Raw genomic sequence first — 87244 nt, 5'->3', positions numbered from 1 at the left:
ATTGGTAAATCCATGTTTTTAATAAACTTGTATTAACATTATACTTTTTGCATATTAATTTATACCCGAGTTTTTCTTCCCTGTATTCATTGATAAGTTTTAATTTAAAGGCTAATTCATGTTTTTTATTCAAAATAAACACCCCTAAAGTTGAATTTTAAGGTTCAACTTTAGGGGTGCACTACACTTAATGGTCTATTTACACGGTTCCTTCGAAACTATCATGTATCGCATAGGGTTACGTGGGCGTGACTTTGAACAAGATCAGTCACTCATGGATTATTATCGTGCCCTCTGGGAAGGCTATGATAATTGGGTGGATCAGCACTATCATGCATCACAAGTTTTAAAAATTAATATCGATCACTTTGATATTGTTAATAACGCTGAAGATGCTCAGGCCGTTGTTGATTTAGTTCGCCAGGCTTTAGCTAAACTTCATTAACTGCAAAAAATACAATTTATTTAGCTAGGACTTAGTGGCACCACTGTTAAGCATGCAACATCGCTAATGATATATTCCAAAAAAGATTCTCCTTGACTCGTCAAGGAGAATCTTTTTTATCTAGCTCACTCGATCAAATGGCATCGAGTCTAATCTAATTGTTTATCTAAAATGGCACGAAGGACTTTTTCCCTTATCTCAACTGTTTTAATATTATTTAATTTTTCGTAGCTTTGAACGATTAAATCACAAACATACAACTGGGACAATTTACCAGCAACCGATCCTCCGTCGATAAATTCTTCAACTGCTGTCCTTAAGGTTAAATCGGCCAACTGGCCAATGGGCGTAAAATCATAAGTAGTAATAGCAATAACTTTAGCTCCTGATTGTTTGGCAACCGTTAAACTATCATAAACGTCCTTAGTTTTACCCGATAAACTGAAAGCAATGACAATATCCTTTGGACCAATAATAGAAGCAATATGTGCTTGAAAATGCGGGTCAGTGACCGCATTAGCCTTAACCCCTACCCGCAAAAGTAAACTTTCAAAATCTTCAGCTGTCGTTCCACTCGACCCCACACCAAACAAATAAATGTGGTCTGCTTCTTCAATTGCCTTGACCGCTAATTCAACGCTTTCCTCACTTATCCGTGCACGAGTATCTTCCATGCATCTAATTAAGCGTTGTAAATGTCGACTATAAAAGTCGGAAGCCTCTACTTCTCGATATTCTTGCGAGAATCCTTGCTTTGCAATTTCAATCTTTAAATCGGTAAAGCCGGTAAAACCCAGTTTTTGACAGAAGCGAATGATCGTTGCATCTCCCACTTTAGTGGTAGCTTTAATTTCATGCATAGTTGCATGAACCACTTGCTTTCCTTTACTTAAACAATAATCGGCAATCTTTTTTTCCGAACGAGTTAAACTTGCATACTTTGATTGTATTAAATCTTGATATTCCATCCACGGCACTCCTTATCCTCAGTCAACTCATTATATCACTCTTGTTTGAAATTTATATCTAGAATGCGTTTACAATTTCAAATGCCTATGTTATATTTGTTCCGGATAAATTATCCAAAATAAATATTAGTTTGGAGTGTTTTGGAGTTTGAAAAAAGAAGAATTCATCCAACAAGTTCGAGGAGGCCTGATTGTTTCCTGCCAAGCCTTGCCCGATGAACCCTTGTATAGTCCGGAAGGAGGGGTAATGCCCTTAATGGCTAAAGCTGCCATGCAAGCGGGTGCTGTAGGAATTCGTGCGAACTCGGTCAGGGATATTTTAGAAATTAAAGAAGTCTGTCCTTTACCGATTATTGGTATTATTAAGCAAGATTACCCCCCACAAGAACCTTTCATTACCGCAACAATGAAAGAAGTGGATGCCTTAGTTGCTACTGGGGTTGATGTTATCGCCCTTGATTGCACTCAACGTCCTCGTCATGATGGACTAACAATCAATGAGTTCATCCAACAAATCAAAGCAAAATATCCTGATCAACTTTGGATGGCGGATATCAGTAACTTTGAAGAAGGTCTTAATGCTTATAAAGCCGGCATTGACTTTATCGGTACAACTTTATCTGGTTATACTTCATACACACAAAAGCTAGATGGTCCTAACCTAGACTTAATTAAACAATTAGTCGAACATAACATCCCTGTCATTGCTGAAGGATGTATTCATACACCTGAGCAAGCCGCCCAAGTCAATAAATTAGGGGTTATATCGATTGTTGTTGGTAGCGCCATTACCCGTCCCTTAGAAATTACCAAACGCTTTATCAAAGCGATAAACTAACCCATTATTAAGGAGGAAATATCATGTTCAAGAAGTTTTCACAACTTGGTCGAGCTTTCATGCTCCCAATTGCTATTTTACCTGTCGCTGGTCTCTTATTAGGTCTTGGTGGCGCCTTATCTAATCCAAGCGCTGTCGCTACTTATCCTGTTTTGAACCAACCTTGGTTACAAACTATCTTTATGGTTATGTCTTCAGCTGGTGGAGCCGTTTTTGCAAACTTAGCTTTAATCTTTGCCATCGGTGTGGCTGTCGGTTTAGCTAAAGGTGATAAAGGAACAGCTGGTTTAGCTGCTGGTGTTGCTTATGTCGTATATACTGCTACCATTGCTGGCTTACTCGCTAAATTTGCTGGTCCAGATGCCAAAATTGATACCGGTGTCATTGGTTCAATCGTCATTGGTGGAACAGTAGCTCATTTGCATAATAAGTACCGTAAAATTGCCTTACCTCCATTCTTAGGCTTCTTCGGTGGATCTCGCTTTATTCCTATCGTATCGTCAATTTGTGCTATCTTTATTGGTTTAATCTTTTACTTCATCTGGCCACCAATGCAAGCTGGTTTGAACTTCGCTGGTGAAAACATTGCTAAAATGGGTAGCTTTGGTACTTTCCTTTATGGTTTCTTATTACGTTTAACTGGGGCTGTCGGCTTGCACCACACCATCTATCCTCTATTCTGGTATACCTCATTAGGTGGAACTGAAGAAGTTGCTGGTAAAATGGTTGAAGGGGCTCAAAACATTTTCTTTGCTCAATTAGCTGATACTCATCATACTGGTTTATTTACCTATGGAACTCGTTTCTTTGCTGGTCGTTTTGCAACCATGATGTTCGGTTTACCTGCTGCCTGCTTAGCTATGTACCATTCAATTCCAGCCATCAATCGCAAAAAGAATGGTGGTTTATACTTCTCAAGTGCTTTAACTTCATTCTTAACCGGGATTACTGAACCGATCGAATTTTCATTCCTTTTTGTTGCTCCATGGTTATATGTTATCCACGCTTTCTTAGACGGATTATCATTCTACTTTGCTGATATTTTCAATATCCGAATTGGGAACTCTTTCTCAGGTGGTTTAATCGACTTCCTTCTCTTCGGTGTTTTCCAAGGCAATGCTAAAACTAACTGGATGATTGTCATTCCATTTGGCTTACTTTGGGCTGTCATCTACTACGTTGTCTTCAGATTCTGTATTAAGAAATTCAATGTTGCTATCCCTGGTATGGAAAGCCAAGATGATGTAACGACAGCATCCGAAAATCGCGAAAATGACAGCTTATATATCGAAGCACAACAAATTCTTGAAGCCTTAGGAACGCAAACAAATATCGAATCAGTCACTGCTTGTGCTACTCGACTTCGTGTCTCAGTAAAAGATAAAAACCAAGTTGATAAAAATAGAATCAAAGGTCTAGGTGCTACAGCTGTATTTGACGTAGATGGCGGTGTTCAAGCTGTTTTCGGTGCAAAAGCAGATTTACTTAGTCAAGAAATTAATCAGCTTATTGGCAACGACGACTAATTAGATTATAATGAGCGCAAAGAAATTATTTGTGGCTAAATAAAAATACCTTTAGAGTAGTTTCTATATAGAAACTACTCTTTTTTTATCATAGCTATGGGAGGAAATTAGTTGAACGATCAACATTCATTAAGAAACAAATTAAGTTTTGGTGGCTTTCTCGTTGCTATGGGGGTTGTATACGGTGATATTGGTACCAGTCCCTTATATGTTATGAAAGCTATTATTGCTGGTAACGGTGGATTAAGTCGTATCTCAGAGGACTTTGTCATTGGCTCAGTTTCCTTAATATTTTGGACCTTGACCCTTTTAACCTCGGTAAAATACGTGATGATTGCATTAAATGCAGACAACCACGGTGAGGGGGGGATTTTCTCTTTATATAGCCTAGTTCGCCACAATCACAAGTGGTTAATCATTCCGGCCATTATTGGCGGCGGCGCCCTCTTAGCTGACGGCGTCTTGACTCCCGCTGTTACTGTCACTACTGCTATCGAAGGACTTCGTGATATTCCGATCTTCACTCATTATTTTGGTCACAGTCAAGAAGTGATTATCATTATTACGTTGTCCATCTTACTGTTTCTATTTGCTTTACAACAATTTGGTACAGATATCGTTGGTCGCGTCTTTGGTCCTGCCATGCTACTCTGGTTCACTTTTTTGGGCTTAACTGGCTTGATCAACCTGGTCACCGACTGGTCAGTCTTACGGGCTTTAAATCCCTACTATGCCATTAAAGTCCTTTTCATGTCGGAAAATAAATTAGGCCTCTTTATTCTAGGTAACGTCTTTTTAGCTACTACTGGAGCAGAAGCCCTCTATTCGGATCTTGGTCATGTTGGCAAAAAAAATATTCATTTTTCTTGGCCTTATGTAAAACTATGTTTAGTGCTTAATTACCTAGGTCAAACAGCTTGGATAATTCAGCATAAATCGCAAGCAAGCTTTAATCAAATGGATGAAATCAATCCGTTCTTCATGCAATTACCACCAAGTTGGATTTTGATGGGGGTTATTTTCGCAACCATGGCCGCTATCATTGCCTCACAGGCTTTAATCTCAGGTTCATTCACTTTGGTATCTGAAGCCATTAAATTAAAACTACTACCTCGCTTACAAATTCTGTACCCTGGTTCTTCCATCGGTCAGATGTATATTCCAACCATCAACATCCTTTTGTGGATGGCTTGTTCCTTTATCGTTCTTACTTTTAAGACCTCGTCTCATATGGAAGCCGCCTATGGACTTTCCATTACCATCACTATGTTAATGACCACCCTATTGCTATCGAGCTATATTCGCATCAATCTTAAAAAACATCTATTGGGAATCATTATCACAGGCTTCTTTGCTACTTTAGAATTAATGTTCTTCTTATCAAGTGCAGCTAAGTTCTTCAAAGGTGGCTACGTTGCCATTGCTATCGCCTTAGTAATAATTTCCATCATGTTAATCTGGCTCTTTGCCAATAAAATTAAACAAGAGATGCTTAAGCAAGTACATTTAAAAGCCTATTTACCCAAATTGCTTGCCTTACAAGCGGATGACTCTATTCCTTATACCCAAACCAATTTAGTCTATCTCGTTTCTTCAATGAAAGATGACTGGATTGAGGAACATTATATCTATTCTATTTTGGATAAAAAACCTAAACGAGCTCAGGTATATTGGTTCATCAATGTCGAAGTAACAGATGAACCTTATACACAGACCTACACCGTTGATACTATGGGAACTGACTCCGTTGTTTTAGTAAAACTATTTCTCGGTTTTAGAATGCCACAAACGGTCAATCTTTACTTGCGTCAGATTATTCACGAATTAATTGATAGTGGGCGCATCAAAGCTCAACCGCAAAAATATTCTATTACTAATGATCGTCAAGTTGGCGATTTTCAATTTGTCTTCGTGGACGAAAAATTATCAAACATTTCAAAAATCTCACGTGTTAAACGATTCATCATGGACAGTAAAATCTTTATCAAACATCTGGCTACTTCAGTAGAGTCCTGGTTTGGTCTAGAATACTCCGAAGTCCTCCACGAAATGGTTCCCCTTCAATACGGTGAAATTTTAGAATCTAAGTTAGTTGAAAAGAAAAAGTAATTAACTGCTAATCGGTTCCTTCATGTCCCAACAGAAATCTCTTTTTATGCAAAAAAAGCTCCCTTCTTGACATAATATCAAAAAGGGAGCTTTTCTTAATTATCCATTTGGTTTAGCTATTATTAACGTTTTTTGTTAGTCCATGCTAAGATACCCACGCCCATACTTGCTAATAATCCTGCAAAGGCAGCTGTCATATCACTAAATTCACCAGTTGATGGTAAAGTCGCTTGCTTCTTAGATGGTTTGGATGCTTTAGGTTCAGCAGCATACACTTTGTCAATACCTTTGATTACTAATTCACCTTTATTATTCTTAGTAGCTTCTTCAGCCGCTTTCTTGGCTGCGTCTTCTGCATCTTTAGCTAATAAAGCTTTATTTGTTGCTTCTAAATCAAAATTATGGTTAACCAAAGTGAAAGTATCGATTAAGCGAGCTTTTCTAAGTGGATTTTCACCTTTTGCTAATTCGCCCGCTACTTCGTACATTTCTACTTTTAGTTGATCTTTAGTTACACTGTAGACAGCAAAATGTTGGATATTTCCTTCACGGTAGTTAGAAATACCTTCTTTAAAGCCATCAGAATGACCAGGTTGAGCATTATATTCAAATAATGAATTATAGTAAGCTAATTGGTCAGCGGTTAAAGTGTCGAAATCTGAATCAATTTTTTTCAATTCGTCAATATTATGTTTGTAAATATTGTCGTAGTTCTTAGTACCTGCAGTGTTTGGAATTAAGAAAATTGATCCCTTAGTATCAATATATTTGTTACCTTTCACATCAGTTAATACTTTTGCATCTTTATCAACAACACCATTTGCAAAGGCATCTTTGCTGTATTCTAAAGGTAGAGTACGAGTTAAGACGTGATCGTGACCATTTAAAACTAAATCAACATCGTATTTATCAATAATTTGCATTAAACGTTCTCTAACACGATTCATGTCACCGTCTAATAATGAGTGGTATGAACCTGAGAATAAAGTCTTGTGATAAGCTAACACTAACCAGTCAACGTTACGCGCACGAGCATCAGCTAAGTCTTTTTCTAACCAATCTAATTGCATATTACCTAGTGCCCATGCTTCAGGATTATCATCATTTTTCTTGTTATCATTAGTATTTAAAACAACGAAGTGAGAATTGTTATAATCATATGAATAATATGCTCCACGTGATTTATTATCGTTGGTAATTGGGACATTCAAGTGTTCAGTGAATTCGCCTTTTTGGCTGTCATGGTTACCCGCTACTGAGACTTGAGGTGTAGTTAGCATAGAATCTTTAATTTTTTCAAGAATATCCATCCATTCGTCTTCCAAAGCTGAATACTCAACAAAGTCACCAGTGTGAAGAGCGAAAGCTGCATCGCCAGCAGTTGCTAAAGCTTCTTTAAGTGTTTGAGCACCATATTGAGCTTCATTGCGGACATTTTCATTGTGGTCAGCATTTTGAGTATCTGTGTATTGGATGAAGCGGAAAGGTTGTGATTCATTCGCTGCAGTCTTGAATAAACCTACTGGGCTAAATCCTTTAGACTCACTACCTACTTTATAGTAATAAACTGTATTTGGAGTTAAGCCGTTGGCTACTACACGGTGAATATATTCGTTTACAGTACGAGTATCAGGATAGCCTGCAGTATCACCATCAGTAAATCCAAAGTTCTTTGGATCGATTACTGCATCAGTATAATAGCCGATAACTTGTTCATTATTATCGCGAACAGTGAAAATTAAATGACCATCAGCTGTACGATCATCGTAGTTTGACTCAACTTGGATATTTTGAACAGCGTATGTGATTGGATTAGTAAAGTTTTTATCAGTAGAAATTAAGACTTTTGAGTCTCTCACTTCATTTGTGGTGTACCAGTTGAACGCCATTTCTGATTCAGGATGTGTTGTTACGTTTACAGCCAAACGGTTAGGCTTATCATTCACTTTAACTGGGGCAACTGCTGGCTTTTCAGTAGCTAAAGTAATTGTTTGGTTACCCACTTGAACAGTAGGAGCTGCTTGAGTTGTCGCAGCTTCAGTTGTTGTCTCGCTAACTGGAGCGGCTGCTAAACTAGTAGGATTTGCAACTTGAGTTGAACTTGTTTCAGTCACAGGTGTATTGACTGGACTTGCAGTATTTACTACTTCAGCAGGAGCCGCTGCTTGAGTAGTTACAGCTTCGGTACTTGCTGGTGCTACATCTTGAGCATGGGTTTGCGCTGCATAAAGATTTAAGAAAGAAACAGATAATAAACCAGATAAAACTAATTGCTTATATGAAACAGATGATTTCATCGTTTAATACGCTCCTCTAATAGTTTTTGGGATAAAATGAATCCTCAATTAGTATACGAAGAAAATATTAATTTAATGTAAATTTTAAGTTTTCTTTATGTAAACCCTATCACTTATAAGTTTACTTACACTAAAATTTGGATGATTGAATAGGTTTGATAGCAATAATGCGGTATGATAATTACTAGATAATTTGATGGAATGAGTGAATATTAACAATGAAACAACGAAATTGGGGAATTGATTTATTACGTATTGTCGCCATGATGATGATTGTCACCTTACATACCCTTAGCCATGGTGGCCTCTTAGACAAAGGACCTATTCTTGGTCTCCGCTATCAAAGCATTTGGATACTTGAGATTTTAGCCTATTGTTCGGTCAATGTGTTTGCTTTGATATCTGGTTATGTCGGGGTCAACAAACGCTTTAACTACCACAATATCAGTGCTTTATGGTTGCTAGCCTGTTTCTATACAGTAGTCAATACTGCCATTGGTTGCTTTATTTTCCCTAAGGATTATGGTTTGACCGATTTAGGACTTTCATTTTTCCCGTTGTTAACCCAGCGCTATTGGTATTTTACGGCCTATTTTTGTATATCTTTCTTTGTCCCGGCTTTCAATTATATATTAAATAATCTTAATAAAACCGATTTAACCGCCATGATGATCAGTTTATTTGGCCTCTTCTCAGTCATGACAACCTTAATCAGCGATGATTTATTCACTGTAGGCTATGGTTACAGCCCCTTATGGTTAGCTATTCTCTATTTATTCGGTGGATATCTTAAACGCTTCGACAGTTTTTCATCATGGTCTAAAACCAAACTTCTGCTCACTTATCTTTCTGCGTCAGCCATTACTTACTTGACTAAATTGGGAATTCAATGGTGGGACCTTCATTCTGAAACGAAAATCGGTAACTCTTGGTATCTTGTTCGTTATACTTCACCTACTATGGTCCTGGATGCCGTCGCTCTGTTAATCTTATTTGCTAAACTCGACTTAAGCGCTTGGCAAAAGCCGATTAAAATCCTAACGCCGATGACCTTTAGTGTGTATTTAATCCATGTCCATCCAGTCTGGTTCCAAGCGATTGATCAACAATTGGCCTTTCTACTCAAAAAACCCCTTGTCACCATGTATTTGGGCATAGTTTTATCCGTCTTAGCCATTTATTTCACCTGTAGTTTAGTCGATTGGTTACGAATTAAACTATTTAATCGATTAAATGTTCAAAAATTAGCCGTTTGGATGACCCAAAGCGTCCAAAAACTATTCAAATCTTCTTTTCCATCCCTACCTAATAACGGATGACTTTCTGGCATGAATAATTGAAAATCAAATAACCCCCTACTTACCATGATGATCAATGTAATCATGGTAAGTAGAGGGTTATTATTAGTTTGAATGTTTATAGTCGCTTATTCAACAGTCACTGACTTAGCTAAATTACGCGGTTTATCAACATCGTAACCTTTACCTAAAGTAGTAAAGTAAGCAATCAATTGAGTCACGATAACGGTTGCTAAAGGCGTTAGGTTAGCATGAACACTTGGTAATACAAAATCATCTTCTGCCTTAGCAGTCACTTTTGTGGAGATAACCATCGTTTGAGCACCACGAGCTCTCACTTCTTCAATATTTCCACGGGTATGAGCCGCCACACTAGGGTCAGTGATTAAACCAATAACAGGTGTGCCTTCTTCGACTAAAGCAATCGTTCCATGCTTCAATTCGCCAGCAGCAAAGGCTTCAGTTTGAATATAAGAAATCTCTTTCAATTTTAAAGCTGATTCCATCGCTACATAGTAGTCTAACAAACGACCGATGTAGAACGCATTTCGGGTAGCCAATAAATTCTGACTTGCCCACTCATTAATCTTATCTTTATCAGCTAGGATGGTCTCCATCGCCGAAGCCACAATACTCAATTCTCGAACCATATCCATTGAACTTTGACCATATTTTTCATGAGCTAAGGCATCCGCTAAAACAGCCATAACAGCAATTTGGGCGGTGTAAGCTTTAGTAGAAGCAACGGCAATTTCAGGACCGGCATGAAGCAAGAGTGTATGGCTTGCTTCACGAGATAAGGTTGAGCCTTTCACATTTGTAATGGTTAATGATGGGTAACCTAATTCATTCACTTTAACCAAGGCTTGACGACTATCTGCTGTTTCACCAGATTGCGTAAGAAAAATAAAGAATGGATGCTCACTTAACAATGGCAATTGATAAGCAAATTCACTAGACAAATGTACTTCAGTAGGTAACTTCACTAATTTTTCTAATAAAGATTTACCCACCCAGCCTGCATGATTACTCGTACCACAAGCCACGATATAGACCCGATCAGCCGCTAATAAATCTTTAGTTAAGCTAGCTTCGACTTCAAAATGTCCATTCGGACCTTGATATTCTTGGATAAGACGACGCATCACCGCTGGTTGTTCATCGATTTCCTTAATCATATAGTAAGGATAGGTCCCTTTTTCCAAATCACTGGCATCTAGTTCAGCCACATAAGCCGGGCGATCGATAACTTGACCTTGGAAATCCTCAATCGTAACTTGATCAGCCGTCAAGGTGATCAATTCTTTGTCTTTAATTTCAATATACTGATTGGTATAAGCAATGCCAGCCATGGCATCTGAACAAATCATATTGAAGCCTTGACCCTTTCCGATTAATAAAGGGCTCTTATTTTTAGCTGCATACATGACATCAGGATTTTCTACATCAATTAGGCCAAAAGCATAGGACCCTTCAATAACTGATAAAGCTTTCTTGAAAGCTTCTTTACCCGATAAGTCTTCATTAACAGCAAAATGTTCAATAATCGCTACAGCAATCTCAGTATCCGTTTGAGACTGTAATGTTACCCCATTCAAATACTCTTCACGTAATTGGTTAAAGTTTTCAATAACTCCATTGTGAACCAAAACAAACCGCCCACTTGGTGATTGATGTGGATGGGCATTATGCTTAGCTGCTGGACCATGGGTAGCCCAACGGGTATGACCAATCCCAACTTTAGTGGCTAATTCAAAATCAACGACGGTTTTTAATTTGGCAATTCGCCCTTCTTCTTTGAACAAATGAGCTTGATTAGCTTGGTCGATAACAAAAATACCCGCCGAATCATAACCACGATATTCCAGCTTTTCTAAACCACTAATTAAAACTTCTTGAACATTACCTTGACCAATAAAACCTACAATACCACACATACATCTAGTCCTCATTTCACGATAAATTTTATTATCGCTTTTAGATGCGTGAAATAGCCTTTGTTTCTCCCTCACGGTTAGAAGTTTTCCTATTTCTGTAGACTGCATAAGCCTTGAGCCACCCGCCGAATCCTTCGATAAGCTCAATCCTCGTCACCTTATTTAATAAGGCCTGGCGCTATCCATTAATTAAACCTCGATCCTCCCCAATGAAAAAATTTTCTAAAAGCAAAGATAAATGTACACTATCTCACAAAAAAAGTCAAAGAACAAGGTGAGATGAGGTTCGATTAGCTTTGAATCATTGAGCTTATGAACGACGATTTGCACTAAGCAAAGCTAGATCATAACGAAATGGACGTCAAAGCTGAACCGAAGAGCCAAATTAACAAGGTGAGATAAAAGGCGCCATGAAATGGAGCACTTCCCATACCAAACGCAATGCTTGATCACAAGCGGCGGATTGGTAAGGAAGTGGAGGCCATTTCAGCCTTTTAGAACCCAATTATTTAAGGTGTGATGAGGTTCGGTGAACCTTAAGAAGTAAACAAAAAATTGGGCCACTAAACAAAAAAGCTTGGAACAGAAGTTCCAAGCTTTTAATCTTTGCCAAAAAGTAAATTCTGACCACTATTTAGTTATCTTTGGTGGTTTTCCGATGCGTCAGTTGACAATAACGCTCATACCAAATATCAATGAATTCCGGTGAGAATGGACCTTTCTCCTCTTCAATCCATCTGACTAATTCTTGAATGTTATATTTAAGAATCCGATCAATTTCAGGAGGATACTGATAACGGCGACTATGCACTTCATATTCATCAACATCTAGCAAGCGCTTCTCTCCATCAGGAAACACCTTAATATCTAAATCATAGTCGATATATTTTAAAGCTTCATTATCAATGAGATAAGGTGAAGCTAAATTACAATAATAAGTAACCCCACGTTTGCGAATCATGGCTACAATATTAAACCAATAATGTTTATGGTAATACAGTAGGGCTGCTTCACGGGTTACCCATCGCCGACCATCAGATTCAGTTACTAAAGTATGATCATTACAGCCGATAATGGACTGATCACTGGTCTTGAGTACCATCGTATCACGCCAAGTTCGGTGTAATGAGCCATCATGTTTATAACTTTTAATAGTGATGAATTCACCCTCTTTTGGTTGCTTCATCACCAAACCTACTTTCTGTGTGTTTTGGTTGTGACCCTTAGAGTCATAAACTATACTCTTGCATTATAGCACAAAAATATTTTTTTGTGTTTAAAGGCTTGTGATTTAGCTAAAAAAACTTCTTATTCCATACTGTCACTTTGGACTGCCTGATAAAGTTTAGCTTGTAAGCTAGAGTAAGGATATAGGTTTATATCTTGCGGGTGAACCCAGACAAAGTTTTCTGGATTAAATTCAACCAGTCGTTGAGCAAGTTCGTCTTCCATATAAATAGGTATGATTTGTAAATGCCATACGCGATGACTAAAGACATGTTTGATAGGTGAAAAGTTCTGGTCAAACGGCATGTAAGGAGATTCTGCATTTGCCATAGAAAGATGTACCTGTTGGTGAAGAGCAACTTCTTTCAAATTGATATCTTGTTGACCTAACCATTCAAAAAAAGGCTCAATGAATTCTGAAGGGGTAGCGGATTCAAAGATCAAGTCTTGTTCATAAATAGGAAAATGCCACAAGCCCGTTAGTAGTTGCTGGTCTTGATGTCGATTAAGTAACCATTGTCCCTTTTGATTACGCACAAAATACACTAATTGATGGTGATGACTTGCTTTAGCCTTTTTCTTTTTAACGGGATATAGGTGAGCCGTGCCATGCTGATAAGAGCCATCAAATTCCTTAAGAGGACTCGCTTCTGGATTCAGATTAGCTGGAGTCATAACGGTAGCCCCAAGATCCATTAATGCTTGATTAAAATCACCAGGACGATCAGGATCAATTAATTGACGTAGAATTTGGGTAAACAATTTACGTGTTTTGACTTGGCTGATGTCATGATCCAGTTCAAACAGTCGCGCTACAATGCGCATCAGGTTCCCATCCACTGCTGGTTCTACTAAACCAAAAGCAATCGATCCAATCGCGGCGGCTGTATAGGGACCAACTCCTTTTAGACTTAATAAGTCAGGCATTGTATCAGGCATGCGACCCTGATAATCCGACATTATTTGTTGGGCCGCTTCTTGCATATTTCGAACGCGTGAATAATAACCTAAACCTTGCCACAGGCTCATCAGTGTCGCTTGATCAGCTTGAGCTAAGGCCTCAATATTAGGTAAAGTAGCGATAAAACGTTCAAAATAAGGAATGACCGTCGCGACTTGAGTCTGTTGTAACATAATTTCGCTAACCCAAATTTGATAGGGATCACAACTACGACGCCAGGGTAGATCTCGTCCATTTTGATCATACCAATTGAGTAAGCAACGACGAAAATCTTGGATTTTAGTCGAAGACCAGCCGATATCAACCGACTGGTCTTCATAAATAGTCATTGTCATAGTGTTATTCTCCATCCTCTTGTTCGTTCAGCCAAGTTTGAATGGCTTCGTAGCTAAACCCTTTTCTCATCAAACTAGCGGTCACTTTTTGCCGTAAAAGCCCGCCTTGTTGCCGCCTCGATAAGCGTTGCCATTGCTTAGCGGCTTCTTTAGCTAATAAGTCATCTTCCTGAGCTTCAATTATGGTAAAATCAGCCAAATCCATGCCTTCTTTAATTTGATCTTTATCATATCCCTTTTGAAGTAAATGTTGATAAAGCTTATTCTTCAACAATCTTGTCGCTTGTTTTCCTTTAGTTTGACAATACTTGTCAATGAGATAGGTCACATTAGCCATTTGATCAACTTGAGAATATTCATCTAAAGCTAGAGAAATGGTCTGCTGATCTAATCCCTTCTGCTTCAATTCATGAGCAATTAATTTTGGACCCTTACGATTGATTAGGGCCATGGTTCGCGTATAGCTTTGAGCATAAATCAAATCATTAAGATAGTTCTGCTGACACAAGCGTTGTAACGTTGATTCAATTAATTCTTGACTGACGACCATTTGTTGCGTTTCAAGTATTGCTTCATCGGTATCTGTCGCCCATTCTTGACTCGCTAAATAGTCCCTCATCTCTTTAATGGATCTTAAGCCAAAAGAAAGATAGTGAAGCGCTCGCGAGTATACTTTCTCGCGGTACTCCACTTCTTTAATGTGATTGAGTTGATCTTGGCTAAGAATTTGATCTTTATGCAAGGCAAAATGAATCAGAACAGCTTCATGGACGCCAAATGCAAATTCACCATCAAGATAAATAGAATAACGATCGCTCTGTTTTTTCTGCCTTTCAATCTTGGTAATTTTCATTAGCCAACCTCCTACATCTGTATTAGGCTAGTTTGCTTAATTGATAAGATAATTGAAAAGGATTGCTTTCAACAAATTCACAGACTAACTTAGTTTGATCAGCGAGTGATTGATCTTTAATTTCACGCGCAAAATTAGTCAACATCAAACAGTACCGTTCAAGTTGACTGACTTGTTGAAAGCGCAAAAGGTACGCGAGAGCCTCATCTTCAGCCATCACAATCCGTAAAGTCGTGGCTGATTCTTGTGTAAACATAAACGCGTCGAAATAGTTGAGCATTTGCATTACAAACTCCAACTTTCTATAATAGTATTTTAATCTATTATACCTCTTTACCAAAAATTCTCAATTTAATTTGATTCCCCGTTGGAGTTCCGGCTAAGCCACCTAAACCCGTTTCACGAAGTTCACGTGGCATATTTTTCCCAATTCGTCGCATCGCATCAATGACTTCATCAGCTGGAATAACATTTTCAATTCCTGCCAAAGCCATATCCGCACAGATTAAAGCATTAGTCGCTCCAATAGTATTCCGTTTGACGCAAGGAATTTCAACTAAACCTGCTACTGGATCACAAACGAGACCAAGTAGATTACCTAACGCCATAGCAAATGCATGACTAGAAGCTTGAGGACTTCCGCCCATAATCGCGACAGCGGCAGCCGCTGACATGGCTGAAGCTGATCCTACTTCTGCTTGACAGCCCCCTGCTGCCCCAGCAATCATCGCATTATTGGCTGTAACCATACCAAAAAGAGAAGCAACGAACAATAAGTTCAATTTCTGTTCATGTGAGAGATGAAATTGTTCATCTAATGCGACTAAGACACCTGGTAAAGTCCCGCTTGCCCCCGCTGTTGGTGTAGCACAAATCACACCCATAGCTGCATTTACTTCATTGGTCGCTAGAGCCGCTTCTACGCCAGCCAAAGTTAGGTTACCTGATAAGGTCCGTCCTGCCTGCCGGTATTGACGCATTTTAACGGCGTCGCCCCCAGTTAAGCCTGTTGGTGAAAAGACACCTTGGCCAGTTGTTCCCCGTTTATAGGCATTTTCCATAGCCAACAAACTAGCGGACATTTTATCTAAAATTAATTCTCGACTGGTGTGATTGACTTTCATTTCTTGCTCAATCATGACCTCCCAAAGAGGCATTTGATGTTGAGTTGCATAATCTACAATTTCTTTAATCGATTCGAAAATTGCCATTATTGACCTACTTTCTATAGAAGGATTAATTTTTCTACGCCCGGCATTTCAGCAAGTTGCTGTAACAAGGCAGCAGGAAAATGGTGTTGAATTTCAAAAAATGTTAAGAATTTATCTGCTTGAAATTGTTGGATTTTATCAACAATGACCACTTGCTCATCCTGAATGATTTGTTCAAATTGATCTGCTAGTTGAGCATGGGAAGAAATTAAGAGCAATGCTGGTAAACATCCTTGAGGCTTAATCTCAAAACCGTCCAAAGCAATTAAGCGAATTTCTATCTTTCCACCACCAACTGAAATGCCAGCTAGGCGGGTCTCTTTCTCGTCATTAATTAAACGAATATCGGCTGTATTAGGATGTTCAAAAGGACTTTCCCCTTGATTTTCGACAAAATCGATCTTAATTCCTTCATTCTCAGCGATAGACACTGAATCCGGTACTCTAGGATCATCATATGCAAAACCTAAGATGCCCGACACAATCGCAAAGTCCGTGCCATGACCCTGGTGGGTTTCAGCAAAAGATTCATAGTAATCAACAATTGCAAGGTCGGGTTTTGCTTGAAAGATTTTTTGAGCCGCTTCCCCGATATTTATTGCTCCGGCAGTATGAGATGAAGAAGGCCCCACCATCACCGGACCAATCACATCAAAACAGCTTGAATAGCTATTACGTTTACTTTCTTTTTGTTCTTTCATGCCTTAAACCCCCTTGTTAATCGACTTGCTTTTATTATATGATAAAAATATTATTACCATTATAAAATTTTATATCTCTAATGGCAATATCATGCTAAGATTGTACCAAAAAACTTAGTCCTTTTCATGATAATATGGTAACATATTGAATAGATTTGTATGGGGGATAAAGGGGGACTCGTGTGAAACCAGAACATAAAAAAATTGCTGAAGCGGCTGCTATCGCTGGTCGCATCCTCTTAGAATCAAATGCTGAAAGTTATCGGGTTGAAGATACCGTCAATCGAATTCTTGATACTAGTGGATTAGCCGTGACTGAAGCTGTCGCAACCGGTACAGCCCTATTTATTACTCTAGATGATCCTACCATTGAAGGAATCACCCGCATTCAGAGAATAGAGCATCGGGGCAATCATATGCGAAAGATATACAATGTTAACAACATTTCACGCCAATTAACCGCTCAAAAGATTACCGTTGATGAAGCTCTAGTCCAGCTTAAAAAAGTGGATGTCTCAGAATATACTATTTTCCACCACGATGCAGCCATTTTCTTACTCATTCTCTCTTTTGTCGTTCTACTGGGTGGGCATTGGATGGAATTATTCGTTGCTTCGTTTGCTGCCTTCATTATTATTGGTGCGGAATATGCAAAAAATCGTTGGGGCATGAATGATTTTATTCATGGTATTTTTGCAACCTCCCTTTTAGGTTTTTTTGTCCCATTCATTATTCATCTTTGTCAGCAAAGCATTTCGAGTGACATTATTATTGTAAGCGCACTTATGCCTTTGTTTCCGGGAATTGCCTTCACGAATGGTATCCGTGACACCCTAAAAGGGGACTACAACGCCGGTTTAGCCAAGATAGCGGAAGCGATGACCATAGCGGTGTTCTTAGCATTGGGTATTGCTTTAGGTCTATATCTGGTACAAGGAGTGATTAAATGATAAGTATGCTTATTCAAGTATTCGGCGCCTACGTCGCGACCGTAACAGCTGCCTTAGTCGTAGAAGCCCCCCGCTACACTATCAATAAAGCAGGTTGGATTGGCGGTATGGGCTATTTGGTCTATTTAGTCGTTAAACCCTATTCAAATGCCATTGTAGCTACCTTATTTGCATCGATCGTTATCACCATTATGGGACAAATATTCGCTCGTACCTTCAAAGCTCCCGTAACTATCTTCTATATTCCTGCTCTTTTCCCTTTAGTTCCGGGAATCGGTATTTACAAAACAGCCTTCTACTATATAAATAATAATTCAAATTTATCACGCCATTTCTTCTTTGAAACCATTATGATTGCTGGGGCCATTGCATTAGCCATCTTCATCATTGACTCCGTGATCGAAATGTATAAATTTCGCCAAAACAAAAAAGACAGACCCAACATTAAATAACAAAAACGCAAATCACTCACTGCTCATCAAGATGAGAACAAGTAAGGATTTGCGTTTTTTTATGTGCATTTTAGTGCTTGATTATAATCTCCACAAGCGATAGCCAGCAGCTTCAACTTCTTTACGATCTAGAATCGATTTAACATCAATGATGACTTTTTCGTCATTTTTAAGTGATTGATTGAATAATTGATCCATTTGTTCAAGACCCAAGGCTTTAAATTCATTATGACCAACAGCAAGAACAAGGCAATCTGCATCTTTAATATCGGCTAAATCTGTCAATTCAACGCCATATTCATGCATAGCATCCTCTGGTGAAGCCCAAGGATCAACAACTGTTGGTTTAATACCATATTCAGTCAAACGAGTTAGAATGTCTTCTACTTTAGAGTTGCGGGTATCAGGGCAGTTTTCTTTGAAGGTTAAGCCTAAAACCACAACTTTAGCATCAATGACTTTCTTGCCCGCAAGGATAAGTTGCTTAATGATTGAATCTGCAACAAAGGCACCCATGTCATCATTAATCTTACGTCCAGCAAGAATGATTTGGCTATGATAGCCTAAATTTTCCGCTTGATAAACAAAATAATATGGATCCACACCTATACAGTGACCACCCACTAAACCTGGTCTGAACTTCAAGGCATTCCATTTTGTATCCATCGCTTCTGCTACTTCTTGAGTATCAATTCCCATACGATCGAAGACCAAAGCTAATTCATTCATAAAAGCTATATTAATATCGCGTTGGCTATTTTCAACAACCTTTGCAGCTTCTGCTACTTTAATTGATGACGCTTTGTAAACGCCAGCTTGAATGACGATTTCATACACATTAGCAATCTCTTCCAATGCTTGGTCTGTCGTTGCCGAAACGATTTTAGTGATTGTCTCCAATCGGTGAACTTTGTCACCAGGATTAATCCGTTCTGGTGAGTAACCCACTTCAAAATCTTGTCCGCATTTAAGTCCTGACATTTCTTCAAGTATAGGAATACAGATATCTTCTGTAACACCTGGATAAACGGTTGACTCATAAACAACGATGGACCCTTTCACCAAATTCTGACCAACAATTCGGGTTGCTCCTTCTACAGGTGATAAATCCGGCGTTTTATCTTGGTTTATGGGTGTTGGTACAGCAACAATATGGAACTTAGCTTCTTTCAACCGCTTAGGATCATTGGTAAAGATAAGCGTAGTATCTTTGATAGCTTGGTCACCCACTTCTTTAGTGGGATCAACACCTTGCAAATATTGGTCAATCTTCGCTTTATTATAATCATAACCAATGACATCCACATGTTTAGCAAATTCCACAGCAATTGGCATCCCTACATAACCTAAGCCAACTACCGAAATCTTTTCCTGACGTTTGATAATTTTATCATATAAACTCATAGGTCTATCTCCTTATATTTAGCATTAAAAACAAAAATCATTGCGTTCACCATTATACCAAAATCATGCTCGTTTGACTATCATTTCTAGTCAAGGGTAAGGTGTTTGCTAGCTTCTCGATAGGCCAAGGGGGCTAATTGGGCTTTATGATCAATCAAAAAAGTATTTACCCACTCTGAATCTGTTTTTGCAAATTCACGCAAACTCCAGCCGATGGCCTTATTGATAAAGAATTCTTGACTGTTTATATTCATCAGAATTATTTTGGCTAAAAAAGCCTTGTCGGTCCTCTCTTTTAGGCCTAATTGATGTAGAATGGCTGCTCGACGTAGCCAAAGATTTCTATCTTCCGCCCAAGACAAGATTTGTTTCTTAGCCGCCGAATCGATTTGACTTATATAGCCGACATTTTTTACCATACTGTCGACAGAATCCCACCAAGACTTCTTTTGGATAAAGTATTGATACTGGTCTAAATCGCTGAGTTGATGATAGCGACGCATGCTCGTTAAATAATCACAGGCGATATATTGAAATTCTCTTTGATCTTGAGCCCATAACAAATTAACAAAATCCCAATCGATCTCCTTTGTTCGCTTCAATTGTTGCAGATAGGCTTTTTGCAAAGCTTTCCGTTGAGGAGCTTTCAGACCTAAAAAGGAGAATTGATGACGTAAATAGGCAGCCATGGGTTCCTGCAAATCAAGATTAGCCTGTGCTTTAATCTCATTAATAAATGACTGATGGTTCATTGTTATCCTCTCCGATGGCATTTCTGCCGAATTATTACGAAAAAGGCTGAACTCCTAAGAGTCTCAGCCTCACTAATTATAATATTAAACTTAAGTTCGCCGCAAAATAGCTTGCAATACATAATGGCCAAAGTAATAAATCGCCTTAAGTAAAGGGAGTTTCTCTAAGCGACGATAAGTATGCCATGTTCGTTTCAAAGCACCCCATTTATTGCTCGAAATCGATCCCGAAACTTGTCGGTAATGGTTTAAAACTTTGTCTAGTCCATGCGCGACAATCCCTGTTTCTCGCATTATCTTTAACCAAGTTGCTGTATCCTGACCCTTGCGCACAAGTGGCATGCGGAAATCACCCACTAGCGTCCGGTCAATCACTACAGTTGAACAAGCAATCGCTGTATTCTTCAAAAGGCCACTATAATTGAGTTCAGCGGGCAATTTCACTGCTGGTTTAAGGATTTGTCCTTCCTCATCCATTAAAGCAAAGTTAGTATACGTAAAAGCATAGCCATTTTCTTGCATATAAGCCAATTGATCCATCAACTTAGTAGGTTGCCATACATCATCGCTATCCACAAAGGCAATATATTGTCCTTTTGCTGCTTCAAGTCCTGTATTTCGAGCCACCGCTGCCCCACTATTTTGTTCAAGATTTATTAATTGAACCCGCTGATCAGCTTTCTGGATTTGCTCAATAATTACTTGGCTTTGATCAGAACTACAATCATTAATTAGAATTAATTCCCAATTAGGATAGGTTTGGGCTTGAACGGCTTTGATGGTTTGACTAATAAAACGTTCAGCATTGTAGACCGGTGTCACAATTGAAACCAAGCCCGGTTTAAATGATGCTTGCATATTATACACTCCTAAATTACGTGAATTATTTTCACGGGTACCCGATAAAGGTGAGCTAAAGCAGCTTGTTCATTGTACCATGATTTTTCTGTTTGATTTGAGTAAACCATAATGACAATGTCATCCACTTGGTTACTTGATTGATCTAAATCTTGTAACTTATTTACGTAAGTTAAAGGTTGAATAGCAAAATTTGCTGACTCAAAACTTGACTCTGGATTAACTTGTGATACGACTAGACGATGGTTAACGTGAGGAACCTTTAATAAATCTTCTAAATCACTTGCTTTGCTTTGTTTTTGACGATGATACATCAAATGACCATCTTCCATGTTCCAAGCATAATCAAATCCATATGTAATCGTACGCTTGAACAAGCGCAATAAGAAGAGCAAACCAGTTGTCAAAATCAGACCAAACATAAAACCTGCAATTCCAAAAATAATTGAAGATTTTGCATTTGGACCGCCTAAGCCACTTACAGATTCTGGAACAGCCACATTCTGTACTGTATTTAAATCCAATAATTCAGCTTTGACTGGTGAAGTTACAATCGTGCGTTCATGATTTTTCGCAAAAGGCACACGATTTTCTTGTAACAACTTAAAGTAAGCTTGGGCGATTTTTAGATTTTCATCAGCATTTTTACCGACGAGGAAACGCATGGTAATAACATTGGTTGAAGTATTCCTTACCGCTGACAAACCACCACGATATTGACTTGTTTTAAATAATTCTAGAAGTTGTTCATCTTGAACAAAACGTCCAAACTTAATGCCCGTTTCGGCTTCTACCTGTTTAATCACTTCGGGACTAGAGAAATATTCATCAAAAACAAATGAATTATCAAATAATGTACCATCAGCATTGGTTAAAATAAATTGAAATTCAGCTGGTTCTTGCGAGTAAACTTGGACTAAATGATTATATGCTTCCTTCTGACCTTCTACCTGTTGATTCGTTAAAAAATAACGACCTCCTGAAGTTAAGAGACCAACAAAGATAGCTCCTAAAACAATTTTGACTAAATAATCTTTGAAAAAGCGCCACAACTCTTGAATTAACGTTAATAAACTCATCTTTCACATACCTTTCCTAACTGTATTTTGACCACTGCTGGACTCTGTTTTTGAATGGCTATTTCGACTAGTTTAACAAACCCAATTATGAGGGCAAAAAATACCCAATGCCACTCAATTAACATATTATTCGCACTCGTAATACTTGCAGCCACAAAAACAAGTAAAAAGGTCGTTAAATATTTGGCTACTTTAGCATAACGTGAATTCAACGATCGACTCACTTGCATTAAGCGAAAAACTAAGTGTACATAGGCTAAGACATAAAGAATAAACGCCGGCCAGCCATAGGCAACCAAAATCTCTAACCACCAATTATGGATATTGACGATACCATTTGACGGTAAAAAATGATAATTAGTCACCCAATATTCAATGTTTCCCGCTCCCACACCCAAACCAAAGCTTTGAGCTAGGAAAACAAAACCCATCCGCCATAAGTTCATGCGTGCTGTGTCTCCTGATAACTGACCGACCCCACCGTGATAATAGAGCGACTGAATTTTAGCTAAAATGCTTGGTTTTAGCACTAGCAAGCCCACCATCAAGGCGGCAAATCCGATTAAACCGCGGTAATAATCTGATCGTCTAAAGTCCCATTTGAACTCTAAACAGACTACCATAGTCAGAAAAATCAAAGAACATAATAATGACATCCGCGATTGACTTCGATAAATCAGGTAGACAGCAAGAAAATTGCTAGCCACAATCATGAGACGAAAAGTCTTAAAACGAGTTAAAACAATTAATATGCATCCGATGCATAAATAAGCAATCAGCATGGTCGCGTAATCATTCTGGTTAGCAAAAATAGTAATCGGAATCCGCGTCATAGGCTGAGTAACAAAGGTTTTGTATTTATCAAGTTTATCAATATCAGCTAGCAAATAGATATTCGTTATGATTTCAAAATAACCCCAGACCATTAAAGCTGACATCATGACCCAAACAGCTTGTAAGAGCCGAATCCACTGCCGAAAATCTTTAAGCCAGAAATAAACAGCATAGATGGTTGATAAACCAATTGTCATTAAAAACATAGCTTGAAACCAAAGTTTTAAATCTTGAGCCCAAGCCCCTGATACCAGAGCTAAAGCCCACCATCCAGTGAAGCACAAAACAGCTTTAGACGCATGACTATGAGGGATGATTTTCACATTACGATTACCTTGTAATAACTGAACAGCTAATAACGGCACCACTCCTATTGCCATAATACGATAGAGAGTAATTTGGGCAGCAGGTGTTGGAATCGCTAAAATTTGTGATCCCAGAAAGACGCTGGCAACCAGCAATAATAGATATATAAACATCGACGACTCCTTTCTTAAGAGAAATCCCATTCGTGAGCCTGACGTTTAATCGAAATACCATCTTGAATCGTTCCAAATTGAATGAACAGAACAACCAAGCCCAAAAGGAAGGACCAAGCCCAGATATAAGGAATAGGAAAGGCATTTAAAGTTGCAACTAAAGTCATCATCAGAATTGAAAGTATATGTTTTTTCTGACTAAAATAAAATCCAGTTCGACTTGAGAAATATGTTCTAGCTAAATAAAACATGATATTAGCCGCACATGAAGCCACAGCTGCTCCACGATAACCCCAAGAAGGTGTTAATAAGAAGTTGATCACTACTGAAGGAATAAATGTTGCTAGGGACACTAAGATATTCAACTGAGTTTTACGAGAGAAGACAATTCCTAAGGTCGTAGTTTCAGACAAAGTATACATGATATGAGGAAAACATAATAGAGCAATAATATACTGTGCATCTGCATATTTCTTAGCTCCTAAAATCATGACAATAATGGGTTTGCCAACCACAATGGCAAAGAAAATAAACGTTAAAATAAATAAGACAGCATCAGAAATAAATTTATAGTGCTTCATTGATTTTTTCTCATCATACCATCGATAAGCTGTTGGCACCCAAAAAGAGGCAAAGGCAGTTTTTATAATACCAATAATATTGACGACACTCAAAACACCATTATAAATCCCTAACTCTTCTTTGCTCGAATAATTACGCAAAAATAAGTTATCGACTAAGTTGAGACTAGTAGATAAAGACACAGCAATCATAATCGGTAAACCGAACTTGAACATTCGTTTAACTAAGACTGGATCAAATTCAAACTGACTTAAATCAAATAAATGTCGGTATTTATAATATAAAACGAGGTCCCCTAATAATTGTCCGAAGATCAAAGAATAGACATTGGTACGAAAATCCCGCATTCCAATAGCAATAAGTACAAGAGTCAAAAGAAAGACATTAATCTTTAATAATAAGGAATAATTTGAAAATTCTTTAGCTTTTTCTTCCATTCGAATCATTAAAAGGAAAAATCGTTCCACTATGGTTGATAGTACCCAAATGCCACCATACCAGACAATAAAATAATACTGGGCGTCATAAAACATCCAAGCTGAAATCGGCTTAGCGAAAAACACACAGACGGCAAATATAGTTACCCCAACAATAAGTGGAATAATCAAGGCTTGTTGCATTAAATTCCGTTTATCTTTTTCTACATGATATTCACGGGTAAAAGCTTGATCGAGACCAATATAAATAAAATTGGGTAATTGAAAAATTAATGTTCGAAATAAACCTGCTTTCCCATAATCTTGTACCGACAAGAAGTGGGTCAATAAAGGAATTTGCATAAAAGAAATCAGGGCCCCAAGAATAGGGCCGTAAGAAAATCCTGCTAATCGTTTTAAAAATTGTTTCATCGCTTTGTCACCTATCTAATTTGGTAATGACTGACACGGCCAAAAAGAAAATCAGCATATAAGTCAGCCGATTCTTGATTGGTAAACTTCTTAGCCTCAATCACAGCTTGTCTTTGTTCTAAACTAGGTATTTTTCTTTGACTTAAACTTTGCAAGACATGAGCCCATGCAACTAGTTCATCATCCAATGACAAACTTTGAACAAGACCAAGTCCTAAATCCACTTCTTGACTAATCGTATCGGACATTAAGGTTGGAACACCCGCTGCTTGAGATTCAACAACCACTGTTGGCAGTCCTTCAAAAAAGGAAGGCAATAACATCACATCTGTCATAGCGAAAAAGACCTCTGGTCGCAAACGTCCAACCAGGTAGACACTGTCGGTTAAACCTAGTTGGTCAATTTGACTTTGTAGTGTCTCTGCCAAGGGCCCTTGTCCGGCCAAAATAAAGCGCACGGGCACGCCTCGTTCACGTAAATAAGCTGCTAATTTCAAGGTGAATTGATGGTTTTTGATTGGTTTGAGTCGAGCCATCTGTCCCACCCATAGCCCTTCAAAATCGGTCAAGGATAGGTCTGCTAATGCTTGAGATCTAAGTGCTTTTTTTTGCTCTTGGGTTTGACTAAATTGACTCACTTCAATGCTATTTGGAATGACTAACATTTCATCGTGCGAAACTTGAGGACCATATGTGCCCTGAATTGCTAGCTGACCACAACCAATAATAATTGCCGATAAACGTCGTGTTATTGCTTGATTCAAAGCCTGGCGAGCTAAACGTATTTTATTGGTTTCGAAAGGATCACTGGTTAAATGAGCATGTATGAGAAAGGGACCTTGCTTAGCTTTTCTAGCTAAATAATAGTAAGGTAGCGCCCGATAACCGGCAATATGACAATGAATATAATCATAGTGGTTCTGATTAATTAGCTGATTAAAACTAGCTTTAAACGCTGACCAACCTACTTTCTTGGGATTCACTAATTGCGCAACTTGGCCGCCAGTAGATTGAATAGCTTGGGTAAATTCAGGCGAACACTGATCATAGGTAACTACGTCAAATTGAATTGGTCCATGTGCTAGAGCCCGAGCTTTATTTAAGATAAATGAGGAAATACCTCCCCCAAATCCACTCATTATATGTAGGACTTTCACCTTAGTTTCTTCCTCTTGCTTGCTCATGCTGACTTCCTTTCTATAAAGTATACAAATTAACTGATATTAAAAATATCTCTAGTATACACTTTCTCTTTTACATCAACTAAATCATCGGCAATCCGATTAGAGATAATCACATCCGCCTGATCTTTGAAGACTTGTAAATCTTGAATAACAGGATATCCTTGGAATTCAGAACTAGATAAAGTTGGTTCGTAAATAATTAAATCAATATCATGTTCTGCCAAACGTTTCATAACCCCTTGAATAGATGATGCTCTAAAATTGTCTGACCCTTGTTTCATGGTTAAACGGTAAACACCAACCGTTTTTGGCCGACGTTGCATAATTTGATTAGCAATATGGGTCATCCGCGTATCATTTGAGGTCACAATGGCAGAAATCAAATTATTTGGCACATCTTTAAAGTTAGCTAATAACTGCTTAGTATCTTTAGGTAAGCAATAGCCTCCGTAACCAAAGGAAGGATTATTATAATGCGAACCAATTCGTGGATCAAGGCCCACCCCTTTAATTATTGACTGGGTATCCAATCCCCTTACTTCAGCATAAGTATCTAACTCATTAAAGAAAGAAACCCGCATTGCTAAATATGTATTAGCGAATAATTTGACAGCCTCAGCTTCAGTTGACTCCATAAACAAAAGATCAATCTGATCCTTTTTAGCTCCTTTTTGCAATAATTCAGCAAATAAGTGAGCTTGGGGGGAATCATCCCCTACAATAATCCGTGACGGATAGAGATTATCTTTTAAGGCTTGGCCTTCACGGAGAAATTCAGGTGAAAAAATAATTTGTTGGTATTTTTTTTCTTGACGCATACGTTGGGTAAAGCCAACAGGTATCGTAGATTTAATGATAATCGGTACTTGCAAACCGCGTTCGAGAACGTCATCAATGACTGATTCAACTGAACTCGTATCAAAGTAATTGGTCACTTCATCATAATTCGTTGGCGTTGCAATAATAACCATTTCCGTTCCTTCATAGGCCAAGTCACGATCGATGGTTGCTGTAAGATCTAATTTCTCATTGGCTAGATAGTATTCAATCTCTGGATCTTTGATATGAGATTGACCTTGATTAATTAAAGATACAATCGTGGAATTGACATCTAAAGCTACAACTTGATTATGTTGAGCTAATAAAATAGCATTTGAGAGGCCAACATAGCCTACTCCTACAACTGTAATTTTCATTATTAATCTTCCCTTTCCCCTATTGGTTTGAACCGGAGGATACCGGTGGTGTTGGTACTGGAGTCGGTGGTGTCGTTTCTACCGGTGGCGCTGGAACCGGCTCCGTTACTGGCGCATCCGTTACTGGTGGTGGAGCAACAGTATCTGAATTCGGTGGTGTCGTAGGTTCTGGCCGCGGATTTACTGGATAAGCCGGACTAATCGGCCCAGGTTGATACGTCGGCGGAACATAGTTTTCCACAGAACGTATTTCCTGAACAGACTGCTGTTTTGATTGGATTGCATCCATTTGTTCTTGACTTAAACCAGTTGGATATTGATTGATAACAATGGCTGAAGCCTTGACAAAGTTAGGCTGGTCTTTTGCCAAAGGATCAACTAAATCGCTGATTTTTATTGGGGATAAGCCCGTATGTTGACGCAACTCATTAGCCACTTTTACACGGGCGCTTAAAGGAATGTAGAAATAGAAGATTTCATCAACATATAAATCCTCTAATTCTTCAAATTTCACTGAAGCAATATTTTCTAGGGCCGGCAAATAACTTTTATAAATGTTTAACGCCGTTGAAAGATCAAAATTGGTCCGCGTATTTTTCGCAATCACTTCTAAAAGTCGAGGATAGTTCGAAACCGCATCAAGACTTAACATCTTATCAACCAATGCCTTGATAACCATCTTTTGTCGTGTTTGCCTTCCCATTTCACCTTCAGGATCATCGTAACGCATACGGGCAAAATTCATCGCTTTGACGCCGTTAACTTTTCGCTTTTGTCCTTTGACAAATTTGGTTCCACGATACTCAAAAGTTAAAGGGCTAGTCACTTCAATTCCGCCTACTGCATCGACTAATTCTACTAAACCATTCATATTAACGACCGCGTAATAATCAATTGGCACGTGCAAATAATTTTGTACTGTATCAATTGAAAGTTCAACCCCACCAAAAGCATAGGCATGATTAATTTTATCCGGACCGTCTTGGCCTTTCATTACCGTATAGGTATCACGAGGGATACTTAACATCTTAGTTGTATGTGTTTTAGGATTGAGGGACACAATCATCAAGGTATCTGACCGACTAACATAACCATCTTGGGCTTTACGAGCCAAATTATCATCATCTGTACCCAGAAGGAGAATATTTAATGGCTCCCCATCTTTAACCGACACTTTCTTTCCCCGAAGATTCTTTACTACTACCTCTTCTTTAATAGAATTAAGGGTTGAACTTAAATGAAAATACGCTTGGCCAATTGTTAGGGCAAACCCAATTAAACAAACGACCAGAAGGCTAAGTCCCAATCGCTTTGTATTAAGTTTTCCATTCGTCTTTACATAAAAATGCTTTATTTTATTGTATCCCATTGTATCGTTATAACTCCTCTTGCTGATCTACCACTCGCACCAGCGCTTCTATTCACAATAACCTTTCGGATTTTGACTTTGCCAATTCCATGAATCACGGCACATATCTTCTAGTGTCTTTTCAGTTTGCCAATTCAATTCTTCCTTGGCTTTGCTAGCATCAGCAAAACAAATATCGATATCGCCTGGACGTCTTGGCGCTAAACGATAGGGTATTTCAATGTGATTAACGGTTTGGAAAGCTTTCACTAAATCTAAAACAGAAAAACCTATACCCGTACCCAAATTATAAACTTTAACTCCAAGTTGCTCTTTATTTTTCTCTAGGGCTTTTATATGGCCTTTTGCTAAGTCAACAACGTGAATATAGTCACGTACCCCTGTACCATCATGCGTTTGATAGTCTTGTCCGAAGACACTTAATTCCGGCAACTTACCAATCGCTACTTGCGTAATATAAGGCATTAAATTATTTGGAATCCCATTCGGATTTTCTCCGATTCGACCTGATTCATGAGCACCAATAGGATTGAAGTAGCGCAACAAGGTAACAGACCATTCTGAATCAGCTTTAGCTAAATCTTGCAAAAGATGTTCGATGACTACTTTCGTATAGCCATATGGATTATTAGCAGTATCTGTTGGCATACTCTCTTTGAGTGGCGAAGGATTGTCTTCTCCGTAGACTGTAGCGGATGACGAGAAGACGATATCTTTTACCCCAGCGTGATTCATCACCTCAAGCAAAGCAACCGTTCCTTCAATATTATTGTGATAATACATGAGTGGCTTTATTACAGATTCTCCAACAGCCTTGTAGCTAGCAAAGTGGATGACCGCTTCAATTTCATTCTCCGCAAAAACTTGAGTCATAGCCGCTTTATCTAGTATATCAATTTGATAAAATTTAACTTTCTTACCTGTAATTTCCTCGATGCGATCAAGCACCTCAATTTGGCTATTGTATAAGTTGTCAACAACAACAACTTGATAATTTTGTTCAAGCAATTCTACTACGGTATGGCTGCCAATATAACCTGCCCCACCTGTAACTAAAATAGCCATGATATCACCTCTTATAATTTTTCATATACCGTGCCATTATAGCATAATTTTAAAAAATAAATGTTAAAACTTCTTTAGCTTCCTTACCATTATAAAATTTATATTTGAACATTTCGAGGATTATTCGCGTCAATTTAATAGAATCTCATAGTAAAAGATAAAAACCTGTCAAGCGTCGCTTAATTTGCTATAATAAACACGATAAATTCATTCTTGTCTTCAAAATTGATGAAGACCTATTCAAATTTAATTAAGGAGGAAATATAATGCCCCAAGCATTAATTATTTTCACGAGTTTAACGGGTAATACCGAGGCCTGCGCTGATTTCTTAGCCGATGCCTTAGAACAACACGATATTGAAGTTACGATTGAGGATGTCATGCAAGCTGATCCCCACGATTTTCTTGACTATGACATATGTTTAGTCGGTACCTATACCTACGGAGTCGACGGCGTACTTCCTGACGAGATGTTAGACTTCTACGACGATCTTCTCGAGCTAGATTTAACCGGAAAAGTTTCAGGAGTGTTTGGCTCAGGTGATACATTCTATGAAGTCTTCTGCGGAGCAGTTGATACCATGGAATCCGCATTTTTAACAGTTGGCGCAACAAAAGGTGGCGACAGTGTTAAAGTAAACTTGAATCCAGAAGAAGAAGACGAAGCAAACTTGCAAGCACTAGCTGATTCAATTGCAGCTAAATTTAACTAAGACTAGGAGATATTTAATATGACTTTAGCTAATTTCGACCAACTATTAAGTAAATACGCTGACTTAATCATTTATAAAGGACTTAACGTAGGACCAGAGGATTATGTCCAAATTAATGCTGAAGTCGAGCAAGTGCAACTTGTTCGCTTAATGGTTAAAGCAGCCTACCAAGCCGGGGCAAAAGATGTCATCCTCAATTGGACGGACGATGTGATTAACCGCACTCATTTTGATCACCAATCCCTCGAAACTTTAACCGATATTCCTTCATATAAAATAGATGAGGCTAACGACCTAATTGCAAAGCGAACTAAAAAAGTGGCTTTAAGAGCGTCTAATCCTAATGCCTTAAAAGGTGTTGATCCACAAAAATTGCAAGCTGCAAGTGCAGCCTCGGCAAAAGCCTTTAAAGATATCCGGATTGCTACACAAGCCAATGTCGTATCATGGATTGTGTGTGCCGCAGCTGATGCTGATTGGGCAAAATTAGTTTTCCCTAATTTAGCGACCACTGAAGAACAAGTAGATGCCTTATGGGATCAAATCTTCAAAACAACTCGCGTCTATGAAGATAACCCAATTCAAGCTTGGAACCAACATGAAGCAACACTAGAAGAAAAGGCGACTTTCTTAAACGAACAACAATTTGACGCCTTACATTATACGGGGCCAGGGACCGATTTAACACTAGGTTTACCTGCCAATCATCGTTGGGAAAGCGCTGGCTCACTTAACCAACAAGGAGAGAGCTTTATTGCTAACATGCCGACTGAAGAAGTCTTCACTGCCCCAGATTGGCGGCGGGCTGATGGTTATGTTGTTAGTTCAAAACCTCTAAGTTACAATGGCGTTGTGATTGACCAAATGACCTTCCATTTCGAAGGAGGTAAAATTACTCAAGTAAGTGCCAGTGAAGGACAAGAGACCCTTGAGAAATTAGTCTTTGAAAATGACGGTGCCCGTTCTTTAGGTGAAGTGGCCTTAGTTCCTCACAAATCGCCAATCTCACAATCAGGCATTATCTTTTTCAATACCTTATTTGATGAAAATGCTTCAAATCACTTAGCCATTGGTCAAGCCTATGCAACTTCAGTTCAAGACGGTACCCAAATGTCACAAGATGAATTAGCCGCAGCTGGTCTGAATCGTTCAGACGTCCATGTTGACTTCATGATTGGTAATGCTGAAATGAATGTTGATGGAATTCGTAAAGATGGCAGCGTTGTCCCTATCTTCCGTCAAGGTGAATGGGCAATTTAAGTTTAAACTACTAACTATTCAATCCAGAAAGGGGTGCTCTTTTGGTCCAACAAAAGTTACCTTATCAATTAAACGTTGATCCAGAAATGGCAAAGAAAATTGACCGTCGTTTAGATCGAAGTGGCTGGTTTTACCTAGTTGTTGTCATTGGTCTTTTATTCCTTGTGCTTTATTTGATGATCTCGCTTTTCCGTATTCCTACCAATGAATCCATTCATCAATATTCAGAAAATCAAACTCGTCTCGAGAAACGAGTTGAAGATTTAGAAAATCAAGTCAAGGATTATCAGCAACGCCTTGAAAAAATTGAGGAAAAAGCCAACTAACCCTGGCATATGAAGGAGAATACTGATGAAGATACTACATATTAATTCTTATTTTTCAACATCAGGCCTATTCAATCAACTATATGATCGCCAAGTTCGGGATGGATTAGCCATTAAAGTCTATGTTCCCATCGCCAAAGAATTTCCGGCTGACCGCTTAGCCACGTCGGGAGATTATACCCTCGTTAGTCGCACGTTTGTCCAACGCGATCGTTTTATTTTCCCATTAAAACATCAATCTATTCTAAAAGATTTGCGCGAACAATACGCCCTTGAGGACTTTGATTTAATACATGCCCATTCGCTCTTTTCTAATGGATGGTTAGCTTGGCAAGTCAGTCAACAATACCAAACTCCGTATGTTGTTGCCGTTCGAAATGCAGACTTACGTACTTTTTTCCAAAAGATGCCGTGGATGCGGGCAACTGGGATCAAAATTATGCGGGCTGCCAATCAAATCATCTTCATAAGTAAAAACACTTACGAAGAGGTGTTTCAAAAATATATTCCTGAAAAGTACCATCAAGAACTTAAAGCAAAATCACAAGTCATTGCCAATGGCATAGATCAATACTGGCATGATCATACCTATACGAATAAACCAGCTGTTTTTCATCATCCCATTCGATTTGTCACAGTAGGTAAAGTAACAGCCGGTAAACGTTTCTTACAATTAGCAGAGATGATTCAAAATTATTCTGAAGCCGTTCGCCCGGCCGAACTCCATATAGTTGGCCCTGCTTGGGATCAAAAAATTGTTAAGAAATTTGCTCAATTTCCTGCTGTATCCTATTATGGTGCTCATCCTAAAGAGGAATTGATCCAACTCTATCGGCAGATGGATATCTTTGCTCTGCTCTCTTCCCCTGAAACCTTTGGTTTAGTCTATCCTGAAGCGATGAGCCAAGGTCTACCTGTTATCTATACTAAAAATGAAGGCTTTGATAGTTTCTTCGCTAATTATACTGTCGGAGTCAGCGTTGACAAAAAAGATCAATTGGGCTTTAATAAAGCTGTTGATTTCATCATTAAACATTATCCTCAATTAGTTGAGAATGCTTTAACAAGCATTGAATACTTTGAGTGGGAACAAATCCACCAAACATATTGTCAACTTTATGAAGATTTACTAACAAAATAAAAGGAGTCTTATCGTCATGGTTAAAGTTAGAAAAGCTGTCATTCCTGCTGCAGGATTAGGAACTCGTTTCTTGCCTGCTACTAAGGCAATGGCCAAAGAAATGTTACCAATTGTTGATAAACCGACCATTCAGTTTATCGTAGAAGAAGCTATTGCTTCAGGAATTGAAGATATTCTGATTGTTACGGGCAAGAGCAAACGGTCAATTGAAGACCACTTTGACTCTAACATCGAATTAGAGGAACATTTACGCCAACAAGGAAAAAATGATTTGCTTGATCTAATCAAACAAACTGCCAACCTTAATCTTTACTTTGTACGCCAACCTTATCCTAAAGGATTGGGTCATGCTGTCTTACAAGCCAAAGCTTTTGTAGGAAATGAACCATTCGTTGTCATGTTAGGCGATGACATCATGGAAGATGAGGTTCCACTAACCAAACAACTCATTGATGTCTACGATCAAACTCATGCTTCAAATATCGCTGTCATGGAAGTACCCCATGAAGAAACTTCTAAATATGGGATTATCGCTCCTGAACGCCAATTGGATGACGGCGTATATAATGTAGAACGATTTGTGGAAAAACCAAAACCCGAAGAAGCACCAAGTAATTTAGCTATTATTGGTCGTTATCTTCTTACACCAGAAATCTTCACTATTTTAGAAAACCAACAACCTGGAGCTGGTAACGAAATCCAATTAACGGATGCTATTGATACCCTTAACAAAACGCAACGTGTCTTTGCTAAACGCTTTGATGGCAAACGTTATGACGTGGGTTCTAAAATCGGCTTTATGGAAATGAGTATTGAATACGGACTTAAACACCCTCAAATTAGTCAAGACCTCAAAGAGCTTATTAAAGATTTAGGCCACCGTTTAGAAAATGAAGAATAATTAGAATAAATATAAAAGCGACTTTACTGACAATTATCCGTCTTTAATGTCGCTTTTTTTATATTATTTTCTTGTTATTTTGACTAGCCAAATATTTTCTAAGATAAAGTTCTCCAGATTCAAATAAAGAACTCTAGAAAAAGATTGGATGAGAAATCCCTCCCATTCTTAACGTCGGAATTTTGTTATACTCGGTTTGTAACCGTCTTGGTTACAGGATACTTTTGTTTAACGGTTAAATTGCGCTTACTTTAAACTAAAAGGATTCAATTCAATTAACATTTAAAGGAGAATTTATGCATGAGCGTTAATAACGAAGTCTTAGCAAGAAGTACAGAACTTGCTCCTAAAACTTTAGGATCTCATACTGTAGCCTTTTCACACTACAATAACTTTTCAGCTCAATTACCAGTTGATCCAAAATCTGGTCAATTAGTTGAGGGAGGAATTAAAGAACAAGCCACTCAATGTTTTGAAAACTTAAAAGCGGTTATCGAAAGCATTGATCATGTCTTAACTGATGTTGTTCGTTTAACTATTTTTGTCACTGACATCCAAGACGTTGACACCATTAACATGGTTCAAACAAGCTTCTTCCCTACATATGTTCCTGCTCGTACTGTTGTTGCAGTTGATGCTTTACCAATGGACGCTAAAGTGCAAATGGATGTTATCATCTCTAATGGTGAAGGTACTATTCCTAACGCTCCACAAGCAGGCGATTTAATCAAATTAACGAATAATACATATAATGCTCCTGTATCAGCTTTATCAACTCAAACAGTGGCTTTCTCTCACTACAATAACGTAACAGCTCAATTACCAATCGATCCTAAAACAGGTCGCTTAGTTGTTGGCGATGTTAAAGAACAAGCTATCCAATGTTTGAAAAACATCAAAGCTGTTCTTGAAAGCATCGATGTTCCACTTGACGATGTTGTAAAAATGAATGTTTACTTAACTGACTTAGCTCACTTAGATGTGGTTAACGAAGTTTACAAAACTTTCTTACCAGATTCTGGTATTGCTCGTGCCGTTAACTACTTACCAGCTCGCACAGTCGTTCCTGTTGCAGCTCTTGAAATGGGTGCTCTTGTTCAAATGGAAGCAACTGTTTCTCATGGTGACGGAACTCCTCCACAAGCAATCGAAGATCGTCATGGTTTAATCGTCGAACACAGCAACACAGATAAAGCACCAAAATGTGGTTACTCAAGCCAAACGGTTGCTTTCTCTCACTACAATCATATCTCTGGTCAACTACCAATCAATGCTTCAACGGGTGAATTAGTTGCAAGTGATGTTAAAGCACAAGCTCAACAATGCTTCGACTACATCCAAGCTATCATCGAAAGCGTTGATCACGTTATGGCTGACGTTGTTAAAATCAATGTTTACATGACTGACTTAGGTCAAATGGCTGACGTAGAAGATGTATTCTCAGCTGTATTTGCTGAAACTAAACCAGCTTTACGTTTCGTTGGTGTTTCTGAATTACCTAAAGGTGCTTCAGTTCAAATCGACGCAACAGTTGGTAACGCTGAAGGAACTCCTCCAGTCGTTAAATAATTCATTTTTAACTAATCAAATAAGGGTTGTCACAATTGTGACAACCCTTATTTTTATTGGTCATTTTGTTTAGTCATAATAACGGGACCATCTTTGGTAATCGCAAGAGAATGTTCATACTGAGCACAATAACCCCCATCTTGGGTTCGAGCCGTCCAACCGTTATCATCCATGGACATTTTCCAAGTCCCCGTCGTAATCATTGGTTCAATAGTGATGGTCATGCCTTCCTTCAAGCGCAATCCCCGCCCTTTTGTCCCATAATGGGGCACAGCCGGCTCTTCATGGATGGTTGGGCCGATACCATGACCAATAAAATCACGCACTACCCCAAAACCACGAGCTTCAGCATATTCTTGAATAGCCGCCCCGATATCACCAATCCGATTACCAATAACGGCCTGTTTGATACCTTCGTACATCGCTTGGCGAGTCACTTCCATCAATTCTGCAATCCGGTCGTCCACTTGACCGACAGCATATGTCCAACAAGAATCAGAGATAGCGCCATTCAAGTCAACACAGAAATCCACTTTAACAAGATCGCCTTCCTTAAGCACTCGCTCAGAAGGAAAACCATGACAAATTTCATCATTGACCGATGTACAGGTCGCATATTCATACCCTTCAAAACCAATTTGAGCAGCCACTGCTCCAGCTCCTTCAATCCGTGTTTGTACAAACTGATCGATAGCTTTAGTTGTCACCCCTGGTTTGATAAAGTCTCTAAGCTCTTGGTGAATGCCCGCTAAGATAGCTCCTGATTCTGTCATTTGTTGTATTTCTCTTTGTGATTTTAAACTAATCATTATTTTCTCCTTACTATTTTGTTTCTTGCCATTCCAAGCCAATAATGCAAGCATCTTTAGCTTGGGTAACGTTTCGAATCACCACTTGATCCTCTATGATTGATGACGTGTCAGCCCTCAAAAGAGTATCAATCTGAACTTGGTCAGACGGTAATAGTTCGTTCAGATACTTGACTTGAACTTGCTTTAGTTGAGCCTGTTGCCACCGCGAACTCGGTAACTGGGCAAAAGCCCACCGTAAATAAACTAAATTGTTAACATGATGATTCGCATCGATATCCTCTGCTTGAATCACATGAGCTACAGATTGATATGTTTCAGCTAGCTGCCTCCTAAGGCCACGGATACTCGGACTCTTTGCAGGATTGAGAATGTATTCCAGTCGAGAATCGTCAACATTAATTCGACCCATTTTTCGCTGATTCAGGTCAAAAAGAGCAAATTGGGTGTCAATTTCAATATAAGCAATTGACCCTTGTCTCACCGTAAAGCGTCGAACAATAAAAAAGCGATTCAATTCAATGATTGCCGTATCGATCCATAGATCTCGTGGTAAAACAAGGTCATGGTTTAAGCGGATTTGATATTGAGTAATTACCCAAGACTGACCTGTGGCTAACAAATTAAGTCCTAAACTTTCTTGAATTAATCGATCATGTTGATTGGCTATATTTAAGGCTTGCTCTATGATGTCAGTCAAGTCCTTCAATGGGTTTCTTACCAACGAAGTCTCTTCGGACAAGTTAATCCTTTGCCTAAAATTTTTCAAATCCACCTAATCACCTCTTTCAATTCCTATATTATAGACTTTTCATGGCTTCTTTGCAAAAAAAGATCGTCCTAATCTTTAGGACGATGGGTCATTAACTGAGCGCGCTGATTAAAGAATGTCTTGTATGATAAATAGGTCGCAATAAAAGACCCTATTGCTGTAGCCCCCACAAGCATAAACATCACCATAATTTGATACAAGATAGCTTTTGTAGGATCTATCCCAGCAAACATCAATCCAGACATCATCCCCGGTAAGGAGACCAAGCCAGTCGTCTTGGCAGAATCAATGGTTGGCTGCATACCACTCCGGATAGTTAAGCGAAAGATATCACTGGCAGCTTGTTTAGGAGTGGCCCCTAACGCCAACATCTCCAAAACGCCCTGTTGTCGATCATGAAATAACTGTTTCAAATTTTGATAACAAATGCCAATGGCTTTCATAGTATTGCCGGCAATCATCCCAGTAATCGGAATTATCTGTGCTGGAATGAACTTTAACGACCCTGAAAAGATTAAAATCATAATGGTAATAGCAGAAGTCACCGTTAAGGCAATCACTGAATTTTTAAATACATGATCCATTCCTCTTCCCCGTTGAGCCGCATTCCAAGCTGCATTAAAGACAATCACAGCTACCATTGCGAGGGTTACCCAAGCCTGATTCATTCGAAAAATACCAGCAAGTAGATAACCCACGATCAATAGCTGAATGACCATCCGTGCCATAGCAATTATGAGATCTTTTTCAAGCTTAAGTTGCTCTTTATAGGAGATAACAAAGGCAATCAAAACCAAGGAAAAAGTTAAAGTTAAAGAGATAGGGGTAACTTGTAAGTTATTATCCATATTTTATGCACCTTCCTCTTCATTTTCTGCTGATCCTGATTTTGATTCTAAGGATTCCTCATCATTTGATAATTGTTCATCCACTTCATCATGTTGACCTTTAAGTTCAATTCGTCGATCAGCTTTGTTTTGTTCTTCTTCGTGATGACTTACCATTACAACTGAAATCCCAGATTCACGACGAAACTCGTCCAACCACTCCCAAACAAGATGTCGCGTCTTCGTATCCAAAGCACTCGTCACTTCATCTAGTAATAATACTTTTGGTTCGAACAAAACATTTCGTACTAAAGCAACTCGTTGTTTTTCACCACCAGATAAGGTGTTAATTTCCTTTTCCAAAAAATCAGCCGACAGTTGAACGCGTTCTAATAATTTCAAAGCTTTAGCTTGGTCAAAGTTTTGCCGCCTAATCTCAAAAGGAAAACGAAGATTATCACTAACTGTTTGCCCAAATAAAGAGGCAGTTTGAAAACAGTAGGAGATTTCTTTACGTAATTCAATAGTAGAATATTCTTCTACTGCTTTATCTTGATATCGATAAGTTCCCTGAACCTTTAAATTTGGATCATGTAACTGAGCCAAATATCTTAATAACGTCGATTTACCACTACCCGATGGTCCTGTAATGGCTACGAAGTCACCTGATTCAAGCTTAAAGCTGACCGGGCCTAAAATCGTCTTTTGTTCACTCGCAATGGATATATTATCTACCTCAATCATTTCGACCCACCTTTGTTTAGAATAATTATAAATAATTATAACATAAGATGGTTCGATTAGCTTTCAATATTGTCAGTAATGAGACCCTCGATTTTAGTAATCGACAAGTAAAAAAAGCTAGGTGTCAACAGACAACCTAGCTTAGTCTTATATTTTTCAATTAAACTTTTTTCAAAATAAATGAGACAATTAAAATGAGAATAATCGCTCCCAAAAGTGATGGAATTACAGCAAAGCCACCTACAACAGGTCCCATCGTATCGAAGAATTGGTTCCCTAGCCATGATCCTAAAAATCCGGCGATAATGTTTCCGATTACGCCGCCAGGAATGTCTTTCCCTAAAATTAGGCCAGCTAACCAACCAATGATACCACCGACAATTAATGACCAAATCATATTGTTCACCTCTTCTATTAGTATATTATCCAAGAATCAACTTCTTGATAGTATTATCATAAAGCATGCCCTTCGAAAATGCGAATAATATGCTCAAAACTTGTAAAACTATATGAAAAACAACAAGTCAATTTGTCATTAGTCGCTATCGCATAGTCACAAATTCCTCTGATCCTGTTGGATGAATAGCAACCGTTGCGTCAAAATCTGGCTTGGTTGCTCCCATTTTTATAGCTACAGCAAAACCTTGAATCATCTCATCAACCCCGTGACCGATTGCATGGAGTCCGACAATACGTTCGTTAGGTCCTTGACAAATTAATTTAAAGACACAAGCTTCGCGGTGAAAAGCAGCAGAAGCATACATTGAATAAAATTTGGCTTGATATACCTTAATTTGCCCTTGACCATATCGCTCTTCAGCTTGCTCCTGACTTAAACCGATACTCCCCATAGGAGGATGAGAAAAAATTACTGTAGGAACATTATCGTAATCAATCTTAGAACTTGGCGCTTGATTAAACAAGTATTCGGCCAATTGGCGCCCTGCTCGAATTGCCACGGGCGTTAAATCCAATTTCCCAATAACATCTCCAATCGCATAAACACCATTTGCATGCGTTTGGTGCCCCTCATCTACTTGAATGGTGCCCTCCTTATTGACTTTAATTTGTGTCGTTTCAAGTTTTAGTTGCTGAGTATTAGCCTGACGGCCGACCGCCATAATCACGCGCTCTACTTGAACAATAGCTTGATTATCTTGATAACAGACTAATTGTTGGCTGACTTCATCGCGTTTAACTTCATCAATCCTTACATGACTGTGAAGATGAATCCCTGAAGCTTTAGCCGCGTGCATCCATTCTTGACCCAACAAAGCATCAAATTGTCGCAAAGGGCGATCATGCCGAATCAGCAAATGCGTCTCTACTCCAAAATCGTTAAGCAAATTAGCTAATTCTAAAGCAATATAACCCGCCCCTACAATGGCAACGGATTTTGGGAGTTTTTGCCAAGCAAAGAAGTCATCTGACGTTTCGCACCATTGTGCACCTGGGATATCTGGCTTAATCGCTCGACCTCCTGTCGCTATGATGATATGGCGTCCATAAAGGTCTTCTCCATTTACTTGGACGATATGATCTGACTTAAATGTGGCAAAACCTTCAATTAAATCAATGTCATTTTTATTAAAGCGTTGCAAGTATGCTTGGCGCGATCGCTCAATATAAGCTTGCCGCGCTTTTAAAAATTGCCCATAATCAAAAGATTTATCTTGCACTTCAAAACCATATCCGGGTCCATAATGCTCAATAGCTTGATTAATTCCAGCTGCATACCAGCCAATCTTCTTCGGAACACACCCTAGATTCACACAGGTGCCACCAATTTGCTTAGCTTCGATGACAGCAACTTTAGCTCCGTATTCTGCAGCACGGTTGGCAGCCGCAATGCCACCAGAACCCCCTCCAATGGTAATCAAATCGTATTCTTTCATCTTTATCCTCCCCTAATTTCCCAATCATTTTGCTTATATATTCTACTATAGTCTCCCATTTTACGAAAGTTAGAGGATTGGGAATAAAAAAAGCAACCTCTTAAAGGTTGCTACAGTTATTTTCTTGACCAAAATGATGATTGATGGCTTGCTCATAATAATCAACGAGACAGCTTGCTGCTGCTTGCCATGAATATTTTTGCGCCTCACTTCGTGCTTGCAAGCCCATTGCTTGCATCAATAATGGCTGATCTAAACAATCCAAAGCTTCAATTAAGCTAGCTTCATTATGACTTTCGAAGCAAACACCTGTTTTCAAAGGCTGAATTTGTTCTAAAGTTGGACCACTTTCAGCAGCAATAACCGGTAAACCAGATGCCATCGCTTCAGAAATAACTAGGCCAAACGTTTCTGAAGTTGATGGGAAAATAAACGCATCCGCTGTGGCAAAAGCTTTTGCTAATTCTTGTCCAAACTTAAAGCCTACGAATGTCGTCTTAGTCCCAGCAAAAAGGCGTTCAAGATTTTCTTTTTCTGGTCCATCACCAACAATTGCTAAGCAAATATCGTGGCGATAATTGAAGATAGCTCGCAACTGGTCAATATCTTTTTCAGCTGCTAATCGACCTACATAAACCAATAATTTTTGATCAGGCAAACCAAAGGTTAGCTCTTGGTAAAGGTCTTGATCAAAGAATTCGGGGTCGCGTTGACTTAAATCAATACCTCTTGGCATAACCCCATGCACGTCAATTGCTTGCTCTTCTAATTCTTGAGCTAAACTAGCAGAAACAGTTAAATTAATATCAGACCCTTGGTGCCAAAAACGCAAATATTCCCATAATAAAGGCTTCAACAAAGGTAGATGGTAATGATCTAAATAATTAGGAATATGGGTATGATAGGAAGTTAACAAGGGAATGTCGAGCTTTTTGGCATAATGAACTGCCGAGGTTACCATAATAAATGGATTCACAGCGTGAACCACATCTGGTTTGAACTCTTTTAGAATCTTTTTGATGGCCTTATTTGGCTTGCCCCATGGTCGCGAACCATACAAGGCAAAATTGAAGGTCTCCATACCATAAACGGGAATTCCTTGATATTCAGTGATTCCCAAATCAGGCGAAATAATAATGACTTCATGGCCCATACGCTTCATTTCCACAGCCATATTAGCAAAACGAGTACAAATCCCATCCGTTGCCGGCAAAAAGGTTTCAGTCGCAATTGCAATCCGCATCATGTCACTCCCAATCGTTTCATTCTACCTCTACTATATAAAATGAATATTGAATTCATGCAAATACTCTGTAAAGAATATGTAAACTTCGATTGGAAGTGCTTTGGTATTCCCTAAATGGTTAAGTCTAAAGAAAAATCCACTTTATTCGGACTTAGCCACTCGTCTTTTTCCTTTATTCTTTTGGTCACGTACTCGTTTCTTGGTCTTCAATTTAGTCTTATTATCAAGTGTTTTTTTGCTTTTAACGGCTACTTTCTTCTTAACTTTAATGGGAGTCCGATTAGCATCTTGGCTGACTTGCTCTTCCCTTAAAAGAAGAAACTGTTCTTCCGTCACTAATTGTCCCAAGTAAATATAACGTTGTTCCAGTTTCATTGGTAAATCACGCAGACAATTTCGTAAATCGCGCCATTCTTGTTCGTTCACTAATGAAAGGACATAACCTTGACTTCCCATCCGCCCAGTCCGCCCTGACCGATGTTGATAGGTGTGAGGATCATCGACACGATTGAAATGGATCACATACGGAATAGCTGGAATATCCAGACCCCTAGCCGCCACATCCGTCGTTAGCAAATATTGAGCCTGGCCTTGACTAAACACGCGCATGGCTTGCTCACGCTCTTGTTTCGATAATTGACTATGGAGCATAGCTACTTTTACACCCTGATAGGTCAATTTGGCTGCAACTTCTTCTAATTGATGAATTTGCTCAAAAAAGACAATTGCTTGAAAATCAGCTAATTGAGTTAATTGCTTCAGTTTGGTCACTTTTTGTCTATCTTGGCCCATGATGTAATAATGACTCAAATTTAATTGGTTATCTTCAACCGATATACTGGCTACCGTGAGTTTTTCTTCCTCGGCCAGTCGGGCTAGGCTTGGTCCTAAAGTTGCCGAAACCCAAACACAACGCGTATCGCGCATTACCCGTTTACGTAAGTCCTGAATCATGGGTAAATATTCTTGTTCAAGCAAATAGTCTGCTTCATCAAATATTAAGGCCTTAACTTCATGTAGCTTTATCTTGCGTGTGTAGGTCATAAACTCATGCAAGCGACCAGGCGTTGCTACAATTAACTCAGGTTTAGCTTTTAATGCCTCAGCTTGACGGTTAATATTTGCCCCACCTAATAAAACAAGGCTATGAATGCCCACTAGCTGACCCCATTCACTCGCTACAGCTCCCACTTGTTTAGCTAATTCTTGAGATGGTACCAGAATAAGCGCCTGTAATTGATGATTAGCTTGAATTTGATTCAAAAGAGGCAAGAGATAAGCCAAAGTCTTACCTGTTCCAGTTGGAGAAATCGCCACAAAAGAAGACGATTGATTAAATTTTTCAGCACATATAACTTGGATTGGTGTCGCTTGTGCAAAACCTTTACTTTGCCAATGGTCTTGCAAAGCGTCTTTTAAATTCTTTATCATTATTTTTCCCCATCTTTCAGCACTGAAAATTCGATCTGAGCTGACTTTCTTAATTGGGCCATCACTTGGGCCACTTGCAGACTTAGTTGTTTCCAATCTTCATAGCGTAGTTGGTTTTCAAGCTTTTTAGGCTCAGTCATAATTTGAGCAAAATCGGTGAGTTGATCAAGCATGGGATGTTCCGGTTTATAATCGATGACATTGGCATATTGGCCTTGCGTATTAATTAAAGCGACCTTGGCAATTCGAGTAATCCCCTCAATCACGATGGTTTCTTTGCCAAAATAAATTTCATTGGCTAATTGCGAATGAACCGCTTTAGACATAAAGATGGACACTTGAAAATCCGAATAACTTAAGATTACATTTCCATGCAGATCAATTTGCTTTTGACCTGTTAATGCGTGATAACGGACCGTCTCTGGCAAGCCAAATAAATCAACCGCTACATAAATCGGATAAACACCCATATCCATCAATGTTCCGGTAGCGAAGTCACTATTAAACATATTCGGTAATTCAGTTCCAGTCTCAAGAGCCTTTAAATATGCGTCATATTTTGATGAATAACGGCCTAAATTAAAGTTAGCTCCTAAGAAAGGACTCTTTAATTCTTCTTGCTTATGGCGCACAAGTTGCTTAAGGCGTTTATAGTTACGACTATGGATGTGCTTAGCCGCTTCAAAAATCATGACTTGATTTTTTTCTGCTGTTTCATGCGCTTGCTTCCACTGTTCAACGCTAGCAAAACAAGGTTTTTCGACAATGACATGCTTACCGACTTTTAAAGCCCGAATGGCTTGTTCAAAGTGAATACTATTGGGACTGGCAATATAAATCACATCAATTTCGGGATCATATAATAGATTATTTAATTGATCACAGTAGAAATCAGCGCCATACTTCTCTGCTAAAGCTTTGGCTTTGCTGGCTTGACGAGAATAAATACCACGAATATGGTAAAGTTCCGTCAATTGTGCCCCTTCGATAAATTCTTCTGTAATCCACGAAGTTCCAATCGTGCCTACATTGATCATTTTCTACCTCCTAATCAGGTTTAATTTCAATTGTTTTCCATTTACCACGTTGATATCGGATGGTAATCATCATTGAACGGACGACTTGATCACAAAATACAGCTAACCAAGCGCCCCATAACCCCCATCCTAAATAATAAACAAAAAGATAACTCAAAGCGACTCGCACCGCAATAACGGAAAAACCAGTAGAAATCATTGGGAAAATGGTATCACCTGCTCCCCGTAAAGCCCCGGCCTCTGTCAATTGAGGCAATTGAAACGGAGCCGTAATCGCCATCAAGGAAAGAGGAATTGATACAGCCCGAATGACGGCCGGATCGGAATTATACCAATAGCCTATTTCATGCCGAAGCAAATAGAAGAAAGCTCCCATCATTAAACCAATCAATAAAGCAAAAAAGCTTGAACGACGGCCAAATTTATCCGCCATATCTGCTTTTCCTGCACCAAGAGACTGTCCCACTAAAGCAGACGCAGCAATACCTAAGGCCATGCCTGGTGTAAATGAAAAAGATAATATATTTAAAGCAATTTGATGGGCGGCCATGATAACTGTTCCCATACTTGCCACTATTTGTGTGTATAAAAGCAAGCCCGTCCGCAAAATCATCTGTTCGCCGGCTGAAGGCAAGCCAATAGCTAAGATTTGCTTAGCTAAACTCAGTCTAAATTTAAAGGGTTTAAACCAATTGACTTGAATGACTGATTTACCTGAGGCTACATACCAAAACATTAAGCCACAAGCAATAATATTGGCCACTAGTGTCGCGATTCCTGCCCCTACAATCCCTAATTCTGGGAAGAAAAAACGCCCCCGAATAAGACAAAAGCCAATAATGATATTCAAACCATTAGCTAATAAATTAAAACGCATAGGAGCCTTTGTTTCTCCTACCCCACGAATGGCGGCCGAAACCATTGAAGTCAGAGATATAAAAAACAATCCCACCATAACTAGTCGATAATATATCATACTGGCTTGAATGGCATCATTTTGGGCGCCAAGAAAGCGCATAATAGGTAATTGAAAGCTTAAGACAAAAACAATTAAAGGAACGACTAAGACCAAGCCCATCAAAACAACATGTTTAAGGATGGGATCCAAGCGATCCAGTTCTTGAGCTCCAAAGGCTCGAGCCAACAACGTCGTTCCCCCAACCCCGACAGACTGCACAAAAGCCAAAATAAAGAAAAAGGGAATATTTATCATCCCGATGGCCGCTACATAGGCTGCTGAGGGGAAAGAACCGCCTTCATACTTACCGACCATAATCAAATTGATCATGCCAAATAACGATGCAAAGGTTACTTCAACTAATATTGGCCAAGCAATATGCATGACCTGTCTGCTAATGGGATCTTTAATCAATGACACCTGTTTTAATTTAAAAGGCATCCTATCACCCTTTCTCATTAATACCCGTCCCGATAACTTTCCTAGCAGTAAAGACAAATGATCCCTGTCTACTTGAAGCACACAGGGACCTTTTTAAGTGTCTATTTCAAAATCTATTTTGAAGCTTAAATTTCAAGGTCAGCCTCACTAATATTGTTTAAATATTGTCGAATTGAATCAATGATATTACCTAAGGTTCCTTCTTCAAATGGCGAAGCTAAGTTAGCGGCTTTGACAATGGATAAGAAGGTTTGTGTTCCACCAATTTGACAGATTTTCAAGTAATCTTGCCATGCTTGAGGATCTTGATCTACGTGAGCACGTTTCCAGAATTGGAAAGCACATACCTGAGCCAGCGTATAGTCAATGTAATAGAATGGTGTAGCAAAAATGTGAGCTTGTTTAAACCAGAAGCCCCCATTTTCTAAGAATTCATTGCCATCATAATCCTTCCACGGATTATATTGTTTTTCTAACTTGCGCCATGTTGCCCGTCTTTGTTCTGGGGTCATTTCTGGATGTTCATAGACTTCGTGTTGGAAATGGTCTACTAAAACACCATAAGGTAAGAATTTCACACCGCCTGACAAATGACTGTATTTGTATTTTGGTGTTTGTTCCTTAAAGAAGAGTTCCATCCATGGCCATGCAAAGAATTCCATACTCATTGAATGAATTTCACAAGACTCATAAGTTGGCCAAACACATTCTGGTGCAGGTACCCAACGCGATTGGTAGACTTGGAAAGCATGTCCCGCTTCATGGGTCAAGACATCAATATCTGCTGATGTTCCATTAAAGTTAGAGAAAATAAATGGTGCCTTAAAATCTGGTAGATAAGTACAGTACCCGCCTGTCTTTTTACCTGGTTTGGTCACTAAATCTAACAAACTGCCTTCAACCATGAAGTCAATAAATTCAGCTGTTTCAGGTGACAACTCGTGATACATTTTCACACCATTCTCGACAATAACCTCCGGTACATCTTTAGGAATCGCATTACCATTTTCATATTCTAAAGCTAAATCATAATATTTTAATTCATCAAGACCTAAACGGTTGGCCTGACGTTGGAAAATTTCTTGCGCTAATGGAACCACATGTTTTAAGACTTCACGGCGATATACTTCGACATCGTCTCGGTTATAGTCCATCCGATACATGCGAGCATAGCCCATTTCAATGAAGTTTTTGAAACCAAGTTTAGTAGCTAATTCATGACGAACTTTGACCAACTTATCATACACACTATCAAACTCAGCTAAATGCTCTTGATAGAAGTCAAATAACATTTGATTGACTTCTTGACGTTGTTGACGATCCACTGACTCGGCTTCGGCCATCATGCCATAGAGATTTAAAGTTTTGCCCTTATATTCATAGACTGCAGAAGCTGCCAAATTTTCATACTCACTGACTAAACGATTTTCTTCTTGCATTAGAGGAATTAAAGCAGCGTCAAATAGTTTTAAATCTAATTCAGCCATGGCAAAGAATGGTTGAGGTAACAAATCACCTAATTGATCTTTGAACGGATTAGCTAATACGGCTTTTTTGTATTCAGTGACCCATTCTTGAATAATAGGGGAATGTTGGTCCCAAAAAGCTTTTTCTTGATTATAGAAGTCATCTTTAGTATCAAGTGATTGTCGTACAGATGCGAGCGTCATTTGTGTTTCCATCAGATTTTGCATAGATTGAATGGCACGAATAGCTTGCTTAGTTTGATCAAGATCACTAGCTGATTTGATTTCTTCTACTTTTGCTAAGAAGTCCACTTTAATCGCACTTAAATCAGGACGTTCATATGGATATTCATTAAATTTCATTGGGTTTCCTCCTTGTTATCTCTGGTCTTATAAGTATAGCATAATTTACAGCAAAAGAACGCTAGATGTCATGGAATTCCCCTGTTTTTCAAAATAAGGTATAATGAATCTAATGACAGTTAAGGGGGGAATTTTAGTTGGAAACACGAACTATTATCGGCCTAGTTGAAACGTTAAAGTTGATTAAAGCACAAGACCCAGCCCTAGTTCACCTCAAGGTCCTCACTTCTAATCAAGAAACAATCCATGCATTAGTAGCTAAACAGGCCTATGACTTCATCTTAAAAGTCCAAGTCGGTGACGAACTTAGCTTGTTTGGTCACTATAATCAGCGTAAGCAGTTCATTATCGACAAATACTTGATTCGCCATCAGGCTCCACAAGTCAATTCACTGCCCCCTCACCTATCGTATCCAAGTAAACGTCCCGAATAAAGGAGGTTATCATGACCGACCAATCCCCTAAACGGCTGACCCGTTCTCGCCAAAAAGTCCTGGATAAAATTGAAATCCGCCAAAAAATTGAAAATAAACTCCGTCTTTTACCCGATCTACCTGGCTGTTATTTAATGAAAAATGCTCAAGATGAAATTATCTATGTCGGAAAAGCTAAAAACCTTAAAAACCGGGTTCGTTCCTATTTTCGCGGGGCCCATGATACTAAGACGACCAAGTTAGTGTCGGAAATTGATCACTTTGAAACCATTGTGACCAATAGCAACAAAGAAGCCCTGATTCTCGAAATTAATCTGATTCAGAAGTATAAGCCACCCTATAATATTAAACTTAAAGAAGGGACCATGTATCCCTACCTAAAGATTACCAAGGAACGTCATCCTCAATTGATTATTACTAATCAGGTTCTTAAAGATGGTGGCCATTATTTTGGTCCCTTCCCTAATGTCTATGCCGCCACTAATACCCAGCAATTGCTTCACCGGGTTTATCCCTTAAGACGGTGTCCCAAGAATGAAAAGCGAGCTTGCTTTTACTATCATTTGGGCCAATGTATCGGTCCTTGCGACCACGAGGTCTCACGGCAAGAATACGACCAACAAATCGAACGGATCAAACGATTCTTTAATGGCGATGTGGCTCCAATCAAACAAGCCTTAAAAGATAAAATGTCCCAAGCAGCCGAAAAACTAGATTTCGAACAAGCGGCAGATTACCGCAATCAGATTCACTACATTGAGACGACAATTGAACGACAAAACGTCATGAGCCAAGATTATGATCATATGGACGTCTTTGGCTATACCCATAATAAGGGCTGGCTTTCCATTCAAGTTTTTATGCTCCGCCAAGGCTCCATTTTAAAACGTGAAGCTGCTATTTATCCTTGTTATGGCATTGCCTCTGAAGAAGTGACCACTTTCATTGCCCGCTTTTATCAAGAGCAAAGTCATATCAAACCCCGGGCTATCATTGTCCCCCAAGACATCGATGCTGAACTCTTGACTGAAGTCTTAGCCGTCAAAATTATCAGTCCTCAGAAAGGCAAGAAAAAAAGTATTCTCGAACTCTGTCGCAAAAACAGTCAAATTGCCCTCGATGAGAAGTTTCGTTTAATTGAAATGAAACAATTAAAAACCCTAGGGGCTGTCGAAGAATTAGCTCAACTGCTCAACCTGCCCCGTGCCAACTATATTGAAGCCTTTGACCACTCAAATATTTTGGGAACTCATGCTGTGTCAGGTATGGTCGTCTATCGAGATGGTAAACCTGAACGGAAAAATTACCGAAAATTCAAAATCAAGAGCGTTGAAGGAGCTCATGAATTTGCACATACGCAAGAAATTATTCGCCGTCGCTACACACGCCTTCTGCGTGAAGAAAAACCTCTACCTGATTTAATCCTGATGGATGGGGGGAAAATTCAAATTCGCGCCGCTCGCGATGTTCTCGAAAATGAATTAGGCCTTTCAATTCCAGTGGCCGGCATGGTCAAAGACCAACATCACAAAACAGCCGCTTTGATGGATGGCTATCAAGAAAACCTAGTTGAAATGGATCACCGAAGTCAAGCCTTTCACTTCCTACAACGAATTCAAGAAGAAGTCCATCGTTATGCCATCTCTTACCACCGTCAAGTAAGAAGCAAATCTCAGTTTGCCTCTATCCTCGATGAAATTGAAGGGGTCGGTCCCAAAACGCGGACCAAATTACTAAAAGAATTAAAATCCCTTCAAGCAATAAAATCTGCTTCTTTAACAGACTTACAAAAACTAGGCATTCCTCAAAAAGTGGCCCAACGAATTCTTGATCAATTAAATAATCAAACAAACCAGTAAATTTACACACTAAATTAAAAAATTCCGAATTGTCAGGCAGGCAAGCAAATTGAATGTTGCTTGTAACCTGGATTCGGAATTTTTTATATTATTTCAGCTAAAACAGATTCGTACTATTTTACTAGTAAGCTGAGGCTTGGCAAGCAAGTAAAGCTTGATAAATAGGAAATAAATCGATCACAGTTTGTTTAAGCCATGCTTGAAAGGCTTTATTTTCAAGTAATGCAACTTGATCTTTGGCAATCATTCGACCTAACATGAATTCCGCTTTCTTTACATCACGTAAGCGAGTCAACGCCTGATTCAAAATATCTTCTTGACAAGCATAATATGCCGCTTGAGTATGGTCGGGAATAATCACATAATTGGAAGTGATTGAATCAAATAATCCAGATTGATCCAGTAAAAGCTGGGCCATAGCTCCTTCATGCATCGGTTGATCAATCAGAGCAAGGCCAAAAAAGAGATAATCTTTGTTAATTAATAAATGAAAATGTGGAAATTTCTTATAGCCCCGCTTATTGCCACCAATAGCCACCCAAGTACTTTCAGGAGGATAAACCGTACGTCGTAAGTGTTGGGCGATGTGAACCGGTAGCTCTAGTGTCGATTCGGATTGTTCTTTCATTACTTGAGCTAGAAAAGCACCAAAAAAGGCAAATTTTGGTTGAATATGAGTCCGTATTTGGGTCATCCGTTGGCCTAAATCACCCTGCTCAAATAGTGCAAAATCAGACTTTTCAAATTGCATGATTCTTTCCTCCCTTAGTCACAAATAAATTATACTACTTCACAAAAGCATTATTGAGTCCGATTAGCTACTCGCCCCAAAATGCCAAAACGAGTAAATCTCCAACGAAAAATCCACCAAGCCTAATGCCTTAACGAAACTTGGTTTAGACATTAGCTGGTGGATTACATCTTTTAAAAATAAGTCAATTCGACGAAAATAAGACTAAAATTTACTAGACTCATTTCTCAATGATTAATGGTGAACTAAAACTGGAGTACCATAATCTGCAGTAGCATAAATAGTCGCTACGGCATCGATTGGTGTATTAATACAGCCAAGTGACCCTGACCATTGCCATGTATTCCCACCATAAGATGATTGCCATGATGAATCATGAATACCTTCAGCATTATCATTAAAACGCATCCAATAAGCCACTGGCACCGAGTATTTTTTCTTATAAAACGGGTTATAGCCTTTTAATTCCGTATTTTGTAATTTTTCAATAATGGCAAAAGCACCTGGAGTTGATGGAGAAGCAGGTTGTCCCGAAACGATCGGTGTTTCTACAACGATTTTCTTATCAACATAATACCACATCATTTGATTAGTCAAATCCACTTCAATATATGTTGAACCGATATCATCTTTGGCATTAGGAATGCCTCCCCGAGAAGCAATAGCAGGATCCCGTTTTACCGGTTTATTAGCAAATAGATCGCGAATGATATTTTGCGTTTCTTTTTCGGTGTCAATACTCCACCCTAAAATTCCTGGTTGTACTTCAACTTTGCCTTGCATGGCACTGTCAATGGTACGAACCTTGTTAATTGTTGAATACTTTTCATTTAACTGATTAAGATAGGTCGTAATTCCTTCAGGACTAAAGGCCATTTGCCCATTGGTATCAAAATGAATCCAATCCATAATAACTTCCTTAGGGATTTTAACTTCATCACCGGCAATTGTTAATGTGATTTTGCTTTCAGCGACATCGTGGATTTGTTTCATTGTATCAGTGACCACTTTGGACGTCGACTTAACTGCAGGATCTTGATAGCCTGAGGTTAAATCAAGTTCATCTGCTTGGTTACCCACCCCGTCCATAGCAGCCAAAGCTAATTTTTTAAAGTCAACCTTGGTTCCGATTTTCTCAGCTTTTACAAAGTAGCCCTTTGCCTTATCGTACTCAATTGTTGCATTGGTGCCATCTTTACGTTTTTCATTATCAATTCCTAGTTTTGTAAAGACAGACTCTAATTTAGCCGAATCTACTGTGACTGTATTGGCAAATTGTGGATCAATCTTAGTAGGTCTAAAGAAATAAGTAAACCATAAATTAGGATTTTGTTTTTCAAAGGCCATCTTTAATACTTGTTGCATATCATATTGCGCTTGTAAATCTTGAATTTTTACTTGTCCTAAATTTTGATTATTTTCCATCACTTCAATGCTTTGATCATTGAACTTTTGAACAAAGGCCTCCTGTGCTTGGTCTAACGTTTTACCTGAAATACTCACGCTAGCTAGACTTGTACTTGGCATAAAGCGATTCGCAAAATAGGCCACTCCCACCACATAAACAATAACTAATGTTAACACAACGCCAATGATTGACCATAAACTCTTTTTCAATTTTTTCCCACCCAATCATCCATCTTCTTATGGTATTAATTACCAATATATTCAAATTATTAAGCAAAAATTACCAACAAACTAAATACAAAGCCATTAGTTTGTCATATTTCAAGACTCATTATAGCGAAAAAGCAAATAAATATGAAGATAAATTTACCTATTTTCATATTTATTTGCTTATAAAAATGTTTATGACAATTTCTTTAAGGTTTCAAGCAATAATTGATTGACAACTTGAGGATTAGCTTGCCCTTTAGTTGCTTTCATGATCTGACCAACAAAGAAGCCAACGGCACGGTCTTTTCCGTTTTTATAATCTTCTAATGATTGTTGGTTATTCGCTACAATTTCTTCAATAATCGGTAATAACTTAGCTGGATCACTCAATTGAGCCATTCCATGTTTCTCTACTACCGTTTGAGCGTCGCCGCCTTCAGTCGCCAAGATTTTAAATAAACGTTTAGCAATCTTGGATGAAATAGTGCCATCTTCAATCAGACCAATCATTTGAGCTAAATTAGTTGGCGTTAAAGCCATTTCAGCAAGTGTCACTTTTTCACTATTCATATGAGCAGATACTTCTCCCATAAGCCAGTTAGAGGCTTGTTTTGGATCTGCTCCGGCTTCAACAGTCGCTTGGAAGAAATCCGACATTTCCTTAGATAAAGTCAAGACCATTGCGTCATATTCAGGTAAACCAAATTTTTCTACATAGCGTTTGCGTCGGCTATCTGGCATTTCTGGGATCGAAGCTTGAACACGGTCAATCCATTCCTGATCGATAGTCATTGGAGGTAGGTCTGGTTCAGGGAAATAACGATAGTCTGCAGACCCTTCCTTAACCCGCATTAAGATAGTTTTACCAGTCGCTTCATCATAGCGTCGTGTCTCTTGTTGAATGATACCGCCCGACAATAATACTTGGGCTTGACGTTTTTCTTCAAAAGCTAAGCCTTTCTTGACAAAGTTAAAGGAGTTTAAGTTCTTTAACTCCGTTTTCGTTCCGAAGGCTTTTTGGCCATAAGGTCGAATCGAAATATTGGCATCACAACGCATGGAACCTTCTTCCATCTTAACGTCTGAAACTTCAGTGTACATAATTTTTTGTCGTAAGGCTTCCAAATAAGCATACGCTTCTTCGGGTGACCGCATATCCGCTTCAGAAACAATTTCAATTAATGGTGTTCCTTGACGGTTTAAATCGACATAGGAGTAGCCGTCTGTTCCATGCGTATTCTTACCGGCATCTTCTTCTAAGTGCAAACGTTCAATCCGAATACGCTTAGTTTGACCGTTTACTTCAATATCAATATAGCCATTCGAGCCAATAGGCTGATCAAATTGTGAAATTTGATAGGCCTTAGGATTATCTGGATAGAAATAGTTCTTACGATCAAATTTCATCCGGCGTGCAATATCACAATTTAAAGCTAGTGCCGCTCGCATACCAAACTCGATGGCCCCTTGATTGACCACAGGTAAAACTCCTGGGTAACCCCAGTCAATTTCATTAATATTGGTATTTGGTTCAGCTCCGAAGTGAGCAGGTGAAGGGCTAAACATTTTGGATTCAGTTTTCAGTTCAACATGGACTTCCAGTCCAATAACGGTTTCAAAATTCATTTAAGAACCTCCTAGTACTGTGGGACTTGGCTAGCAAAGTCATGGTTCGTTTCAAAAGCATGAGCTGCTTGATAGATGGTCGCTTCGTCAAGCGGACGACCCAATAATTGGAGCCCGATTGGTAAGCCATTGTGGTCGAAACCAGCTGGAATTGATAGAGCCGGCAAGCCCGTTAAGTTCGCATTCACAGTCAATAAGTCAGCCACATACATTTCAACTGGATCATTCACTTTACCGCCGATTTCAAAAGCTGTTGAAGTCGTAGTTGGCCCCATAATCAAATCGTATTCAGCCAACACTTGATTAAACTCTTGTTTAATTAATGTCCGAACTTGTGCAGCTTTATTAAAGTAAGCATCGTAATAACCTGAACTTAACGAGAAGGTTCCTAGCATAATCCGACGTTTAACTTCATCACCAAATCCCTCAGAGCGTGACATCACATAGACATCTTCTAAAGTCTTAGCTGCTTGTGAACGATACCCGTAACGTACGCCATCAAAACGCTGGAGGTTTGAGGATGCTTCTGAGGAAGCAATGATGTAGTAGACATTAATACCGTATTTTGAATGCGGTAAAGATACCTCATCGACGATAGCCCCTTGGCTACGATAAAATTCCGCAGCTTGTTCCATGGCCTGACGAATATCTGGATGAATAGCTTCATCCTTATACTCACGCGGAAAAGCAATCTTTAAACCAGCAAGAGATTGACCAAGCTTAGATGAATAATTCAAATCAAAATCTTTCAAAGAGGTAGAATCATGATCATCATGACCAGCAATAACCTCCAGAACTTTAGCATTATCTTCAACTGTTAAGGTCATAGGACCCACTTGATCTAAACTCGACCCAAAGGCAATGACACCGTAACGTGAGACACTTCCATAGGTCGGTTTCATCCCTACAATTCCCGTAAAAGCAGCTGGCTGACGAATAGAGCCACCCGTATCTGTTCCTAAACTTGCTGGAACTTGACGACCAGAAACTGTAGCAGATGAACCACCAGAAGATCCCCCAGGCACACAGTTTAAATTCCAAGGATTGTGGGTAACTTGAAAGGCTGAGCGTTCGCAAGAAGCTCCCATGGCAAATTCATCCAAGTTTGCTTTAGCAATAATAATAGCCCCAGCTTCTTTTAGCTTTGTTACAACTGTCGCATCATATGATGGATTAAAGTTAGCTAAAATCTTACTCGCTGCTGTAGTGGTTAATCCTTTGGTCAAGATATTATCTTTAACAACCATAGGAACTCCATTCAACTTAGGCGCGTCGGGTCCATAACCAATTTGGTCCGCTTGTTTAGCAGCCTCTAGCGCTTGCTCTTGATTGCTTGCTAAAAGAGCTTGAAGTTTTGGTTCGCTAACTTGTAGACCTTGATAGATAGATTGAACCAATTCAACGGCTGTAAAGCTACCTTGGGCTAGTCCAGCTTGAATTTCTTTAATGGTAGTTGGATATTCAGTCATTAGGCTTCCTCACTTTCTAAAATGGCTGGAACTTTGATGAAGCCATCTTGCATAGTTTGAGCATTGGCAAGCATGGCTTGTCGATCAGCCGTCAATTGTGCTTGGTCTTGACGGTAGACATTCATCAAGTCATTTCCATGATACGTTGGCTCAATCCCTTGTGTGTCCACTTCAGTCAAATGTTCTACCAATGAAATAATTTGGTTGAATTCACTTGTGAATTTTTCTAATTCTGAATCTTGAAACTGTAATTTTGCTAATTTAGCAACATGCTTGATATCATTTTGATTAATCATACGAGACTCCTTCTCTTGACTAAATTATTGGAAAATATGCGTTTGAAATTCTTTGGCGCCTGCCTGACGACCAATGTAAGATTCTACCCCAGCCGCAGAATTAATGGTAATTTCAATATTCACACCCTCTGGTAAATTCTTTTGAGCGGAATCGGTCACTTGCTGGGTCAAAGCGGTTATCTCAGTCTGTTGATAAAATTGAGATACAATATTAATTTTCAAACTTGCTAAAGCCCCATCTACATAAAGCCCTTCACCACTCACACCATTTAAATTAGGGAAGAAATTAATAATTTGATTTGAGAAGTCATCGAAGTACTTATACTGATCATTGCCTTCCGCATCTTTAGCAACTGGAAGAGCCACCCGTACATCGTTATGCTCTGTCCAATCGCTAACATAATTTCCTTCACGGGAAACTCCACTTAAAACATAACTTCCTCCCACAACCGAGGTGCTTGGCGCCTGTTTAAAAATCCCCACTACAATCGGCACTGATCGTAATTCTTTGGTGTTACGTAGACGACCAACAATAATATTGGCATAGGCTTTACCTCGCTCACGCAATTCCCCCATCGAAATCTCTTGTTTGTGAACCACACCATTGGCATCCGTATAGGAATATTCGCTATTCATAGCTAAACCAACAACAATACCTCCCATTTTGAAGTTATCGCCATCTTCCACCATGATATCTTTCTCCATAATTTGAGCAAGGTATATCGGGGTAGCCGCTGCATCAACCACAACTTGTTCATTTGTTGTGCTTTGATTTTCAGCTTGATCATTGGCCGCTTGTGCGTTCTCAGTAGTTGTTTCACTCGTTTGGTCTTCCTCTAAAACAGGGTTCAAGCCGTCTGGATTATCTTTTGTTTCCCGGCCTAGCCATGAAGTCATCGTATCTTCATCGATAATTTGACCTTCTTGAAGGAAATACTGATCCGTAGGGAAAATTTTCTTAGAAATCCGTAATAAGCCCTCTTCATAAGCTTGGCTATTGCCACTAGACGTCAAATTATTATCCACGCTTGCAGAAGCAGCTAATTGATATTTCCCATCGCGAATAACTGATCGATAATAATTATCTGACAATTGATTATTGGTCGTCTGCACCACAACTTCATCTGGACCGACTTTCTTTTCTTTAGATGGGGCTTTCTCTAAATCCTGAATGCATCCACTTAAGACTAACATCGGTAAAATAAAACCCACAATTTGTTTCCAACGTTTATTCATCGCTTCGCTCGCTTTCCTTTTCATCATCTACTGTTTTATCTGACAAACTGCTTAGGAATTGGGCCTCATCCATAATTTGGATGCCCAATGCTTGAGCCTTACTTAGTTTACTTCCGGCTTCACTACCAGCAATTAGGACGTCTGTTTTAGCCGAAACACTGCCCGTTACATTAGCCCCCAAATTTTCAAGAATTTGCTTGGCTTGGCTTCGCGTATAATGTTCCATCGTTCCAGTTAAAACTACCGTTTTACCATACCATTGATTGTCTTTACTTTCAATTTTTTCTCCCATTGACTCCGATGTCATAGTCAGACCCTGTTGGGCTAAACGTTGTAGAAGCTCTTGCGAATCTGCTCGATCGAAAAACATTCTAAGGGATTGACTAATTGTCAGACCGATTCCTTCTACTGAAGCCATTTCATCTAAGCTAGCCTGAGCTAATGCCTCCATGGAACCAAATCGTTGTGCCAGTAAGCGGGCCGCTTTAGCACCAACGTGGCGGATACCCAACCCAAACAATAAGTAATCGAGGGGATTCTTTTTGCTGGCTTCAATGGCTTGAATTAATTTTTGTGCTGATTTTTCTTTAATTTTATCGACTTTCATCAAGTCTTGACTAGTCAAGTCATATAAATCGGCTACATTATGAATCAAATCTTGTTCTAACAAACCTTTAATAATTTGTGGCCCCAATCCGACAATATTCATAGCCGCTCGCGAAGCAAAATGTGAAATTTGGGCCAGCTGTTGAGCTGGACACAAAGGATTTTCACAACGAATGGCTACTTGACCCTCTTCTTGTACTAAAGGTGCCTGACATTCTGGACAGTGTTGCGGGATGGCTAAGGTCTTTGTTTCTTCCGCCCTTCGTTCAGTTAAAACACTGGTAACCTCTGGAATTATATCTCCTGCTTTGTGAATGGTTACCCAGTCGCCTATCCGTAAATCTAAGCTCTTAACATAATCAACGTTGTGTAGGCTAGCCCGTTTAACCACCGTACCGGCTAACTGGACTGGTTGCATAACAGCCGTCGGTGTGACTACACCTGTTCGACCGACAGTCCACTCCACATCCAATACTTGCGTTTCTTCAACTTGCGCAAGAAACTTGTAAGCAATAGCCCAACGTGGCGCTTTAACCGTAAAACCTAGCTGTTCCTGCAAGGCGAAATCATTTACTTTCACAACAACTCCATCAATTTCATAAGGTAAATCATGTCGCTTTTCATTGATTTCTTCAATATAAGCCATAATTTCAGCCAAATTATGACACTCCCGCCGCAAAGGATTCGTTCGTAAACCAACGGCTTCTAACTCACGAAAGAGCTCCTCTTGTGAGTGAGGATGGAAGGATTCACTAACCACAGCCCCATAGAGAAATAGATTCAAATTGCGTTGAGCACTTGCTTTAGGATCAAGCTGTCTTAATCCTCCGGCAGCGGCATTACGTGGATTAGCTAAAACAGGTAGTCCGTCTGCTTCTCTTTGCTCATTTAAAGCTAGGAAGCTCGATTTTGGCATATAACATTCGCCTCGAACTTCCACAGACACTGGTCGGCGCAGACGAAGCGGCAAGGCCTTAATTGTCCGTAAATTACTCGTGACATCTTCACCTTCTTGACCATTCCCTCGCGTGGCTCCACGTACAAATTGACCCTCTTCATAGGTCAAAGCCACTGACAAACCGTCAATTTTACATTCACAAATAAAGGATACAGGGCCTTGAACTTGATTTAAAATACGATTGACAAAGTCAGCCATATCTTGCTCATTAAAGGCATTTCCTAAACTATACAAAGGTTGAGCATGGCGAACCTTTTGAAAACCCGTCAACATCTGGTCACCAACTCGTTGAGTAGGCGAATCGGGGCTAATCCATTCTGGATGTTCCATTTCGATCAATTCAAGTTGACGATACAATTGGTCATACTGGCTATCCGAAATACTCGGTTGATCCAAAACATAATATTGATAGGCATACTCATTTAGCTGTTTACGCAAAGCCTGAAGATCTGCAAAGCTTACTTTCTTTTCGGTCATATTAAGCTTCCTTTCTAATCCTTAATCAATGCGAGTAATCGGAGCAAATGCTGCCAATAAATCTTTCACGCCTTGTGAGGCAAAGGCGATTGATAATACTGTATCCGTTTTGGTTTGACTCACTTTAACAATGGTTCCTTGACCCCAAGCCTTATGTTGAACCTTGTCTCCGACTGTCCACTGGGTGGATGTAGCCGACTGATTCGGTCTTAACGCTTGCGTGTTAGCTTGATTTCTCACTTGAGGTCGTGCGTTTAATTTCACCCGACTAGCTGATTGATGAGATCCCCGTTGATATGAACCGAATGATGACTGGAATTGGCGATAAGTCACACCTAATTTTTCAACCAAATCTGCTTCGATTTCTTCTAAAAAGCGACTGACTAAATTATGTTGATAGCGTCCATATAAGAGACGGCTTTGAGCAGCAGACAGATAAAGTACTTGCTCTGCTCGTGTCATGCCTACATAAGCTAGACGGCGTTCTTCCTCTAAATCATCCTCGTTCTCTAAAGAACGCCCTAGAGGAAAGAGCCCTTCTTCCATGCCGACAATAAAGACATACGGGAACTCTAAACCTTTGGCCGCATGCATAGTCATCAAAACAACTTGATCGTCTTGAATTTCTTCTGTATTGTCCGTTACTAGTGACAGTTCGGTTAAGAATTGAGTTAGGACTGGCACCGTCTCACCTTTTTGGCTCTCTTGATCAGCCTCAATAAAATCAGGATCTTGTTCCATCCGTTCTGATGGATCACGTTCATCAAACTGTTTAGTAACCGAAGCAAATTCCTCTAGATTCTCCAACCGATTCAGCGCTTCAAGATCTCCTTCAGCTTTTAAGCTAGCCTGATAACCCGTATGGTTCCAAACGGCTTCAACCAATTCACTGACATTTAGATACTGACTCTGTTCTTTTAGTTGTAAAATGAGTTCTCGGAATTGTGTTAATTTTTGCTTAGCTGCTGCCGATAGATTGGCTTGTTGAATGTGCTCAATGGCTTCAAAATATGATAAACCATAGCTCGCCGCAAACTCGGCTAATTTGTCAAGACTAGTCGGCCCAATGCCTCTTTTGGGAACATTGACAATTCGATTAAAACTTAAGTTATCCGCTAAATTATCAATGAGTTTCAAATATGCTAAGGTATCTAATATCTCTTTACGGGCATAGAATTTGAGACCACCGACAATCTTATAAGGCACATTAGCTTTTAAAAGCTGGTCTTCTAAACTACGTGATTGCGCTTGGGTACGATATAAAACAGCAAAATCTTTATAAGATAAGCCTTTATCCTGTTTTTGTCTAACGATTTGTTGAATCACAAACTGGGCTTCAGCTGAGTCATTATCCGCATGATAGAAATAGACTTTCTCGCCAGCTGCTTTATCAGACCAAAGATTCTTAGCTCGACGATTTTGATTATGTTGGATCACACTGTTGGCCGCTTTAAGAATCGTTTGTGTTGAGCGATAATTCTGTTCCAACAGGATAACTTTGGCATGCGGATAGTCTTTTTCAAAATTCAACATGTTTTCCATGTTAGCGCCCCGCCAACCATAAATCGATTGATCCGCATCGCCAACGACACAGACATTTTGCAAGATGCCAGTTAACAATTTTACTAAAAGATACTGACTCTCATTGGTGTCTTGATATTCATCAACATGAATATACTGGAATTTATGTTGATAAAATTGGCGAATTGATTCATTCTCTTGCAACAATTTTACGGTGTACAAAATAAGGTCATTAAAGTCCATCGCATTAGCTGCTTTCAATGTCTTTTGATAAGCTAAGTAGACTTTGGCTTGAACTTGTTCAAGATAGCTGTCCGCCTTTTGGCTAAATTCCTCAGGCAGAATATTTTGATTCTTTGCTTCATCAATAACCCATAACATCTCTTTATAAGGGTAAACATTGGCATCTAGATTCAAGTCTTTAAGCACTTGTTTCATCAAAGTTTGTTGTTGAGATTGATCCACAATCGTAAAATTTCGTTCATAGCCAATCGCTAACGCTTCACGTCTGAGGATGCGGGCGCACATAGCATGGAAAGTGGCTACCCAAATCGCCTCAGCTTCTGGGCCTACCAAAGCTTGAACCCGTTGTTTCATTTCATTAGCCGCTTTATTTGTAAACGTGATGGCTAAAATATTCCATGGATTAACATTTTGTTCTTGAATGAGATACGCAATGCGATGCGTTAAAACTCGGGTCTTGCCACTACCAGCTCCGGCAGCAATAAGAAGCGGGCCCTGGGTGGTCAATACAGCTTCTCTTTGTTGGTCATTTAGTCCTTTAATATTCTCTAGTAGTGATGGCACTCTACTTCCTCCTAATCATTATCCTTGCTTCATTTTGAACTAATTAAGGATAATACAATCGTATCTAATTATAACAAAAAATTGGTCAAACTTTTAGCTTCATACAAAATTTCTCTAAAATTTCATAGACTTAGCTAAACAAAAAAACTCTCCCAAGTAGGAGAGTTTATTTTGGATGATGGGTAAGGCGGCTTAGCTCGATTTGACGTTCGCAATGCTTAATGCTGTCGCCAATAACGATAACATAACCTTGCATATCTTCCACCGAATGACCGCGTGGGTTAAAGAAGGCAAAATGCCAATCCGTACGCATCATGTACTGGGTCATCACTTCATCATAATTTAAATCAACCAAAGGTAAAGCAATGGCTGCCCGGCCGCGCGGAAGAAGATCCGGTAATGGTAAACCAACCAAGGCCCGACACGTCGCTTCAAAATGCGACATTGACATGGAACCTAAAGTAAAGATAGCTTCTGATGACAAACCCACACTCGCTTCATTGATATAGACAACCCCGGCCGATGTAATAAAAAACTCGAGGGTTAATGAACCAATCAAATCTAAGGCTTGGCCAATAACTTGGGCAACTCGTCTCATTTCTGCTTCAACCATAGATGAAATATTGGCCGGATAACGAACTTGCTTTAAGTGTAATTCCCCACTACCTATCACTTCAAAGACTGGGTACAATAACATTTCGCCTCGTTCATTACGAACCAAGGTTAAGGAAGCTTTCTTCTCAGTTGGAATCCAAGCTTCTAGGATACAGGTACTCTCTTCAACTTTGCGTTCAGCTCGTTCATAATCTTCTTCGCTATACAAAATGACATGGTCTGATGATTGCGGAAGATGACGTTGGGTCGTTTTAAGAACACAAGGAAAACCAATATATTCTACAGCTTCTTTAATATCTTTAAGACTAGTCACCATCGAAAAAGGTGTCACTAGACAGCGCTGTGAATCTAGAAAGACTTTTTCTATCAAGCGATCTGTGGTAATGGCCATCAAATCATCAGATAAAGTTAAATCGGTAATGGCAGCTAAAATTTTATAATCTTGATGAGAAAGGAGACCCGTTTCCGCCACTACTACATCCACCCGACCGGCAAAATGCCGTAATGCTGTTTCGTCATAAACTGGACAAATTGTTTGCCAATTACAGAATTGCCGAACGGGATTCTGCTCCTGTAGAACTAAAGAAGCCACGCGATAGCCTAAGCGTCCTGCTTCCTGAGCAAGTAAAGCGGAAGCCATACTTGATCCAATTATACCGATTGTTTCACCAGGAAAATGTTTAACTAGCATTGGCCGACTCCTTTCTCAAATATTATCTTGATAACTCATATATCTTACCTAAGAATGACCTCAGATTCAATAAACTTTTCACCCTTAAGCAAATTTTTAAGGTAAAGGCTGGTCGTACTGATAAAGCTGCCATTCTTCAATCATGGCGATAATTTTATCCGCATACCCTGGGTCTGTTGCATAGCCAGCAGACTGCAAGCCTTTGGCTTGGGCAACATAATCCCGTCCCTGTTTAACATCTTGGTAATACTCCGCATTCCAGGAAGTTCCGTAGTATAAAAGTTTTGCATGCTCTTCCATCGACTCTTCCCATGAATGATAGACCTTAAAACGATCAACTATCGTTATCCACTCACCATCAACAAATTCCTTAGTCGAAAAATCAATACCTTGAGGGTCGGAAGCATCCGTTTTTACACCGAATAGATTATGATATTCAGCTGATAATTGACTTGCTCCAAAATCAGATTCAAGCATAGCTTGACTCAAAGAAATACTAGCTAAAATACCGTACTCACGTTGTAAACGTTGGGCTATTGGCACCAATTGCTTTACAAAAGCTTCCTTCTGGGCTTGACTTAATCGTTGTTCTTGCCCTGGATCGGGAGTCGGTTCAGGTTGAAAATTTTGATAACGGATGACCAAAAAAATAATTAAGGCAATAAAAATGAGTATAAAAAAGGAAAGGTAACCCACCTTCTGCATAAATTGATTAAATTGGCGTTGAAGTTTTCGGCGACGCGGACTCATCTTAGTTCGCGTTGGATATTTACGCCGGCTTTTTCGCTTAGTTGGCAAACGGTCCCCTCCTTATTCCTTTAAGCTTCATGGTTAGTATCTTTTAATTTCTCACTCTCATCATCAAACCATTGAAGTAATTTAATCTGATCACCCTCAACTTGTTGGCGGATCACGCCGGGTAATCTAAGTTCAATAATATCATTATATCCCCAGAAATTATAATCCGTCTTAAGTTGTAAAATAGTCATATTAGATTTTCGCGGTGAATCTTTTGTATTCGTCTCGCTATGGTGCCAGTCCAATTTTACTAAACCATGATGGACCCAAGTTTTAGCGATTTGATACTTTAAATACATATATTCTTTTACTGGATCTTCCATAATATCTGGCATGATTTCGGCGTTACGAATCACTTTTTGCACTAACATCCATTCATAATCCGTAAACAAGGTCGACAAAATCTTAATATTATCATATTTTAACCCTTGTTCACCCTTTTTCCACCGATCCCAACTTTGAGGAGAAATACCCAATTTATCGGCATAGAAAGCTTTCTCACTGACATACTTTTCCCTAATAGCGTTTAACACAATCGCGATTAATGCTGGATTCATTATCCCACTCCCTTTGTTGGACTTATTACCATCCATTATACACCTATTAGGTGATATTTCAAAGCCTAAGTCCGGCATTGTTTTAGTATTGATGACAAAATTGTGTATAATATAACAAATGGAGGATGACATTATGAAAGACGAGAATTGGTATCAAAACTTGAGTGTTGGCTGGCGAACTAGCAAAACAGCCATTGCTGTTATGGTGGTCATTGCGCTTTTTGAATTAACCCATCGTGGCACACCAATGTTAGCTGCTTTAGCGGCTGTATTTGCCTTACGTGATAGTCATGAAAATAGTCTGAAATTTTCGCGTGTTCGCATCCTAGGCAATATTTTAGGCGCATTAATTGCAACCAGTTTAATCTATATGGGACTTTATTTATCTTGTTTTCAGACATCATGGTATCAAATTCTTGCCGGTGGCATCGGTATACTTCTTGTTATCCAAGCTTGTAATTTAACCCATCATAGTGAAAGCATCATCGCTTCAAGTGCTACCTTTTTAGTCATTATTTATAATACGCCTTTAAATAATGTGTTTGATTATGGAGCTAATCGCGTTCTTGACTCCATCATTGGCAGTATCATTGCTGTCCTAGTCAATTATCTCTTACCTAGCCCAAAATCTAATCGTCATTAAGCTCGTCCATAATCCGATAAAGTTAAACGGGTCCTTCTACATATGAGGAGGACCCGTTTATTATATTTATTTTAGACTAATCTAGTTGTAATACCATTGACCTGATGCATTATCAAAATACCAATTTCCTTGGCGGTAAGTTTCAGGTACACCGTCACCATTATCGTCAAAGTTATCCCATACTGGCGCTGGTTGTACGTTGGGATTATGAATCGGATCAGTAGCTGCCGCTGTCTCTTCAACTAATGATACTTGCTCATTTGCTTGAGAGGTATGGCTATCGCCTTCACTGGTCGTTGTACTTGAATCTCCCTGATTCGAAGAACTTAATGCTCCAAATAATTGGGCAATGGCTTGGGCAATCTTAGTCATGCCTTCCGCTCCTGCTTTCGGTGCCATAACCACAACGGCCTGAGCTTTATCACCATTCATTAAGATACCAGAGTAATATTGAAGTTGACCTAGGCTATCTGGTGAAACAATTTCGTAATGGCCCGTAATTTCAGTCACATCTTTCGGATATTTTTCAGTTGATGGAGTTTGCAGTAAGGCTTCTTTAAATTGTACATCTAATTCTGGACTTACTAATTTGTTTTGACCTAAAGCCAATAATAAGCGCGAAACATCTTGAGCACTTGTCGTCGCTCCTGTAACGCCTTCTTCTTCAGACTTAGCCAACAATTGATTAATCTTAGTCGAGAAGTAATTATTTTCACTTAACCATTGGTTAAACTTGTTAGGTCCCCCTGTAAATTGAATCAAATGATTCATAGCAGTTACATCTTGGCTTTGAATAACTGCATCTAGTAAGGCTTTGATCGTAATTGGCGCATTATCTTCCATGCTAGCTACTGTTCCTTGATCACCTTCAGCTTTCAAATCCTTAAGAACTTTGACTTCTTCTTCCATAGTCAATTCGCCATCGTTCACGGCTTGATAGGTTTTAGCCAAGATAAACCAAGAAATCAGACTAGACGCCGGCATTTGTTTATTGTTTCGAACAAACGGTAATTTTTGATCTTGGGATTGAGCTGCCAAGGCTACATCTTCCATGCCTTTGAAGTTATCTTCAGCCACTTTATTTAAAGCCTCTACTTGTTTAGCATCTACCTTAACTTCTGGTAATTTCAAATCAATCGTTTGATCAAATTTATATTTATCAATTTTAACAGCCAATTGCTTAGTCTTATTGGCTGATTGACCTACGCTTGAATCGTTGAAATTTACTTTGAGTGTTTGTCCTTCTTTAATTAATGCATAATCAGTCAAAGCTTGCGTTTTACCGCCTTCTTTCAAGACAAACTGAATATCTTCCCGATTTAATTGACTTAAAGGTTTATCAAACGCTAACTCTAAATTAATCAATGGGTATTGATCAACTTTCACTTGATGGTTTGCCAACGTTAACTTGTTTTTATTTTCGGCTTCTGTTGTCTCTGGACCTGAAGCCATTTGTTCCGTTGTAGAACTTAATTTATCAAATAATTTGCCAATATAAGTTTGACCATAGAAGAAAAGTAAAAACACTGCTAGTACAGATAAGACGAGCTTCAAAAAGCTCCAGATCACCGATCCACGTTTCTTTTTCGTTCGTGGAATAACTTGACGATCGGCTTTGCTAGTTGGTAGCGGACGCTTGATTAAGTTATCTTCTCTGGCTTTAGAACTCTCAACTTCTGGATCTTTCGATTTAGGAGTGCTTACTTGTTTAAAGGATTCCTTTGTATCTTGCTTGGTTCTTGATTGTTCCATTGAATCAACTTGAGGCTTAATCGCTTCACGACTACCAATTTCTGGTTCACTAGTATATGATCGGGTCTCAAACTCTTTATCACGTGGCATTTCATCTTTCATTGACCGTTCAGGTTTTGCTGAACTTGATTTAACCATTTGGTCGCTTCTACCATTAAAAACATGACCACAAAAGGCACACTGTGTTTTACTCCGGATTTCTCTACCACAATTAGGACATTTCATTTGGATATTCCCCCTAAAAATCTTCTTAATCAACACTCTTTTATTGTAGCATAATCTTGTTTTAGATGCAGTTACAATTCCATGCTATTCTTATTAAAATACTGCTTTATTCCACTGCTTTTAAAGCTTCCACCATATTAATTTTCTTGATTTTGTGATGCATCACAAACATTAATATCACCGAAAAACTTAAGGTCAGAAAGGCAGAAAGTCCATAACTCAGAAGACTTATCTGCGGATAGAAATACATTCTATCTAGAGCCATAGACGTCAAAATGTACTGATTTAAAATACGTCCAAACCATAAACCCAAGGCAATTCCCAGAACACTTAAAATTAACAACTCATCAAAGATATAAAAACTCACTTCACGATTATAAAAACCAAGCACTTTAATAGTTGATAACTCCCGCATTCGTTCGGAAATATTAATATTCGTTAAATTATAAAGGACTACAAAGGCTAAGGCGGCAGCTGAAATAATGAGAACAAGAGTAATCATGTCCAAACTTTTCAAAGGTTGACTGGCTGCTTGCCTCAAACTAGCAATATTTAAGATGGCCGTAATCTGTTTATCTTGGGCTAACTTAGCTTCGATAGCTTTGGTCGCTGCCGATTTTTGGTAATCCAAATAATAGGCATTAACTTGCGCAGGCTCGTGGAAAATTCGTCGATAGTCCTTAGCTGACAGATAAACATAATGGTTGATGTAATTTTCAGTTGCAAATTTAAATGGGATCTTAAATGTTTGCTTTGTTTCTGATTCCAAGATGACTTGTCCACCCTGATCCTGCCCAATAAATTGAGCCAATTTTTCAGAGACAAGCGGCCCAAACTGGTCAAGATCTAAATCTTTTTGTGGCATAGATCGGGTATGTAGTTTCTGCACTTGCCTAAAGCTAGCGTGGTCCACTAAAGGCACAACGAGCATGACTTCTTGGCTTGTTTTGCCAGCTTGACGGACCGTAAAGGGCTTAATCATCACAGGAACTTTCACACGAATAGCATTCTGATTAAAGGCCGCTGGTTCCTTTTGATTATGACGGTCTTCTTGCAGATAGACCAGACTATCATAAGGTTGAATCTGATCAAATTGACGGTCAACCATTCCGCGGATGGAATCGCCTATCCCAAAACCGGTTACCATTAACATGGTACAGCCCGCTACACCCAGAATAACCATAAGTGATCGCCCACGATACCGGATTAAATTTCGGATAGTCATTTTTTGCTTAAAGCTAAACAAGGACCAAATGAAATTCATGCGTTCTAAAAGAATTTTTTTACCTGCTTTAGGTGCTTGAGGTCGCAATAAATGGGCAGGTTCTTCTGTCAAAAGCCCTAAAGGTGTCAATACAGCTGGAATCAATGCACAAGATAAGGCAATTAAAGTCACCCCTACAATTAATAACGGCTCATAATCAATCACAATTTGGTCAAAATAATACATGGTATTATAGGCATTCATTACTAATTTAGGGAAAATTTGATAGCCCAACCAGGAACCGATTATCAAACCTAAACTACAAGCCAAGCCCGCATAGACGATAAACTTGGTCAAAATTTGACGATTGTGGTAACCCATCTGCTTCAAAGTTCCCATATAATTGCGTTGCTCATCAGCCATCCGCTTAATAGTAGAAAAAGTTACGAATACAGCGATAGCAAAGAAAAAGGTCGGAAAAACATTAGAAATAGTGGCTAATTTTTTAGCATTATCAGAAATACTCTGATAGGACACAAAATAATCGCGGCCATGAACATAATAAGTTGGTTGAGCAAGTTCAGCGACCTTAGCTTTCTCGCGGTCAAGTTGCTCTTGCTTTTCATCCAGTTCTTTTCGCGCTTGTCTATCTTTGTCTGCAAAATTCTTTTTCGCTTGATCAAGCTTTTCTTGGCCAGCCTCCAGTTCAGTTAAAGCTGTTTGGGCTTCCGCTTGACCTTGATTCAATTGGGCCAAAGCCAGATCAAGTTTAATTTTTGCTGCTTGTAGGGGACCCTCTTGTTCGCTTAATTGTTTTTGCCCCTCTTTTAAGAGTTGCCAACCTTGATTCAATTTGGCACGGCCAGAAATAAGATCAGCTTCCTTAGCTTTCAGCTCTTTTTGAGCTTGAGATTGTTGTTCTGCTAATTCTTGGCGTCCTTTTTTTACTTGGTCAAGTCCCGACTGCCATTGTTCAAGTCCTGTCTGATACTGAAGTTGAGCCAAGTGTAATTGCATCTCTTGTTGCGCCACCGTTTGACTTATTTGGTTATAGATTGCAATCTTAGGTTGAACGTCGCGCATCAAGGCCTCTATCTGTTGCTTACTTTGATTTAAAGTTTGGATTTGTCTTTGACGGTTGGCCTGGGCCTGAGGGCTTATTTGTTGCTGAATTTTCGTCAAATTGGCCTGAACTTGACTTGTTTTGCTTTCTTGTTGACTCACTTGCTCTTGAAGTTGATTCACTAGTGATTGAGCCTGTTCTTGCTGTTCTTGTCCTATTTGATACGCTTGTCGGCTAGCATCTAAATCTGCTTGGCTGCCTCTGACCCCTTCTTGGGCTTGGCTGAGTGCTTGTTGTAAATTTGTGCGTTGTGCTAATAAGTTTGCGTTAGTTGGATCTAGAGCTAATTGCTGTTCTAGCTGAATGAGTTGCTGATTTACTTGGTTTAATTGGGCCTCAGCTTGTTGGACATGCCCTTCTTTCTCAGCCACAGAAGCCTTAAGTGAGTCTACTTGAACCAGGGCTTCATCTAGCTTGTTTTGAGCAGTTTGACGATTCGCTTTTAAAACGGTCAATTGAGTTTGAAGCTGAATTTGTTCTTGCTTCAAACTCAAACTTTGTTGCTCTAATTGGCTTTGTTGACTGGTTAATGTCTGGATTTCTTGCTCCAAGTTTTGTTGGCGATCTTGTAGACCTTGATAGTATGTTTGCGGACTTTGCCCAGCCTTCATACCTTGGGAACCTAGCTCATGTATCAGTGAGTAATACATCCCGGTTAGTTGTAACTTAGCTTGATCCAAGGCAGCCTGTCCTTGTTGAAGTTGATCTTTACTCTGAATTAAGTTTGCATTTGCTTGGTTCAGTTCTTTTTCTTTGGCCGTTAAAAGGACTTCTGCTTGTTCAAACTTCTGTTGAACTTGGCTTTTAGCTGAATCGAGCTGTTTTAACCCATCTCGGTATGCTTGTTCTTGCTGTTCAAGCTGGTTTTCTTGATGCAAAAGTTGACTCACAGCTAATTGAAATTGAGCTTGCCCTTGGGTCCATTTTTGATAGCCTGATTGATAGTCTTCTTGACCTTGAGCCAATTTGGCTTGACCCGCTTGATAGTCTGCTCGCCCTTGAGCCAATTTTTGTTCTTGGTCAGCTAGCTGATTTTTTGCTTGATCGAGTTTATCATAAGCATCATCAATCTTCATTTGGGCCTCATCAAAGCGTTTTTGAGCCTGGCCCTTGAGCTCATTCAAACGGCTTAAAGGTTGTTGATTCAGTTGCCGTTCAATCTTATCTTGCAAACGGTCTAACCGACGGTCGTCTGCCTCAGTATAAGCTTCTGTCCGGCTTGTATTTCTACCCCAGAAATAGACTTCTGAATAAATATCACCTTGAATGGCTTGTTCATTCACTAAGGCAAAAGCTGAAAGCGAGCCCTTCCCGTCATCCTTTAAGCCACGATTAACACGTTCATAATAGAGGGGGCTTTGAACAAATCCCGTAATAACAAATTGGCGTCCTTGGAGATGGGGAGCTTTACTGTCTTGATTGTTCTCTTTCTTTTCTAGATTCAGTTGTTGAAGTTGAACCCGATCACCGACTTTTAGCGGGTGATTTAAACGACGGTTAAGATGGCTTAGATAATTGGCGTCTAAAGCGATTTCATTCACTTTTTCAGGATAACGACCTTTAACCAACTTAAAGAAATTATACTTTGCTTCTTTAGGTCGGGTATACAGCTTGAGTGACTCGGCTCCAGGTTGAATCACCACATCCAGACTCCGTTGCGGATAATAGTCAAGCCCCTTCAGCTCGCTTAATTTTGTTAAATCAGATTGACTAATTCCCATCGTAGACATGAGTTTACCATCTGGCAAATGATAAGCCGAATAGTAGTGGCGAGCCGTCTCGAGCATGCTTGGAGCTGAAGCTTTGATACCAACAAAAAAGGCTACCCCTAAACACATAATGGCAAATAGTGACAAAAAGCGAGCTGCACTCACTTTAATTTCACGAAAAATATCCAACCATAATGCTTTCATTGACTCACCTTCTTTCCATATATAAGGTCATTAGTTACCAGGTAATTTCAGCTACGGATTTAGGTTGTTGATTTAAAGACACTTCACTGACTTTACCATTACGAATTTGAATCACCCGATCGGCTAATTCAGCAATAGCCCCATTGTGCGTGATAATAATAACAGTCGTCTTTAATTGTCGACAGGTGTCTTGTAATAGTTGCAAAATTTGCTTACCTGTCTCATAATCCAGTGCCCCTGTCGGTTCATCGCACAACAAAATTTTTGGTCGGCCGGCTAAGGCACGAGCAATCGATACCCGCTGTTGTTCGCCTCCCGAAAGTTGAGCAGGAAAATTATCTTGTCGATGGGCTAAACCACAAAGAGCCAGAATCTCACTGGCATTAGCTTGACTTTTAGCAATTTGAATCATTAAGTCAACATTCTCTTTAGCCGTTAGGTTCGGTACCAAGTTATAATTTTGGAAAACTAAACCGACAGAATGACGGCGGAATTTGGTCAATTGCTTATCGTTGTACTGGGCAATATCTTCATGGTCAATCAGAACTTGACCGGATGTACATTGGTCCATACCGCCTAAAATATTTAAAGTGGTTGATTTTCCAGCTCCTGATGGTCCCAAAATAACGACAAATTCGCCCGCTTCTATCTCGAAGTTAACCCCATCATTCGCACGGGTTACAACTTGGCCAGTTCGGTATTCTTTAACGACATCAATGAGTTCAATATAGGCCACGCTAGTCCTCCTTATTTAGGCTTGACGATACACAATAACAACTTTTAAATAAGCACTTGTTTTATCTGGTGAAGTGGGGAAATCCTCTGGCAAACCAAATTGTTGAATAATTTGATAAGACCCATTCGCCTCTTGCATCGCTTGTTGAATATCCTTAATAAATTGATTTTTATCATACGCCGCGTGATTCGTACTTAAAAGACACATACCCCCAACCTGGGTTAGCCCTAACAAATCTCTTGCCAAGGTCAAATAATCCTTTTCCGCACGAAAACGATATTTCTTGGTCCGAGCAAAACTTGGTGGGTCACAAATAACCCATTCAAAGGCAAGCTGATGGCGTTTCGCATACTGAATATAATCAAAGACATCCATGACTCGAATCTCATGATCTGGCACTTTTGCTTCAATTCCATTGAGGGCGAATTGTTCTTGTGTGCGTTCAAGACTACGTTTGGCTACGTCAACTGAGACAGTTTGTTGGGCCCCACCTAAGGCTGCCGCCACACTAAAGGCTCCCGTATAAGAAAATAAATTTAATACCTTACCCGCTTGAGCTTGGGTTTTGACAAAGGAACGGACCTCTCGTTGATCCAAGAAAATACCTGTCATCCATTCGTGTCCTAGATAAACCGCATAACGAACATTATTTTCTAGAATAATAAGTGGTTGGGGAGCTGTTTGTCCCCAAGAATGATCAATAGCAACCTCTTCACCTAAGCCATTAAAGCGTTTGGTCTCATAGATTCCTATAACGTCTAATAAACTGGTGACAGCTTCAATCACCCACTTCCGGTATTGATAAAGACCTAGGGAATACCAATTAATTTGCACATAACCCGCATACCAATCTAAGGTCATACCCCCGATTCCATCACCTTCGCCATTAAACAATCGAAAAGCATTGGTTTCAGCACTCGCAAGCAAGGTGTCTCGCTTCCTGATAGCTTGTTCGATACAGTCACTGACCCAGTCTTGTGACCATCGCTCGTTTTTCTGATTAGAATAGGTCCAAGCCAAGCCTTTATTTTGATGGCCGACAAGCGCATAGGCTAAAAAGCGCCCCTTGTCATCTACTAACTCAATGCTTTGGCCTTCTTCAAGCATTGCAATAGCTCGGTCAGCAAAGTCCTCAACTTGGAGCAACTTTTCCCCTCGTTTTAGTCGTTTAATTGCCAAAGGATTCATGGTGTATTTTTTCATTTTAATCCTCAATTCTATTATATCGATATCTTCATTTTACCATGAATACGCTCAGAAAACTCTATCCTCGCATAGATAAAAAATAAATATTCACCATAAAAAAAGCAAAGTCAACTTTGACTTTGCTTTAATGGCTGGATTTATTAAGAATTGAATCGATCACATAAATAAATTCTCGATTAGATATCGTTTTTAATTCCTCTAAGGCTGGAATGTTTGGCTGACACGGCGTGATTTCATACTCTAATTTTAAATCATACGATTTAAACGAAGCGGTTCCCGATTCAAAAATATTGATATTGAAATTTTCGGAAATACCCCAAATCGTTACCCGATAGCTTTGTTTTTGAGGATTAAAAGCCAGGTTTACTTTTGTCAATTTGCCCGTCATATCTCGGGTTTGAAAAGCCATATCCCGCTCGAAATCATTCGCTTCTTCATCTTGGTTCCCTTCAGTAACTACTTCTTTTATCAAGTCAGGGTGTAATTGACTTTGAATCTTCAAAGCTACATTGGCTCCCACCGCATCTTGATCAAAAGAAAAATATTGCTTAGTTTGAAAAGCCCATTTTTTATCTGTTACTAATTCTGTATTTGCCGTTGGATCGACGGCTACATTTAATTCGTAATTAAGGTTCATTCTCGCAGCCCGATCATAAAGTAAATCAGGAATTTCTAATTTATTTAGCGATACAAGGTACCAATCATTTAGATGATAGACTTTCTGCGGATCTATTTTGGCTAAACGCGATGTGTCTGGTAAAAACAAGAGGCTTTCAATAAGCGGCTTGGTTTGCATTACCCGTTCTAATTGATCGCCATCAATACCAACATAATAATTTTGGTAGTCCTCCAATTCATGGCTCATACCAGGTGGAAAACCCTTTTGATCAAAAAAGGCCATGGATTGAAGATAGGCAAACTGATCGACATAGACTAAATTAAAATGATCATAACTTAGCATATTTAGATGATAGTGATCGGGCTTGGTCCCTTTTTGATAAAAATCAAATTGGCCCCAAGCCTGACCAGCTTGTTCATCAACTTGCCAAACCGCTTTAGCCATCTTACTGCCGCTTCGGGCATTGGTTAATGTATAACTCACTTGATATTGGTTCAATTGTCGTAGAGCTTCCAACTGTGTGATAAGATTCCGAGGAATATTCTGGGGATCAGTCTCATCCAAAAGTGAACTGGTTGACTCTTGGGTCGTAATCTCTTGACCTAAGACACAAATATTAGGTAACCAAATGGTCCATAAAAAGGCCACACAAACAGCCAACTGAATTTTTTTAAATTGTGACATGGTGGCCTCCTTTCTTTTATGACCCAACTTACTTTGACAGATAATGAAATTGTAGCATTCCTAACTGATTACTTGCAATAGACGGGGCCCCAACTCGAGACGGATTTTTTTAATTTTTTGAATAGTTTACCCGATATTTGAGAGATCTTTCATCCTATGGCATTACTGAATAACCATAAATCTAGCGGCTAAATGTTTCGTCGAATTCAACCTTAATAGCTTGTAGCTTGTCCGTATCAGCCAAGACATCGTAACCTGTTCTAGCTAATATTTCAACGGTCCGATACATAGCTTGATAACCAAAGTCTGTCTTGGTACAATCACGAAATTCAACCGTATGTTTAGCCAAAGGTTTCCCTTCAGTAATATCATAATAGGGGTGAATGGCGGGTACGACTTGACTGACATTTCCTGTATCTAGAGACCCAATAGTATCCCCTTCATTTTCAATCATTTCCACACCTAAATCGAGAGCATTCTGATTGAATAAGCGACTTAAAACCTGATTAGTTACCATATCATCATACGATTTTTCGTAGAAGGAATGCTTCATTGTGCAACCAGCCGCTTGAGCTGCAGCTTGAGCACAGGCAATCACTCGCTCCAACAAGGCTTCTTTCTCGGCTTTCTTAGGTGCTCGAACATAGAACTCGGCGGCGGTATAATCCGGAATGACATTAGCTGCCAAACCCCCATCACTAATAATGCCATGAACTCTAGCAGTAGGTTTCATCTGTTGGCGCATAGCATTTATTCCATTAAACAGATTAATCACCGCATCGAGGGCATTCTTTCCTTCCCAAGGTGCTCCAGCAGCATGGGCTGTTTTTCCAAAAAACTCAAATTTAATCGCATCCATAGCTAGCGAATCACCACTCACTTCATTCTTATCTGATGGGTGTGAGCAGATCGCAACATCAATATCATCAAAGGTATCAGCCTTAGCCATATCGACTTTTATTCCGTCGGTTTCTTCTGCGGGTGTCCCCAACACTACAACTCGACCACCCGTTTCAGAAAGCACCTTTGACAAAGCAATTCCTGCTCCAGTATCGACAGTCCCTAACATATTGTGACCACAGCCATGACCAATCTCTGGTAAGGCATCATATTCCGAAAGATAGGCCACTGTCGGCCCAGGCTTACCTGAATCAAAAGTCGCACGAAAAGCCGTTTCAAAGTCCAAATAGGGATATTCGACTTTAAAGCCATGTTTTCTTAAAAATTCTACATGGGCCTTTGAGGACTTAAATTCTTTAAGGCCTAATTCAGGATTATCATATAAATAATCACTTAATTTCTTTAATTCTGGTTGTAATGCTTCTACAATTTGGTGCAATTGTTCTTTTGACATCTTGACATCCTCCTTTAAAGAAAGCGACTGTTACTACAGTTAGAACGGGCCATAATGAGTAAATTGAGCATATAAGACGAATACTAATCCAATTAGTAGCCAAATAACCATTAGCGGCAAGGCAAATCTAAACCATTTTTTATAAGGAATTTTGGCAATCGCTAGTTGGGCCATTAATACAGCCGACATGGGCATGATGGAATCCAAAAAGCCGTTTCCTAATTGAAACGCCAAAACAGTTGTTTGACGGGTAACTTCAAGATTGTCTCCTAAAGGTACCATAATTGGCATGGTAACAGCGGCTTGACCCGTACCTGAACTTAAGAAGAAGTTAATCATGATTTGAACAAAATACATTCCTACAGCCGCTAAATAACTTGGCATGGTTGATATGGCCCCTGTTAACCCATGAATTATCGTGTCCATAATCATTCCATCTTCCATAATAACCACTAAACTTTGCGCTAAACCCACCACTAATGCGGCATAAAGCATTTCTTTGGCCCCTTCAATGAATCCCTCTGCTATATCATTAGCCGACATGCCCCCAATCACCGCAGAAACTAGACCCATTCCAATAAAGACGGCCCCAATTTCACTGATAAACCATTGAAATTTGAAGACCCCATAACCAATGATACAGAAACCGCCAATAAAGACCAACATAATCAGTTTCTGCCGGCTTGACATTTCGCCAACTTGAATATCATCTTCATCTTTTATGAGCCCTTTTTTATAGGCTTGTTCTTCTTCATAAACGAATGAGGTGGTGGGATCATTCTTAACACGACGTGCATAGGTCACTAAATAGATGACAGTCGCTATCCACACCGCAACGAAAAGGGTTAAACGTAAAGAAATACCAGAAAACATGGGTAACTCAGCAATCGATTGGGCAACTCCCACCGAGAAAGGATTCATAAAGCCGGAAGTAAAACCTAAGCCTGCTCCTAATGAAATCATCCCCATGCCAACAAGGGCATCGTAACCCATCGCGCGAGCCAATGTCACGGCTAAGCCAATAAACACAATAGTCTCCTCAGACATACCGATAGTTGAACCACCTAGGCCTATAATAAAGAGAACAATAGGAATAACAATAATTTCATTCCCTTTTAATGCTTTAACTAGATGGGCTAGGGCTGCTTCGATTGCTCCCGTCTTATTAATTAAATAAAAGGCCCCACCGGTAGCAAATAAAAAGTAAGAAATAGCTTGTCCACGTTCAAATCCTTTGGGAAAAGCTTTTAATATTTCGAATATTCCTTGACCATGTTGTTTAACGTAGTGAAAAGAACCCGGTTTTATCATTTCACGACCGTCTACCATTATCCGTACAAAAGCTCCTGCTGGAACGATCCAACTCATCATCGCCATAATCACAATAAAACTAAACAACAAAACATACACATGCGGCATGGTAATTTGGTGATACCATTTTTTCGATTGATCCGCTTTCATTATTTAACACGCCTCCTTGATATTTTTAAACACAGCACTTTTTCTTCAGCAAAAAAACCTGAGACAAAAGCCTCAGGTCCAGAATAAACCTTCCTTTTGCCTACAACATAATGAGCACTACTAATAGAAACCAGGCTTCTCTATTAGACAGTGATATGCTTGTTCAACATATCCCCAACATCCTTTGATATTTCGGCTAGTGACCCTTTTGTTATTCATACGGATAACGACTCTTGTACCTAGCAACCTCTCACTATATCGATATTTTCTGTTAAATGTATTTATATGATACCGCTCACTAACAAATACGTCAAATTTTTCTCATTATATTTTCACTATTCGCACATGAAAATCTCATGAAAATTCCGAGTGATTATGCGCCGTTTTTGTGAGTAATTCCTCATTTTTCAGGTTGTTTCTAACAGATATATTATTGTTGCAAAAACGATAACATATATTTTTGCTGGGTAATGAAAGACTTTGAAAAGGATACAGAGTAATCTCGAAATCTAAGCAAGCTGGCTTAAAAAAGAGAAAATTAATGAATCTTAACTAGTCTGAATAAATAATAAAAACGAACAAGGATCAAAACACGAGCGTTAAATCCTGTCCTCATGTTTTGAACCTTGTTCGTTAAAAATTAAACTAATAATCTCAATCACCACGGGTTACATTAGAAAGCACCTGCTCCCCCACCGCCGCCGCCACCAGACGAGCCGCTAGAAAAGCCTCCACCGCCACCATATGTTCCATCAGATTGAATGGTCGTACCTGAAACATAACTACTCGATGAACTAGACTGAATGGCAGACAGACTATCGTAGTGAACTAATATTTCCTGAGGCAAGTTTATGCCTTCTAACTCTTGCTCACTAAATTGACGCCCCATCGCCTTAGCCACTTTTTTAGCTTTTCCCAAAACAACTGCATAAATCAAATACTCTTCCCAAAGCGCTAGACTGGCTACTTCTCGCATATTCATTGAGCCAACATCATCTAGCATCTGTGCAAAAGCCCGCCACTCTTTATAGCGTTGGTCAGCCTTTGCCGATATTAAAGGTCTTTTCTTCATAAAATATTTCGCCCCAAAATAGACTAAGATAGTTAAAGGAGCAACAAATAAATAGACACTTAAGACATCATAAAAACGATAAATTGAACCAAAAGATAACACGACTAGACTACTGAAGAAAGCCACTATCCAAAAAGCCAAAAGATTTACTTGATAGAGTGTCTTTTGACTAATATGCTTTTTAACCTCTCGTTTAAAAGTTGACAAAGCAGCTTTTTGTCGTTTTCGAAATCTTTCATCCGTTTTTAGAAGCTGATCCATTTCCTTAAAAGAACGAATCTGACCTTCGTAGTCTTGGACATAGTTGTAAACCGCTAGTTCATACGATTCTAATGCTCCTAAATCTCGTTTTAATGGCCTAACTTTGACAGATCCGTTAGCTAAAATGCCTTTTGGCAATACCTCTTCAATTGCTAAATACTTTCGTCTAACCAAATCTAAGAGAGTCGCGGAAAATTCTTTGGCTTTAACCTCCCCACCTGGATTCATTTGGGCTCCTACAATCGCTGGTTTTTTATTTTCAGGTGAAGCATACAGATGTTTAGGTGCTTTGAACGGTAGAGGGTTAAGCTTTTTGTATGCTTTCGCGTGTTTGAACAACCTCATCAAAATATAGACTAGCGGAAGGAAGAGGAGCAGCCAATCTAAAACATAACAGGCTTGCTTAACTAAAATGGATTGACCTTCTTTATTTTGAATCATTGCAATCTCGTCGTGAACTAAATCATCAAAACGCTTATCTTCCTTGCTAATATTTTGATTGTCTTTTGTAATATTTCCCGGAAATACACTGTACACTTCTACAAATTGATTAGCCGGAACAAAGCCTTTGGCCTTAATCATGGTACGGTCTCCCTCAGTATCAATCATGACCTGACCTGTTCGTGTTCCATGACCCCAAGCTTTAACCTGATCTTTTCCAAGTCTGCCTCCTGGTAAAATGATAGTCGCATCAAATTCAATAGGAAAATCAATTTTATCGCCAAGCACTTTCCAATTGAACTCCCCGGCATCTTTGTAATTCGTTATAAGATCCTTCACATGATAACGAACAATAAAAGTTTGATTTTTTTGGGTTGGATAATGAAGTTTTAATTCTAAATTGTCTCCAAAAAGAGTTTTCTTTTGGCTAAAGGTAAGGGGCTTTTGGCTGTTATTTTTCTTAAAATCACTAATTTTTCCGCTTATTGGATCTTTAACACTTACTTCAAGATTAGAAATCTCTTTTCCACTTTGTTTCAACCAAATAAGCGCACCATTTATATGCTCAATCGAATAATCATATGCTTGAGTAAAATCTGCTGAACCATCCGAATTAACTTGAATCAAGACATTTGCCGAATCAATTGAATAAACAGGATCTTGCTCACCTTTAATAAACTTAATGCCAGATTTTAGTATTGGACTTGCAAAAGCCCAGATAATAATAAAGGCAAGTAGCCAAACCCCCATCTTCTCAAGTAACTTTTTCATATGACGCCTCCCAAAGCTTCTATAAGTCTATTATAGTCTAGTTGAGCTAATGATAAAGACAAAAAGGGATTTTAATTTAAAATTGGTAAGCGTTTCCTATTCAAAAGGATATGATTGCCTTCATATTATTTTCCTTATTAAATCAAAAAGCGAATCAACTAGCTTGTTGATTCGCTTTTTTACTTAATCTAATAAATTTCTAGCTACTTCTAATAATTTAAGTCCAATTTGATGGCGTTGAACGATATAATCATATACTAAATCCTCTGACAAAACGCCCCGCTTAAGATTATTAGGAACCTTACCTTGTTCAGCTTGTTCTACATCTTCAAACCACTGTGCACTTCCATAATAATCAACTAATTGATTAGCCTGATTTAAATCTTTTGTGAAAGCTTCTAGTACTTTTTCAAAATCATTAGTTATAGCTTGGGAATGGTCGTATGTTGCTTCCATTTCTTCGATTCGTTTAATTAAATTCATTGTTTCCTCCTTGAATAAACAGCATAGGCTAGTATGATTGCCACAAATAAAGCTCCGCCTACAAAATACCAAACCCTATTTTGTGATGTGTCTTCTTCAGTTATCGTTTCTACATTTCCATCCAAGGTGACCTTTTGTTTATCTCCAGATCCGGATTGAATGTCCTTGGGTATTTGAACGACCACTGATTGAAAGCTCATTTGATTGCTCTTGGAGTTTGAGGTTACGTTAACCTGATCACCAATTTTTAATTGAATCTGAGGTGGAACCTTTAATTGCCAATGTCCCTTACGATCAGCTTGGACTGTTTCTTTATCTTCGCTCGCCTCAAATTTTACTAAGACGGTCGCTTCGGCTTGGGTTTTGCCACTGATTTCTTGGTCCCCAGCTTTAATAACATTTACTTTAAGAAAATTAGCCTCTTCTGCATAAACCGTCATCGTCCCCATGCATAAAACACACATTAATAACCACAAAAATCCTTGTTTTTTCAACTACATCGCCTCGCTACCTTAGATAATCTAATTATACTGCAAATGCCTTCACTAAACTATTGATTTAATCTTCAGCCAATTCTTAATTGGGTGAATACTCATCCTACTATTAAAAATTAACGCAAAATCTCTACTAAATTCTTTTTAGCTGCGCTTTTGGCCGGAAAGACACTAAACACGATACCAATAATCGTAGAAATAAAAACAGCTAACAGAGCCATTTTAATATCAATAAGTGGTTTAAATGGTAACATATTTCCAATCAATGAGGCAATTAAGATACCGATGACATAACCGATTAAGCCACCAACAGCTGTAATTGCAATTCCCTCTAATAGAAATTGCCACTTAATTGATTTCTCAGTAGCGCCTAATGAACGGCGAATTCCAATCTCCTTGGTGCGTTCAGATACCGAAATATACATCATATTCATTACTCCTACCCCAGCAATAAATAAGGAAATAGCCGCCACAGCCGAAATGAAGTAGGTAATCATATTAAGTGTTTTTCCAATTTGAGACATAATCTCTGACATATCCATATATTGGTAACTTCCGCGCGCTTTCTCTGATCCTTGATCATTAAGCATTTTTTGGATTTTCTTACTGGTTTGAGACATGTTAGCGGATTTAGTGAAATAAACCGTCAAATCAGACATTTGATTATTAGCCTTAGCATACAGTTGATACGTTCCTTTGGGAATGACTAACTGACTGGGCTTAGACATATTAAACATCCCACTGTCCTTATCAGCACTCTCCGCAAATAAACCCACAATAGTGTAGGCTCGTTTATTAATATTAATTGATTGATTAATGACATGACGGCTAGTACCAAATACCTCTTCAGCCACTTGTTCATTAATAATGACATACCGCTTCTGCGTCTGTGAATCCAAGGCATCGAGATTCCGCCCTTCAATCATGTTAAAGTCGGTGTTTTCACGAATCCCAGCTGTATAAGCCAAACTATTATTATTCGCTTTTACCTCGACATCCATCTCTTTAGTATCTTCAACGGCCCCTAATTTCACGCCAGCCACGCCTGGAATACGTTTTATCGCTATTTGATCAGCTTCTTTAAACGGCTTTAATTTCTCGTTATTGATGGCAGAATTAGGTTGAAAATAGAAGGACTGACTCCGCCTTCCTTGGGTATCTTTGGCTAAAGAATGCATGGTTTCTTGCTTAAAACCATTTCCTAAGCTCAAAATCGTAATTACCGAAGAAATACCAATAATGATGCCAATCATAGTCAAAAATGTTCTCCGACCATTCATCCGTAAAGTAGCTAAAGAAGATAAAATAAGTTCTTCTATTTTCATTTAATCCTCTCCTTGATCGCTTGCTTGTGACAAGGCATTAAATTTCTGAGCCAATTCTTCGGCATTCAAGACCTTATCTACGGTACTAATACGGCCATCGACAATTACGACGTGTTTATCCGCATACTTCTGTAAAGCCGGATCATGAGTCACCATCACAATAGTCACGCCATCTTCCCGGTGCAATTTTTCTAAAATATCCATAATCGCTTTCGATGTCTTCGTGTCCAAGGCGCCGGTCGGTTCATCGGCAATGATAAAATCAGGTTGATTTATTAAAGCACGCGCAATCGCTACCCGTTGCTTCTGCCCACCTGATAATTCCGAAGGTCGATGCAAAGCCTTGTTCTCAAGACCAACTTTAGCTAAAGCTTCCTCAACCCGCTCTTGCGTTTCATGCCGTGAAAGCCCTGAGTATAAAAGAGGCAAGCGAATATTGTCTTGGACAGACAAACTAGGCAAAAGATTAAAATCTTGAAAAATAAAACCGACGACCTTGTTTCGCAAATAAGAAATTTGTTTATCCGTTCGCTGTTCTAAGGATTTACCTTTAAAGAGATAGCTCCCTTCAAATTGATTATCTAAAAAGCCAAGCACATTAATGAGGGTCGATTTTCCTGATCCCGATGGTCCCATAATTGAAACAAACTCCCCTTTGTTGATTGACAAGTTAATATTTTTCAATATATGAAGACGATTTTCTCCTAATTGATAGTATTTATTTAAATTCTCAATTTTTAAAATTGGTTCTACCATACAATCCCCCATCTATGCTTTACTAACCTAATTTGTTTGCTCTTGATCTTGATTAATTTGTACACTTTGTCCATCTTTTAAATGTTGAGGAAATTGAATCAGTTGGTCGCCAGCTTTCAACCCCGATTGAACAACCATTTGAGCTCCTTGGCGTTCAAGATCAATGGCGGTTTTCTTGACTTTTCCTTCATGGTAAACAAAGACGTAGTTTTGATTATTCTCTTTAATAATGGCATCTTTAGGAATGACAAGTCCCGGCATAGCAATCTTTATATTGACTGAAAAACCTGGTTGAATAAAATCATCGGCCAAAATACTAAAGCCAAATTGTCCAGCTTCCGACTGACTTTTACTTGCTGATGCCATTAAATCACCCGCCCCTTCAGAAGTTGGGCTGGCTAGGGGTGCTCCATTACTAATTGGCGGAAATTTATCAAAATGGGTAATTTTCCCTTGGACTTTTCGATCCTCAGCTTTAACGTGTAGATCTACAGGGCGATCTTCTTGCATTAGATAATATTCATACTCACTCACATTTCCTTGAATCAAGGTATTTTGTCCACTCACTAAACGAACCAAAGGGACATTTGAATTAAAAACGCCAGTCTGGTCAAAGACAACTTCACCCGCAAACTTGGCTTTAACGGGACCATGTTGTTTTTTCTTTAAGCGCATCAGTTTAATTTCCACGTCTTCGATATTGTAATTAAGCTCCTTAATTTGATCCTTAAGTCCGGTCGATCCATCCTGATCGCTTGTTACCGCCGTAGCATCAGAAGCTTGAACAACAACTGACATATCTGCTTCATCAAAGTCCTGGTTTATTGGTTCAATAATCGCATAACTTTGCTTGCCTTGAACTTGATTAAGATCGATACAGTCGCCTTGAAAATTATACGTTTTGCCAGTTAATTGACTCAATTGTTTGACTAGTTGCTCTCTTTTAGCATATAAGCGATTCTTTTCACGTTGTGCATCTTCAAGTTCCTCATCAATGGCTTCTTGGCGATACGTGAACAAGGTGTCGCCTTTTTGAACTTTGTCCCCGGTTTTAACATATATAGATTCAATTTCACCTCGACTCGGATCATAATAATAACTTGAGTCCGATTCAAGAACGGAAATCCCTTCTATCGATACTGGTTCTTGTTTGCGCAAAGTTGCAACATCATAAGTCACATCCCCCTCATCACTAGGCTTATCACCTGCAAAAATATTACTGATGATACTCAAAACAAAGACGAGACCCAATAAGGCTCCTAAGCCTATTACACCATATTTTTGCTTCTTATTTTTAAATTTGATTTGTTTAAACATGTCTTTCATCCTGTCACCCTTTTACTTCTTTATTTGTCTGGGCCTTTGGTAAGGTTACACAAAAAACACTTCCTTGACCGACCACACTGGTTACCTTGATTTCCCCATGCAACATTTCCACTATTTGTTTGGTTACAGCCATCCCCAACCCAGTTCCTTCCTTAGGTGAATGGGTAGCTGTTCCTCGATAATACTTCTTAAAAATATTGGCCCGAGTTATTTCATCCATCCCCACACCATTATCTGTCAAACGTATCAAGATTTGATCGCCTTGACTAATCATTTGACAATCAATCTGTGTATCGCTTGGGTTATGGATTACACTATTCATTAACAAATTTAACATCGCCCGTCTAAATAGCTTCTGATCACCTGCAAGCATCATCCTATTTTGGCTAACACTTAAACTAAATCCATTGCTTTCTTGAGTCATTTGCAACTCATCGATTAAATCCTTCATCACGGCTACACTATCAAAACAGTCTTGCGTCATCATTTGACTCATAGACATCTGATCGACTTTAAAGACTTGTCCTAAATCATCAATTAGTTCTTCCATATGCTGGATCTTAGTTTGAATACCCTGGAGGAATTTCAACTGCTCCTCTGAAGTCCAAGAATAATCTTCGATTAAAAGCATATCGGTATAGCCTTTTATGTAGCTTAAAGGTGTTTTTAAGTCATGAGTGATGCCAGCAGCCCATTCTGAGCGCTGAAGGGCAAATTGATGTCGATCTTCTTCTGCTTGTTTAAGCACCTCAGACAAAGTCTCTAGCGTCTCATAAATTTCTTTATAAATACGCGATGAAAAGACACCCGGTCGTTTAGCCCGCTTGACTAACTGATAGCGCCCTTCTTTGATATTCATCATTGATTGAATTAAATCCATTAAAGGTAAGCCATAATAGAACCCATAAAACAAGGCATACAATAAGATTAAGATTAGGACTAGCCAAGAAATATTTTCTTCTACATTTTCATAGGAAACATAAACCAATAAAATGGCAGGCAAGGGTAAAATAAATAAAATAATAAACTGTTGAATTAAAAAATGGACCGTTAAACGAAGCACAATTCGCCTTTGCATAGGTTTACTCTTCATTATTAACCCCTTCCTCAAAAGCGAATTTATAGCCAATGCCCCGAACTGTCTTAATAAAGAGTGGGTGTTTGGCATCCTCAGCCAAACGTTTACGAATTCGATTAATATGAACCGCTACCGTATTTTCTTCCCCAACTTCATCTTTATTCCACAATAAGCTATATAACTCCTGCGATGTAAATAGGCGCTGCGGATGTTGCGCTAAGAAAATGAGCAACTCCAATTCTTTAGCAGGAAAATTAACAGGTTCTTGATTTAAATAAACTTGGCTCAAATTAAGATTGATTTTCAATGGCCCGAATTCTAAAACACAATCTTGTTGATCAGGATCATACTCATACTTACGTCGATAATGGGCCTTAATTCGTGCTACTAATTCTGAAATGGCAAAGGGTTTCGTAATATAATCATCGCCACCAGCATTAAAACCAATAATTTTATCCTGCTCACGCGTTCTAGCCGTAAGGAAAATTAGGGGGCACGAAGTTAAATGGCGAACAGACTGACACAAGCTAAAACCATCTGTATCTGGCAACATGACATCTAGGAGAATTAAATCCGCTTTATTAGCTTGCAAAAACGTCAGCAAATCATGACCCTTATCAAAGGTATAAACATCATTAAACCCTTCTTTGTTTAGAACTATTTTTATCATATCGGTCAAGCCAATCTCGTCATCAACTAAAAGAATTCTGAAATCTTTCATCATTTGCCCCCTTTACTGACCTTGTGATCCTACTAGCATCCTAACATATTAAAATAAATTTAAAATAAACAAATGACATTTTTTTGAAATATTTGCCACAATTTTGCCATAAATCAAACACTATCTGGACTTGAACTCAAATAGAACAAAAAAATACCAAACTTCCGAGTTGTAGAGGCTCGTAAGCTTGGTATTAAGGTATTACTTAGGATGCGGCCAAGAAGACTCGAACTTCCACGGGAGTACTCCCACTAGCCCCTCAAGCTTAACCTACCCAAAATTATACTCTTAAAAATCAAGTAATATCAAGGATTAGAGGGCTTAAGTTTTTACAAAGTATTTCGTTGCCCCATTATTGCCCCACATTAAAACCATGGGCGGTTTAGAAGATTATTAAAATGTCAGGCTCGTTTGAGTCTTTTTAATAGACAAAGCACAACCAAATGGCTGTGCTTTTAAAATAATGATTCATTAAATTCAGAATGTTTTTCCTTTATTTCTTCATATAAATCTAAATCAAGTTCCTTCAAATTACTTATGATATCATCTCGAACATCAATAGAATTAGCATAACTTTGTTTATGAACACGTATATAAGATGGAGATTTTTTCAATGACAGTAATACGCATTTATCTTTATCAAGCTTAATATCATAACTTTCAGATAAATTTTGTGGATTCGAAACCCTAGAAACAGGAAGAACAGTAAAATCACATGGTAAATATTCCTTTTCTGCTCCTATAATGAGCATAGGCCGTAATTTAAATTGTTGCTGAGACGTCGTAACATCATAATAAGGGAATCTTACCTTGGCGATTGTTCCGATGTATCTCTCAGAAGAACTATTGGACACTAACAAACTCCCCCTCGACATCTTCAAATTCATCAAGATACATATCGAATTGGTGGTCATATAATCTGACTTCTTCTGCGTCTTTTTTTATATCATCTAATTCAATTACTCGAGATCCACAAGCACCTTCGGACAATCCTATTCTAGAATTTTTCCACGCTTTTTCTTCATGTGACATATTACGCAATGTCCATGGTGCGAATCTACCATACATATAGATAGTATTATCAATGATATATTTTTCTGTTTCAGTAAGCTCATCATGAATAGAATCGTTTGGATTGTAATATTCAAAAAAGAATCTGAGCGATGGCAATACTGGACCGTGCTTCCATCCTTCGAAATCTTCATCAATGATTGGTTTACCTTGGAATGCAAATGCTGTTTTTTGAGAAAAATACATCAACTTCTGAAGGGTAATCTCATCATTATTGAATGAAGATTCAGTAATTCGCTCATATGAATTGATTAAATAGTTTGCAATACTATGAACCCTTTGCGACATTTGTATACCCTCCCCTATTATCATACTAGTATCACAAATATACTCTGAGTAAACATAATTTGCAACTGTTATATGATTAAAGTCATAAAAAAAGAGGGTACCCCATTTCTGGGATACCCTTTATTCCTTTTAAGTGGAATAACCTAAAGATATTCCTGTTTAAAGGAATATTATTCTTTGGTCAAATTCACTTTGTATTTTACGCCATTCAAATGCACATATCCTTCACCGTCGACCATTGCTACAGCCGGAGTTGGATTTT

75 protein-coding genes and 1 riboswitch (1 of these 76 only partly in view) are annotated in these 87244 nt (G+C 39.0%); of the genes, 16 read left to right on the top strand and 59 right to left on the bottom strand.

What is annotated here, in order from left to right:
- Positions 1-190: 190 nt before the first annotated feature.
- Positions 191-445 carry a deoxynucleoside kinase gene (locus EIH20_RS05710; protein ID WP_124058638.1) on the top strand — a complete coding sequence of 85 codons (255 nt, stop codon included), beginning with the start codon at positions 191-193 and terminating at the stop codon, positions 443-445.
- Between the two features lie 149 nt (positions 446-594).
- Here the strand turns inward: EIH20_RS05710 and EIH20_RS05705 are convergent, their stop codons facing one another.
- Positions 595-1413: a MurR/RpiR family transcriptional regulator gene (locus EIH20_RS05705; RefSeq protein WP_124058636.1), complete on the bottom strand. Its 819-nt coding sequence runs from the start codon at positions 1411-1413 to the stop codon at positions 595-597.
- A gap of 148 nt (positions 1414-1561) precedes the next feature.
- Between EIH20_RS05705 and EIH20_RS05700 the strand changes: the two genes are divergently transcribed.
- From EIH20_RS05700 to EIH20_RS05690, 3 genes are all read left to right on the top strand, one after another.
- Positions 1562-2251, top strand: a complete 690-nt coding sequence (locus EIH20_RS05700; RefSeq protein ID WP_124058633.1) for an N-acetylmannosamine-6-phosphate 2-epimerase — start codon at positions 1562-1564, stop codon at positions 2249-2251.
- A 23-nt stretch (positions 2252-2274) separates the two neighbouring features.
- Complete coding sequence (locus EIH20_RS05695; protein ID WP_124058631.1) at positions 2275-3777, top strand: PTS transporter subunit EIIC; 1503 nt, start codon at positions 2275-2277, stop codon at positions 3775-3777.
- A gap of 168 nt (positions 3778-3945) precedes the next feature.
- Positions 3946-5886: a KUP/HAK/KT family potassium transporter gene (locus tag EIH20_RS05690; protein WP_124058653.1), complete on the top strand. Its 1941-nt coding sequence runs from the start codon at positions 3946-3948 to the stop codon at positions 5884-5886.
- A 122-nt stretch (positions 5887-6008) separates the two neighbouring features.
- On the opposite strand, the gene EIH20_RS05685 is transcribed toward EIH20_RS05690, so the two are convergent.
- Complete coding sequence (locus tag EIH20_RS05685; protein ID WP_124058629.1) at positions 6009-8183, bottom strand: fibronectin type III domain-containing protein; 2175 nt, start codon at positions 8181-8183, stop codon at positions 6009-6011.
- A 218-nt stretch (positions 8184-8401) separates the two neighbouring features.
- Between EIH20_RS05685 and EIH20_RS05680 the strand changes: the two genes are divergently transcribed.
- The gene (locus EIH20_RS05680) at positions 8402-9502 is read left to right on the top strand and encodes an acyltransferase (RefSeq protein WP_124058627.1); all 1101 of its coding nucleotides are present in this window, start codon (positions 8402-8404) and stop codon (positions 9500-9502) included.
- A gap of 107 nt (positions 9503-9609) precedes the next feature.
- Here the strand turns inward: EIH20_RS05680 and glmS are convergent, their stop codons facing one another.
- From glmS to EIH20_RS05645, 7 genes are all read right to left on the bottom strand, one after another.
- Positions 9610-11418, bottom strand: a complete 1809-nt coding sequence (glmS, locus tag EIH20_RS05675; protein ID WP_124058625.1) for a glutamine--fructose-6-phosphate transaminase (isomerizing) — start codon at positions 11416-11418, stop codon at positions 9610-9612.
- 634 nt (positions 11419-12052) lie between these two features.
- Entirely contained in the window at positions 12053-12604 is a 552-nt protein-coding gene (gene ntdP / locus EIH20_RS05670) for a nucleoside tri-diphosphate phosphatase (protein ID WP_124058623.1), read from the bottom strand.
- 122 nt (positions 12605-12726) lie between these two features.
- The gene (mutY, locus tag EIH20_RS05665) at positions 12727-13941 is read right to left on the bottom strand and encodes an A/G-specific adenine glycosylase (RefSeq protein WP_338133173.1); all 1215 of its coding nucleotides are present in this window, start codon (positions 13939-13941) and stop codon (positions 12727-12729) included.
- Between the two features lie 4 nt (positions 13942-13945).
- On the bottom strand, positions 13946-14794 hold the full coding sequence (locus EIH20_RS05660; protein ID WP_124058620.1) for a RecX family transcriptional regulator: 849 nt from the start codon (positions 14792-14794) through the stop codon (positions 13946-13948).
- 22 nt (positions 14795-14816) lie between these two features.
- Positions 14817-15050 (bottom strand): hypothetical protein, encoded by a 234-nt coding sequence (locus EIH20_RS05655; protein ID WP_124058618.1) that lies wholly within the window; start codon positions 15048-15050, stop codon positions 14817-14819.
- 67 nt (positions 15051-15117) lie between these two features.
- Positions 15118-15999 carry an L-serine ammonia-lyase, iron-sulfur-dependent, subunit alpha gene (sdaAA, locus tag EIH20_RS05650; RefSeq protein ID WP_124058648.1) on the bottom strand — a complete coding sequence of 294 codons (882 nt, stop codon included), beginning with the start codon at positions 15997-15999 and terminating at the stop codon, positions 15118-15120.
- A gap of 20 nt (positions 16000-16019) precedes the next feature.
- Positions 16020-16706, bottom strand: a complete 687-nt coding sequence (locus EIH20_RS05645) for a serine dehydratase beta chain (RefSeq protein WP_124058616.1) — start codon at positions 16704-16706, stop codon at positions 16020-16022.
- Positions 16707-16888: 182 nt separating this feature from the next.
- On the opposite strand from EIH20_RS05645, the gene EIH20_RS05640 reads away from it, so the two are divergent.
- Positions 16889-17656, top strand: a complete 768-nt coding sequence (locus tag EIH20_RS05640; protein WP_124058614.1) for a threonine/serine exporter family protein — start codon at positions 16889-16891, stop codon at positions 17654-17656.
- On the top strand, positions 17653-18108 hold the full coding sequence (locus tag EIH20_RS05635) for a threonine/serine exporter family protein (RefSeq protein WP_241152393.1): 456 nt from the start codon (positions 17653-17655) through the stop codon (positions 18106-18108). The genes EIH20_RS05640 and EIH20_RS05635 overlap by 4 nt, the downstream gene beginning before the upstream one ends.
- A gap of 81 nt (positions 18109-18189) precedes the next feature.
- On the opposite strand, the gene EIH20_RS05630 is transcribed toward EIH20_RS05635, so the two are convergent.
- From EIH20_RS05630 to galE, 10 genes are all read right to left on the bottom strand, one after another.
- Entirely contained in the window at positions 18190-19512 is a 1323-nt protein-coding gene (locus tag EIH20_RS05630) for a nucleotide sugar dehydrogenase (RefSeq protein ID WP_124058611.1), read from the bottom strand.
- Positions 19513-19598: 86 nt separating this feature from the next.
- The gene (locus EIH20_RS05625) at positions 19599-20264 is read right to left on the bottom strand and encodes a DNA alkylation repair protein (protein ID WP_124058609.1); all 666 of its coding nucleotides are present in this window, start codon (positions 20262-20264) and stop codon (positions 19599-19601) included.
- A 90-nt stretch (positions 20265-20354) separates the two neighbouring features.
- Positions 20355-21122, bottom strand: a complete 768-nt coding sequence (locus EIH20_RS05620; protein WP_124058607.1) for a glycosyltransferase family 2 protein — start codon at positions 21120-21122, stop codon at positions 20355-20357.
- 11 nt (positions 21123-21133) lie between these two features.
- On the bottom strand, positions 21134-22201 hold the full coding sequence (locus tag EIH20_RS05615; RefSeq protein WP_124058605.1) for a hypothetical protein: 1068 nt from the start codon (positions 22199-22201) through the stop codon (positions 21134-21136).
- Positions 22198-23514: an O-antigen ligase family protein gene (locus tag EIH20_RS05610; protein WP_124058603.1), complete on the bottom strand. Its 1317-nt coding sequence runs from the start codon at positions 23512-23514 to the stop codon at positions 22198-22200. Before EIH20_RS05610 ends, EIH20_RS05615 begins: the two co-directional genes overlap by 4 nt.
- A gap of 14 nt (positions 23515-23528) precedes the next feature.
- Positions 23529-24944 carry a lipopolysaccharide biosynthesis protein gene (locus tag EIH20_RS05605; RefSeq protein ID WP_124058601.1) on the bottom strand — a complete coding sequence of 472 codons (1416 nt, stop codon included), beginning with the start codon at positions 24942-24944 and terminating at the stop codon, positions 23529-23531.
- Between the two features lie 11 nt (positions 24945-24955).
- Positions 24956-26128, bottom strand: coding sequence for a glycosyltransferase (locus EIH20_RS05600; RefSeq protein WP_124058598.1), 1173 nt, complete (start codon positions 26126-26128; stop codon positions 24956-24958).
- A 29-nt stretch (positions 26129-26157) separates the two neighbouring features.
- On the bottom strand, positions 26158-27324 hold the full coding sequence (locus EIH20_RS05595) for a nucleotide sugar dehydrogenase (RefSeq protein ID WP_124058596.1): 1167 nt from the start codon (positions 27322-27324) through the stop codon (positions 26158-26160).
- Between the two features lie 19 nt (positions 27325-27343).
- Positions 27344-28693, bottom strand: a complete 1350-nt coding sequence (locus EIH20_RS05590) for an LCP family glycopolymer transferase (RefSeq protein ID WP_124058593.1) — start codon at positions 28691-28693, stop codon at positions 27344-27346.
- A gap of 48 nt (positions 28694-28741) precedes the next feature.
- The gene (gene galE, locus EIH20_RS05585; RefSeq protein WP_124058591.1) at positions 28742-29758 is read right to left on the bottom strand and encodes a UDP-glucose 4-epimerase GalE; all 1017 of its coding nucleotides are present in this window, start codon (positions 29756-29758) and stop codon (positions 28742-28744) included.
- 266 nt (positions 29759-30024) lie between these two features.
- On the opposite strand from galE, the gene EIH20_RS05580 reads away from it, so the two are divergent.
- The 6 genes from EIH20_RS05580 to EIH20_RS05555 all read left to right on the top strand — a co-directional run bounded on the left by EIH20_RS05580 (position 30025) and on the right by EIH20_RS05555 (position 35668).
- Positions 30025-30471, top strand: a complete 447-nt coding sequence (locus EIH20_RS05580; RefSeq protein WP_124058589.1) for a flavodoxin — start codon at positions 30025-30027, stop codon at positions 30469-30471.
- Positions 30472-30489: 18 nt separating this feature from the next.
- The gene (locus EIH20_RS05575; protein WP_124058587.1) at positions 30490-31731 is read left to right on the top strand and encodes an aminopeptidase; all 1242 of its coding nucleotides are present in this window, start codon (positions 30490-30492) and stop codon (positions 31729-31731) included.
- 41 nt (positions 31732-31772) lie between these two features.
- Entirely contained in the window at positions 31773-32057 is a 285-nt protein-coding gene (locus EIH20_RS05570; RefSeq protein WP_124058585.1) for a DUF805 domain-containing protein, read from the top strand.
- A 25-nt stretch (positions 32058-32082) separates the two neighbouring features.
- A complete protein-coding gene (locus EIH20_RS05565; protein ID WP_206424108.1) occupies positions 32083-33198 on the top strand; it encodes a glycosyltransferase family 4 protein in 1116 nt (371 codons plus the stop codon).
- 16 nt (positions 33199-33214) lie between these two features.
- Positions 33215-34099 carry a UTP--glucose-1-phosphate uridylyltransferase GalU gene (gene galU / locus EIH20_RS05560; RefSeq protein WP_124058581.1) on the top strand — a complete coding sequence of 295 codons (885 nt, stop codon included), beginning with the start codon at positions 33215-33217 and terminating at the stop codon, positions 34097-34099.
- A 300-nt stretch (positions 34100-34399) separates the two neighbouring features.
- Complete coding sequence (locus EIH20_RS05555) at positions 34400-35668, top strand: RidA family protein (protein ID WP_124058579.1); 1269 nt, start codon at positions 34400-34402, stop codon at positions 35666-35668.
- A 53-nt stretch (positions 35669-35721) separates the two neighbouring features.
- Here the strand turns inward: EIH20_RS05555 and map are convergent, their stop codons facing one another.
- From map to EIH20_RS05500, 11 genes are all read right to left on the bottom strand, one after another.
- The gene (gene map / locus EIH20_RS05550; RefSeq protein WP_124058577.1) at positions 35722-36477 is read right to left on the bottom strand and encodes a type I methionyl aminopeptidase; all 756 of its coding nucleotides are present in this window, start codon (positions 36475-36477) and stop codon (positions 35722-35724) included.
- Positions 36478-36490: 13 nt separating this feature from the next.
- On the bottom strand, positions 36491-37177 hold the full coding sequence (locus EIH20_RS05545) for an acyl-ACP thioesterase domain-containing protein (RefSeq protein ID WP_164470882.1): 687 nt from the start codon (positions 37175-37177) through the stop codon (positions 36491-36493).
- 140 nt (positions 37178-37317) lie between these two features.
- Complete coding sequence (locus tag EIH20_RS05540; protein ID WP_124058573.1) at positions 37318-38097, bottom strand: ABC transporter permease; 780 nt, start codon at positions 38095-38097, stop codon at positions 37318-37320.
- A 3-nt stretch (positions 38098-38100) separates the two neighbouring features.
- Positions 38101-38820, bottom strand: coding sequence for an ABC transporter ATP-binding protein (locus EIH20_RS05535; protein ID WP_124058571.1), 720 nt, complete (start codon positions 38818-38820; stop codon positions 38101-38103).
- A gap of 160 nt (positions 38821-38980) precedes the next feature.
- A complete protein-coding gene (locus EIH20_RS05530; RefSeq protein WP_124058569.1) occupies positions 38981-39217 on the bottom strand; it encodes a GlsB/YeaQ/YmgE family stress response membrane protein in 237 nt (78 codons plus the stop codon).
- Between the two features lie 145 nt (positions 39218-39362).
- Positions 39363-40715 carry a glutathione-disulfide reductase gene (gene gorA, locus EIH20_RS05525; protein WP_124058567.1) on the bottom strand — a complete coding sequence of 451 codons (1353 nt, stop codon included), beginning with the start codon at positions 40713-40715 and terminating at the stop codon, positions 39363-39365.
- A 100-nt stretch (positions 40716-40815) separates the two neighbouring features.
- Positions 40816-41958 (bottom strand): glycosyltransferase family 4 protein, encoded by a 1143-nt coding sequence (locus tag EIH20_RS05520; protein ID WP_124058565.1) that lies wholly within the window; start codon positions 41956-41958, stop codon positions 40816-40818.
- 144 nt (positions 41959-42102) lie between these two features.
- Entirely contained in the window at positions 42103-43392 is a 1290-nt protein-coding gene (locus tag EIH20_RS05515; RefSeq protein WP_124058563.1) for a DEAD/DEAH box helicase, read from the bottom strand.
- Complete coding sequence (locus EIH20_RS05510; protein ID WP_124058561.1) at positions 43392-44429, bottom strand: Gfo/Idh/MocA family protein; 1038 nt, start codon at positions 44427-44429, stop codon at positions 43392-43394. The genes EIH20_RS05515 and EIH20_RS05510 overlap by 1 nt, the downstream gene beginning before the upstream one ends.
- A 10-nt stretch (positions 44430-44439) precedes the next feature.
- Positions 44440-45807: an MATE family efflux transporter gene (locus EIH20_RS05505; protein ID WP_164470881.1), complete on the bottom strand. Its 1368-nt coding sequence runs from the start codon at positions 45805-45807 to the stop codon at positions 44440-44442.
- A gap of 146 nt (positions 45808-45953) precedes the next feature.
- The gene (locus tag EIH20_RS05500) at positions 45954-47657 is read right to left on the bottom strand and encodes a M3 family oligoendopeptidase (RefSeq protein ID WP_124058557.1); all 1704 of its coding nucleotides are present in this window, start codon (positions 47655-47657) and stop codon (positions 45954-45956) included.
- 137 nt (positions 47658-47794) lie between these two features.
- Here EIH20_RS05500 and EIH20_RS05495 point away from each other — a divergent pair, with 137 nt between their 5' ends.
- Both EIH20_RS05495 and uvrC read left to right on the top strand, forming a co-directional pair.
- A complete protein-coding gene (locus tag EIH20_RS05495; RefSeq protein WP_124058555.1) occupies positions 47795-48091 on the top strand; it encodes a hypothetical protein in 297 nt (98 codons plus the stop codon).
- Between the two features lie 11 nt (positions 48092-48102).
- Complete coding sequence (gene uvrC / locus EIH20_RS05490; RefSeq protein WP_124058553.1) at positions 48103-49950, top strand: excinuclease ABC subunit UvrC; 1848 nt, start codon at positions 48103-48105, stop codon at positions 49948-49950.
- Positions 49951-50071: 121 nt separating this feature from the next.
- Here the strand turns inward: uvrC and EIH20_RS05485 are convergent, their stop codons facing one another.
- The 11 genes from EIH20_RS05485 to EIH20_RS05435 all read right to left on the bottom strand — a co-directional run bounded on the left by EIH20_RS05485 (position 50072) and on the right by EIH20_RS05435 (position 63975).
- Positions 50072-50701, bottom strand: coding sequence for a DUF1054 family protein (locus EIH20_RS05485; protein WP_124058551.1), 630 nt, complete (start codon positions 50699-50701; stop codon positions 50072-50074).
- A gap of 234 nt (positions 50702-50935) precedes the next feature.
- A complete protein-coding gene (locus tag EIH20_RS05480; RefSeq protein WP_124058548.1) occupies positions 50936-52318 on the bottom strand; it encodes a L,D-transpeptidase family protein in 1383 nt (460 codons plus the stop codon).
- Between the two features lie 192 nt (positions 52319-52510).
- Positions 52511-53944 carry an Asp-tRNA(Asn)/Glu-tRNA(Gln) amidotransferase subunit GatB gene (gene gatB, locus EIH20_RS05475; RefSeq protein ID WP_124058546.1) on the bottom strand — a complete coding sequence of 478 codons (1434 nt, stop codon included), beginning with the start codon at positions 53942-53944 and terminating at the stop codon, positions 52511-52513.
- A gap of 11 nt (positions 53945-53955) precedes the next feature.
- Positions 53956-55413 (bottom strand): Asp-tRNA(Asn)/Glu-tRNA(Gln) amidotransferase subunit GatA, encoded by a 1458-nt coding sequence (gene gatA / locus EIH20_RS05470; protein WP_124058544.1) that lies wholly within the window; start codon positions 55411-55413, stop codon positions 53956-53958.
- Entirely contained in the window at positions 55413-55709 is a 297-nt protein-coding gene (gene gatC, locus EIH20_RS05465; protein WP_124058542.1) for an Asp-tRNA(Asn)/Glu-tRNA(Gln) amidotransferase subunit GatC, read from the bottom strand. Before gatC ends, gatA begins: the two co-directional genes overlap by 1 nt.
- A gap of 24 nt (positions 55710-55733) precedes the next feature.
- Positions 55734-56972: a CamS family sex pheromone protein gene (locus EIH20_RS05460; protein WP_241152392.1), complete on the bottom strand. Its 1239-nt coding sequence runs from the start codon at positions 56970-56972 to the stop codon at positions 55734-55736.
- Positions 56938-58986 (bottom strand): NAD-dependent DNA ligase LigA, encoded by a 2049-nt coding sequence (gene ligA, locus EIH20_RS05455; RefSeq protein ID WP_124058540.1) that lies wholly within the window; start codon positions 58984-58986, stop codon positions 56938-56940. Before ligA ends, EIH20_RS05460 begins: the two co-directional genes overlap by 35 nt.
- Before the next feature lie 21 nt (positions 58987-59007).
- Entirely contained in the window at positions 59008-61314 is a 2307-nt protein-coding gene (pcrA, locus tag EIH20_RS05450) for a DNA helicase PcrA (protein WP_124058538.1), read from the bottom strand.
- Between the two features lie 166 nt (positions 61315-61480).
- A complete protein-coding gene (locus tag EIH20_RS05445; RefSeq protein WP_124058535.1) occupies positions 61481-62620 on the bottom strand; it encodes an ATP-grasp domain-containing protein in 1140 nt (379 codons plus the stop codon).
- Between the two features lie 96 nt (positions 62621-62716).
- The gene (locus tag EIH20_RS05440) at positions 62717-63418 is read right to left on the bottom strand and encodes a glycoside hydrolase family 73 protein (protein ID WP_124058533.1); all 702 of its coding nucleotides are present in this window, start codon (positions 63416-63418) and stop codon (positions 62717-62719) included.
- Between the two features lie 20 nt (positions 63419-63438).
- A complete protein-coding gene (locus tag EIH20_RS05435) occupies positions 63439-63975 on the bottom strand; it encodes a hypothetical protein (protein WP_124058531.1) in 537 nt (178 codons plus the stop codon).
- Between the two features lie 133 nt (positions 63976-64108).
- On the opposite strand from EIH20_RS05435, the gene EIH20_RS05430 reads away from it, so the two are divergent.
- A complete protein-coding gene (locus EIH20_RS05430) occupies positions 64109-64618 on the top strand; it encodes an FUSC family protein (protein WP_164470880.1) in 510 nt (169 codons plus the stop codon).
- 81 nt (positions 64619-64699) lie between these two features.
- Here the strand turns inward: EIH20_RS05430 and EIH20_RS05425 are convergent, their stop codons facing one another.
- The 18 genes from EIH20_RS05425 to EIH20_RS05340 form a co-directional block, all read right to left on the bottom strand.
- The gene (locus EIH20_RS05425) at positions 64700-66508 is read right to left on the bottom strand and encodes a serine hydrolase (protein ID WP_164470879.1); all 1809 of its coding nucleotides are present in this window, start codon (positions 66506-66508) and stop codon (positions 64700-64702) included.
- Between the two features lie 193 nt (positions 66509-66701).
- Entirely contained in the window at positions 66702-70835 is a 4134-nt protein-coding gene (locus tag EIH20_RS05420; RefSeq protein WP_124058525.1) for an FtsX-like permease family protein, read from the bottom strand.
- 34 nt (positions 70836-70869) lie between these two features.
- Positions 70870-71571: an ABC transporter ATP-binding protein gene (locus EIH20_RS05415; RefSeq protein ID WP_124058523.1), complete on the bottom strand. Its 702-nt coding sequence runs from the start codon at positions 71569-71571 to the stop codon at positions 70870-70872.
- A 15-nt stretch (positions 71572-71586) separates the two neighbouring features.
- Positions 71587-72774, bottom strand: coding sequence for a class I SAM-dependent rRNA methyltransferase (locus EIH20_RS05410; protein ID WP_124058521.1), 1188 nt, complete (start codon positions 72772-72774; stop codon positions 71587-71589).
- 127 nt (positions 72775-72901) lie between these two features.
- Entirely contained in the window at positions 72902-74080 is a 1179-nt protein-coding gene (locus tag EIH20_RS05405) for a hypothetical protein (RefSeq protein ID WP_124058519.1), read from the bottom strand.
- Positions 74081-74261: 181 nt separating this feature from the next.
- The gene (locus tag EIH20_RS05400) at positions 74262-75434 is read right to left on the bottom strand and encodes a M20 family metallopeptidase (RefSeq protein WP_124058517.1); all 1173 of its coding nucleotides are present in this window, start codon (positions 75432-75434) and stop codon (positions 74262-74264) included.
- A 39-nt stretch (positions 75435-75473) separates the two neighbouring features.
- Positions 75474-76895, bottom strand: coding sequence for a YfcC family protein (locus EIH20_RS05395; RefSeq protein ID WP_124058515.1), 1422 nt, complete (start codon positions 76893-76895; stop codon positions 75474-75476).
- Between the two features lie 104 nt (positions 76896-76999).
- A riboswitch (Lysine riboswitch) is annotated at positions 77000-77155 on the bottom strand.
- Between the two features lie 413 nt (positions 77156-77568).
- Positions 77569-79440 carry a DUF2207 domain-containing protein gene (locus EIH20_RS05390; protein ID WP_124058513.1) on the bottom strand — a complete coding sequence of 624 codons (1872 nt, stop codon included), beginning with the start codon at positions 79438-79440 and terminating at the stop codon, positions 77569-77571.
- A gap of 183 nt (positions 79441-79623) precedes the next feature.
- Positions 79624-79923 (bottom strand): DUF4298 domain-containing protein, encoded by a 300-nt coding sequence (locus EIH20_RS05385; protein WP_124058511.1) that lies wholly within the window; start codon positions 79921-79923, stop codon positions 79624-79626.
- A complete protein-coding gene (locus tag EIH20_RS05380; RefSeq protein WP_124058509.1) occupies positions 79920-80417 on the bottom strand; it encodes an Ig-like domain-containing protein in 498 nt (165 codons plus the stop codon). The genes EIH20_RS05385 and EIH20_RS05380 overlap by 4 nt, the downstream gene beginning before the upstream one ends.
- Before the next feature lie 116 nt (positions 80418-80533).
- Positions 80534-81742, bottom strand: a complete 1209-nt coding sequence (locus tag EIH20_RS05375; protein ID WP_124058506.1) for an ABC transporter permease — start codon at positions 81740-81742, stop codon at positions 80534-80536.
- The gene (locus tag EIH20_RS05370) at positions 81743-82498 is read right to left on the bottom strand and encodes an ABC transporter ATP-binding protein (protein ID WP_124058504.1); all 756 of its coding nucleotides are present in this window, start codon (positions 82496-82498) and stop codon (positions 81743-81745) included.
- Between the two features lie 27 nt (positions 82499-82525).
- Positions 82526-83815 (bottom strand): efflux RND transporter periplasmic adaptor subunit, encoded by a 1290-nt coding sequence (locus EIH20_RS05365; RefSeq protein WP_164470878.1) that lies wholly within the window; start codon positions 83813-83815, stop codon positions 82526-82528.
- 13 nt (positions 83816-83828) lie between these two features.
- On the bottom strand, positions 83829-84917 hold the full coding sequence (locus EIH20_RS05360) for a sensor histidine kinase (protein WP_164470877.1): 1089 nt from the start codon (positions 84915-84917) through the stop codon (positions 83829-83831).
- Positions 84907-85623, bottom strand: a complete 717-nt coding sequence (locus EIH20_RS05355) for a response regulator (protein WP_164470876.1) — start codon at positions 85621-85623, stop codon at positions 84907-84909. The genes EIH20_RS05360 and EIH20_RS05355 overlap by 11 nt, the downstream gene beginning before the upstream one ends.
- Before the next feature lie 455 nt (positions 85624-86078).
- Complete coding sequence (locus EIH20_RS05350; protein WP_124058496.1) at positions 86079-86477, bottom strand: hypothetical protein; 399 nt, start codon at positions 86475-86477, stop codon at positions 86079-86081.
- The gene (locus tag EIH20_RS05345) at positions 86467-86982 is read right to left on the bottom strand and encodes a Panacea domain-containing protein (RefSeq protein WP_124058493.1); all 516 of its coding nucleotides are present in this window, start codon (positions 86980-86982) and stop codon (positions 86467-86469) included. Before EIH20_RS05345 ends, EIH20_RS05350 begins: the two co-directional genes overlap by 11 nt.
- Before the next feature lie 170 nt (positions 86983-87152).
- Positions 87153-87244: the 3' portion of a glucosaminidase domain-containing protein gene (locus EIH20_RS05340; protein WP_124058491.1), read on the bottom strand. The gene runs 1357 nt beyond the window's last position; 92 of the gene's 1449 nt are visible here — the last part of the coding sequence; its start codon lies beyond the right edge, outside the window — the gene reads right to left on this strand; it ends in the stop codon at positions 87153-87155.

The organism is Vaginisenegalia massiliensis, from assembly GCF_900604935.1.
GTDB lineage: Bacteria > Bacillota > Bacilli > Lactobacillales > Aerococcaceae > Vaginisenegalia > Vaginisenegalia massiliensis.
The sequence above is the reverse complement of the archived record's forward strand: the minus strand, read 5'-3'. Positions and strand labels throughout refer to the sequence as shown.

Bases quoted from the DNA above. Each gene is read 5' to 3' on its own strand.
- EIH20_RS05445 (WP_124058535.1), bottom strand. From the start codon at position 62,620: ATGCTAGTTAAACATTTTCCTGGTGAAACAATCGGTATAATTGGATCA.
- EIH20_RS05500 (WP_124058557.1), bottom strand. From the start codon at position 47,657: ATGAAATTTAATGAATATCCATATGAACGTCCTGATTTAAGTGCGATT.
- EIH20_RS05370 (WP_124058504.1), bottom strand. From the start codon at position 82,498: ATGGTAGAACCAATTTTAAAAATTGAGAATTTAAATAAATACTATCAA.
- EIH20_RS05385 (WP_124058511.1), bottom strand. From the start codon at position 79,923: ATGAATTTAATTAAACGAATCGAAGAAATGGAAGCAACATACGACCAT.
- EIH20_RS05535 (WP_124058571.1), bottom strand. From the start codon at position 38,820: ATGATTGAGGTAGATAATATATCCATTGCGAGTGAACAAAAGACGATT.
- EIH20_RS05425 (WP_164470879.1), bottom strand. From the start codon at position 66,508: ATGGTTAAATCAAGTTCAGCAAAACCTGAACGGTCAATGAAAGATGAA.
- gatC (WP_124058542.1), bottom strand. From the start codon at position 55,709: ATGATTAATCAAAATGATATCAAGCATGTTGCTAAATTAGCAAAATTA.
- EIH20_RS05555 (WP_124058579.1), top strand. From the start codon at position 34,400: ATGAGCGTTAATAACGAAGTCTTAGCAAGAAGTACAGAACTTGCTCCT.
- EIH20_RS05365 (WP_164470878.1), bottom strand. From the start codon at position 83,815: ATGTTTAAACAAATCAAATTTAAAAATAAGAAGCAAAAATATGGTGTA.
- EIH20_RS05360 (WP_164470877.1), bottom strand. From the start codon at position 84,917: ATGAAGAGTAAACCTATGCAAAGGCGAATTGTGCTTCGTTTAACGGTC.
- EIH20_RS05695 (WP_124058631.1), top strand. From the start codon at position 2,275: ATGTTCAAGAAGTTTTCACAACTTGGTCGAGCTTTCATGCTCCCAATT.
- EIH20_RS05520 (WP_124058565.1), bottom strand. From the start codon at position 41,958: ATGCGGATTGCAATTGCGACTGAAACCTTTTTGCCGGCAACGGATGGG.
- EIH20_RS05430 (WP_164470880.1), top strand. From the start codon at position 64,109: ATGAAAGACGAGAATTGGTATCAAAACTTGAGTGTTGGCTGGCGAACT.
- EIH20_RS05375 (WP_124058506.1), bottom strand. From the start codon at position 81,742: ATGAAAATAGAAGAACTTATTTTATCTTCTTTAGCTACTTTACGGATG.
- EIH20_RS05655 (WP_124058618.1), bottom strand. From the start codon at position 15,050: ATGTTTACACAAGAATCAGCCACGACTTTACGGATTGTGATGGCTGAA.
- EIH20_RS05485 (WP_124058551.1), bottom strand. From the start codon at position 50,701: ATGCAATTTGAAAAGTCTGATTTTGCACTATTTGAGCAGGGTGATTTA.
- EIH20_RS05565 (WP_206424108.1), top strand. From the start codon at position 32,083: ATGAAGATACTACATATTAATTCTTATTTTTCAACATCAGGCCTATTC.
- EIH20_RS05610 (WP_124058603.1), bottom strand. From the start codon at position 23,514: ATGTTTATATATCTATTATTGCTGGTTGCCAGCGTCTTTCTGGGATCA.
- mutY (WP_338133173.1), bottom strand. From the start codon at position 13,941: ATGACAATGACTATTTATGAAGACCAGTCGGTTGATATCGGCTGGTCT.
- EIH20_RS05355 (WP_164470876.1), bottom strand. From the start codon at position 85,623: ATGAAAGATTTCAGAATTCTTTTAGTTGATGACGAGATTGGCTTGACC.
- EIH20_RS05595 (WP_124058596.1), bottom strand. From the start codon at position 27,324: ATGAAAATTACAGTTGTAGGAGTAGGCTATGTTGGCCTCTCAAATGCT.
- galE (WP_124058591.1), bottom strand. From the start codon at position 29,758: ATGGCTATTTTAGTTACAGGTGGGGCAGGTTATATTGGCAGCCATACC.
- EIH20_RS05705 (WP_124058636.1), bottom strand. From the start codon at position 1,413: ATGGAATATCAAGATTTAATACAATCAAAGTATGCAAGTTTAACTCGT.
- EIH20_RS05410 (WP_124058521.1), bottom strand. From the start codon at position 72,774: ATGAAAAAATACACCATGAATCCTTTGGCAATTAAACGACTAAAACGA.
- ntdP (WP_124058623.1), bottom strand. From the start codon at position 12,604: ATGAAGCAACCAAAAGAGGGTGAATTCATCACTATTAAAAGTTATAAA.
- EIH20_RS05345 (WP_124058493.1), bottom strand. From the start codon at position 86,982: ATGTCGCAAAGGGTTCATAGTATTGCAAACTATTTAATCAATTCATAT.
- EIH20_RS05580 (WP_124058589.1), top strand. From the start codon at position 30,025: ATGCCCCAAGCATTAATTATTTTCACGAGTTTAACGGGTAATACCGAG.
- galU (WP_124058581.1), top strand. From the start codon at position 33,215: ATGGTTAAAGTTAGAAAAGCTGTCATTCCTGCTGCAGGATTAGGAACT.
- EIH20_RS05515 (WP_124058563.1), bottom strand. From the start codon at position 43,392: ATGATAAAGAATTTAAAAGACGCTTTGCAAGACCATTGGCAAAGTAAA.
- EIH20_RS05685 (WP_124058629.1), bottom strand. From the start codon at position 8,183: ATGAAATCATCTGTTTCATATAAGCAATTAGTTTTATCTGGTTTATTA.
- EIH20_RS05400 (WP_124058517.1), bottom strand. From the start codon at position 75,434: ATGTCAAAAGAACAATTGCACCAAATTGTAGAAGCATTACAACCAGAA.
- EIH20_RS05625 (WP_124058609.1), bottom strand. From the start codon at position 20,264: ATGAACCATCAGTCATTTATTAATGAGATTAAAGCACAGGCTAATCTT.
- EIH20_RS05420 (WP_124058525.1), bottom strand. From the start codon at position 70,835: ATGAAAGCATTATGGTTGGATATTTTTCGTGAAATTAAAGTGAGTGCA.
- EIH20_RS05540 (WP_124058573.1), bottom strand. From the start codon at position 38,097: ATGGATAATAACTTACAAGTTACCCCTATCTCTTTAACTTTAACTTTT.
- EIH20_RS05590 (WP_124058593.1), bottom strand. From the start codon at position 28,693: ATGGGATACAATAAAATAAAGCATTTTTATGTAAAGACGAATGGAAAA.
- gatA (WP_124058544.1), bottom strand. From the start codon at position 55,413: ATGACTGAATATCCAACTACCATTAAAGAAATTCAAGCTGGACTAGCC.
- EIH20_RS05680 (WP_124058627.1), top strand. From the start codon at position 8,402: ATGAAACAACGAAATTGGGGAATTGATTTATTACGTATTGTCGCCATG.
- EIH20_RS05575 (WP_124058587.1), top strand. From the start codon at position 30,490: ATGACTTTAGCTAATTTCGACCAACTATTAAGTAAATACGCTGACTTA.
- EIH20_RS05630 (WP_124058611.1), bottom strand. From the start codon at position 19,512: ATGAGTTTATATGATAAAATTATCAAACGTCAGGAAAAGATTTCGGTA.
- EIH20_RS05390 (WP_124058513.1), bottom strand. From the start codon at position 79,440: ATGAAAAAGTTACTTGAGAAGATGGGGGTTTGGCTACTTGCCTTTATT.
- gatB (WP_124058546.1), bottom strand. From the start codon at position 53,944: ATGAATTTTGAAACCGTTATTGGACTGGAAGTCCATGTTGAACTGAAA.
- EIH20_RS05605 (WP_124058601.1), bottom strand. From the start codon at position 24,944: ATGAAACAATTTTTAAAACGATTAGCAGGATTTTCTTACGGCCCTATT.
- EIH20_RS05435 (WP_124058531.1), bottom strand. From the start codon at position 63,975: ATGAATCCAGCATTAATCGCGATTGTGTTAAACGCTATTAGGGAAAAG.
- gorA (WP_124058567.1), bottom strand. From the start codon at position 40,715: ATGAAAGAATACGATTTGATTACCATTGGAGGGGGTTCTGGTGGCATT.
- EIH20_RS05530 (WP_124058569.1), bottom strand. From the start codon at position 39,217: ATGATTTGGTCATTAATTGTCGGTGGTATCATTGGTTGGTTAGCTGGC.
- EIH20_RS05635 (WP_241152393.1), top strand. From the start codon at position 17,653: ATGATAAGTATGCTTATTCAAGTATTCGGCGCCTACGTCGCGACCGTA.
- EIH20_RS05395 (WP_124058515.1), bottom strand. From the start codon at position 76,895: ATGAAAGCGGATCAATCGAAAAAATGGTATCACCAAATTACCATGCCG.
- EIH20_RS05600 (WP_124058598.1), bottom strand. From the start codon at position 26,128: ATGAGCAAGCAAGAGGAAGAAACTAAGGTGAAAGTCCTACATATAATG.
- EIH20_RS05620 (WP_124058607.1), bottom strand. From the start codon at position 21,122: ATGCAAGCATCATTTAAACCGGGCTTGGTTTCAATTGTGACACCGGTC.
- EIH20_RS05645 (WP_124058616.1), bottom strand. From the start codon at position 16,706: ATGAAAGAACAAAAAGAAAGTAAACGTAATAGCTATTCAAGCTGTTTT.
- EIH20_RS05510 (WP_124058561.1), bottom strand. From the start codon at position 44,429: ATGATCAATGTAGGCACGATTGGAACTTCGTGGATTACAGAAGAATTT.
- ligA (WP_124058540.1), bottom strand. From the start codon at position 58,986: ATGACCGAAAAGAAAGTAAGCTTTGCAGATCTTCAGGCTTTGCGTAAA.
- EIH20_RS05710 (WP_124058638.1), top strand. From the start codon at position 191: ATGGTCTATTTACACGGTTCCTTCGAAACTATCATGTATCGCATAGGG.
- EIH20_RS05660 (WP_124058620.1), bottom strand. From the start codon at position 14,794: ATGAAAATTACCAAGATTGAAAGGCAGAAAAAACAGAGCGATCGTTAT.
- uvrC (WP_124058553.1), top strand. From the start codon at position 48,103: ATGACCGACCAATCCCCTAAACGGCTGACCCGTTCTCGCCAAAAAGTC.
- glmS (WP_124058625.1), bottom strand. From the start codon at position 11,418: ATGTGTGGTATTGTAGGTTTTATTGGTCAAGGTAATGTTCAAGAAGTT.
- EIH20_RS05460 (WP_241152392.1), bottom strand. From the start codon at position 56,972: ATGATGAAAAGGAAAGCGAGCGAAGCGATGAATAAACGTTGGAAACAA.
- map (WP_124058577.1), bottom strand. From the start codon at position 36,477: ATGATTAGTTTAAAATCACAAAGAGAAATACAACAAATGACAGAATCA.
- EIH20_RS05690 (WP_124058653.1), top strand. From the start codon at position 3,946: ATGGGGGTTGTATACGGTGATATTGGTACCAGTCCCTTATATGTTATG.
- EIH20_RS05405 (WP_124058519.1), bottom strand. From the start codon at position 74,080: ATGTCACAATTTAAAAAAATTCAGTTGGCTGTTTGTGTGGCCTTTTTA.
- EIH20_RS05615 (WP_124058605.1), bottom strand. From the start codon at position 22,201: ATGAGTTTATTAACGTTAATTCAAGAGTTGTGGCGCTTTTTCAAAGAT.